The sequence below is a fragment of the Mesorhizobium sp. M7D.F.Ca.US.005.01.1.1 genome (assembly GCF_003952545.1).
In the GTDB taxonomy this organism is placed as follows: domain Bacteria; phylum Pseudomonadota; class Alphaproteobacteria; order Rhizobiales; family Rhizobiaceae; genus Mesorhizobium; species Mesorhizobium loti.
Window position 1 is genome coordinate 3790142 of sequence record NZ_CP034453.1, and the last position, 115343, is coordinate 3905484.

The 115343-nt window shown below is 62.4% G+C and carries 103 protein-coding genes, 3 tRNA genes and 3 pseudogenes (1 of these 109 cut by a window edge); 58 read left to right on the forward strand and 51 right to left on the reverse strand.

The window, feature by feature from the left end; all coding sequences use genetic code 11:
- Positions 1-1229, reverse strand: partial view of a trimethylamine methyltransferase family protein gene (locus EJ076_RS18080; protein WP_109668651.1) — the 5' portion only. Its footprint begins 349 nt before the window's first position; only the first 1229 of its 1578 coding nucleotides appear in the window; it begins with the start codon at positions 1227-1229; its stop codon lies off the left edge, out of view.
- Between the two features lie 260 nt (positions 1230-1489).
- On the opposite strand from EJ076_RS18080, the gene EJ076_RS18085 reads away from it, so the two are divergent.
- From EJ076_RS18085 to EJ076_RS18120, 8 genes and pseudogenes are all read left to right on the forward strand, one after another.
- Positions 1490-3397 carry a phospholipase D-like domain-containing protein gene (locus EJ076_RS18085; RefSeq protein WP_126068803.1) on the forward strand — a complete coding sequence of 636 codons (1908 nt, stop codon included), beginning with the start codon at positions 1490-1492 and terminating at the stop codon, positions 3395-3397.
- Positions 3398-3579: 182 nt separating this feature from the next.
- Positions 3580-4756 (forward strand): annotated as a pseudogene (locus EJ076_RS18090) (MFS transporter).
- Between the two features lie 110 nt (positions 4757-4866).
- On the forward strand, positions 4867-6039 hold the full coding sequence (locus EJ076_RS18095) for an MFS transporter (RefSeq protein WP_126068804.1): 1173 nt from the start codon (positions 4867-4869) through the stop codon (positions 6037-6039).
- 70 nt (positions 6040-6109) lie between these two features.
- Positions 6110-8182, forward strand: a complete 2073-nt coding sequence (locus tag EJ076_RS18100; RefSeq protein ID WP_126068805.1) for a prolyl oligopeptidase family protein — start codon at positions 6110-6112, stop codon at positions 8180-8182.
- Positions 8183-8338: 156 nt separating this feature from the next.
- A complete protein-coding gene (locus EJ076_RS18105) occupies positions 8339-8479 on the forward strand; it encodes a capsid protein (RefSeq protein ID WP_126068806.1) in 141 nt (46 codons plus the stop codon).
- Between the two features lie 51 nt (positions 8480-8530).
- Entirely contained in the window at positions 8531-9910 is a 1380-nt protein-coding gene (locus EJ076_RS18110; protein WP_126068807.1) for an aspartate aminotransferase family protein, read from the forward strand.
- Between the two features lie 143 nt (positions 9911-10053).
- Positions 10054-10419 carry a hypothetical protein gene (locus EJ076_RS18115; RefSeq protein WP_109668660.1) on the forward strand — a complete coding sequence of 122 codons (366 nt, stop codon included), beginning with the start codon at positions 10054-10056 and terminating at the stop codon, positions 10417-10419.
- A gap of 82 nt (positions 10420-10501) precedes the next feature.
- The gene (locus EJ076_RS18120) at positions 10502-11146 is read left to right on the forward strand and encodes a cytochrome c oxidase assembly factor Coa1 family protein (RefSeq protein WP_126068808.1); all 645 of its coding nucleotides are present in this window, start codon (positions 10502-10504) and stop codon (positions 11144-11146) included.
- 446 nt (positions 11147-11592) lie between these two features.
- Here the strand turns inward: EJ076_RS18120 and mmsB are convergent, their stop codons facing one another.
- Both mmsB and EJ076_RS18130 read right to left on the reverse strand, forming a co-directional pair.
- Positions 11593-12477, reverse strand: coding sequence for a 3-hydroxyisobutyrate dehydrogenase (gene mmsB, locus EJ076_RS18125; RefSeq protein WP_126068809.1), 885 nt, complete (start codon positions 12475-12477; stop codon positions 11593-11595).
- A 25-nt stretch (positions 12478-12502) separates the two neighbouring features.
- Positions 12503-13669, reverse strand: a complete 1167-nt coding sequence (locus tag EJ076_RS18130; protein WP_126068810.1) for an isobutyryl-CoA dehydrogenase — start codon at positions 13667-13669, stop codon at positions 12503-12505.
- A 138-nt stretch (positions 13670-13807) separates the two neighbouring features.
- Between EJ076_RS18130 and EJ076_RS18135 the strand changes: the two genes are divergently transcribed.
- Entirely contained in the window at positions 13808-14422 is a 615-nt protein-coding gene (locus EJ076_RS18135) for a dimethylsulfonioproprionate lyase family protein (RefSeq protein WP_126068811.1), read from the forward strand.
- On the forward strand, positions 14422-15894 hold the full coding sequence (locus EJ076_RS18140) for a cobyric acid synthase (protein ID WP_126068812.1): 1473 nt from the start codon (positions 14422-14424) through the stop codon (positions 15892-15894). Before EJ076_RS18135 ends, EJ076_RS18140 begins: the two co-directional genes overlap by 1 nt.
- 18 nt (positions 15895-15912) lie before the next feature.
- Here EJ076_RS18140 and EJ076_RS18145 read toward each other — a convergent pair whose 3' ends face one another.
- From EJ076_RS18145 to EJ076_RS18160, 4 genes are all read right to left on the reverse strand, one after another.
- On the reverse strand, positions 15913-16332 hold the full coding sequence (locus EJ076_RS18145; protein ID WP_126068813.1) for a VOC family protein: 420 nt from the start codon (positions 16330-16332) through the stop codon (positions 15913-15915).
- A 127-nt stretch (positions 16333-16459) separates the two neighbouring features.
- Positions 16460-17290, reverse strand: coding sequence for an AraC family transcriptional regulator (locus tag EJ076_RS18150; protein ID WP_126068814.1), 831 nt, complete (start codon positions 17288-17290; stop codon positions 16460-16462).
- Positions 17291-17392: 102 nt separating this feature from the next.
- Positions 17393-17563, reverse strand: a complete 171-nt coding sequence (locus EJ076_RS18155; protein ID WP_023812274.1) for a hypothetical protein — start codon at positions 17561-17563, stop codon at positions 17393-17395.
- 52 nt (positions 17564-17615) lie between these two features.
- Positions 17616-18401, reverse strand: coding sequence for a TSUP family transporter (locus tag EJ076_RS18160; protein ID WP_126068815.1), 786 nt, complete (start codon positions 18399-18401; stop codon positions 17616-17618).
- A 150-nt stretch (positions 18402-18551) separates the two neighbouring features.
- Between EJ076_RS18160 and EJ076_RS18165 the strand changes: the two genes are divergently transcribed.
- Entirely contained in the window at positions 18552-18983 is a 432-nt protein-coding gene (locus EJ076_RS18165) for a TerB family tellurite resistance protein (protein ID WP_109668674.1), read from the forward strand.
- Between the two features lie 30 nt (positions 18984-19013).
- On the opposite strand, the gene EJ076_RS18170 is transcribed toward EJ076_RS18165, so the two are convergent.
- The 5 genes from EJ076_RS18170 to EJ076_RS18190 form a co-directional block, all read right to left on the reverse strand.
- Positions 19014-20636, reverse strand: coding sequence for a dipeptide ABC transporter ATP-binding protein (locus tag EJ076_RS18170; protein ID WP_126068816.1), 1623 nt, complete (start codon positions 20634-20636; stop codon positions 19014-19016).
- Positions 20633-21502, reverse strand: coding sequence for an ABC transporter permease (locus EJ076_RS18175; RefSeq protein ID WP_109668678.1), 870 nt, complete (start codon positions 21500-21502; stop codon positions 20633-20635). Before EJ076_RS18175 ends, EJ076_RS18170 begins: the two co-directional genes overlap by 4 nt.
- Positions 21499-22446: an ABC transporter permease gene (locus tag EJ076_RS18180; protein ID WP_126068817.1), complete on the reverse strand. Its 948-nt coding sequence runs from the start codon at positions 22444-22446 to the stop codon at positions 21499-21501. The genes EJ076_RS18175 and EJ076_RS18180 overlap by 4 nt, the downstream gene beginning before the upstream one ends.
- A gap of 67 nt (positions 22447-22513) precedes the next feature.
- Positions 22514-23992, reverse strand: coding sequence for an ABC transporter substrate-binding protein (locus EJ076_RS18185; protein WP_126068818.1), 1479 nt, complete (start codon positions 23990-23992; stop codon positions 22514-22516).
- Positions 23993-24155: 163 nt separating this feature from the next.
- Positions 24156-25436 (reverse strand): acetylornithine deacetylase/succinyl-diaminopimelate desuccinylase family protein, encoded by a 1281-nt coding sequence (locus EJ076_RS18190; protein ID WP_126068819.1) that lies wholly within the window; start codon positions 25434-25436, stop codon positions 24156-24158.
- Between the two features lie 8 nt (positions 25437-25444).
- On the opposite strand from EJ076_RS18190, the gene EJ076_RS18195 reads away from it, so the two are divergent.
- The 3 genes from EJ076_RS18195 to EJ076_RS18205 all read left to right on the forward strand — a co-directional run bounded on the left by EJ076_RS18195 (position 25445) and on the right by EJ076_RS18205 (position 27136).
- Positions 25445-25633: a hypothetical protein gene (locus EJ076_RS18195; protein WP_126068820.1), complete on the forward strand. Its 189-nt coding sequence runs from the start codon at positions 25445-25447 to the stop codon at positions 25631-25633.
- Between the two features lie 25 nt (positions 25634-25658).
- Positions 25659-26087, forward strand: a complete 429-nt coding sequence (locus EJ076_RS18200; protein WP_109668687.1) for a L,D-transpeptidase — start codon at positions 25659-25661, stop codon at positions 26085-26087.
- Between the two features lie 107 nt (positions 26088-26194).
- The gene (locus tag EJ076_RS18205; RefSeq protein ID WP_126068821.1) at positions 26195-27136 is read left to right on the forward strand and encodes a hypothetical protein; all 942 of its coding nucleotides are present in this window, start codon (positions 26195-26197) and stop codon (positions 27134-27136) included.
- Positions 27137-27460: 324 nt separating this feature from the next.
- On the opposite strand, the gene EJ076_RS18210 is transcribed toward EJ076_RS18205, so the two are convergent.
- The 10 genes from EJ076_RS18210 to EJ076_RS18255 all read right to left on the reverse strand — a co-directional run bounded on the left by EJ076_RS18210 (position 27461) and on the right by EJ076_RS18255 (position 38120).
- A complete protein-coding gene (locus EJ076_RS18210) occupies positions 27461-28447 on the reverse strand; it encodes a lipid A biosynthesis lauroyl acyltransferase (RefSeq protein WP_164548862.1) in 987 nt (328 codons plus the stop codon).
- A gap of 13 nt (positions 28448-28460) precedes the next feature.
- Positions 28461-29489 carry a zinc-binding dehydrogenase gene (locus EJ076_RS18215; RefSeq protein ID WP_126068823.1) on the reverse strand — a complete coding sequence of 343 codons (1029 nt, stop codon included), beginning with the start codon at positions 29487-29489 and terminating at the stop codon, positions 28461-28463.
- 36 nt (positions 29490-29525) lie between these two features.
- Positions 29526-30803, reverse strand: coding sequence for a beta-ketoacyl-ACP synthase (locus EJ076_RS18220; RefSeq protein WP_109668691.1), 1278 nt, complete (start codon positions 30801-30803; stop codon positions 29526-29528).
- A gap of 51 nt (positions 30804-30854) precedes the next feature.
- Positions 30855-32045: a beta-ketoacyl-ACP synthase gene (locus tag EJ076_RS18225; RefSeq protein WP_126068824.1), complete on the reverse strand. Its 1191-nt coding sequence runs from the start codon at positions 32043-32045 to the stop codon at positions 30855-30857.
- Between the two features lie 56 nt (positions 32046-32101).
- Positions 32102-32383: an acyl carrier protein gene (locus EJ076_RS18230; protein WP_010909964.1), complete on the reverse strand. Its 282-nt coding sequence runs from the start codon at positions 32381-32383 to the stop codon at positions 32102-32104.
- 177 nt (positions 32384-32560) lie between these two features.
- Complete coding sequence (locus EJ076_RS18235; protein ID WP_164548676.1) at positions 32561-33703, reverse strand: slipin family protein; 1143 nt, start codon at positions 33701-33703, stop codon at positions 32561-32563.
- A 373-nt stretch (positions 33704-34076) separates the two neighbouring features.
- Positions 34077-34145 (reverse strand) — tRNA-Leu (locus tag EJ076_RS18240).
- Between the two features lie 2 nt (positions 34146-34147).
- Positions 34148-34221 (reverse strand) — tRNA-OTHER (locus EJ076_RS18245).
- 226 nt (positions 34222-34447) lie between these two features.
- Complete coding sequence (locus EJ076_RS18250) at positions 34448-34996, reverse strand: histidine phosphatase family protein (protein ID WP_126068825.1); 549 nt, start codon at positions 34994-34996, stop codon at positions 34448-34450.
- A 103-nt stretch (positions 34997-35099) separates the two neighbouring features.
- Positions 35100-38120 (reverse strand): caspase domain-containing protein, encoded by a 3021-nt coding sequence (locus EJ076_RS18255; RefSeq protein WP_126068826.1) that lies wholly within the window; start codon positions 38118-38120, stop codon positions 35100-35102.
- A gap of 146 nt (positions 38121-38266) precedes the next feature.
- Here EJ076_RS18255 and EJ076_RS18260 point away from each other — a divergent pair, with 146 nt between their 5' ends.
- The 3 genes from EJ076_RS18260 (at position 38267) to EJ076_RS18270 (ending at position 42012) form a co-directional block, all read left to right on the forward strand.
- On the forward strand, positions 38267-39214 hold the full coding sequence (locus tag EJ076_RS18260) for an AEC family transporter (protein ID WP_126068827.1): 948 nt from the start codon (positions 38267-38269) through the stop codon (positions 39212-39214).
- 226 nt (positions 39215-39440) lie between these two features.
- Positions 39441-40898, forward strand: a complete 1458-nt coding sequence (locus EJ076_RS18265) for an NAD-dependent succinate-semialdehyde dehydrogenase (RefSeq protein ID WP_126068828.1) — start codon at positions 39441-39443, stop codon at positions 40896-40898.
- 91 nt (positions 40899-40989) lie between these two features.
- A complete protein-coding gene (locus tag EJ076_RS18270) occupies positions 40990-42012 on the forward strand; it encodes an aldose epimerase family protein (protein ID WP_126068829.1) in 1023 nt (340 codons plus the stop codon).
- Between the two features lie 12 nt (positions 42013-42024).
- Here EJ076_RS18270 and EJ076_RS18275 read toward each other — a convergent pair whose 3' ends face one another.
- The gene (locus EJ076_RS18275; protein ID WP_126068830.1) at positions 42025-42948 is read right to left on the reverse strand and encodes a sugar kinase; all 924 of its coding nucleotides are present in this window, start codon (positions 42946-42948) and stop codon (positions 42025-42027) included.
- A 151-nt stretch (positions 42949-43099) separates the two neighbouring features.
- On the opposite strand from EJ076_RS18275, the gene EJ076_RS18280 reads away from it, so the two are divergent.
- Complete coding sequence (locus EJ076_RS18280; protein ID WP_126071083.1) at positions 43100-43549, forward strand: FixH family protein; 450 nt, start codon at positions 43100-43102, stop codon at positions 43547-43549.
- Positions 43550-43556: 7 nt separating this feature from the next.
- Positions 43557-44756 carry a cytochrome c peroxidase gene (locus tag EJ076_RS18285; protein ID WP_126068831.1) on the forward strand — a complete coding sequence of 400 codons (1200 nt, stop codon included), beginning with the start codon at positions 43557-43559 and terminating at the stop codon, positions 44754-44756.
- Position 44757: 1 nt separating this feature from the next.
- Here the strand turns inward: EJ076_RS18285 and EJ076_RS18290 are convergent, their stop codons facing one another.
- The gene (locus tag EJ076_RS18290; RefSeq protein WP_056596145.1) at positions 44758-45210 is read right to left on the reverse strand and encodes an Lrp/AsnC ligand binding domain-containing protein; all 453 of its coding nucleotides are present in this window, start codon (positions 45208-45210) and stop codon (positions 44758-44760) included.
- Between the two features lie 163 nt (positions 45211-45373).
- Here EJ076_RS18290 and putA point away from each other — a divergent pair, with 163 nt between their 5' ends.
- Complete coding sequence (gene putA, locus EJ076_RS18295) at positions 45374-48982, forward strand: bifunctional proline dehydrogenase/L-glutamate gamma-semialdehyde dehydrogenase PutA (RefSeq protein WP_126068832.1); 3609 nt, start codon at positions 45374-45376, stop codon at positions 48980-48982.
- Positions 48983-48994: 12 nt separating this feature from the next.
- On the opposite strand, the gene EJ076_RS18300 is transcribed toward putA, so the two are convergent.
- The 4 genes from EJ076_RS18300 to EJ076_RS18315 form a co-directional block, all read right to left on the reverse strand.
- Positions 48995-49309 (reverse strand): antibiotic biosynthesis monooxygenase, encoded by a 315-nt coding sequence (locus tag EJ076_RS18300; protein WP_027039045.1) that lies wholly within the window; start codon positions 49307-49309, stop codon positions 48995-48997.
- Between the two features lie 64 nt (positions 49310-49373).
- The gene (locus EJ076_RS18305; RefSeq protein WP_348639798.1) at positions 49374-50486 is read right to left on the reverse strand and encodes a TonB family protein; all 1113 of its coding nucleotides are present in this window, start codon (positions 50484-50486) and stop codon (positions 49374-49376) included.
- A 1-nt stretch (position 50487) separates the two neighbouring features.
- The gene (locus EJ076_RS18310; RefSeq protein WP_126068833.1) at positions 50488-50931 is read right to left on the reverse strand and encodes a hypothetical protein; all 444 of its coding nucleotides are present in this window, start codon (positions 50929-50931) and stop codon (positions 50488-50490) included.
- Positions 50932-50936: 5 nt separating this feature from the next.
- Positions 50937-53117, reverse strand: a complete 2181-nt coding sequence (locus tag EJ076_RS18315) for a TonB-dependent hemoglobin/transferrin/lactoferrin family receptor (RefSeq protein WP_126068834.1) — start codon at positions 53115-53117, stop codon at positions 50937-50939.
- A 198-nt stretch (positions 53118-53315) separates the two neighbouring features.
- On the opposite strand from EJ076_RS18315, the gene hemP reads away from it, so the two are divergent.
- The 5 genes from hemP to EJ076_RS18340 are packed head-to-tail and all read left to right on the forward strand — an operon-like array spanning position 53316 to position 57430.
- Positions 53316-53522 (forward strand): hemin uptake protein HemP, encoded by a 207-nt coding sequence (hemP, locus tag EJ076_RS18320; RefSeq protein WP_023757683.1) that lies wholly within the window; start codon positions 53316-53318, stop codon positions 53520-53522.
- A 22-nt stretch (positions 53523-53544) separates the two neighbouring features.
- Entirely contained in the window at positions 53545-54606 is a 1062-nt protein-coding gene (locus tag EJ076_RS18325) for a hemin-degrading factor (protein WP_126068835.1), read from the forward strand.
- A 10-nt stretch (positions 54607-54616) separates the two neighbouring features.
- Entirely contained in the window at positions 54617-55525 is a 909-nt protein-coding gene (locus EJ076_RS18330) for a hemin ABC transporter substrate-binding protein (RefSeq protein ID WP_126068836.1), read from the forward strand.
- An 11-nt stretch (positions 55526-55536) separates the two neighbouring features.
- Positions 55537-56634: an iron ABC transporter permease gene (locus EJ076_RS18335; protein WP_126068837.1), complete on the forward strand. Its 1098-nt coding sequence runs from the start codon at positions 55537-55539 to the stop codon at positions 56632-56634.
- 7 nt (positions 56635-56641) lie between these two features.
- Entirely contained in the window at positions 56642-57430 is a 789-nt protein-coding gene (locus EJ076_RS18340; RefSeq protein ID WP_109668723.1) for a heme ABC transporter ATP-binding protein, read from the forward strand.
- Positions 57431-57471: 41 nt separating this feature from the next.
- On the opposite strand, the gene rirA is transcribed toward EJ076_RS18340, so the two are convergent.
- The gene (gene rirA, locus EJ076_RS18345) at positions 57472-57936 is read right to left on the reverse strand and encodes an iron-responsive transcriptional regulator RirA (RefSeq protein WP_109668725.1); all 465 of its coding nucleotides are present in this window, start codon (positions 57934-57936) and stop codon (positions 57472-57474) included.
- Positions 57937-58210: 274 nt separating this feature from the next.
- On the opposite strand from rirA, the gene EJ076_RS18350 reads away from it, so the two are divergent.
- The 3 genes from EJ076_RS18350 to EJ076_RS18360 all read left to right on the forward strand — a co-directional run bounded on the left by EJ076_RS18350 (position 58211) and on the right by EJ076_RS18360 (position 60736).
- A complete protein-coding gene (locus tag EJ076_RS18350; RefSeq protein ID WP_126068838.1) occupies positions 58211-59506 on the forward strand; it encodes a DUF445 domain-containing protein in 1296 nt (431 codons plus the stop codon).
- 113 nt (positions 59507-59619) lie between these two features.
- Positions 59620-60048 carry a phasin family protein gene (locus EJ076_RS18355; RefSeq protein ID WP_126068839.1) on the forward strand — a complete coding sequence of 143 codons (429 nt, stop codon included), beginning with the start codon at positions 59620-59622 and terminating at the stop codon, positions 60046-60048.
- 190 nt (positions 60049-60238) lie between these two features.
- Positions 60239-60736, forward strand: a complete 498-nt coding sequence (locus tag EJ076_RS18360; RefSeq protein ID WP_109668731.1) for a MaoC family dehydratase — start codon at positions 60239-60241, stop codon at positions 60734-60736.
- A gap of 36 nt (positions 60737-60772) precedes the next feature.
- On the opposite strand, the gene EJ076_RS18365 is transcribed toward EJ076_RS18360, so the two are convergent.
- Positions 60773-62248, reverse strand: a complete 1476-nt coding sequence (locus tag EJ076_RS18365; RefSeq protein WP_126068840.1) for an MFS transporter — start codon at positions 62246-62248, stop codon at positions 60773-60775.
- A 128-nt stretch (positions 62249-62376) separates the two neighbouring features.
- On the opposite strand from EJ076_RS18365, the gene EJ076_RS18370 reads away from it, so the two are divergent.
- Entirely contained in the window at positions 62377-63297 is a 921-nt protein-coding gene (locus EJ076_RS18370; protein ID WP_126068841.1) for a LysR family transcriptional regulator, read from the forward strand.
- On the opposite strand, the gene EJ076_RS18375 is transcribed toward EJ076_RS18370, so the two are convergent.
- The gene (locus EJ076_RS18375) at positions 63266-64669 is read right to left on the reverse strand and encodes a PLP-dependent aminotransferase family protein (RefSeq protein ID WP_126068842.1); all 1404 of its coding nucleotides are present in this window, start codon (positions 64667-64669) and stop codon (positions 63266-63268) included. The two genes, EJ076_RS18370 and EJ076_RS18375, sit on opposite strands and share 32 nt — an antisense overlap.
- A gap of 104 nt (positions 64670-64773) precedes the next feature.
- On the opposite strand from EJ076_RS18375, the gene EJ076_RS18380 reads away from it, so the two are divergent.
- Positions 64774-65664, forward strand: a complete 891-nt coding sequence (locus EJ076_RS18380; RefSeq protein WP_126068843.1) for a DMT family transporter — start codon at positions 64774-64776, stop codon at positions 65662-65664.
- An 18-nt stretch (positions 65665-65682) separates the two neighbouring features.
- On the opposite strand, the gene EJ076_RS18385 is transcribed toward EJ076_RS18380, so the two are convergent.
- The 3 genes from EJ076_RS18385 to EJ076_RS18395 form a co-directional block, all read right to left on the reverse strand.
- Positions 65683-66723, reverse strand: coding sequence for a zinc-dependent alcohol dehydrogenase family protein (locus EJ076_RS18385; protein ID WP_126068844.1), 1041 nt, complete (start codon positions 66721-66723; stop codon positions 65683-65685).
- Positions 66724-66836: 113 nt separating this feature from the next.
- Entirely contained in the window at positions 66837-67487 is a 651-nt protein-coding gene (gene maiA, locus EJ076_RS18390; RefSeq protein WP_126068845.1) for a maleylacetoacetate isomerase, read from the reverse strand.
- Positions 67488-67491: 4 nt separating this feature from the next.
- A complete protein-coding gene (locus EJ076_RS18395; RefSeq protein WP_126068846.1) occupies positions 67492-68187 on the reverse strand; it encodes a fumarylacetoacetate hydrolase family protein in 696 nt (231 codons plus the stop codon).
- A gap of 173 nt (positions 68188-68360) precedes the next feature.
- Between EJ076_RS18395 and EJ076_RS18400 the strand changes: the two genes are divergently transcribed.
- Positions 68361-69044, forward strand: a complete 684-nt coding sequence (locus tag EJ076_RS18400) for a response regulator transcription factor (RefSeq protein ID WP_164548677.1) — start codon at positions 68361-68363, stop codon at positions 69042-69044.
- Between the two features lie 32 nt (positions 69045-69076).
- On the opposite strand, the gene EJ076_RS18405 is transcribed toward EJ076_RS18400, so the two are convergent.
- A complete protein-coding gene (locus EJ076_RS18405; RefSeq protein WP_109668750.1) occupies positions 69077-70417 on the reverse strand; it encodes a hybrid sensor histidine kinase/response regulator in 1341 nt (446 codons plus the stop codon).
- 14 nt (positions 70418-70431) lie between these two features.
- Positions 70432-71667, reverse strand: coding sequence for an FIST signal transduction protein (locus EJ076_RS18410; protein WP_126068847.1), 1236 nt, complete (start codon positions 71665-71667; stop codon positions 70432-70434).
- 197 nt (positions 71668-71864) lie between these two features.
- Between EJ076_RS18410 and EJ076_RS18415 the strand changes: the two genes are divergently transcribed.
- From EJ076_RS18415 to EJ076_RS18430, 4 genes are all read left to right on the forward strand, one after another.
- Complete coding sequence (locus tag EJ076_RS18415) at positions 71865-72365, forward strand: (2Fe-2S)-binding protein (RefSeq protein ID WP_109668754.1); 501 nt, start codon at positions 71865-71867, stop codon at positions 72363-72365.
- Positions 72366-72481: 116 nt separating this feature from the next.
- Complete coding sequence (locus tag EJ076_RS18420) at positions 72482-74830, forward strand: xanthine dehydrogenase family protein molybdopterin-binding subunit (protein WP_126068848.1); 2349 nt, start codon at positions 72482-72484, stop codon at positions 74828-74830.
- Positions 74831-74842: 12 nt separating this feature from the next.
- Positions 74843-75640, forward strand: coding sequence for a xanthine dehydrogenase family protein subunit M (locus EJ076_RS18425; RefSeq protein ID WP_126068849.1), 798 nt, complete (start codon positions 74843-74845; stop codon positions 75638-75640).
- 417 nt (positions 75641-76057) lie between these two features.
- Positions 76058-77080: an acyltransferase gene (locus EJ076_RS18430; RefSeq protein ID WP_126068850.1), complete on the forward strand. Its 1023-nt coding sequence runs from the start codon at positions 76058-76060 to the stop codon at positions 77078-77080.
- A 12-nt stretch (positions 77081-77092) separates the two neighbouring features.
- Here EJ076_RS18430 and EJ076_RS18435 read toward each other — a convergent pair whose 3' ends face one another.
- From EJ076_RS18435 to EJ076_RS18445, 3 genes are all read right to left on the reverse strand, one after another.
- The gene (locus EJ076_RS18435; protein WP_126068851.1) at positions 77093-77578 is read right to left on the reverse strand and encodes an SRPBCC family protein; all 486 of its coding nucleotides are present in this window, start codon (positions 77576-77578) and stop codon (positions 77093-77095) included.
- 68 nt (positions 77579-77646) lie between these two features.
- Positions 77647-78144, reverse strand: coding sequence for a GNAT family N-acetyltransferase (locus EJ076_RS18440; protein WP_126068852.1), 498 nt, complete (start codon positions 78142-78144; stop codon positions 77647-77649).
- Positions 78141-78899, reverse strand: a complete 759-nt coding sequence (locus EJ076_RS18445; protein WP_245462828.1) for a copper homeostasis protein CutC — start codon at positions 78897-78899, stop codon at positions 78141-78143. The genes EJ076_RS18440 and EJ076_RS18445 overlap by 4 nt, the downstream gene beginning before the upstream one ends.
- A gap of 243 nt (positions 78900-79142) precedes the next feature.
- On the opposite strand from EJ076_RS18445, the gene EJ076_RS18450 reads away from it, so the two are divergent.
- Entirely contained in the window at positions 79143-79598 is a 456-nt protein-coding gene (locus tag EJ076_RS18450; protein WP_126068854.1) for a carboxymuconolactone decarboxylase family protein, read from the forward strand.
- Between the two features lie 18 nt (positions 79599-79616).
- Positions 79617-79970, forward strand: coding sequence for a hypothetical protein (locus EJ076_RS18455; protein ID WP_245462829.1), 354 nt, complete (start codon positions 79617-79619; stop codon positions 79968-79970).
- A 126-nt stretch (positions 79971-80096) separates the two neighbouring features.
- Here the strand turns inward: EJ076_RS18455 and EJ076_RS18460 are convergent, their stop codons facing one another.
- Positions 80097-80528: a cupin domain-containing protein gene (locus EJ076_RS18460; protein ID WP_126068855.1), complete on the reverse strand. Its 432-nt coding sequence runs from the start codon at positions 80526-80528 to the stop codon at positions 80097-80099.
- A 220-nt stretch (positions 80529-80748) separates the two neighbouring features.
- On the opposite strand from EJ076_RS18460, the gene EJ076_RS18465 reads away from it, so the two are divergent.
- On the forward strand, positions 80749-80994 hold the full coding sequence (locus EJ076_RS18465) for a hypothetical protein (protein ID WP_126068856.1): 246 nt from the start codon (positions 80749-80751) through the stop codon (positions 80992-80994).
- Positions 80995-81421: 427 nt separating this feature from the next.
- On the opposite strand, the gene EJ076_RS18470 is transcribed toward EJ076_RS18465, so the two are convergent.
- Positions 81422-81694 carry a hypothetical protein gene (locus EJ076_RS18470; RefSeq protein ID WP_126068857.1) on the reverse strand — a complete coding sequence of 91 codons (273 nt, stop codon included), beginning with the start codon at positions 81692-81694 and terminating at the stop codon, positions 81422-81424.
- Between the two features lie 609 nt (positions 81695-82303).
- On the opposite strand from EJ076_RS18470, the gene EJ076_RS36045 reads away from it, so the two are divergent.
- Positions 82304-82486: a type IV toxin-antitoxin system AbiEi family antitoxin domain-containing protein gene (locus EJ076_RS36045; protein WP_281036064.1), complete on the forward strand. Its 183-nt coding sequence runs from the start codon at positions 82304-82306 to the stop codon at positions 82484-82486.
- Positions 82487-82829: 343 nt separating this feature from the next.
- On the opposite strand, the pseudogene EJ076_RS18480 reads toward EJ076_RS36045, so the two are convergent.
- A pseudogene (locus tag EJ076_RS18480) lies at positions 82830-83258 on the reverse strand (MucR family transcriptional regulator); the annotation flags it as partial.
- A gap of 11 nt (positions 83259-83269) precedes the next feature.
- Between EJ076_RS18480 and EJ076_RS18485 the strand changes: the two are divergent.
- On the forward strand, positions 83270-83551 hold the full coding sequence (locus tag EJ076_RS18485) for a DUF6074 family protein (protein ID WP_126068859.1): 282 nt from the start codon (positions 83270-83272) through the stop codon (positions 83549-83551).
- Positions 83552-83730: 179 nt separating this feature from the next.
- Here the strand turns inward: EJ076_RS18485 and EJ076_RS18490 are convergent, their stop codons facing one another.
- On the reverse strand, positions 83731-83913 hold the full coding sequence (locus EJ076_RS18490; protein WP_126068860.1) for a hypothetical protein: 183 nt from the start codon (positions 83911-83913) through the stop codon (positions 83731-83733).
- A gap of 63 nt (positions 83914-83976) precedes the next feature.
- Complete coding sequence (locus tag EJ076_RS18495; RefSeq protein WP_126068861.1) at positions 83977-84285, reverse strand: hypothetical protein; 309 nt, start codon at positions 84283-84285, stop codon at positions 83977-83979.
- Positions 84286-85898: 1613 nt separating this feature from the next.
- On the opposite strand from EJ076_RS18495, the gene EJ076_RS18500 reads away from it, so the two are divergent.
- Positions 85899-86267: a nuclear transport factor 2 family protein gene (locus EJ076_RS18500; RefSeq protein WP_126068862.1), complete on the forward strand. Its 369-nt coding sequence runs from the start codon at positions 85899-85901 to the stop codon at positions 86265-86267.
- Positions 86268-87189: 922 nt separating this feature from the next.
- Here the strand turns inward: EJ076_RS18500 and EJ076_RS18510 are convergent.
- Positions 87190-87876, reverse strand: coding sequence for a hypothetical protein (locus EJ076_RS18510; protein ID WP_126068863.1), 687 nt, complete (start codon positions 87874-87876; stop codon positions 87190-87192).
- A gap of 119 nt (positions 87877-87995) precedes the next feature.
- Between EJ076_RS18510 and EJ076_RS18515 the strand changes: the two genes are divergently transcribed.
- The 4 genes from EJ076_RS18515 to EJ076_RS18530 all read left to right on the forward strand — a co-directional run bounded on the left by EJ076_RS18515 (position 87996) and on the right by EJ076_RS18530 (position 89407).
- A complete protein-coding gene (locus EJ076_RS18515; protein WP_126068864.1) occupies positions 87996-88262 on the forward strand; it encodes a hypothetical protein in 267 nt (88 codons plus the stop codon).
- A gap of 216 nt (positions 88263-88478) precedes the next feature.
- Entirely contained in the window at positions 88479-88820 is a 342-nt protein-coding gene (locus tag EJ076_RS18520) for a hypothetical protein (RefSeq protein ID WP_126068865.1), read from the forward strand.
- A gap of 108 nt (positions 88821-88928) precedes the next feature.
- Positions 88929-89153: a hypothetical protein gene (locus tag EJ076_RS18525; protein WP_126068866.1), complete on the forward strand. Its 225-nt coding sequence runs from the start codon at positions 88929-88931 to the stop codon at positions 89151-89153.
- Positions 89150-89407: a hypothetical protein gene (locus tag EJ076_RS18530; protein WP_126068867.1), complete on the forward strand. Its 258-nt coding sequence runs from the start codon at positions 89150-89152 to the stop codon at positions 89405-89407. Before EJ076_RS18525 ends, EJ076_RS18530 begins: the two co-directional genes overlap by 4 nt.
- Before the next feature lie 471 nt (positions 89408-89878).
- On the opposite strand, the gene EJ076_RS18540 is transcribed toward EJ076_RS18530, so the two are convergent.
- Positions 89879-90286: a hypothetical protein gene (locus EJ076_RS18540; protein WP_126068869.1), complete on the reverse strand. Its 408-nt coding sequence runs from the start codon at positions 90284-90286 to the stop codon at positions 89879-89881.
- A 616-nt stretch (positions 90287-90902) separates the two neighbouring features.
- Here EJ076_RS18540 and EJ076_RS18550 point away from each other — a divergent pair.
- The 6 genes from EJ076_RS18550 (at position 90903) to EJ076_RS18580 (ending at position 103576) form a co-directional block, all read left to right on the forward strand.
- Complete coding sequence (locus EJ076_RS18550; RefSeq protein WP_126071087.1) at positions 90903-91928, forward strand: IS110 family transposase; 1026 nt, start codon at positions 90903-90905, stop codon at positions 91926-91928.
- 1619 nt (positions 91929-93547) lie between these two features.
- Positions 93548-94696: an IS30 family transposase gene (locus tag EJ076_RS18560; protein WP_126068870.1), complete on the forward strand. Its 1149-nt coding sequence runs from the start codon at positions 93548-93550 to the stop codon at positions 94694-94696.
- Between the two features lie 621 nt (positions 94697-95317).
- Positions 95318-96184, forward strand: coding sequence for a hypothetical protein (locus EJ076_RS18565; protein WP_126068871.1), 867 nt, complete (start codon positions 95318-95320; stop codon positions 96182-96184).
- A gap of 11 nt (positions 96185-96195) precedes the next feature.
- Entirely contained in the window at positions 96196-100374 is a 4179-nt protein-coding gene (locus tag EJ076_RS18570; RefSeq protein WP_164548678.1) for an Ig-like domain-containing protein, read from the forward strand.
- Positions 100361-102253, forward strand: coding sequence for a type I secretion system permease/ATPase (locus tag EJ076_RS18575; RefSeq protein WP_245462831.1), 1893 nt, complete (start codon positions 100361-100363; stop codon positions 102251-102253). Before EJ076_RS18570 ends, EJ076_RS18575 begins: the two co-directional genes overlap by 14 nt.
- A gap of 3 nt (positions 102254-102256) precedes the next feature.
- Positions 102257-103576 carry an HlyD family type I secretion periplasmic adaptor subunit gene (locus tag EJ076_RS18580; protein WP_126068873.1) on the forward strand — a complete coding sequence of 440 codons (1320 nt, stop codon included), beginning with the start codon at positions 102257-102259 and terminating at the stop codon, positions 103574-103576.
- 357 nt (positions 103577-103933) lie between these two features.
- Here the strand turns inward: EJ076_RS18580 and EJ076_RS18585 are convergent, their stop codons facing one another.
- Together EJ076_RS18585 and EJ076_RS18590 are read right to left on the reverse strand one after the other, a co-directional pair.
- On the reverse strand, positions 103934-104911 hold the full coding sequence (locus tag EJ076_RS18585) for a membrane dipeptidase (protein ID WP_126068874.1): 978 nt from the start codon (positions 104909-104911) through the stop codon (positions 103934-103936).
- Complete coding sequence (locus EJ076_RS18590) at positions 104908-106356, reverse strand: aldehyde dehydrogenase family protein (RefSeq protein ID WP_126068875.1); 1449 nt, start codon at positions 106354-106356, stop codon at positions 104908-104910. Before EJ076_RS18590 ends, EJ076_RS18585 begins: the two co-directional genes overlap by 4 nt.
- 100 nt (positions 106357-106456) lie before the next feature.
- On the opposite strand from EJ076_RS18590, the gene EJ076_RS18595 reads away from it, so the two are divergent.
- The 5 genes from EJ076_RS18595 to EJ076_RS18615 are packed head-to-tail and all read left to right on the forward strand — an operon-like array spanning position 106457 to position 111734.
- Positions 106457-107365, forward strand: a complete 909-nt coding sequence (locus EJ076_RS18595; RefSeq protein WP_126068876.1) for a LysR family transcriptional regulator — start codon at positions 106457-106459, stop codon at positions 107363-107365.
- The gene (locus EJ076_RS18600) at positions 107366-108385 is read left to right on the forward strand and encodes an Ldh family oxidoreductase (protein ID WP_245462832.1); all 1020 of its coding nucleotides are present in this window, start codon (positions 107366-107368) and stop codon (positions 108383-108385) included. It abuts the gene before it with no gap.
- Entirely contained in the window at positions 108382-110022 is a 1641-nt protein-coding gene (locus EJ076_RS18605) for a hypothetical protein (protein ID WP_126068877.1), read from the forward strand. Before EJ076_RS18600 ends, EJ076_RS18605 begins: the two co-directional genes overlap by 4 nt.
- Positions 110019-110618 carry a DUF3726 domain-containing protein gene (locus EJ076_RS18610; RefSeq protein ID WP_164548679.1) on the forward strand — a complete coding sequence of 200 codons (600 nt, stop codon included), beginning with the start codon at positions 110019-110021 and terminating at the stop codon, positions 110616-110618. Before EJ076_RS18605 ends, EJ076_RS18610 begins: the two co-directional genes overlap by 4 nt.
- 9 nt (positions 110619-110627) lie before the next feature.
- On the forward strand, positions 110628-111734 hold the full coding sequence (locus EJ076_RS18615; RefSeq protein WP_126068879.1) for an SAM-dependent methyltransferase: 1107 nt from the start codon (positions 110628-110630) through the stop codon (positions 111732-111734).
- Between the two features lie 251 nt (positions 111735-111985).
- Here EJ076_RS18615 and EJ076_RS18620 read toward each other — a convergent pair whose 3' ends face one another.
- Positions 111986-112216: a helix-turn-helix domain-containing protein gene (locus EJ076_RS18620; RefSeq protein WP_342778201.1), complete on the reverse strand. Its 231-nt coding sequence runs from the start codon at positions 112214-112216 to the stop codon at positions 111986-111988.
- A 120-nt stretch (positions 112217-112336) separates the two neighbouring features.
- On the opposite strand from EJ076_RS18620, the gene EJ076_RS18625 reads away from it, so the two are divergent.
- Together EJ076_RS18625 and EJ076_RS35815 are read left to right on the forward strand one after the other, a co-directional pair.
- Positions 112337-113005: a hypothetical protein gene (locus EJ076_RS18625; RefSeq protein WP_126068880.1), complete on the forward strand. Its 669-nt coding sequence runs from the start codon at positions 112337-112339 to the stop codon at positions 113003-113005.
- A 516-nt stretch (positions 113006-113521) separates the two neighbouring features.
- Positions 113522-114577, forward strand: a pseudogene (locus EJ076_RS35815) (recombinase family protein); the annotation flags it as partial.
- A gap of 111 nt (positions 114578-114688) precedes the next feature.
- On the opposite strand, the gene EJ076_RS35820 reads toward EJ076_RS35815, so the two are convergent.
- Together EJ076_RS35820 and EJ076_RS18640 are read right to left on the reverse strand one after the other, a co-directional pair.
- Positions 114689-115006, reverse strand: a complete 318-nt coding sequence (locus EJ076_RS35820; RefSeq protein ID WP_245462833.1) for a hypothetical protein — start codon at positions 115004-115006, stop codon at positions 114689-114691.
- A 150-nt stretch (positions 115007-115156) separates the two neighbouring features.
- Positions 115157-115231, reverse strand: a tRNA-Asn gene (locus EJ076_RS18640).
- Between the last annotated feature and the right edge of the window lie 112 nt (positions 115232-115343).

Sequence of the window (115343 nt, forward strand, 5' to 3'; positions counted from 1 at the left end):
ATGTCCAGAATGGTCTTTTCGTAGGAGCAGCGCAGGCCGCCTTCGAGCCAGCCGGCGGCGTGCATCATCAGATTGCCGCCGCCCTGGATGGCGCCCCACAGCGAGAACACGCTTTCATAGGCCGCCTGCGCGTCGACCGTGTTGGCGGCGCAGGTGTTGGAGGTGCGGTAGGGGATGTTGTAGCGGCGGGCAAGCTGGCCGCCGACGAGCTGCGCCTTCATGTATTCCGGTGTGCCGAAAGCCGGTGAACCGGACTTCATGTCGACATTGGACGTGAAGCCGCCATAGCCGACGGGCGCCCCCTTGCGCACCATCTGGGCGAAGGCGATGCCGGACAGTGCCTCGGCGTTCTGCTGCACCAGCGCGCCGGCAATGGTGACCGGCGCCATGGCACCCGACAGAGTAAACGGCGTCACGACGACGACCTGGCCCTTGCTCGACATCTGGATGATGCCTTCCATCATCGGCACATCGAGCTTGAGCGGCGAGTTGGTGTTGATGATGGTGAAGACGGACGGTTCTTCGAGCATCTGTTCGTGGCTGATGCCGCGCGCGATCCTGGCGATCTCGATGCCGTCGACATTGCGCTCCTTGCCGAGCGAATAGATATGGAACACCTTGTCGGTAAGCACGCTGAGATCGCGGATGCATTCGAGGTGCCGGACGGACGGATGGATATCGGTCGGCTCGACCGGGTAGCCGCCCGTGCAGTTCAGGATGTTGTGCATCTGCGCGAGCTTGAGGAAGTTGCGGTAGTCCTGCTGGTTGCCGGGCCGCCGGCCGCGATCGATGTCGGAGCAATTGGGCGCCGACGCCATCATAGAGATGATCACATTGTTGCCGCCGAAGCGCACATTGTGTGCCGGGTTGCGGGCATGGATGGTGAATTCCGACGGGCAGTGCGACACCAGTTCGAGGATCATGTCGCTGTCGAAGCGCACCCGCTCGCTGCCCTCGCGCACATCGGCGCCATGCGCCTTCATGATGCTCCGGGCTTCGTCATGCAGCACGTCGACGCCGATTTCCCGCAGCACGCGCAAGGAAGCGAGATGGATCGATTCCAGCTCGTCGTCCGAAACCAGCCTGGTTGGGGTCAGCGGGTTCTTCAGCTGGCGAAAAGCCGGCTGCTCGAACGCGGCCGAGCCGCCGGCGCGCTTTCCGGCGCGGCCGCCGCGACGGGCGCGGTCGGTGGCCAGTGCCGGTTCCAAGGGTTGTAGGGCGGCGGTCATGATGGTCCTCGTGCGATGCGATAGCGGGCGGCATAATGGACCGGCGGCTGGCCAGCCATTGCGGAGGCGGCGACCACTAGGGCGAGGGAAGCGACATGCCGGGACGGCAGCTGCGCGACCACGGCATCGCCCTGCCGTGCCGATGCGCCCGGAAGTACCCGAGAGCAGCCGTCGGCTGAATGCGCTTATGTGGAGTGCGTTACACTTCCGTCTTTTACTTCTGATATACTTGCGAGCCTAACGTCTTTGGAGGGACAGTCATGCCTGACGTCGTCAAAGTGCGCGCCGCGACGAACAACGAGGTCGCGTTCCTTTCCTGGGATATAGACGGGATGATCCCGGGCTGCCTTGGCTTCGAGATCGTGCGCATCTATCCCGACACCGGGGTAGAACGCTGCCTGGCCTCCTGGGTGCCTTTCAAGGGACAGCGCAATCCGAGATGGATTCCCCAGGACACCGGCGTCTGGCCGGTGCAGAAGACATTCTGGCGCGATCTAACCGTGCGGCGGCGTCGCGACAGCATCGACGTCAGGCCAGACGGCGAGATGATAGCCTACCGGGTGCGTCCGGTGGGCGACATGAAGTCTGGCCTCGATCCCGTACCGGTGCGGCCCGATCAGGTCGTCGATGGCAAACCCGCCTATACCGGGCCGGCACGGCCGCTGGGCTATCTCGGCCACGGCGCGGTCAGTCCGCCAATCTTCCTCGGACAGATGTTCGGCAAGGCGCGTGTCGCCTTCACCAATGGCGTGCTGTCGACGCAATGGATGTCGCACGCGTTGCAGGAGGCCGGCATCAAGGTCGGGCAGCGCGAGAAGATCGCTGCGATCCTGCAGGATCCGACCAGCAAGATACGCGCCTATCTGCACGGCGATGTGCCCGATGTGCTGACCAGTCTCATGAAACGGGCCAAGACCGAGGGTGGCACGGTCAGGCTTGCGCTCTATGAACTTGGCGATGACGAATTGTGCGATGCTATCATCGCCGCGAAGGATATCGTCGAGGTTATCCTTTCCAATTCTGGCAGGGACGACCAGACCAAGGCCTGGGACGCCGGTAACGCGCCATACAGGAAGCGCTTGCACGACGCGGGCGTCGTGGTGACGGACCGCCTGTTCAACAACAACCACATCGGCCACAACAAGTTTGCCGTCTACCGCGATCCCCAGGGCAAGCCGCAAGCGGTGATGACCGGCAGCACCAACTGGACGTCGACAGGCATCTGCGGACAGTCCAACAACGCCTTCATCCGCGACGACCCTGATATGGCCGAGATCTTCGACGCCTATTGGCAGCGCATGAAGGCCGATGTGTTCCCGCCGCCGGCCTCGGAAAGCGCCGCCGGTCATGTCGCGCAGACGCAAGGCGTGCCCTTCCGCCGGGAAAACCACAGGCCAAATTCGCTGAACGGCGCCACGGCGGCGCTGGACGGCATGACGGTATGGTTTTCACCCAACGACCCCGACCGCAACAAGAAGGACATCTCGGTGCGGCCGGTCGACCTCGAGGACGTCTTTGCCCGCATCAAGGCGGCGAAGCGCGCGGTGCTGTTCCTGGTGTTCAATCCTTCATTGCTGGGCGACAACTCGATCGTCGACCAGGCGGTGGCGGCAGCGATGGCCGATCCGAAGCTGATCGTGCAGGGCGCGATCAGCGACGAGACCGCCATGCCCAATTATGTCGCGCCGACCAAGGATCCGGTCACCCACAAGTCGAACAAGGACGGCAAGTCGCCATTCGTTTTTCCGGAGAAAGTCTGGGAGGCGCCGAACGTCTCGATCGTGCGGGCGGCAAACCTGACCGGCGCGACGATCGCCCGCGATTTCCAGGCGGAGGTGCTGACCGTCGGCCATGCGATCGTGCACGACAAGATCGTCATCATCGATCCGATGGAAGACAACGCCACCGTCATCACCGGCAGCCATAACCTTGGCTATAAGGCGTCCTACGAAAATGACGAGAACCTGGTGATCGTCGAGGGCGACAAGACCTTCGCCGCCGCCTACGCGGTGCACATGCTCGACGTGTTCGATCACTACAAGTTCCGCGCCTGGCGCCGGACGATCGGCAAGGGACCTTCCGACGATGACGGGATCGCCACCGACGACAAGTGGTTGAAGCCTTACGCCGACGGCAAGAAGGGCGCTATCGCCCGGTATTTTCCGTAGCGTCGGCCGAGCCGAGCACTTGCCGCCGTTCAATCAGGAACCATTCGGCTTCGGCCAACCGGACGGGCTCGTTGGCGCAAGCGGATTTCGGTGGCCGGCCCTTCCTTTCCCCAAGTCGAACCCGTAGCTAGTCGGGCTTGCAGGCCGGATGGCCAGCATTTCATATGGATGACAGCATCAGCATGGTCGCGACCGGCTCGAGCGAAGGCGAAGCGGGAACGCAGTGGGCAGCGCTTGCCGGCGTCACAGCGGCACTTGCCATGTTCGGCGCGGCGCAAGGGCTGAGCTCGCCGCTGTTCACACTGCTGATGCAGAAGCAAGGCATGTCGCCGGCACTGATCGGCCTGTCGGCGGCGATGATGCCGCTCGGCCTGATCCTGTCGGCTTCCTTCGTGCCGGCGGCGGTGCGGCTGGTCGGCGCACGCAACCTGGCGGTCGGCTGCTCGCTGACCGGCGCGCTCTGCTTCCTGGGCATCGGTTATCTGCAGGACTGGGTGGCCTGGTTCGTCATCCGCTTCATCATCGGCGTGGTCATCAACCCGCTCTACATCCTGGGCGAGGTGTGGGCGCTGTCGCTGGCGCCGCCGTCGCGTCGCGGCAGGGTGATGGGTGTCTTCAACACGCTGATGGGCGCCGGTTACGCGGCCGGGCCATTCGCGCTGACCCTGCTAGGCACGTCGGGCTGGGCGCCCTTCCTGGTCGGTGTCGCCGGCTTCACGCTCTGTGCGGTGATCCTGCACGCCGTCTCGTCAAAGCTCACCGGTTTCGAGGATGACGGTCAGCCTGCCAGCGGCCTTGTCGGCTTCGCCAAGGTGGCGCCCGCGCTGCTGCTTGCTGTTCTGGTTTTCGGCGGCGGTCCAGCAGAGCACCTATGCGCTGGTCCCGGTCTTCGGCGCCAGTTACGGTCTGGCGGAAGCCGTGCTGGCCTCGCTGGTGATGGCGCTTTCGCTGGGCAACATCCTGCTGCAGATTCCGCTCGGCCTTCTGGCGGAGCGTTTTGGCGGCCGCGCCATGATCATCGTCTGTGCTCTGGCGACCGCCACCTGCGCAGCCCTGCTGCCGTTGTTGATCATGACGCCGCTGATCTGGGTGGTGCTGCTGGTGATGGGCGCTGTCGGCTACGGCGTCTACACCATGGCGCTGGTCGAACTCGGCAGCCGGTTCAAGGGCTCGGTGCTGGTCGCCGGCAACGCGGCCTTTGCGCTGATGTGGGGTGCCGGTGGCATCGTCGGCCCACCCGGTGCCGGCCTGCTCATGCAAGGCATCGGCCCGCTCGGCCTGCCGGTCGTGATCGCCGGCATCGACGCTGTGCTGGTGTTGTTCGCGCTGTATCGCTCATCGGTGCGCCGAGCTTCCTGACGGGCCCAGCTTCCTGACAAGCATTGTCTGGAGCAAGCGGTTTTCGGCCGCCGGGGCTTACCACCATCCAACTCAATCGCTAATCCTGCAGCCCGATAGTGGTGCGCACAATGACTCTGGCGGAATCGAACGACGACGAGACGATGCAATGGGCCGCGATTACCGGTGTGATCGCGACCGTCTCGGTGTTCGCCATCGCGCAGGGGCTGTCCTATCCGCTGTTGAGCTTCATCCTGCAGCGCCAGGGCGTTTCTCCGGCGATGATTGGCCTGTCGGCGGCGATGACGCCGGTCGGCTTCATCCTGTCGTCGCCGCTGATCCCGGCGCTGGCGCGCCGGTTCGGGGCAGGGCGCACCGCGCTCATTTGTGCTGCTCTGTCAGCAATCGTGCTGGCGCTGATTGGCTGGACGCAGAATGTCTATCTCTGGTTTCCGCTGCGCTTCCTGATCGGTGTGGTGACCAACCCGCTTTATGTGCTGAGCGAGATCTGGGTGATCGCGCTGGCGCCGCCGGCGCGGCGCGGTCGCGTCATGGGTGTCTATTCGACGATCATCTCGGCCGGTTTTGCGGCTGGGCCGTTGTGCCTGCTTGCCGTCGGCACGGAAGGCTGGCCGCCGTTCCTGGTCGGCATTTTCGCCTTCGTGCTGTGCGGCATCTGCCTAGCCTCCGTGCTGCCGCGCCTGCCCAAGGTCGACGAGGCGGGGCACCAAGTTTCCGTCCTTGGCTTCGTGCCGCTGGCCTGGCTGCTGTTGTTTGCCGTCGTGGTAGCGGCCGGCTTCGAACAGGGCGCGCTCGCCCTGCTGCCGGTCTATGGCACGCATCACGGCATTACTGAAACCCGCATGTCCGCGCTGCTGTCGGTGATGATCGCCGGCAACATCGCCATGCAGGTGCCGCTCGGCCTGCTGGCCGAAAGGCTTTCCGCGCGCCTGGTGCGGCTCGCCTGCGTGGCGATCACGGTGCTCGGCTGCCTACTCCTGCCGCTCCTCATCGAGTCACCGCTGATCTGGCCGATGATCTTTGTCTGGGGCGCGGTTTCCTACGGTATCTACACAATGTCGATCATCGAGCTCGGCGAGCGCTTCACCGGCTCGACACTGGTCGCCGGCAATGCCGCCTTTTCCCTGATGTGGGGCGTCGGCGGCATCGCCGTGCCGCCACTGGCAGGCACCGCCATGGACATTCTGGGCGCGAGAGGTCTACCGATCACGCTTGGTCTGATGTGTCTTGCGCTGGCGATCGCAAGCCTGGTTGGTCGGCGGAAAGCCTTAATCGTGCGCTGAACATATTGAATACCGGACACGGCATATCGATGTTGGCAGTGCCAAAAGCGACACGTTTATCGGAGACCTCATGACCAAGCTCGCCACCAAGACGCCCAATTCCGCTCCTTCGACCGACGATCCGTTTCTCTGGCTGGAGGACAGGACAGCCAAGCAGTCGCTCGACTGGGTGCATCGCCAGAACGAGGTCACGGTTGGCGAGCTGCAGGGGGATCCGTCCTATCAGGCGTCGTTCCAGACCGCGCTCGACCTGATGACGGCCGAGGACAACATCGCTGTCGGTGCCGCCATCGCTGGCTATGTCTACAATTTCTGGCAGGACAAGACCAATGTGCTCGGCCTCTGGCGCCGCACGACGGTTGCTTCCTACAAGACCGAGAAGCCCGACTGGGAAACGATCATCGACTTCGACCAGCTTGCGGCGAAGGAGGGGATAAAATGGGTTTTTGGCGGCGCAAGCCGACTCTATCCGGACTTCAACCGCTGCCTGGTGAGCATGTCGCCCGATGGCGGCGACGCCAGCGAGATGCGCGAATTCGACATCGCGACTAAATCCTTTGTGGAAGGCGGGTTTCGCGCACCCGCTTCAAAGTCGGGCTTCGGCTGGCTCGACAAGGACACCGTGATTGTTTCCGCCGCGTTCGAAGAGTCCGACAAGACCGACTCCGGTTATCCGCGCGTGATCAAGCTCTGGAAGCGCGGCACCAAGCTTGAGGACGCGACACCGATCTTCGAGGCGCAGAAAGAGGATCTCGCTGTTGGTGCCGCCCTGGAGTACGACGGTGACAGACGCTATCTGATCTTGGCCCGGACGCTGAATTTCTTCGCCTCACACATCTTCCTGCGGCTGCCTTCCGGCGAAAACAAACAGCTGCCACTGCCGGACGACATGACCGATACGGCAATATTCAAGGATCAGCTCGTGTTCGGCGTGCGCAGTCCGTGGACAGCGCCCGACGGCACGGTTTGCAAGCCTGACGGCCTCTATTCGCTGGATCTGGCGCACTGGGTCGAGACCGGCGCGCTCGGACCTGTGGAAACCTTGTTCGAGCCCGCATATCGCGTTTCCATCGCCGGCATTGCCCGTACGCAGGACCGGCTGTTCATCAACCTGATGGACAATGTGCGCGGCAAGGTCATCGTCTGCGATCGCAGGGATGGCGGCTGGTCTCTGAAACCGGTGGCGCTGCCCGAAAACGGCAATGTCGGCATCAGCCATGCCGAGCATTTCGGCTCGACCGTCTCCTTCTCCTTCACCGATTTCCTGACGCCGAGCTCGATCATCTGGTCTGATGACAATGGCGAGACGCTCGCCACCGTGAAGTCGCAGCCGGCGCGTTTCGATGCCTCGCCGCTGATCTCGGAGCAGTTCGAGGCGCGCTCGAAGGACGGCACGATGATCCCGTACTTCGTCGTCCGGCGGCGCGACCAGAAGGGCCCGGTGCCGACGCTGCTCTACGGCTATGGCGGCTTCGAAGTGCCGCTGCTGCCGGGCTATGCCGGCGTGCGCGGCAGGCTGTGGCTGGAAAAGGGCAATGCCTATGTGCAGGCCTGCATTCGCGGTGGCGGCGAGTTCGGTCCGGCGTGGCATCAAGCGGCGCTCAAGGGCAATCGCCAGAACGGATTCGACGACTTCGCCGCGGTTGCGCAGGACGTCGTCAAACGCGGCATCGCGACAGCAAGCTCACTCGGCATCCAGGGTGGTTCGAATGGCGGCCTGCTGACCGGTGTCTCGCTAACGCAGCATCCCGAGCTGTTCGGCGCCGTCATCATCGAAGTGCCGCTGCTCGACATGCTGCGCTACACCGAATTGCCGCCTGGCGCCTCGTGGATGGCCGAATATGGCGATCCGTCAAAACTGGAAGACGCGAAGTGGCTTTCAGCCTACTCGCCCTATCAGCATGTCGACGCCGGTGCCGCCTATCCGCCGGTGCTGTTGACGACCTCGACCGCGGACGACCGGGTCCATCCCGGCCATGCGCGCAAGATGGCCGCCCGCTTGCAGGAAGCCGGCCATGCCAAGACGCTGTTCTTCGAGGAGACAGAAGGCGGGCATGGCGGGCGCGGCGACCGCCGGCCGCAGGCGGCGCAGACGGCGATGAAATATGTGTTCCTGCAAAGGGCGCTGGGCGGGGTGGCATAACCGGCAGGCCGAGTGTCGCCGACGCAAAGGGGGGTTCACCTCGACCGCCCTTTGCTCGCTCTCTTGTTTTGACGCAATTCCCTGAGGGAAAGCGCTACGCGCTTTTCCCGGGAAAACCGTTTCACACTTTTCCTGGAATTGCTTAAGGTGCCAGCCATGGCTCTCGTCAAGATGTTGGTTGGCGCATTTGAGGCTCGCGCATTGCGGGTCGCGGTGACACCGTCACCGCGCACGCTGCGCGCCGAGCTTTTGCGGCTGTGCGCCCGCATCGGTTATTCGCCGCCTGCCATCCTCTGATGCATTCGCCCCGGCTTGGGCCGGATAGAATCCAGAGGAAAGATCAGATCCATGACCTATCAGAATTATTCGCTGAAGCAGCTTCAGCAGATCGACGCCGCACATCATCTCCACCCGTTCACCGACCACAAGGAACTGCGCGAGGCCGGCTCGCGCATCATCACCCACGCCAACGGGCCGTTCATCTACGATTCCGAGGGGGCTGAAATCCTCGACGGCATGGCAGGGCTGTGGTGCGTCAACATCGGCTACGGCCGTGACGAGCTGGCCGAGGCCGCCTATGCCCAGATGAAGGAGCTGCCTTACTATAACTCCTTCTTCAAATGCTCGACGCCGACGCCGGTGCTGCTGTCCAAGAAGCTGGCGGAGATCGCGCCGAAGCACGTCAACCAGGTGTTCTACGGCTCGTCCGGTTCGGAAGCCAACGACACGGCGCTGCGTCTCGTGCGCCACTACTGGGTGCTGGAGGGCAAGCCGGAGAAGAACCGCATCATCTCGCGCAAGATGGCCTATCACGGCTCGACCGTTGCCGGCACGTCGCTCGGCGGCATGGATGGCATGCACAAGCAGCTCGGCGGCGCGGTACCCAACATCGTCCATGTCATGATGCCCTATGCCTATGAACTGGCGCTGCCCGGCGAGAGCGATCATGATTTCGGCCTGCGCGCGGCCAAGGCCGTTGAGGATGCCATCCTCGAAGCCGGCGCCGACAAGGTTGCCGCCTTCATCGGCGAGCCGGTGATGGGAGCGGGCGGCGTGAAGATACCGCCGGTCAGCTACTGGCCGGAAGTGCAGCGCATCTGCCGTAAATACGATGTTCTCTTGATGCTGGACGAGGTCATCACCGGCTATGGCCGCACCGGCGAGTGGTTTGCCGCCCAGACGCTCGGCATCGAGCCCGACACCATCACCACGGCCAAGGCGCTGACGTCGGGCTACCAGCCGCTGTCGGCATTGCTGGTCGGCGACCGCATCGCCTCGACGCTGGTCGAGAAGGGGGGCGAGTTCAATCACGGCTATACCTATTCCGGGCACCCGGTGGCCTGCGCCGTGGCGCTGAAGAACCTCGAGATCATCGAGCGGGAAGGGCTGGTCGATCGCGTCCGGAACGATACCGGCCCTTACTTCGCCAAGGCGTTGCAGGAGCGCATTGCCGGGCATGATCTGGTCGGCGAGGTGCGTTCGATCGGACTGATGGGCGCGATCGAGATCGTCAAGGACAAGGCGACCAAGGAGCGGTTCCTGCCGGCTGGAAGCGCGGCGGTGACCGTGCGTGACCACGCGATCGCCAACGGCATGATGCTGCGCGCCACCGGCGACACGATGATCCTGTCGCCGCCGCTGATCTGGACCCGTGATACGATCGACATGGCCTGCGACCGCATCTCGAAGGCGCTGGATCTGGCGCAGGCTGACCTGCGCAAGCGGTAGGGCTCGACCCTGGACCAGGCGTTCCTCAGCAGGGGAACGCCTGGCCTCGGGAACATGCTGAAGCGACGAGGGAACGAATTCCATCCCCAGCGCGTAGTGTGTGGGGCAGCGGCTGATTCGGCTGCGAGAAGGGGTTTGTTTGCATGAGAAAGACCGGCAAGAGCCGACGGACGCAAGAAGCGGCCAGCATTGGCGGTGACCTGATGCTGGCACCGCTGGTGGCGATGATGCGGCTGCCGTTGATGGCCATGGATGGCGGGAGCAGCCAGCCATGGAGCACGGAGACCGCGCGTGCGGTGAACGAGAAGACCGCGGCTATGGCCGAAGGCGCGTTTGCGGCGCAGATGTCTTTCCTGCAGTCGGCATCGCGGTTCTGGCCGGAAGTCTTTTCCGGTCGCACGCCGTCGCTGTTCAACGGTGTCGCCGCGGAGCGCTCGATCAGCGCCGCGCTGAAGCCGGCAAGCCGTGCCGTGAAAGCGAATTTTCGCCGGCTGTCCGACAAGACCTGACCGGGGTTGCAGAACTTTGATTTTGCGCATCGAGGAGCACATGCGCTAGAACCAGTCGGTGCAGTTACCGATGGGGGACACGATGGCCGGACAACCGCTCAACCAGCCGGCTGAAATTCCAGCCGAACTCGACCGCTGGAACTGGGGCGCCTTCTTCCTCAACTGGATCTGGGGCATCGGCAACAGCACCTTCGTCGCGCTGCTGGCGCTGATTCCTGTCGTCAACATCATCATGATCATCGTGCTGGGTGCGCGCGGCAGCCGCTGGGCCTGGCAGAACCGCGCCTGGCGCGACGCAGAGCAGTTTCGCAAGACGCAACGCAACTGGGCAATCGCCGGCCTTGTCGTCTGGGTTGTCGGGATCGGCGGCTGCGCGACGATGGTCGGCAGCATTCCCTACGTCCTGAAAGGCAGCGATGCCTACCACATAACGATGGACAGACTTCGCGCCGACGACCGCGTCAAGGCCGCCCTCGGTGATGATCTGGCCGACAGTTTCTGGGTCGGTGGCCATCTCAATGTCAATGCGAATGGGGCTGGTGACGCCCAGTTCGGCATTCCGGTCCATGGCGCCAAGGGCAAGGGCACCGCCTACTCGACCGCTGTCCGAACGGCCGGGACGTGGAGCCTGCGCCTGCTGGTCGTCAGGGTCGAGGGAGCCGATGCGCCGATCGTGCTGATCAACGAAGATCATGTCCCGATCCCGAATGCTGCAATCGGAATATAGCAGGGCAAAGCGCAAGATCGCGGCCTATACGCGATGCGACAGCTGACAGTTCGGATGGCTTTGTGGCGAGCGCCGCGCGGCGAAGGTGGTCGCCGACTCACCCTATGATCCGGAAGGCGCCCGCGGGCGCATGTGAGGCATCCCGGAGTACGATCCGGGCGGTCGATGCCTCGAAACGCGCTGAAGGGCAAAACGCAAAAACCGCGCTCCATCGGGAACGCGGCTTTGCCAGATACGCATGGCGCTTCGCTACTCAAACACTTTGCGAAACTTACGGGCTCCGGTACGCGAGACCTGATCCGGAGCGCCGGGCGGATGCGATATGTCCGCCTCGCAATCCGTTTTATAGGGACATCGTTACCGCAGAGTTATCGAGAGCTTAAGCAAATCTAAATTTGCATTTTTTCTGCCGAAGAAAATCGGAAAAAGTCCGCCAAATCCGTTGGTTACGCTGGGTTACCCCTGAGAAAATTAATTATGCCGGAGAAATCCGTGCCGCCATGTCCCTGGGCGTTGAACAAGGCATAGAGCTGGGCTGCCTCGGCGCCAAGTGGCGTCACAGCACCGGCACTTTGCGCGGCTTCCTGGGACAATCTCAGGTCTTTCAGCATTAGTGCCGCTGCAAATCCTGGGTTGTAGTCCCTGTTTGCGGGCGAAGTCGGCACCGGGCCGGGCACCGGGCAATAGGTGGTCAAGGACCAGCATTGGCCCGACGAGGTCGAGGCGACGTCGAACAGCGCCTGGTTTGACAGACCGAGCTTTTCCGCCAGCACGAAGGCTTCGGCGACGCCGATCATCGAAATGCCGAGGATCATGTTGTTGCAGATCTTTGCCGCCTGTCCGGCGCCGTCGCCGCCGCAATGCACGATGCGGCCGGCCATCGGTTTCAGGACCGGCTCGGCAACGGCGAAGGCATCGTCGGAGCCTCCGGCCATGAAGGTCAGCGTGCCGGCCGCGGCACCGCCGGTGCCGCCCGAGACGGGCGCATCAATGGACAGCAGGCCGTGTTTGGCGGCAATGGCGTGCGCCTTGCGCGCCGATTCGACGTCGATGGTCGAGGAATCGATGAACAACGCGCCCTTTTTCGCCTTGGGCGCGATGTCCTCATAGACCGACAGCACATGTTTGCCCGCAGGCAGCATGGTGATCACCACGTCGGCATCCTTCACCGCGGCAGGTGCATTCGCCATGATCGTCACGCCATGTTCTTTGGCGACGGTGAGGTTCTCCGGCACGAGGTCGAAGCCGTTCACCGCATGCCCCGCCTTGACCAGATTGGCGGCCATCGGATTGCCCATGTTACCGAGGCCGATGAAGGCGATCGTCATCATTGTCTCTCTCCGAACTTTGGTGATCTCAACGGCCAATCAGCGCGCGTGCGATGATGACGCGCATGATCTCGTTGGTGCCTTCGAGGATCTGGTGCACCCGCAGGTCCCGCACCAGCTTCTCGATGCCGTAGTCGTGCAGGTAGCCGTAACCGCCGAGCAGCTGCAGCGCATCGTTGGCGACGGTGAAGCCGGTATCGGTGACGAAGCGCTTGGCCATCGCCGACCATTTGCCGGCATCCGGCGCCTTGCGGTCGAGCTTGGAGGCGGCGGCATAGAGGAAGATGCGCGCCGCCTGCAGCTCGGTCTCCATGTCGGCCAGCCTGAACTGCAGCGCCTGGAACTGGTTGATCTTCGAGCCGAAGGCCTTGCGCTCGGCGGTGTAGGAAAGCGCCTTGTCGAGCGCCGATTGTGCGCCGCCCAGCGAACAGGCGGCGATGTTCAGCCGTCCGCCGTCGAGCCCGGCCATGGCAATGCCGAAACCAGCGCCTTCGCCCGACAAAAGGTTCTCCGCCGGCACCTTGCAGTCCTCGAAAATGACCTGGCGGGTCGACTGCATGTGCCAGCCCATCTTGTGTTCGTTGGCGCCGAAGGAGAGGCCTGGTGCGTCTTTCGGCACGATGACGGTGGAAATGCCTTTCGGCCCCTCGGCGCCTGTGCGCACCATGACGGCGTAGACATCGCTGTCGCCGGCACCTGAGATGAACTGCTTGGTGCCGTTGAGAACATAGTCGCCGCCGCTCTTCACCGCACGCGTTTTCAGCGCCGCGGCATCGGAACCGGAGCCGGGCTCGGTCAGGCAGTAGCTCGCCAGCCATTCCATCGAAGTGAGCTTCGGCAGGAAGCGCTGGCGCTGTTCGTCATTGCCGAAACGGTCGATCATCGAGGCCACCATGTTGTGGATCGAGATGAACGACGAAAAGGCCGGATCGGCATGCGACAACGCCTCGAAGATCAGCACGGCGTCGAGCCGGCCAAGTGCCGAGCCGCCGACGTCGTCCCTGATATAGATGCCGCCAAGGCCGAGCGGCCCGGTCTCGCGGATCACATCGGCCGGGAAATGCTTGTTGCGGTCCCAGTCGAGTGCGTTCGGCGCGACGCGGTCGGCGGCGAAGGCCTGCGCCATCTCCTGGATGGCGTGCTGCTCCTCGTTGAGTTCGAACTGGCTGGTGCTCGCATCGACCGCGGCGTCCATGGCGTGCTCCCTGATATCTTCGACCTGTTGGCCTGTCGTTTTTGGCTTTGCGCGCGCACCAATCTAGACCAATGATGCCGCCGCGCAACCCGACCCTTCGCGGAGCGGCTGTGCACCAATGCATGTCCGGAGTACAATGTGACGACAAAATTCGATGACCTGCTGGGACAGTTCCACGCATACCTTGCGTCCGTCGATCACCCCCTGGTGCGCGATGCCGTGGCCCGGATCGGCTGGGAGATGCCGGCCCGCACGCTGGAGCCACGTCCGCTTGCCTGCCTGCGTCATCTCGATCGCTCCGCCGAGCTGGCGCCGCGGGATGCCAAGCCGCTGGTGCAACTGCTTGCCGAGCGTCGGAATGATTTCCGTTGGGGGCAGACCTATGGCGAGGCGGATTTCGGAAAAGAGTTCATCGACAATTACGGCTGGCTGGAGGTGTTCGGCACGCGAGGCCACTTCGCCAATGACGAGGTGGCCGCGGGCCTGCTGATCCTTGGGCCCGATATCGTCTATCCCGACCATCATCACGTTGCCGAGGAAATCTACATTCCGCTGACTGGCGGCACCGAATGGCGCATGGGCGAGAGCGGCTTTTGCATGCGCACGGCCGGTGAGGTCGTCCACCATGCGTCCAACGTCAATCACGCCATGCGCACCGGCAAAGACCCATTGCTGGCGCTCTACATCTGGCGCGGCGGGCCGCTTGCGCAGAAATCCGACATCACCGGAACCGTGGCGCAGGGCAGGGGCTGATGGCCAAAGCGATCATGCTGCAAGGCACGGGTTCGGATGTCGGCAAGACGGTGCTGGTCGCCGGCCTCTGCCGCGCAGCCAGGAAGCGTGGACTGAAGGTGCGGCCGTTCAAGCCGCAGAACATGTCGAACAACGCCGCCGTCGCCAATATTCCGGGCGACAATGCTGGTGGCGGCGAGATCGGCCGCGCGCAATGGCTGCAGGCGATCGCTTGCGGCGTGGCACCCTCGGTCCACATGAACCCGGTGCTGCTGAAGCCGCAGACCGATGTCGGCGCGCAGGTCATCGTGCAGGGCAAGGTGTTCGGCGAAGCGCGGGCGCGCGACTACCAAGCGATGAAGGGCCGGCTGATGGATGCCGTTCTGGACTCCTGGGGCAAGGTCGGCGAGGGCGCCGATCTGGTCATCGTCGAGGGCGCCGGCTCGCCGGCCGAGATCAACCTGCGCAGCCGCGACATCGCCAATATGGGCTTTGCCACGCGCGCCGATGTGCCTGTGGTGCTGGTCGGCGACATCGATCGCGGCGGCGTCATCGCCTCAGTTGCCGGAACGCATCTGATCTTGCCGGAAGAAGACCGGCGCATGATCGTCGGCTACCTCATCAACAAGTTTCGCGGCGACGTTTCCCTGTTCGACGACGGCATCAGGTCGATCGAGAAATTCACGGGCTGGCGCTGTTTTGGCGTCGTTCCGTGGCTGAAGGCGGCGGCACGCCTGCCTTCGGAAGATTCGGTGGTGCTGGAACGGCTGGCGTCCGGCGAAGCGCGCGCATTGAAGGTGGCCGTGCCGGTGCTTGGCCGTATCGCCAATTTCGACGATCTCGACCCGCTCAAGGCCGAACCGCAGGTCGAGGTGGTGTTCGTGCCGCCGGGAAAGTCGCTGCCCGCCGATGCCGGGCTGGTGGTCATTCCAGGCTCGAAGTCGACGATCGGCGATCTCCTGAAATTCCGCGAGAACGGCTGGGATCGCGACCTTCTTGCCCATCGGAAGCGCGGTGGCCATGTCGTCGGCATTTGCGGCGGCTTCCAGATGCTCGGCCGTATCGTGCGCGATCCCGACGGCATCGAAGGCAGCGTCACCGAGGTCGAAGGGCTCGGCCTTCTCGACGTCGAAACGGTGATGGAACCGGAAAAGACGGTGCGCAATGTCAGCGCTCGCTCGGTGCCGTTCGACCTACCGCTCGAAGGCTACGAAATCCATCTCGGCCGCACCACCGGGCCGGATACGCTCCGGCCTTCCGCCGTCATCAACGGTATCGATGACGGGGCAGTGTCGGCCGATGGCAAGGTGATCGGCACCTATATGCATGGCCTGTTTGGCGCCGACCGCTTTCGCGGGAGATTCCTCGAAAGCCTCGGCATCAAGGGCGGTGGCATCGACTACCGCGCCGAGGTCGAGCGGGCGCTGGACGAGGTCGCAGCCGAGTTGGAGACCCATCTCGACTGTGACGCGATCTTTGCGCTGGCTCGGTAATTCGCGACGCAGGCTGGCTCAGGCCTTTTCGCCCGCCTTCGGCCAGTAGGTGCCAAACGACCAGACGTTGCCTTCCGGGTCGCGGCAGATGAACTCGCGGCTGCCATAGTCGCGGTTGGTCAATTCCTGGATGATCGTGGCGCCGGCCTTCCTGGCCTTGGCATAGGCGGCATCGGCATCATCGACGGCAATGTAGATCGACTTGCCGCCGCCTGAGCCGGGTTCGCCGACCATCTTGCCGTAGTCGTCATCGCGCACCGTGCCCAGCATGATCATCGAGGAGCCGAAGACCAGTTCGGCATGGTGCACGACATCGCCTTCGCCATAGCGGGCGCGAACGCTGAAGCCGAAAGCCTCGCCCAGCCAGTCGATCATTTTTGCCGCGTTCTTGTAGCGCAAAGCGGGGTAGAGGCGGGGCGCTTCAGTGGTGGTGGGCATGGGAACTCCTTCAGTCGGGTTGGTCGATGAACCCTGTTTGTGCATGTCGTTGTCCCAAAACCGCTGCGCACTTTTGGGCGACATGCATCACTCTGGTCGAAGGCTGTTCCAGCGTCTTGAAGAAATGTTACCTGACTGAGAGCGCGGTCGGCGTCTCGCCGGCAAGGTCGCGGAACTCGCGCACCAGATGCGCCTGGTCGGCATAGCCACAATCGGCGGCGATGCCAGCCCAGTCGACGGTTTGCTGCCTCGACAGGCCGAGCGCGCGGTTGAAGCGGACGATGCGCGACAGCGTCTTGGGGCCAATGCCGATGGCGTTGGAAAAACTGCCGGCGAGATGTTTGCGGCTCCAGCCCAGCCTTTCGGCGATCGATGCAATGCGGGTCCGGCCGCCGGATGCGATGACGCGGTCATAGGCCCAGGCGATTTCGAGCGGCGTTTCTGCGGCATTCTCGAGACGACCGGTGACGAAGGCTTCGGCCATGTCGAAACGCGTCGCCCAGTCCGGCGCGTTGCCGAGCCGTTCACGCAGCGCCAAGCCTTGCGCGCCAAGCACGTCATCGAGGACAACCATGCTGTCGGCCAGTTCGCTCATCGGCAGGCGGAAGAAACGGCGTGCGCCAAGCGGCGTGAAGTTGACCTGTACGCAGCAGGCGCCGCCGAAGGATTCGATCACTACCGGTCCGGCATAGAGGCCGGCGGCGAAACTGGCGAAGCGGTCATTGTCACCGGGCGCCTTGCCGAGGCCGATGGCGAAGGGTTCGGCGAAACTGATGACCAGCGGTACGGTGAGCGACGCGTATTCCACGTTGCGCATATGGCCGGGCGCTATTTCGCGATAGCCGCAAATATCTGAGACAATGCCCTGAAGTCGAGGATCGGGCAGGCGCCGGCGCATCTCAAACCGTCCGGCGACGGATCGGTCCTGCTCTTGCTGGGGTTGCATCTCGACTTGCATCGACCATCCTTGCGCCAAGTCAAATCTAGCAGACCCGGGGCCGGAAGCAAAAGCGCCCGGCTTTTGGCCGGGCGCTCCTCGTCCCCACTTCAAGGGAAATGGTCAGGCGCCGCGCATCAGGCAGCCGCCGGCAAGCACGATGAAAGCAATAAGAACAATCCACACCGATGCGAGTGGAATGAATGCGAGAACGCCAAGCGCGGCGAGAACGCCGATGATGGCGATAACAACGGAGATGATAAAAACGATCTGGGTAGGTGCGCTAAGATTCATGTGTGGCTCCTCCAACATGATTCGAACAGCGGCATCCTATCAGGGCGCGTGATCACACACCAATCAAGGCCCGCAGCGGGTTCGCGGGGTCGGCCAGCAGCTTCACCGCCAGTGCGAGGCACACGATCACCAGCAGCGGCTTGATCAGTTTTGCGCCGATGCGCATGGCCAGGCTGGCGCCGACTCGGGCGCCGAGGAACTGGGCAACGCCCATCATCAGGCCGATCTTCCAGTAGACGACGCCGAAGGCCGCGAAGACGATGAAGCCGCCGATGTTGGAGGCGAAGTTGAGCAGCTTGGTATGCGCGGTTGCCTTGAGCACGCCGTAGCCGGCAAGTGCCACGAAAGCCAACATGTAGAAGGAGCCTGCACCTGGCCCGAACAGACCATCGTAGAAGCCGATGACGGGCACCAGGATCAGTCCGAACAAGAACGGCGACAGGCGTTCGGCGCGATCGACATCGTTCATGTTGGGCTTGAACGCGAAGTAGAGCGCGATGGCGATCAGCACGATGGGCAGGGCAGCCCGCAGAATGTCACCCGGCACGATCGTCGCCAGCAAGGCGCCGATGGCGCTACCAACAAGGGCCAAAAGCGCCGACGGCAATTGCCGACGCAGGTCGACATGACCCTTCGATGCGTAGTGGATGGTCGCCGAGCCCGAGCCGAACATGCCTTGCAGTTTGTTGGTGGCGAGCGCCTGGACCGGTGTGAAGCCGGCAAGCAGCAGCGCCGGCACCGTGATCAGCCCGCCGCCGCCGGCGATCGAATCGACAAAGCCCGCGGCAAAGGCGGCGAAAGCGAGCATGGCGACGGTCTGGATGCTAAGGTCGATCATCTGATGTATGGACGTGTCCGGCCGGCTGAAATATCGGGCGTTCGACCACGGCCGCCCTGTTTGCGCAAGATCGATTCCGCGCTACCTCTATCCAAGCGCATCGCGCTTGGATTTGTATTTGTGTGTGGTTAAATCGGAAAGAGGCTCCTGATGGCATTCGCATTGCTGGACCAGATACGGCAGATCTTCGACGGCGACCCGGGCGTGCGCAAGGTGGCTGACGATCCGGTTCTGTCGGCGGAACTGCTGATGCTGTTCCGTATGATCCTGGCCGACGGGTCGGTCAGCGAGAGCGAAATGGTTGCCTTCCGGCGCATCTGCAAGGACGCCTTCGGCATTCAGGAAAGCAGCATCGACAGCGTCATCGAATATCTCAACGAGTTCGGTTACGAGACCAACGGCTCGCAGGCCATCGCGCTGTTCCGCGATCTCGACATCGAACGGCGCAAGCAATTGGCCCAGCATATGGCTGACATCGCCAAGGCGGATTCACAACTGGCCGAGAGCGAGGTGCGCCTGCTGCGCCGCACGCTCGACTTGCTCGACATCAGCCCGGTCGATGTGGTGAAGCCGGAGGAGTAGCGCTCTCTGAACGGCCGGTTGCCCGGCGGCTCACCCTTGCTCCTGCATCCGCCGAGCGATCGCCCGGTGCAGATCAGGGGCGGCGGTGACAAGCGCCTTGGCCGCCTCTGACTGCGGGTGGTCGAGCACCTCGTTTGTCTTGCCGCGCTCGACGATCTTACCGTCATGCATGACCAGCACCTCGTCCGTTATGGCGCGGGCGACGGTCAGGTCGTGGGTGATGAAGAGATAGGCGATGCCGAGCTTCTGGTTGAGCTCCGCGAACAAATCGAGGATCTGGGCGCGGATCGAGACGTCGAGCGCCGAGACCGGCTCGTCGGCGACGACCAGTTTGGGGCGGGTGATGATGGCGCGGGCGATCGATAGGCGCTGACGCTGGCCGCCTGAAAATTCGTGCGGGTATTTGTCCATGTCGCGCTGGTCGAGGCCGACTTCGTGCAGGGCATGCGCCACCATCTCGCGGCGCTCGGCGCGCGTCGGCTTTTTCTTCAGCACATGCAGGGGTTCGGCGACCAGTTTTTCTACCTTCTGGCGCGGGTCGAAGGATCCGTAGGGATCTTGAAAAACGACCTGCATGTCGCGTCGCGCCGGCTTCAGCTCGGCTTCGCTCTTGCCGGTGATAGTCTCGCCACGAAACGAGATCGTGCCCGATGTCGGCCGATCCAGCGCCAGGATCATGCGGGCGAGCGTTGACTTGCCGCAGCCGGAGCGGCCGACCAGCGCCACCGATTGACCCGGGGCCATCGACAGCGAGACGTCGTCGACAGCGCGGATACCAGGCGCGCGCTTGAACAGCGAGGTACGCCGGCCGGGATAGTCGCGGGTCACGCCCTCGACCTGAAGCAAAGGTCGGCCCGTCTCGATGCCGTGCGGCCTAGCGCGCGCCGGCACGTGCATCGAGGCCTGGGCCAGTTGGCGCGTGTAGGGGTGGAGCTGTTCGGACAGCGTGCGTGCCGTGTCTCCGGCCTCCATCACCTCGCCGCGGCGCAGGATGGTGATGCGGTCGGCCATCTCGGTCACCACGGCGAGGTCGTGCGAGATCAAGAGCAGGCCCATGCGGCTCTCCGAGACGAGGTCGCGCAGGAGGTCGAGGATCTGTGCCTGCAGCACCACGTCGAGCGCCGTCGTCGGTTCGTCGGCGATCAACAGCTTCGGCTTCAGCGCGCAGGCGATGGCGATGACAACGCGCTGGCGCTGGCCGCCCGACAGTTCGTGCGGATAGCGCGACATCGGGAATTTCGCTTCGGGCAGGCCGACACGGTCGAGCATTTTTCGCGCCCGGTCTTCGGCCTCGGCACGGCTGGCCTTGGTGTGCCAGCGTATGCCTTCGGCAACCTGTTCGCCGATGGTCTTGACCGGATTGAGCGCCGTCATCGGCTCCTGGAACACCATGCCGATGTCGTCGCCGCGCAGCGCGCACATCTGGTCCTCGGTTGCCGCGAGGATGTCGATGCCGTCGAATGTGACGCGCCCGGTGGCGCGCGCGGCATGGGGCAGAAGCCGCATCACCGTCAGTGCGGTCATCGACTTGCCCGAACCGGATTCGCCGACCAGCCCCATCACCTCACCGGGCGCGACGGAAAGCTCCATACCCTTGAGGATCGGCGTGTCGCCGATGGTCAGCGACAGGTTCTCGATGTCGAGCAGGCTCATCGCTGCCGCCGCGATTTCGGATCGAGGATGTCGGCGATGCCGTCGCCCAGGAGGTTCAGCCCCAGCACGGCGACAACGATCGCCATGCCGGGAAAGATCGCCATCCATGGCGCTACCACCATGCGGGTCTGCGCGTCGAACAGCATGCGGCCCCAGCTCGGCATTGGCGGCTGCGCGCCGAGGCCCAGATAGGAAAGCCCGGCCTCGGCCAGGATGCCCAGCGCGAACTGGATGGTGCCTTGCACCAGAAGCAGGGTGGCAATGTTGGGCAGCACATGTTCGATGGATATCTGCGTGCTGCTTTTTCCCGCGGCACGCGCGGCAAGAATGAACTCGCGCGGCCAGATCGCCAGCGCGCCGGCGCGGGCGACACGTGCAAAGACCGGGATGTTGAAGATGCCGATGGCGATGATGGCGTTGATGGCGCCTGGCCCGAAGATGGCGGTGATCATGATCGCCGACAGCAGAGCAGGGAAGGCGAAGACGAGATCGTTCAGTCGCATCAGCGCCTCGTCGACGAGACCGCCGCGTGCCGCGGCAAAGGCGCCGAGCGGCACGCCGACCCCCATGCCGATGCCGACCGCGACGAGTGCCACGGCAATCGAGTTGCGGGCGCCGACCATGACCATCGACAGGATATCGCGGCCGAAATGGTCGGTGCCGAACCAGTGCGCCAGCGAGGGTGCCTGCGTCTTGTCCGATATCACCAGTTTCGTGACGTCGTAGGGCGTCCAGGCATAGGAGACTACCGCCATTGCCAGGATCAGCAAGGTGATGGCGAAACCGGCAACGAAGGCGGTGTTCCTGAAGGCCTTGGCCAGGATGCTGCCGAACGTCTCTTCTGACATGTCGATGTGCAGGGTCATTGCCGGCTTCTCAGGCGCGGATCGACGACCGCATAGGAAAGGTCGACGAGGAGGTTGACGGCTATGACGGCCGCGACCAGCAGCATGACGACGCTTTCGACGACGATCAGGTCGCGCTGGGTGATCGCCTGGAACACCAGCCGGCCGAGGCCGGGCAGGTAAAAGACATTCTCGATGATGATGGTGCCGGCAAGCAGGAAGGCGAACTGCAGGCCCAGAATGGTCAGCACCGGAATCATGGCGTTGCGCAGTGCATGCCGCCACAGCACGGCGCGATAGGGTAGGCCTTTGGCGCGGGCGGTGCGGATATAGTCTTCGTTCAGGACCTCGATCAGCGCCGAGCGGGTGACGCGCGCCAGGATCGCGGCTTGCGGCAAGGCAAGCGCGACCGCCGGCAGCAGCAGCGATTTCAAGGCTGGCCAGATGCCGGCACTCCAGCCGGGAAAGCCGCCGGCAGGGACCAGCCGCAGCCAGACGGCGAAGACATAGATCAGCATCAGAGCGAACCAGAAATTGGGCACGGCGACGCCAAGCTGTGCGGCGCCCATGGAAATCGTATCACCGGCCCGTCCACGCCGGCTGGCGGAAAACAGGCCGACGGGAATCGCGATGATGGTGGAGAGCGCAAGCGCGATCAGCGCCAGCGGCAGCGAGACGGCCAGCCGCTCGCGCACCAGATCGATGACCGGCACCGAATAGGTGTAGGAGCGGCCGAAATCGAGACTGAGCAGGCCGCCGGCCCAGTGCAAATAGCGCCAAGCCAGTGGCGCGTTGAGGCCCATCTGGTTGCGCAGCAATTCGACCTGGTCGGCACTGGCGTTCATGCCCAGCATCAGCCGCGCCGGGTCGCCGGGCAGTATCTCCAGGACGGCGAACACCACCATCGAAGCCAGCACCAGCGTGGCGATGGCGATGGCGAGGCGCTTGAGGAGGTAGGCGGTCATGGAAGGTGGGGGACCGCTGTTTTGCCCAGTGCGACGGAATGCAGGTTTCGCCTGTTGGCCAACAGCCTCACTCGCTCCACTTCACCTTGGTCAGATCATTGGCCTGGATCGGAGCGTTTTCCCAGAGCCCTTGCAGCTTGGCGTCCCAGACGCCGACCTTGGGCAGTTCGTAGAGAAAGCCGACCACTGCATCGTCGGCCAGGATCTTCTGCGCCTGCCCCAGCAATTCCTTGCGCTTGGCTTCGTCGGAGGTGACACCGAGATCGGCGATCACCTTGTTGAAGGCGGGGTTGTCGTAATTGAAGTAATAATCCTTGCGCGAGTAGATATCGATGTCGTTGGGTTCGGTGTGGGAGACGATGGTCAGGTCGTAATCCTTCTTGGTGAACACCTGATCCAGCCACTGTGCCCATTCGACCGGAATGATTTCCAGGTCGATACCGACGTCGCGAAGTTGCGAGGCGATGATCTCGCCGCCAAGCCGTGCATAGGACGGCGGCGGCAGCTTTAGTGTCGCCTTGAAGCCGTTCTCCAGGCCCGCCTCCTTCAGCAATTCCTTGGCCTTGGCGACATCATGCGGATAGCGGCCGGTGAGGTCGACATAGTCCTTGTTGGCTGGTGACATGTGCGAGCCGATCGGCACGCCGAGACCGGCCGAGGCGCCGTCGATGATCGCCTTGCGGTCAAGCGCATAGGAGATCGCCTGCCTGACTTGCAACTTGTCGAAAGGCGGCTTTTTGTTGTTGATCGACAGGATGGTTTCACCCTCGGTCGCGCCGATCACAACCTTGAAGCGCGGGTCGTCCTTGACCTGCGCGACGCTGTCGGGATCAAAGAAGGGAAAGGCCTGGATGTCGCCGGAAAGCAGCGCCGGCACATAGGCCGCGGCATCGGGCACGATGCGGAATTCGGCCTTGTCGAGGGACGCCGGCGTACCCCAGTAAGTGTCCGATTTGACCAGCGTGATCGACGATCCCTTGGCCCAGCTCTGGAATTTGAACGGGCCGGTGCCAACAGGCTTTTCCTTGTTGGTCTCGGCCGATTCAGGCGCGACGATCACCGCGTCGCCCCAGCCCATATTGTAAAGGAAGGAGCCCTGCGGGTTTTTCAGCGTAACCTTGACCGTTGCGGGGTCGACCACGTCGACTGCGTCGATGGCCGCGAAAAGGCCCTTTTGCGCATTGACCGAATTGTCGGCGCGGGCGCGGTCCAGCGAGAATTTCACGTCGCTGGCATCGAAGTCGGTACCGTCGTGGAATTTCACGCCGGTGTGCAGCTTGAAAGTATAGACCTTGCCGTCATCGGAAATGGTCCAGCTTTCGGCCAGATCCGGCAGCACCTCGCCATTCGGCCCGATGCGTGTCAGACCCTCGAACACATTGGCGTAGAGAACCTCGTCGATCGCCGCGGCGGCACCGGCGGTTGGGTCGAGATGTGGGGGTTCGAGCGGAATGCCGATGACCAGGTCGGTTCGCGCGGCAAACACGGAGGTGCCGGCGGCCAGTGACAGCGCTGCAGCGGCCAGGATGGTTTTCCACAATCTCATCGTGCAACTCCCCATGCGTTTCAGACAGGTGCTCAAACCCGGGCGATAGAAGCGTGATTTCGCCACGGAGTAAATTGCGTTTCGTTCTGCCCGTTGGCGTGGCCGGGAATGTTTTTGTCCTGGCGGCCTCATCGACAGGTCGAAGCTTGTCGCGATGCGCGCCTTATCCCGTGGCTGTGCCGCGCAGCAGCACGTTGAGCCCGATCGCCATCACCTTGGCCGATTCCACCATGTCCGATACCCCGACCCATTCGTCCGGCCGGTGGGCAAGGTCGAGAATGCCAGGGCCATAGGCGATGCAATCATAGATATGGCCGATGCGGGCAATGTGCTTCTGGTCGTAGGTGCCCGGCGAAATGACGTAGTCGGGTTCGCGGTCGAAGATCGCCATGATGCCTTGCGCAACCGCCTTGACCACCGGCGCGTCGCGCTCGGTCATCAGCGGCAGCACTTCCATCAGGTCGCGGATTTCATAGTCGAATTTTGTCCGCTCGCGCTTCAACCGGTCGAGAATGCCGATGACTTCACCTTTGACGGTGTCGAGATCTTCCTCGAGCAGGAAGCGGCGGTCGATGGTCAGCCGGCAGGAATCGGGCACGTTGGGCGAGGGCAAGCCGGGCCGGAAGTCCTCGGTCTGGCCGCCATGGATCGAATTGATGTTCATGGTCGAGCGTTTTGCTCCTTCGGGCACGACCGGCATGCGCGTCATCTTGCGGTCGAGCGCGGGGAACAGCTCGTCCTCGAATGCCCTGAGCACTGCACCCATATGGCGCACCGCATTGTCACCGAGAAACGGCATCGAGCCATGCGCGATCTCGCCCTTGGTCTCGATCTCCGCCCACCAGACGCCACGATGACCGAGGCAGATGCGGTCCTTGTTCAGCGGCTCGGGAATGATGACGTGGTCGACCCTGGGTTTTGAGAAATAACCGAGCCTGGCCAGATGGGCGACGCCGCCAAAACCGCCGGACTCCTCGTCGACGGTGCCGGATATTTCGATCGCGCCGGGAAAGTCTGGAAACACTTCGATGAAGGCTTCCGCGGCGATGATCGAGGCGGCAAGGCCGCCCTTCATATCACAGGCGCCGCGGCCATAGACCTTGCCGTCCCTGACGATGCCGGCAAAGGGATCGACGGTCCAGCCGTCACCGGCTTCGACCACGTCGATATGCGAGTTGAAGTGGACGCAGGCGCCGGGCGACCTGCCGTCGAAACGGGCAACGACATTGACGCGCGGGTAGCGGTCGGTATCGCCGGGGGTGCCTTCGGCGCGGATGAATTCGGTCTCGAAACCGCTCTTCTTCAGCCGCGCGCCGAGATATTCGGCGCATGGCCGGTAGGCCTCGCCGGGTGGATTGATGGTCGGAAAACGGATCAGCTCGGCGGTCAGCGCGACGACGTCGTCGCGCCTGTCATCGATTGCCTGGAGGAGTCGCTCGTTCATGCACGGAGTTGAGCAGCGATATCAGCGGTTTTGCAAGCCCACCGGTGATCAAGCCCGTGCGGCGTGTCGTTGCGGCAACTATCGCGGGAAATCGTTCAAATTCGCTGCTTTGGATTGGCGAATTGGTCAAGGAGTGTGTGTTACCTCATTCACCTGCCATTAAAAAGATGAAAAACAACGTGATGGCAGGCAAGTAAGGGGCAATCAAAGGGGTTTGATCGCATGAAAAAGACAGTTCTCATGGCGGCGGTGTTTGTCGCGATGCTGTTCGGTGCTTCGGGGCAGGGCTGGGCAGCCAGCCTCGTTGCAAACATAGACGTGTCGTCGCAGACGATGACGGTCAGATATGGCCTGTCGGTTTACCGGTGGAGTGTCTCCACCGCGCGTTCCGGCTATTTCACGCCGCGCGGTACCTATCGGCCGCAGCGCACGGCCCGGATGTGGTATTCGCGCAAATATCATATGTCGCCGATGCCCTATTCCGTGTTCTTCCATGGCGGCTATGCCATCCACGGAACCGGCGCCGTCAGGCAGCTCGGCCGCCCGGCGTCGCATGGTTGCGTGCGGCTGCACACGGCCAATGCCGCAACCTTCTATTCGATGGTGCGGGAAGTGGGGTTCGGCAACACGCGGATTGTCGTCACCAACTAGAGCTCCGACCGGCTGTTGATCCCACCGCGGTTTTGCGGTGGGATCGATTGCAATTGCCTGTATCTCGGGCGCTTTGCTGAAAAATGTTGCAGGAATAGCGCATTGGCTTGGGAAACGGTGTCGTTGCGTCACTTGGGCCCGGCGAATGGTTTCTGCCAAAACGCGATTATGTTAGCTTTCAAGCAGATAACTTGCGAGGGGCTTTGATGTACAGACTTCTTCTTGGGGCGGCGATTGCCGTCACCGCTACTTCGGCCATCGCCGCCGATGCGGTTGAGCCAATTGTCATGGATCAGGAACTCGCACAGCCGCATATTTCCGGCTATGTCGAAGCTTATCTTGGCGGATTGTATCTGTCGGCAGATGGTGGACATCTCTCGGCGACGACAGCAGGCGGTGCCGGTCGGGTCAATTTCCCGATCGACGCGCGCTGGAACATCCAAACCGACGCGAGCATCGATTCGCTTTGGGTCGAGGGCAGCAACATTTATGGCTATGGCGGCGCCATCCACGGCTACTGGCGCGACCCGAGTAGTTATGCGCTTGGCGGATTTGCGACGTTCACGCGCTACGGCGGGGACATTGGCGGCCCGAAGATCTACAATTTCACAGTCGGTCCCGAAGCCCAGGCCTATTTCGGCAACGTGACCGTCTATGGCCAGATTTACTATGGTCAATTGCGGGCCAATGGAGAGTCGGAGCATCTGGACAACTGGGGAGGCCGCGCCGTGGTGCGCTATTTCGCCCAGGACAATCTTCGCTTCGACGGCGAGCTTGGCTATTCTACGATTTCTTTTAGTGGCGAACACGTGAATACCGTCACCGCGGCGCTGCAGGCCAACTACCGGTTCTCCGGCACGCCGTTCTCGGTGTTTGGACGCTATCAGCTGGATCACGTGTCGGTTGCGAGCACCGATCTGAACATCCACAAATACCTGATCGGCCTGCGGGCGAGTTTCGGTTCGAACACCCTGCTCGAGGAAGACCGCAATGGCGCCACGATGGACACCTACCGGCCCAATTTTATCCTGCCGTTGCCGCTTCTATAGCCTTGGCGGGCCTTTCCTGGTCTGACAGAAAAATCGATTGCAAAAGCCGCGAGGCGCGTCCTTGCGGCTTTTGCGCACAATCAGCCCCGTGAGGCGGTGGACCGCTGCCTGCCTGGCAACGAGCGGGATACGACTGTCCCTTGCCGCGCACCGGCAGCATTACAAAGCAGTTCGAATTTTCGTTACCGTGCTTGGACTTCGGTGTGGGACTTTCTGCCGGTAGCGACAGCACTCGGCGAAGGTTTTGTCTGTTCCAAGGCGCTGGTTATTGATGGCCCATCAATAGCGGGCAGTGATCAAATCAGCGCTCGCCGAGGAACGAACTCAAGCGCTGGCAATGGGCGCCTTTGCCTGATGGGGCCGCTTTCTCCGCCCACCGCCGATCTCCCACCTTTTGTGGAACCACATCCACTGGCCGGGATCTTCGCGTACCCAGCGTTCGACCACGTCGTTGAGACACTGGGTGGTGGCGTGGACATCGACGCTGCCGTCAGTGGTGCGCGGCAATGTCAACTTGTCCTCGATCTCGAGCCGGAAGCGATTGCCTGGCAGCCTGACGCAGCGCGCCGGGTAAACGTCGCAGTCATAGTGACGGGCAAGGGTGGCCAGCACCCGATTGCTCTGGCAGGGCCGGCCGAAGAATGTCGTATCCAGTCCATTGGAGAATTTCTGGTCGACAAGGATGCCGATGTTGCCGCCATTTTCAAGCACTCCTGCCAGCGCGAATGAAGCGCCGGCCATCGACGGCAGCAATGAACCCATGGTCGAGCGGCGCGTCGACAGGATGTAGTCGGCGAGATAGGGATTGTTGGGCGGGCGAAACAGCGCCGTGATGTTCATGCCGAAGGTCGCCGCCGCCACCGGCAAGAGTTCGAAATTGCCGAGATGGCCGGTGAAGACGATATGCGGCTTCCGTTCGCCCGCGATCTCGACGAAATGCTCTATCCCCTTGACCTCGACGCGGCCGGGCTTGCTGGCCGCGGGATCGTAGTCGAACAGGGCGTCGAGAAAGATGTATTCGGCGGCAAGGCGGGCCATGTTGCCCCACATGTCGGAGGCGATCACCTGGATTTCGGCCTCGCCCTTTTCCGGATAGGCCTTGCGCAGATTGTCGACAGCGACCTGATGGCGTCCCACCCAGGGGCCAACGCGGCGTGCGACGCGGTCGGCAAAGTTCAGCGCACTGTCGGCCGGCAGCAGACGCAGGACCGAGATGATCATCATAGCCGCGCGCGCCACCAGCCAGTAGTTCAACTGGCGCAGCTGCCTGCCGTAGCGAAATTTGAGATCCCGGCGGAACTTCTTGAACACAGAGGTCAAGGCTCTAGCCGACGCGCAGGATGATCTTGCCAAACACGTCGCGGCCTTCCATGCGCTTCAGCGCGGCATCGATACCGTCGAAGTCGACTTCGGTGTCGATGACCGGGGCGACCTGTCCCGCCGCCATTTTCTGCATGGCGTTGGCCATGTTCTCCATGCGGCAGCCGAAGGAGCCGAGCAGCTTCAATTGCTGCTGGAACAACTGCATCAGGTTGATCTGCGTCGACACGCCGGAAGTCGAACCGCAGGTCACCAGGCGGCCGCCACGCTTCAGGCACAGCATGGAAGCGGCAAAAGTGTCGGCGCCGACATGTTCGAACACGACGTCGACGCCCTTCTTCTTGGTCAGCTTGCGCACGACGCCCTCGAAACGGTCGTCGCGATAGTTGATGACATGGTCGGCGCCGAGCGCCTTGGCCTTGTCGATCTTGTCGTTCGAGCCGACCGTGGTGATGATGGTGCAGCCCATTCGCTTGGCCAGCTGGATGGCCGCCGAGCCGATGCCGGATCCGCCGGCATGGATGAGAATGGTCTCGCCGGGCTGCAGCCTGGCGTTGTCGAACAGCATATGCTCGACCGTGCCGAAGGTAACGGGCGCCACCGCCGCACCGATGTCGGTCACGCCGGGCGGGGCAGGAACCAGCAGGCGGGCCGGCAGGTTGATCTTTTCCTGCGCGAAGCCGTCGAGATGGAAGCCGTGAACGCCCGAAACATGTTCGCAGAGATTGTCGCGGCCTTCGCGGCAGGCGCGGCAAAGGCCGCAGGTGCGCGCGCCGTAGATCGACACCAATTGTCCGGGCAGCAGGCTGGAAACGCCGGGGCCGACCGCCTCGACCTCGCCGGAGGCTTCGGCGCCGACGACCAGCGGCAGCTTGCGCTTGGCGAAGGCCATGCCGCGCCAGCCCCAGACGTCGATGTGGTTCAGCGCCACCGCCTTGACGCGCAGCGTGACTTCGCCGAGTGCTGGCGGTGGGGGAGGCGGCAGGTCCACCGTCTCAAGACGGCGGTCCTCGATAAGTTGCAATGCGCGCATGGGGCCTGTCGGTTCAGTCTGGCTGAAAAAGGTCGCTTAGACCGGTTCCCGCGCCATGACAAGGCAAGTGTTCTGGCCGCCGAAACCGAAGGAGTTCGACAGAACGGTGCGAACCTCGGCATTACGCTTCTTGTTCGGCACCACGTCGAGCACGATCGCGGGGTCGGGATTGTCATAGTTGATGGTCGGTGGAATGACGCTTTCGCGCATCGTCATCAGCGAGAACGCCGCCTCGACCGCGCCTGCCGCCGACAGCGTGTGGCCAATCATCGACTTGTTCGACGAAACCGGCATCGAGCCGATCCGTTCGCCGAACACGGTCGACAGCGCCAGATGTTCCATCTTGTCGTTCTCCGGAGTCGACGTGCCGTGGGCGTTGACATAGTCGATCTCGTCTTCACTCAGGCCGGCATCGGCGAGGGCGGCGCGAACCGCGGCGATGGCCGGCGAAGCGTCCGGCTTCGAGCGGGTGCGGTGGAAGTCGTCGGCCTTCTCGCCGCAACCGCCCAGGACGCCGAGAATAGTCGCGCCGCGAGCCAATGCCGCTTCAAGCGATTCCAACACCAGCGCCCCGGATCCCTCAGCCAACACGAAGCCGTCGCGATCCCTGGAGAAGGGCTTCGATGCCTTTTCGGGAATGTCGTTGTGCGTGGAGAGCGCCGAAAGCAATGAGAAACGGATCAATGCCTCGGCGGTGGCAGAGCCGTCCGCGCCGATCGATAGTGCCCGGTCGCATTCGCCGCGTCGGATCGCCTCGACACCGAGTTGGATCGCGGTGGCACCTGAAGCACAAGCCGTCGACAGCGTGATCGGCAGACCGCGTGTGCCAAGACGGTCGGCAAGGCGGTCGGCGATCGAACCGAACTGGGTGGTCTCGAAAATATCCAGCTCTTTCAAGCTACGCGCGACCCGAAGCAGTCTTTCGGCGGCGGTGTCATCCTTGTCCTTGTCAGAATTGTAGAGCGAGAAGCGCTCGGCCCAGTCGAGTTCGACCGGCGGCGATGCGAGGAAGAGCGGTCCGCCGAAATTGCTGGAATCAAGACCGGCTTCGGTCACCGCTTCGAAGCCCGCAAGCTCGGCCAGCTCATAGGTGAGTGGGCTGGCACCTTTCGAACTCGACGGCAGGAAATCGACCATGCCGGAGATGCGGGTGTTCAGTTGATCGATGGGAAAGCGAGTGATCGGGTGAATACCCGACTTGCCCGAGGTCAGCGCCGCCCAATTGTCGGCCTTGCCCACGCCAAGCGAGGTGACAACGCCGATGCCGGTGACGGCGACGATCGGCCTGCCCATGTGATCGTTCAGATTGGCCATCCGGTAGCCCTCGACCTTTTATCGTTGCAACATGGACCGTGCAGCGTCGCCTTAGGCGGCGTTGACCAGCGCCATGCCTTCGAATTGGTGATAGCCGATCGCCGTTGCAAGGACGGCTGCGGGAACGCCTTCGAACGGCGTCTCGGCTGCGGCATCAAAAACAGGGTAGGCGGCCTTGCGGTCGACGGCGAGTGCCGCCAGCGCCACGGCGAAGGGAAACTGCGCTTCCTTCATGTGTCCGGTCAGCGTCGAGAAGCCGCGCGCGGCGATTGCCGGATTGGCATCGAGTGCGGCTTTTTCGGCTGATGTTGCAGTGTGGGCACCCGATGCGCCCGACAGGGCCAGCAATTTGCCGTTCGGCGATGCAACCTGCTTGAGCAGTGCGGCGATCTCGGCGTCGAGCTCTCCCCGTGGCCGCCTGGCGCGGCCGGAGACGACCGGTCCAAGCTCGGCATAGATTTTCCGACCCCGGTCTGTCGCGTGTTCGCGTTGCTCCAGCACCAGGAAGGCGCCGCCGGATCCGGTCACAACGCCGCCGCCCTCGGCGCCCTGTCTTTGCCAGACCGGCTTCCACGGGCCGCGATGCAAATAGCCGGCAAGCTCATAACCGAGCAGCATGTCGGAATGTTCGGTCTGGAAGGCACCGCCGACCAGGATGTGCGTCGACTGGCCCGAGCGGATGCGCGCGGCCGCCGTCTCGACGGCGGCGACGCCGGCACCTTCCTCGCCCATGAAGGTTCTGGACGAGCCGGTGACCTTGTGGACGATGGAGATGTTGCCGGCGAGCAGGTTGGACAGCTGGGCCAGGAACAGTGTCGGCCGCAATTCGGTGGTCAATTTCTCGTTGAGCAGCACATCGCGGTCATTGCGGCTTTCCGAAGCGGCGAGAATGGCGGCATCGACCGCCTCGTCGCGCTCGCCACCGCCTGCGGCCACAACCATATCCATGGTCGCGCAGAGTTCGTCATTGCCCTTGATGCCGGCGTCGTCCAGTGCAAGGCCGGCGGCATAGGTGCCGAGCCTCTGCCAGGTTTCCATCTGGCGCTGATCGCCGCGCTTGGCGATCTGCAGGTTCCAGTCGATCTCAGGCAGAGGATGGACGGTATAGGGTGCAAAGCGCGCCGCTTCGAGCACCGGCTGCAGGCCCGGCTGCGCGAGCTTCTGCCAATGGGCGTCCGGACCTTCCCCCAGAGAGGAGACAAGGCCGATACCAGTGATGACGACGTCGCGGGGGCTGCTCATGGGCGGCTTTGTGGGTCAGGCGGCAGAGCGCGTCAAGATCGTGCGCTCAACTGACGTCAGGCGGTCTTGGCGGCGACCAGTGCGTCGATCTTGGCGCACAGGTTCTTCATGACAAAGTAATCGTCGGTCGAAGCCTTGCCGTCATTGACCTCCTGGGTCCACTTTTCCAGCGGTACCTTGATGCCGAATTCCTTGTCGATGGCGAAGACGATGTCGAGGAAGTCGAGGCTGTCGATGCCGAGATCGTCGATCGTGTGGCTCTCTGGTGTGATGGTGTCGATATCGATCTCGCTGGTGTCGGCAATGATCTTGGCGACTTTGTCGAACGTGGTGGACAAGGGCTTTTCCTTCGGTTGCGGGCGGAATCTGTCCGCATCTTGTTTGGGCGCTGTCTAATCGGTTTTTCCCGGCAGGAAAAGGCCTGATACGCCGGGCGCAGATGGGTAGGGTGCCTAGGAAACGCAAGAAGGGCCGCCTGACAAGCCGGCGGCCCTTCCCGTTGACGTAGCGTCAGTCTAGCTTTCGCGCAGCTTGACGATGTCGTTCAGCAGCCCGCCCGTTCCGTTGTGGACGGTCAGCCGCTCGACCTTGCCGGCGATGGTTTCCAGAGCCTCGAGCTCCTTCAACCGCAGCATCACCGGGTTTTCCGCCATCACCCTGGCCGTGTTGAGGAGGGAGCGCGTGGCGTTCGTCTCCTCGCGGCGGCGGATGATGTTGGCTTCGGCCTGCTTTTCGGCCGACACCACCTGGTTGAGGATCTCGCGCATCTCGCCCGGCAGGATGACATCCTTGAGGGCGATATCGCTGACCTCCACCCCGATCTCGGCCATATCGGCGCGGACCTTGGCTGCCGCTTCTTCGTCGATCGTCACCTTCTTTTCGAGGATCTGATCGAGTGTCAGCGCGCCAAGCGTCTTGCGGAAGGCATACTGCAGGGCGCGGTAGAGGGCTTCGGAGAAGTCCTTCACCATGCTCACTGCCTTGACCGGATCGACGACCCGGTATTCGGCGGCGATGTTGACGCGGATCGTCACGCGATCCTTGGTCAGCACTTCCTGCCCGGCAACGTCGAGCGACTGGCGCTTGAGGTCGACGACCTTGATCTGCACCATGCGTCCGACGTTCCAGAAGCCATGCACGCCCGCCGTCAGCGTCCTGACCAGGACACCGTCGATGAACAGCAGTCCGGCCTGACCATCGACGACCGGATGGACGGACATCAATTCCGCCTTCCGGGCCTGGCCGAGCCGGCGCATGACCGCCGTATCGATGGCGAGATCGACTGACGTGTCGATCAGCGTCACCTTCCACGGACCGGCATCCGTCCACAGCACCAGCTTGCGATCCGGCGCCAGAACGGCGTGCAGGTTGCCGTCACGCTCGATGACGGCAACCTCCGTGCGCGCGGTGCGAACGACGGTGAAATGACGCGCGGCCACATCCGGGAGCTTGTCGAACAACGCCTTCTCGTATGCCGAAACGAATTCCGGGTTCTTCAGATCGTGCCGGGACACTTCAAGGCTGCCGCGCCGGTTGGCGAGCCAATGTTCGCCCGGCAGCAGGACAGCCTTGATCTCCCCCTTGTGGAGGGTGAGGGCACGTTCGTTTTCCCTAACGAGGACGCGCTCGCGTCCAAGAACCTTGTCGAGAATTGTCATTGTCTTACTCCTGTCGGGCATGGCCCCATGCGAGGCGTCAAGTCATGCGTCGATCGTCCTTTTCGTTTCTCGTTTCACATCGTCGTCTTGCGTCACAGCCCGGGCACGAATGATCCGGGGACTGGTGGCATCGATCCGTGGCGGGCTTGCGGGAGCGGATCGCGGGACAGTGAAGCGGGCGCCGGAAGCCTTGGCCTCCCTTGCCGGCGACACTGCGCCTTGATCGTCACCGCGGGCCTGGCCGCGAGCCGGTGGCGAAAGACACTCAGGCTGGTCCGCGCCCGAGGGCTTGGGCCATCCGTTCGGTCTTTCGCATTCCAGTCCCCGGACCGTTTTTTCAGATAACACCGTGGCAGGGTGCTGGCTTATCAGGCCAATGGAGAAGGATTTGAACCTTCGACAGTCAGATTCTCGATCTGATGCTCTACCCAACTGAGCTATCCGTGGTGCAGATGAAGGGAATTGAACCCCCGACCTCCGGATCCAAATCCGGCGCTCTCCCACTGAGCTACATCCGCGATCCCAATCCCCAAAGCGGCGCCGCATACAGGGCGGCAATGCCGCCTGCACGGGCGGAGACGAAAGCTCCAACCGTTGTGCTCACTTCGGTTTTCGTGACCGGGAGCGCGCCTATAGACCCTGCGACGGGTTGTCGCAAGCGGCATTGTCATGGCGGATTTGCGGCTTCTTTCAATGGTGGCATTTCGGCAACACCGCTTCCGGCGTCAGCGACGCGTAGCGCGCTCAGAAGGTGACGCGGCCGAGCACGCGCAGGCCATCGCCCTGCGGCTCGACAACCACGGCCTCGCCTTCGCGCGGCGAGATGCCGGTCAGTGCCACGATGTCTTCCAGATGGGTGACCATGACCAGATTGTCGGAGCCGGAATAGGCGCGGATTTCCTTCATGATCGCGGCGATCTGCGCGGCCTTCTGCGTCTCGTCACCATTCAGGAGATCGAGGGGTGCAAAGAGCTCTGGCTCGGCCTCGAAGGCGATGCGCGCGGTGTCGAGGCAGCGGCAATAGCGGCTGGACAGCACGCGCTCGATCGGTGCCGCCCGAGCGGCAAACAGAGCGCCGATCTTGCTCGCCTGCTGCTTGCCGCGCGCCGACAGGTTGATCTGGGTGGCACAGCTGTCGATGTCGAAATTGGCCGGGTCGGTGGTGCCGGTGACCATGGCATGGCGCAGCAGCACGACATGCCCGCCATCGCGTAGCAGCGCCCAGCCTGCATCCGTGGCGTGCGCCGCGCCGGGAACAACAAGCAGGAACAACGCCAAGGCAAATCGAATCATCCGCTATCCTTCTCCGGTTCCCGGCAATGGGTTCCGGTGACGAGACATATAGGGACGGTAAAGCCGGCCGAAAGACAAGGCACGGTCGGCGGGAAGCGTAGACCTACTTCTTCGCTATCTGCTTCTTCACCAGATCGATCTTCTGGTCGGTGAGCGGGATGGGGATCGTGTAGCCGGCTTCGGTAAAGCCCTGCTTGGCGTTCTCGAAGAATTCGATCGCCTTTTGATATTCGGCCTTGCCGCCGCCATAGCTGCCGCGGTTCCAGTGGATGTCGCCTAGATTGTTCTGCGCGAAGGCCCATTGCATAGGCAGGCTTTCCCTGGTGAATACCTTCAGCGTCGCCGTGAAGGCGGCCTCGGCGTCACCGAGATATTTGTCGGTGCGTTCGAGATTGCCGAGGTTGAGCAGGCTCATGCCGATACCGTTCTGGGCGTTGGCCCAGTCGACCGGTGCCGCGTCGACGGTGAGCACCTCGAGGGCCGCCCGGCGGGCCGCGATGGACTCCAGCAAGGTCTTGGGGTCAGCATTGCTCATGCTCAGCCAGTGCAACGTCGAGCCGAGGCCGGCCTGGGCCAGCGCCCATTGGCGCGGGTTCGTCTCGCGTTTGTACTCGCGCAACGCATCGCGGTAGGCGGCAATGGCCTCACCGTAATGTTCCGGCTTATCGGTCACGCCGCCCAGAAGCTGCAGCGTGTTGCCGAGATTGTAGTGGCTCATTGCCCAGTCCTGCGGGAATTTCCGTCTGACATAGACCTGCCGGGCGGCCTGGAACGCCGCGGCCGACTGCTCCAGCTTGGCCGCGTCGCGGGTGCGCTGGCCAAGCGTCTGGTAGATCGAACCGAGATTGTTCTGCGCCGACGCCCAGTCCATCGGGAAACGCTGCCGGGTAAACACGGTCAGCGCATCGTCATAGGCCGTCGCGGCCTCTTCGAGCGCGCCGGTGCCCATATCGAAGCGGGCGACACCGCTCAGCGCGTTGCCGAGGTTGAGCCGGCTGGTTGCCCACGAGACCGGGAAGGTTTCACGGGTTCGCACCTCGAGCGCGGCACGGAACGCATCGGCCGCCTCGTTGATCTTCGCCTTGTCGTTGAGCTGAATGCCGAGCGACACCAGCGTGTTGCCGAGATTGTTCTCGACCATCGCCCATTCCACCGGCGCCTTTTCGCGCGTGTATTCCTCAAGTGCCAGGCGGTAGGCCGCCTCGGCTTGCGTCAGATGTTCGCCGGCGGCTTCGCGCTCGGACAACGCATAGAGCGCCAGGCCGAGATTGTTCTGCGAAGCTGCCCAGTCGAGCGGCACTTTTTCACGCGGGCGCTTCTCCAACGTCGCGCGCATTGCCACCACCGCCTCGTTCAGGCGCTTCGGGTCGCTCTCGCGTTCGCCGATCTTCAACAGCACATTGGCCAGATTGTTCTGCGCGGCGGCCCAGTTGAGATCGTCTTTCTCGCGCTCGAACACGACAAGGGAGGCGCGAAAGATCTGTGCTGCCTCCTCAAGGCGTGCGGTCTCCGTCTCGCGCTCGCCGATGGTCTGCAGCACCACCGCCATGTTGTTGCGGGTGATCGCCCAGTCGCGATTCTGTTCGCCATTGGGGATGAAGTTCAGGATGGTGCGATAGGCATCGATGGAGCGCTGCAGCGCATCAAGGTCGCCGGTGGCGTAGCCGTAGGCGTTCAGCGCCTCGGCTTCCTGGTTCTTGTAGTTCCAGCGCAGCTTGTCGTCCCATTTTTCGGCCAGTGAAAACGCCTTGGCGTAGTCGCCGGCGGCGGATTTGTAGTCGAACACCAGCCCCGAGGCATCGGCGCGTCTGGCATAGATCGCGGCGTCGGCAAGACGCTTCTGCTTGACGAGATCCTCGGCCTCATCGACCGCGTCGTTGGTCTGCTCGACCCGGCCGACCGCGTCATCGAGGAACTTCCGCGCCGTCACGATGGCGCCCTGGCCGATCGCCTTGTCGGCGGAGGCGACCAGGCGTTTGATCTCCGGATCGTCGGTGCGCAGCGCGGCACGTTCGGACATCATTTTCTTCAGGCGCTCGGCCTGGGCGTCGAGCACCTTTTGCAGGTCGGACGGATCCTCCGGCATTTTTTCCGTGCCGAGCGCCTTCAGCACGCCATAGAGCGCATCGAGCGGCACGCCTTCCTGCAGCGAGGCCAGTTCCACCTGCGCCCGTTTCGGGTCGGGCAGGTCGGAAATCGTCAGCAGCAGCTGGCGCCGCTCGCCGGTGATCAGCCCGTCATCGCCGGTCGGCTCCGCTGGTGCAACGCCGAAATAAAGCAGCCGGCGCAGGCTTTCATTGACCCAGGGGCGCTGCCTTGCCTTGGTGTCGAGATAGACCTCCTCGGTCACCATGCGCATGACCGAGCCGAATTCGGTGCCCTTCATCGCCGCGAGGTGGCGCAGCAGGGCGGACGCGTAAGGGCTATTTTCGCCAGCGGCGCCATCGAGCGCCGGGCGACCCGGTTCGGCGGCAAAGCCGACCACCGTACCCAGGCTCGCGTCAGCCGCCGGCGCATTGCCGAGCGCCCTGGCGCCGCGCACCGGTTCCAGCCCGCCGGCACCAATCGGCGAGGCGGAAGCGGTCGGTGCGCGTCGCACCACGGCGTCCTGCGGGAACGGATTGGTGCGGCAGGCGTCGAGCAGCACGATCGTCACAGGCACAGTCTTTTTCAACGCGTCCATGAGGGCGGAAATCGGCACCAAAGCCGCATCGGCATCCCTCAGTGACGACACGTCGGCATCGACCGGAACCAGATAGTTCTCGCCGCCGGCCTCGATGCCGTGACCGGAATAATAGATGAAGGCGACATCGGCGCCTTCGGCATCTTCCGTGAACCGCTCCAGGTCGCGCTTCAGCTTGGGAGCGTCGCGATCGGTGACGCTGCGCGCGTCGAAGCCGAGGTCGGTCAGCATCTTGGCCATGTCGCGGGCGTCGTTGGCGGGGTTGGGGAGGGCGGCGATGTGCTCGTATTTCGACTGGCCGATGATCAGCGCCACACCCTTGAGGCTTTTCGTCTCGGCACCTGCAAGCGCGGTCGCGGCAAGGCAAAGCAGTGCGGCGACGAAAGCCGTCAGCCACGCCTGCCGCAAAAGATTACGCTTCGTGGTTTCGACAAAGGCCATTTGTCGTTGATGTCCGCCCTGATGATCCAAGCCCTCTATAATGCTGCCAGCCTACCATGATCAAATTCGGGCATGATCAAATTCGGGCGCGATTGCGCCGCGACCGTGGCTCGCCTATCACGGGAAACTCGCCTGTCACGGTAAAAATGTCTCCGCTCACCGAAACGGTCCTTTTCGTCTTCAGCCTTGTCGCGCTCGGCTATCTCGCCGGGTTCACCGGCTATTTGAAGCCGGCGAGCGGCGAGGGGATATCCGACTTCGCGGTCTCAGTGGCGATGCCGCTGCTGCTGTTCCAGACCATGGTGAATGCCGATTTCCACGGCGTGGCACCTTGGTCGCTGTGGGGCGCCTATTTCGCGGCCGTGGCGATCACCTGGGCCGCCGGCCATCTCGTCACCACGCGGATATTCGGGCGAGATGCACGCGCCGGTGTCGTCGGTGGCGTATCTTCGGCCTATTCCAATGTCGTGCTGCTCGGCGCTCCCTTCATCCTTGGCATATTCGGCCCGAGCGGCTTCGAAGTGCTGTCGCTGCTGGTCTCCGTGCATCTGCCGATCATGATGATGGCCTCGATCGTCCTGTTCGAGATGTTCGGCCGCAGCGGCGGCGAGCCCATGCACCCCTTGCGCATCATCCGCAGCTTCCTGAGGCGGCTGTTCATCAATCCGCTGATCATCGGCATTCTGGCGGGGCTGGCATGGCGCCTCAGCGGCGTACCGCTGCCCGACCTTGTCAAGCGGCTGGTCGATGCGCTGGCCGATACGGCCGGCCCGGTGGCGCTGTTTGCCATGGGCCTCAGCCTGCGCCGCTTCGGCATATCAGGCAATGTCCGGCCGGCGTTGGCGCTTTCGGTGCTGAAGCTGTTCCTGATGCCGGCGCTGGTTCTCGCCTTTGTCTGGCTGCTCGGCCTGCCGCCCTTGACGGCCAAGGTCGCGGTGGTGGTGGCGGCGCTGCCGTCCGGCATCAATTCCTATCTCATCGCCGTGCAGTTCAACACCGGCCAGGCGCTGGCGTCGAACCAGATGACCATCGCCACCGCCTGCGCCGTCGTCACCACCGCCTTTTGGCTGGCGGTGGTGCTTCACGTTTTCTGATGGGGCATGTCGATATTCAGATGATTCCGGCCCGCGATCGGCGCGTCATAGTTCGGCCTGCTCTCGCCTCGGGCTGGTCCAACCCCTATATGCCATCTTGCGATTGCTTGCGGGCCTTGCCCTAGGTAAAGAGCAGTGGCTCCGGCGTGCCGGCTTCAGTCCATGGCGCACGCTCACCGAAGACTTCACAGACCGGCCCGTCAGCGCGCCGAACGGAGGATAGACCATGCTTCAGAAAACCAGCCATTTCATGCGGCAGGCCAATCTCATCAATGGCGAATGGGTGCAGGCCGACAGCGGCCAGACGGTCGACGTCAACAACCCGGCCACCGGTCTCAAGATCGGCACCGTGCCGAAGTCGGGCAAGGCCGAGACCCGCCGCGCCATCGAAGCTGCCGCCGCCGCCTTCAAGTCGTGGCGCAAGACCACCGCGCTCGAGCGCTCGAAGCTGCTGCGCAAGCTGCACGACGCGATGATGGACAATCAGGACGTGCTGGCCGAACTGCTGACCATCGAGCAAGGCAAGTCGCTGTTCGAATCGAAGGGCGAGATCGGCTCTGCCGCGGCCTACATCCTGTGGTTCGCCGAGGAAGGCCGCCGCACCTATGGCGACGTCGTGCCGTCGCCATGGGCGGACCGCCGCATCCTGGTGACCAAGGAGCCGGTCGGCGTCATCGCCGCCATCACGCCGTGGAATTTCCCATCCTCGATGCTGGCCCGCAAGCTCGGCCCGGCGCTCGCCGCCGGCTGCACAGCGGTCGTCAAGCCGGCCTCGCAGACGCCGTATTCGGGTCTCGCGTGGGGCGCGCTCGCCGAGGAAGTCGGCTTCCCCAAGGGCGTCATCAACATCCTGACCGGTTCGGCCAGCGAGATCGGCGACGAGATCTGCGCCAATCCGCTGGTGTCGAAGATCACCTTCACCGGATCGACCGAGGTCGGCAAGCTTCTCATCCAGAAGTCGTCGGTCACCGTCAAGAAGGTGTCGATGGAGCTCGGCGGCAACGCGCCGTTCATCGTCTTCGACGACGCCGATCTCGAGCGTGCGGTCGCCGGTGCGATCACCGCCAAGTACCGCAATTCCGGCCAGACCTGCGTCTGCACCAACCGCTTCCTTGTCCAGGCTGGTGTCTATGACAAGTTCGTCGAGAAGCTCGCTGCCGCCAGCAACGGGCTGAAGGTCGGCTCCGGCCTTGAGGAGGGCGTGCAGCAGGGACCGCTGATCGACGAGAAGGCGGTCGAGAAGGTCGAGGAACTGATCGCCGACGCTACATCCAAGGGCGGCAAGATCGTCGCCGGCGGCAAGCGCCATGCGCTCGGCGGTTCGTTCTTCCAGCCGACGGTCATCGCCAACGCGACACCCAAGATGCGCTTCATGAAGGAAGAGATCTTTGGCCCGGTCGCACCGGTGTTCAAGTTCGAGACCGAAGAGGAAGCCATCGCGCTCGCCAACGACACTGAATTCGGCCTCGCCTGCTATTTCTACACCGGCGATCTCGGCCGCGCCTTCCGCGTCATGGAAGGGCTGAAATACGGCATGGTCGGTGTCAATGAGGGCCTCATCACCACGCCGGAGGCGCCGTTCGGCGGCGTCAAGGAATCGGGTCTCGGCAAGGAAGGCGGACATCAGGGCATCGAGGATTATCTCGACACCAAATATGTCTGCATCGGTGGCCTCGGCCTCTGATAGGCTATCCCTGAGATGGGGAGGCCAATGGCTTGCCCATCTCGGAAGGAAAACCAGCCGAAGTCCTCAGGATCAACTGGCATTTACGGGCATGGCGATGAAGGACGGCGAGGTTTTCGGCACGACACAGGCAGGCGAGCCGGTGCGTCGCTTCACGATCAGGGGTGGCGGCATCACCGCCAACGTCATCGGTCTGGGCGCAATCATCCAGGACCTGCGCCTGACCGGGCATGATGCGCCGCTCGTGCTCGGCTACGACAGTCTGCAAGCCTACGAGACGGATACGGGCTTCTTTGGAGCGGTCGTCGGTCGCTATGCCAACCGCATCCGCGACGGCCGCTTTACTATTGGCGGCAACCGCTACCAGACCGAGCAAAACTTCCTCGATAAGCATACGCTGCATGGCGGCTCGCAAGGTTACTCCCACCGGCCGTGGACGGTTTCCTTGCATGGCAGGGATTTCGTCACGCTGACCCTGCACGATCCCGACGGCACGATGGGTTTTCCCGGCGCGCTCGACGTCACCTGTACCTACCGGCTGAAGATCCCCGGCACGCTCAGCGTCGAGCTGACCGCCACCTGTGAGGAGCCGACGCTGTGCAATCTCACCCAGCATTCCTATTTCAACCTGGATGATGGCGGTGCCGGCGACATTCTCGACCACAGGATGATGCTGAACGCCGGCGCCTACCTGCCGGTCGATGGCGACATGATCCCGACCGGGGTGGTCAAGCCGGTTGACGGCACGCCGTTCGATTTCCGCCAGGCGCGGCCGCTGCGCATGGAGACCGAGGGCGAACAGCTACCTTACGACCAGAATTTCTGCCTTGCGTCGACACGCGGGCCGCTCAAGCAGGCGGCATGGGCGCAAGGCGCCAGTTCCGGTGTCGAGATGGAGGTCTGGACCACCGAGCCCGGCGTCCAGCTCTATACCGGCCAGTATGTGACGCCGCGCACCGGGCTGGAAGGGCGGAACTACAAGGCCTTTTGCGGTTTCTGCCTCGAGCCGCAGGTGTGGCCGGATGCGCCGAACCGGCCCTATTTCCCGCAGGCAACGCTGTGGCCCGGCGCGATCTACCATCATGTGACGGAATACCGGTTCCGTCTGCCTTAGTTTTTTCAGACCTTAGCCTTCGAACGCAGCCCGCAGCGTCTCGAACGGCGCCAGCGCGCCGCGCACCTGCACCACGGCGGCGGCGACGCGATGCGCACGGCGCGCGGCTTCCAGTGGGTCATGGCCGGCAAGACGAGCCGCAAGATAGCCGCCGTTGAAGGAATCACCGGCGCCGGTCGTATCGGCGGGAGCGGCGACATGGATCGCAGGGACTTCGCGTAATGTTCCTAGTTGATGAGCAACCAGCGCCGGCGCCTCGCCATTCTTGACGACGACCTCGCCGACAAATTGTGCGAGCCGCTCCGCGGTCGCTTGCGGTGTTGCATCGCCAAACAGCATCTGCTCGTCGGGGAAGGTCGGCAACGCGATGTCGGTGACAGCAAGGGCTTCGACGATCGCTGCCTGCGCATCCTCGCGATGGCGCCAGAGCCGCGGCCGGTAGTTGGGGTCGAAGGCGACAAGTGAACCGGCCGAGCGCGCCTTGGCGACAGCAGCCAGCAATGTGGCGCGTGCGGCATCGTCCAGAATTGCCAAAGTGATCCCGGAAAAATAGACAAGCGCCTGATTTTCAAGATTTTTCGCCAACGCAGCCGGGTCCGAGGCAAGCTGCCGCGCGGCGGCGTCGGAACGCCAATAGGTGAAGGAACGCTCGGCGCCGGTCAGTGTGATGGCATAGAGGCCGGGCCGCGCGCCCGCTATGACCGGGCTGGAGCCGATGCCGATGCCGTTTTCAGCCAGGAAACCGATCTGGCCTTGCGAGAAGGGATCGTCGCCGAAGGCCGAGACATAGGTTGCCGGCCGCTCAGTGCTCAACGCATGCAGCGCCCACAGCGTGTTGAACGTGTCGCCGGCAAAGCCCATGCGCCAGTTCGGTCCCGTCTGGCCCGACAGTTCGAGCATGCATTCGCCGATCGAGGCGACGCCGGTTCCCGCCATCTACAGTCCTCCAGTGATCTTGGTGCTGTAGCTTTTTGCCATCGGCAGCGCCATGCTTGGCAAGCAGGGTTTTTTCCGCCACAGCGTTTTCCCACAGGCTGGCGGGATGCGATCCGTTCGGCAGAGCGTTGTCTGCAGAAGAGGAACCGGTTTGGTATCGATATGGCGTTATCTTCTGGCAGGTCTTGGTCTGGCTGCCTTGCTGGTCGGCATTCTCGCGGTCGTCTATCTGACGGCGCCGCGGTCCGCGCAGCCTGCCGGCCCGGATATCTCGCGTACGAAGAAATCCGAAAATGGGCTGTACATGGCCAGCTTCGTGCCGGAACGGGGCGTGGTGCGGCAGGGCGAACTGGAATCCTGGCTGCTGACCCTGAAAACAAAGACTGGGGCTTCGGTGGAGCGCGCCGCGATCGCCATCTCCGGCGGTATGCCGCAACACAATCACGGCCTGCCGACCAGCCCGCAGGTCACCGATTACCTGGGCGAAGGCCGTTACCGCATCGAGGGGCTGAAATTCACGATGAGCGGCTGGTGGCAACTTCGTTTCGCCATCTCGTCCGGCGCCGGCTCCGACACAGTACTGTTCAACGTGGTGCTGTGAGCGATCGATGAAGCGCCTTTTCTGCTTTCTGGCGCTGATGGTCGCCGTCATCCTCGTCGGCTGCGGCAAGCCTGACTTTTCCGACGCCGAGAAGAAGACCATCGCCTCGCTGGCGCTGTCGAGGTTGCCGTCCCTGAAGCCCGACACCACCAATCGTTTTGCCGACGTGCCGGCCGCTGCCGCGCTCGGCTCGACGCTTTTCTTCGACCTTGGCATGAGCCGCGACGGCACGGTGTCGTGCTCGACCTGCCACAAGATCGACCGCCAGTTCCAGGACGACCTGCCGCAAGCGGTCGGCGTCGGCCACACCAACCGGCGCACCATGCCGCTGGCCGGCGTGGCGCGCGATCCCTGGTTCTTCTGGGATGGCCGCCGCGACAGCCTGTGGGCGCAAGCACTGACGCCGCTTGAAAATCCGCTGGAGCAGGCGGGAAACCGTACCGCCTACGCGCACTACATCAAGGCGCGCTTCGGCGAGCGCTATGAACGCACCTTCGGGCCGCTGCCTGACCTCTCCGGCGCGCCGTTGAATGCCAGCCCGCTTGGAACCGATGCCGAGAAGGCTGCCTGGAACGTGATGAGCGGCGCGCAGCGTGATGCCATCAACGGCGTCTTTGCCAATATAGGCAAGGCGATCGCTGCGTTCGAACGGTCGATCGAGCCGGCGCCGACGCGCTTCGACCGCTTTGCGCTGGACCTTATCACCGGCGCCGAGCCGAAAGGCGATGCCGTCTTCTCGAAGGAGGAAATCCTTGGGCTGAAACTGTTCATCGGCAAGGCCAATTGCGTGACCTGCCACGACGGCCCACGCTTCACCGACAACAGCTTTCACAACACCGGCGTGCCGCCCGTTGCGGATCTGCCGCCGGATCGCGGCCGCATCGATGCGGTGCACCAAGTCGAGGCCGATCCGTTCAACTGCTTCGGTGCCTATCGCGATGGCGACGCCGGCGCCTGCGGCGAGTTGCGCTTCATGGTCAAGGACGCACCGCAACTCATCCGCGCCTACAAGACGCCTTCGCTGCGCGGTGCTGCGACCCGGGCGCCCTACATGCATGCCGGGCAGTTTTCGTCGCTCGACGAGGTGGTGGCTCACTACGCCAAGGCCGCACCCAGCGTGGAGGGAACGTCCGAAGTTCATCCGCTGCAGCTTTCAGACCGCGAGCGTGCGGCGCTGGTGGCCTTCCTGAAGACGCTGGCGGAGTGAGCTACCGATCCTTGACCGTCTCCATTGCCACGAAGGTCGAGGTCTGGGCGACGTGGGGTAGGGCCGAGATGCGCTCGCCAAGCACGCGGCGGTAGGCGGCGATATCCCTTGTGCGGACCTTCAGCAAATAGTCGAAGCTCGACGCCATCATGTGGCACTGCTCGATCTCCGGTACGGCCTGTACAGACCGGTTGAAGGCATCGAGCGCGGCGGAACGGGTGTCGGACAGTTTCACCTGGACGAAGGCGACATGGCCTTCACCCATGCGCTCGCGGTCGATGATCGCTTGGTAGCCCCTGATGTAGCCGTCCTTCTCCAGCCGCTTCACCCGCGCCTGCACCGGCGTCTTCGACAAGCCGACCTTTGCGGCCAGTTCGGACATGGAAAGCCGGCCATCGCTTGCCAGCGCGGCCAGGATATTCCGGTCGATGCGGTCCAATTGGTCTTCTGTCATCGAAATCGCGGTCCATATGATGGTTATTACCCACAAGGATAGATCGAATGACCTGCAATGTCGATTTCTTTGGACCGGTCGAAATTTCGCACCTGTGCTAGCTTGCGCCATTCGGTCCGGTGACCGCCGGCCCGCTCCCTTTTGCTCGATCCATGGGACCGCCATGCCGCTCGATACCATCCGCCAGCAGATCCGCGCCAACTACCTGCCCAACGAAGACGAGGCCGTGACGCGGCTGGCCGAGGCGACAGGCCTTTCAGCGAAAGACCGCGACGCGATTTCGGCCCGGGCCGCCGATCTGGTGCGGGCGGTGCGCGGTTCGTCGGATCCCCGGCTGATGGAGGTCTTCCTCTCGGCCTACGGCCTCTCCACCAAGGAAGGCGTGGCACTGATGTGCCTGGCCGAGGCGCTGCTGCGCGTGCCCGATACCGAGACGATGGACGACCTCATCGCCGACAAGATCGCGCCGCACGACTGGTCGGCGCATTCGGGCGGTTCGAGCTCGATCTTCGTCAACGCCTCGACCTGGGCGCTGATGCTGACCGGCCGCGTCCTCGATGAGGGCGAGGGCGGCATCGAGGGCACGCTGCGTTCTATGGTGCGGCGGCTGGGCGAGCCGGTCATCCGCAAAGCGGTGGCCGCCGCCATGCGCGAGATGGGCGAGCAGTTTGTGCTCGGCCGCACCATCGCCGAGGCCGTCAAGCGCGGCCGGCCGATGACGCAGAAAGGTTATCTCTATTCCTTCGACATGCTGGGCGAAGCGGCTCGCACCGAGGCCGATGCCTTGCGCTATCATAAGGCCTATGCCGACGCGATTTCGTCGCTCGATTCCGGCTCCAACGGCCCTGATATCAGGCAGAATCACGGCATCTCGGTCAAGCTTTCGGCGCTGCATCCGCGTTATGAGGTAGCGCAGAAGGAAGAGATGCTGCCGGTCATGGCCGAGCGGCTTTTGTCGCTGGCGCTTGCCGCGCGCCATTCGCGCATGGGCCTCAACATCGACGCCGAGGAAGCCGACCGCCTCGATCTGTCGCTCGATGTCATCGAGCGGGTGCTGGCCGAGCCGGAACTCGCCGGCTGGAACGGCTTTGGTGTGGTGGTGCAAGCGTATGGGCCACGCGCGGCCTTCGCCATCGACTGGCTCTACGCGCTGGCCAGGAAATACGACCGCAACATCATGGTGCGGCTGGTCAAGGGCGCCTATTGGGACACCGAGATCAAGCGGGCGCAGACGCTTGGGCTCACGGGCTATCCCGTCTTCACCCGCAAGGCCAACACCGACGTCTCCTACATGGCCTGCGCCAAGAAGCTGCTTGGCATGACCGACCGCATCTATCCGCAGTTCGCCACGCACAATGCGCACACCGTCGCCGCCATCCTGTCGATGGCTGACAATCGCGATGCCTTCGAGTTCCAGCGTCTGCACGGCATGGGCGAAGCCCTGCACGAGACGGTGCGACGGTCCGAAGGCACGCGCTGCCGCATCTATGCACCGGTCGGTGCGCATTCCGATCTGCTTGCCTATCTGGTCCGTCGGCTGCTGGAGAACGGCGCCAACTCCTCCTTCGTGCACCAGCTGACTGACGAGGATGTCGAGCCGGAGGACATTGCGCGTGATCCGCTCGAAACGGTCGAAAGCCAGGGTCCGGCCGCCAATCCGGCGATTGCCCGGCCTTCCCAGATTTTTGGCGCCGGCCGTCGGAACTCGAAGGGTTTTGACATCACCGACACGGTGACGCTGGCGGCGATCGACAAGGCCAAGGCCGCCTTCGCAGGGCCGGATCGCTGGCATGCCAAGCCGATCACCCGGGCCGCCGGCTATGGCAAGCAACGTCCGATCGTCAATCCGGCCAAGCCTTCCGAAGTGGTCGGCACGGTCAGCGAAGCCGCTGCCAAGCAAGTGGCGACCGCCGTGCGGATCGCGGTGGAAGTGCAACCGGCCTGGGCGAAGCGTCCCGTGGCCGAGCGCGCGGCCATCCTCAACCGCGCCGCCGATCTCTATGAAGCGAATGCCGTCGAGTTCTTCGCGCTCGCCACGAGGGAGGCCGGCAAATCGCTGGCCGACGGCGTCGCCGAAGTGCGCGAGGCTGTCGACTTCCTTCGCTACTACGCCACTGAGGCGGCCAATGCGGAGGCGGGCACGCAAGCGCGCGGCGCCATCGTCTGCATCTCGCCGTGGAATTTCCCGCTCGCCATCTTCACCGGCCAGATCGCCGCCGCACTTGTCACCGGCAATTCGGTGATCGCCAAGCCGGCCGAGCAGACGCCGCTGATCGCCTTCCGTGCCGTCGAACTGCTGCGCGAGGCCGGCGTGCCGGAAGACGTCATCCAGTTGCTGCCTGGCGCCGGTCCATCGGTCGGCGGGCCGCTCACCGCCGATCCGCGCATTGCTGGCGTCTGCTTCACCGGTTCGACCGAGGTTGCCAAGCTGATCGAGAAGCAACTGGCCGAGACGGCCGCGCCCGATGCCATGCTGATCGCCGAGACCGGCGGCCTCAACGCCATGATCGTCGATTCCACCGCGCTGCCCGAACAGGCGGTGCGCGACATCCTCGCCTCGGCCTTCCAGAGTGCCGGCCAGCGCTGCTCGGCGCTGCGCGTGCTCTATGTGCAGAAGGACGTCGAGAAGAAGATGCTGGAGATGCTGAAAGGCGCCATGGAGGCGCTCAGCATCGGTGATCCCTGGCGGATTTCGACCGATGTCGGCCCTGTCATCGACGACGAGGCGCAAAGCTCGATCCGCGAGTACTGCGCGAAAATGGGTCTGCAGGGCAGGCTGATCGCCAAGCTCGAGGCACCGAAGGAGGGGCGCTTCGTCGCGCCGCACGTCTTCCGGGTCAAGGGCATCGAAGACATGGAGCGCGAGGTGTTCGGGCCGGTGCTGCATGTCGCCACCTTCGACTCCGACGAGATCGACGCGGTCATCGCGGCCATCAACCGCAAGGGCTATGGCCTGACCTTCGGCCTGCACACCCGCATCGAGGGCCGCGTGCAGCATTTCGTCGACGGCATCCATGCCGGCAACATTTATGTCAACCGCAACCAGATCGGCGCCGTTGTCGGTTCGCAGCCGTTTGGTGGCGAGGGGCTTTCAGGCACCGGTCCGAAGGCCGGCGGTCCGCACTATCTCAGGCGCTTCCGCAAGGGGCCGGAGGCCGGCACCCATTTGCAGGATGGCCATAAGGTCACGGCGACCGAACTTGCCGACAATCTGCCCGATCCCACGCTTGGCGGCTGGTCGACGCGGCCCGACCGGATTGCCATTCTGAGGAAGCATCTGCGCGGCAAGGGTGCCGCAGCCATTGGTGCTGCCGCCAGCATCGATTTCGGCCAGGTCGACCTGCCCGGGCCGACCGGCGAGGCCAACACGCTCTCGCTGTCGCCGCGCGGACGGGTGCTATGCCTTGGTCCTGATGGCGACACGCTGCTCGCGCAGACGATCCAAGCGCTCGCCGCCGGCAATGCGGTGCTGGCGGTGGCGCCCGGTGCGCCGGCTGCCCTGTCCGCATTGACCGGCAAGGGCCTGCCACTGGCCGCCATCGATGGTCGTCCTGATCCGGTCGAAGCGCGCTCGCTGCGGGTCGATGTCGTCGCTTTTTCGGGCACGCCCGAGGCCGCGCGCATCGTGCGCAAGGTCATCGCCGACCGCTCAGGCCCGATCGTGCCGCTAGTCAGCGAGGTGCTCAACCCGGCGGCTTATGCACATGAACGGGCCGTCTGCGTCGACACCACCGCCGCGGGCGGCAATGCGAGCTTGCTGGCCGGGGCCTGAACCCGGCCGGTATTACGCGCCTTCGACGACCGAAAAACCCTCGAACTGGGGGTGGCCGAGATAGTGGACCTTTGTCGTGCCGACATTTCTATGGGCGGCGCGGAAATTCTCCGACTTGGTCCAGGCGATAAAATCATCATGGCTCGCCCACACCGTGTGCGACGCAAACAGCGTGTAGCCTTCGGTCTCGTTGACCGGGCCACGCAGCAGGTGGAATTCCCGAAAACCTTTCATCTCCGCGAGGCTGGAATCGCGGTTTTTCCACACGGCTTCGAAATCGTTCTCCGAGCCGGTCTGCACCTTGAAGCGGTTCATGGCGATGTACATTTGGTTCCTTTCAGCGGCTTTGAACTTTGACGATCGATGGATGGCGCAACGGGGCGACTGAGGCTCAGAACGGGCCGATTGGTGCTTTGAACCGCCAACTTAACAGTCCGGTCTCCGGCGGAATGGGAGGGAAGGGCGCCTGTTTTCGCACCAGCTCCAAAGCGAATTGATCGAGTTCCGGAGAGCCTGAGCTTTTGGCAAGTTGCAAGTCGCTGATGTTTCCATTGGCCAGCACCACAAATGCCACCATGGCGTTGTTGCGGGCTGTCGTTTGCGCCGCTTTCGAAACGCGGCGATTGGCGCGAGCCAATTTGTTGGCCACCTCGCCGCTATAGCGAGACGCTGCCGCGTTGCCGGCATCGGCTTGTTTTCTGCCTTTGCTGGCGATTGCCGCTTTTATTTCCTGGCCATCCGCCGTGCCGCGCTTCTCATATGGTTCGCTTGCAGTTGCTGGTGCAGCTGCCGGAGTTGGCCTCGCACTGGGGATCGGCGGCTGCTCCGGAACGGCCACAGGCGCCTCGGCGCTCCCGGCCTGAACGGTCGGCTGCGCTGGCGTTTCGGTCTTGGGGGCGACGCTTTGATCATCGGGGCGTGGGGCGCCGGCCACCAATATGTCCGGCGTCACCGCTGGCTGTTTGACAGGTTCCGGCAAAGGCTTGAGCGGCGGCTTTGCTGCGTCCTTCGCTGGTTGAGAAGGCTCCGTTGGCGGCGACGGCTTGGGCGGCGTTGCCGGCTGTGGTTTGGCCGGCTGCGGGTTCGGCACCAGCGCGACATTTATTGCCGCCGGGTCCTTGTCTAGCGCGCTGCCGACCACCTTGGCGCCCAACTGATCACTGCCTTCCGACTGCATAGCGTCCTGGAAACTGGATGTCCCTGAAGGCGAGATCAGAAAAGCCGCTGCCACCGCGGCGTGGAGCAGACAGGAGATGACGATCGCTGCCGTCCATTTGCGGTTCCAGGCCGATGGCTGCGGCAGCGCAAGCGGCTCAGTTGGCTCTATGGCCAGCTCGGCGCCGGCGTTGGGGAGGGGGCTGATATCCTGCATGTCTCGCCGCGAGACCTGCAGCGACAAGAGCAGAATTGTCAAATCAAGATCGTTCGCTGGCAGCGGCAGTCGGCCGTGGCCGGCGATTGGCCACGCCACGGTGTTTTGCAGGAATGCGGGATGCAGTCCCACCTCAGACGCCGAAAGCGATATCGGTCCTGGTGTCCGTCTTCAGCTTGCGCATGCAGGCATTCGGTTCGACGCCGGTACCGGTGCATTCGGTCGCGCTGTTGATCAGCACGCGGCTGACTTTCGAACATTCGGTGCCGGCCAGATCGAAACGCGTCACCTTGGTCTTGCCGGCTGGTAATTCCTTGAAATCGAGCACGGTCAGCCGGTCGACGACGCCAGCCTCGTTGAACAGGGCGATCTCGAACGCCGCCTTGGACAGGTCGGCGCCGAGATTGTTGTTGACCACGAACGTCAGGCGGCAGCCCTTGTCGGAAGGCTGCGCGCCGTTGAGTTCGAGGCTGAGTGCGGGGACTGGCGCGGGAGCTTGTGCCCACGCCGGAACCATCGCAAGCGACATCGCCAGCGTCGAGGTCAGTTGACGAAGGGATGTCGTCAAGCTCGTCATTGTCATCAGCCTCCAAATCGCATCGTTGCCGCCAGCTTGAGCGTTATGCCCGGCTCATAGACCGCAGCTGTCGTGCTGCCGTTGAGCGGGTTGGCGTATTTGACATCGAACAGATTGTCGGCGCGGAAATCGACCTTGAGATTATCGGTCGCCTGATAGCTCGCGAAGGCATTGACCAGCGTGTAGTCCTTGGCCACCGCATTGCCCTTCGGCTTGCCGTTGTACTGCACTTCGCCGCCAACAGTCAGTTTATCCTCGAGGAAGCGCAAGCCGAGCTGCGCCGTGACCTGGGAGGAGGGAATCGTGGCGAGATCTGCGCGGTCGCCTTCATACGATATGGTATGACCATTGATGATGGAGGCCGAAAGTCCGGCATAGCCCCATGCCGCGTCGTAAACGCCTTCCATTTCGAAGCCGCTGATCTTGGCCTTGGCGAAGTTCTGATACTGGAAGCAGATTGGGATCCCTGGGCCGAACGGACAGCCGCTGGTCGGATCGAATGCGGACAGCGTCACGCCTTCGATATAGTCGTCGACATCGTTGTTGAAATACGCCGCCTTGAGACGGAACGCGTCGCCAGCCTCCAAGATATCATTTTGCTTGTAGTTGACGCCGAATTCGGTCGTCTTGCCGGTCTCAGGCCGCAGATTGGGATTGGGCAGGAACGGGAAGCTGACGCCTGCCGGGTGATTGCCGCTGATCAGCGTTTCGGTAATCGACGGCGAGCGATAGCCCTCGGCATAGGTGCCGTAGAACTGAAGGCCTGCGAGGCCAGCCGATTCGAACGGCGAAACACCGACGGTGATACGAGGCGACACCCTGTCACCGGATGTCTCGCGTGAATCGTCCTTCAGGCTGTAATTGTCGTAACGCAGCCCGGCGATGACTTCGAGCCACTCCCAGGTGAGCTTGTCCTGGACATAGGCGCCAGAAACGTTGCGCTTGCCCGACGGCGTGTAGAAGCTGTCGCCGCCGGCCGTGCCGCCAGTCTTGACGTTATCGCCGGCCCAGTCGCCGCCATAGGTCAGTTCGTGTGCGACATTGCCGGTCTCGAATCGGGACGTGTTCCAGATGTCGATGCTGGTCGTGCCGATGTCGAAGGTCGACGTCGAGCCTGCCGGCAGCACGATAGGAAGGCCGGTGGTTGGATCAAACCGGTTGAGAGGGACGAGGCTGGTCAGATCGAGATTGGTCTTGTTGTAAGAGGTGTTGATATGGAGATCGAGCCAGCTCTTGTCCTCATCGGTGATGTTGTAGCGGGCCGTGAAGGTGTTCGACTTCAGGTCGACGTCATTGACCGGCACGCCGCCGCTGATCTCGTTCCAGCCGTCGCTTGATCCGACCCAACCGAGCTTCAGTTCACTGTTGTCGGTCGGGCGGATGGTGGTCTTGAGCAGGCCGCTGAGCACGTCGAAGCCGGTGCCCTTGACTGTGTCGCCGCCACCATCCTTGTAGTCGTCATAGTTGCGGTAGACGATGTTGCCGAGCGCATCCCAGTTCTCGTTGAAGCGGTAGGCACCGGATGCGCTTGATGTCCAGCCCTTGCCGTTGCTCTCATAGCGCCCCGTGACGGAGCCGGCCCAAGTCTCGTCCGGCTTGAGGAAATCCTCGGCGTCCTTGGTGTCGAAGAAGACGACGCCGCCGATGGCGCCCGAGCCGTAGGTGTTGGCGACGGGACCGCGGATCACGTCGACGGATTTGACGAGCTCGGGATCGATGTAGAAGGTCGACTGGGTGCCGTGGTCGGAACGCTGGAAATTCTGGCGGGCGCCGTCGACGATGACCGCGACGCGGCCGAAATCCTGCAAGCCGCGGATGTTGATACTAGTGCTGACGCGCCTGGCGTCGGCCTGCGCGGCGACACCGGGCACGCCGAGCAGCATCTCGTTCGGCGTTGTCGCCATGCGGCGGTCGAGCTGTTCCTGATCGACATGGCTGGCTGACGCCAGCGATTCGATCGCCGTCTCGCCGGTGCGACTGATGACAAGAATCTTGTCGAGCAGCGTTGCGCCCGCTTGTGCCGCCTTTTCCCCGTCAGCCTTCTTCGTTTGATCTGTCTGCTGGTCCGCCGCCTGCTGAGCGTTGGCCAGTTGCGCCGACAAGGCGATCGCCGCCACGCTTGCCAGCAAAGCCGCCACGCCCTTCGCTGCCGACCGGCCGCGCCATTCCCAAGTCATCAACCCCATGCCCCAACTCCAAAGTCCAGGTTTCATGCTGGCTGGCCCGGGGCTGGCTGGCAGTTTTGATCGTGTCCGGCGTCTTAAATGTTGACTCATTTAATCCGGTATTGCACTGACTAGTAAACATGATTATGCAAGTCAAGAAATGAATCGGATTACGCAACGCCTAGCCAGACGCCCGGCACAGGAAAGGGATCCATCCAGATGAACACCCACAATCCCAACGATTTTCGCTATCGCGTCCGCCGTTCCGACGATGCCTCCGCCCGTTTCGACCGGGTTCCGCTGGCGGTGCGGACGCTGTCCAGCAACACCCTGTTCCAGGGCGAGCACGAGATCGGCATCGAGCATCATGGCGCGCTCTACCGGCTGAAGATCACCCGCCAGGGCAAGCTCATTCTCAACAAGTAGGACAAGGCAACAGGGACGAGACATGGACCAGCGCGTAAAACCCGCCCCGCAGGAAATCCGGCGGGCACGGACAGACAATCCGAAGACGCGCGAGCGTGATCTGGCTGTCCAGCTCGGCATTTCGGAGGCCGAGCTGGTCGCCGCGCATTGCGGCGACGGCGTCGTCCGTATCGAGCCGCGCGTCAACGATCTTTTGACCGGCCTCGAAGCCGTCGGCGAGGTCATGGCGCTGACCCGCAATGAAAGCGCGGTGCACGAAAAGATCGGTGTCTATGACAAGGTTGTCACCGGTAACCACAATGCCATGGTGCTTGGCGAAAACATCGATTTGCGCATCTTCCCGAAGGTGTGGGCACACGGCTTTGCCATGGAAAAGCGCGATGGCGACGAGGTCCGCCGCAGCTTGCAGTTCTTCGACCCCGCAGGCGAGGCCGTGCACAAGGTGCATCTGCGACCGGCCTCCAGCCTCTATGCCTATCAGAAGCTGGTCGCCGCGCTCGGATCGTCCAACCAGGAGCCGACGGTCGACATTTCAGGGCCACTCCCCGATGACGAGATCCATGGCGACGAAGCGGCCGCCAATCTCGACGATCTGCGCGACCGCTGGAGCCGGCTGACCGACGTGCACCAGTTCTTCGGCATGCTGAAGACGCTGAAGCTCAGCCGCAGGCAGGCGGTGCGCATGGTCGGCCAGGACTATGCCTGGCTGCTCGACAATGATGCCGTTCGGGCCATGTTCCATCATGCCGTGGAAGGCGAGATGCCGATCATGTGCTTTGTCGGAAACCGCGGCTGCATCCAGATCCATTCCGGGCCGATCAAATCGATCAAGCCGATGGGGCCATGGATCAATGTGCTGGACGAAACCTTCCACCTGCATCTGCGAACCGATCGCATCCACGAGGTCTGGGCCGTGCGCAAGCCGACCAAAGATGGTCATGTCACCTCGCTCGAGGTCTATGACGTCGACGGCAAGATGATCATCCAGTTCTTCGGCAAGCGTCATGAAGGCGAAAGCGAGCGTGACGACTGGCGGTTCCTGGCGGAAAACCTGCCGCGCATCCCAAGCCCGACCGCAGCCTGAGGAAAGTAAGATGCGTTTTTTCCCCGGACTGTCGGCTATGCGCGGATCGATCCTCGGGTCGATGGCCGGTCTTTCTCTGGCTTTTGTCGCGCTGCAACCTGCTAGCGCCACCGAAGGCACGGCCGTCTTCGCCGATCCCTCGAAAATTGCGGCCATTGGCGGCTCGATCACCGAGATCGTCTATGCGCTCGGCGAGGAGAAGCATCTGGTGGCGCGCGATTCCACCAGCCTGTACCCAAAGGCGGCGCTTGAGCTGCCCGATGTCGGCTACATGCGCGCGCTGTCACCGGAAGGCGTGCTCTCGGTCAATCCGACCGGCATCCTGGCGCTGCATGGCAGCGGTCCCAGGGAAGCCGTCGATGTCTTGAAGAAGACGAGCGTCCCGTTCATCGAAGTGCCCGAGCACTATAGCCACGAAGGCATCATCGAGAAGGTCCGCATCGTCGGCAAGGCGCTCGGCGTCGACGCCAAGGCCGAAGTGCTGGCCAAGGAGCTCGACGCCAAGCTCACGGCCGCTGAGAAGCAGACCGCCTTGATCAAGGAGCGCAAGCGCATCCTGTTCGTGCTGTCCATACAAGGCGGCAAGATTCTGGCGGCCGGCAGCGAGACCGCCGCCGACGGCATGGTCAAGCTGGCTGGCGGCGTCAATGCGGTCGAGGGCTTTTCCGGCTACAAGCAGATGTCCGACGAGGCCGTTATCACCGCTAGGCCGGACGTGATCCTTATGATGAGCAATGCCGGGCCTCCGGTATCTGACGACGAACTGTTCGGCAATCCGTCGATCGCCTCGACGCCGGCCGGAACCGCACGCAAGCTGATCCGCATCGATGGCGCCTATCTGCTCGGCTTCGGGCCACGCACGGCTGATGCCATCCACGACCTCGCTGTCTCGCTTTATGGCGGGCAGGTCACGGACTGAGCAGGCAGATCATGGTTGATCAATCGATCGCCGGTCCGGTGATGGCGAGCGCATTTGAAGGCGACCGGTCGGGCCGCGCCCGCATCGTCATTCTTCTGCTGTGCCTGGGGCTCGCGGCTGCCGTTTTTCTGTCGCTGACATCGGGGGCGTCGGACGCATCGGCCGTCAACGTCATCGGCGACTGGCTGTTCGGCACCGTGCCTGATAACGCTGCGTTGAGCGCCCGCGACAGCCTGATCGTCTACGACATCCGCCTGCCGCGCATCATCCTCGGCATGCTGGTCGGCGCGGCGCTCGCGGTTTCCGGCGCGGTCATGCAGGGACTATTCCGCAATCCGCTGGCCGACCCCGGCCTGATCGGTGTTTCGGCTGGCTCCAGCCTCGGCGCGGTTGCCGTCATCGTGCTCGGCGCCACAATATTGGCTCCGGTGACAGCCTTGCTCGGCACGCTTGCATTGCCGCTGGCGGCCTTCTGTGGCGGGCTCGCCACAACGCTCGTGCTCTATCAGGTTGCCACGCGACGGGGACAAACCTCGGTTGCCACAATGCTGCTCGCTGGCATCGCGCTGGCGGCGCTTGCGATGGCGCTGACCGGCATCCTCATCTTCATGGCCGACGATCGCCAGTTGCGCGACCTGACTTTCTGGCAACTCGGATCGCTCGGCGGCGCGACCTGGGCGAAGATTGCTTCGGTCGGGCCGATCATCGTGCTGGCGCTGGCGGCGATGCCGTTCCTGGCACGCGGCCTCAACGCGCTGGCGCTGGGCGAGGCGACCGCCGGCCATCTCGGCATTCCGGTGCAGCGACTGAAATACACGGCCATCATCGGCGTCTCGGCGGCGGTCGGCGCGTCCGTTGCCGTCAGCGGCGGCATCGGCTTCGTCGGCATCGTGGTGCCGCATCTGCTGCGCTTGGCTATCGGTCCGGACAATCGCTATCTGCTGCCGGCGTCCGCGTTGCTCGGCGCCTCGCTGCTGCTTCTGGCCGATGCGGTCGCGCGCACCATCGTGGCGCCGGCGGAACTGCCGATCGGCATCGTCACCGCGATCGCCGGCGCACCGTTCTTCCTTTGGATCCTGCTGCGCAAGCGCGGCGTGATTGACTTGTGAGGTTTGGATGATCGAGGCAAGGGATGTTTCGGTTGATATCGCCGGCAAGCCTATCGTCACCGGTGTCGATTTCCACGCGCGGCCCGGCGAGATCGCCGCCATCGTCGGCCCCAATGGTTCGGGTAAGACGACCTTCCTCAAGGCGCTTTCCGGCGAACTCGCCTATACCGGGCGCGTCGCGCTCAACGGCCGCGATCTCCGCGCGATGAAGCCGGTCGAGACCGCCGTCCAGCGCGCGGTGCTGCCGCAGGCGACGACGTTGTCGTTCCCGTTCACGGTGCGAGAAGTGGTCAAGCTTGGCCTTGTCGGCGGCCGCTCGGGCGTCTTGCCGGGCGAGGATGCGCGGCTGCCGGAACGGGCGCTGGCGCGCGTCGATCTCGACGGCTTTGGCGGACGTTTCTACCAGGAGCTTTCGGGCGGCGAGCAACAGCGCGTCCAGCTTGCGCGCGTGCTGTGCCAAGTCTGGGCACCGGTGCTCGACGGCAAGCCGCGCTATCTCTTCCTCGATGAGCCGGTTTCCAGCCTCGACATCAAGCACCAGCTGATCATCATGAGCATTGCCCGCGACTTCGCCAGAAGGGGCGGCGGCGTGGTTGCCATCCTGCATGACCTCAATCTCACGGCCATGTATGCCGACCGGATCTTCGTCATGCATCGTGGCCGGCTGGCCGCCACCGGGTCGCCGCAGGACGTGCTGAGCGATGATCTGATCGAAAAAGTGTTCGACTGCCGGCTCAGAGTCGGCGTGCTGCCGGCCGGAAACATGCCGTTCGTGCTGCCCCAGTCAGCGGCCTAGTTTATTGCAGTAGGTCTAGCCAGACCACGACGTGGCCAAGTTCAGGCAGCCGGGGCGCGGCGCTCCATCAGCATGTCGATGCCGAGCAGGTTGCGCACGTTCGGGCGTGCCGCCACGAGGTCGGCGATCGTGTAGCGGGAGAGCACGGCGAAGAACGCGTTCAGCGCCTCGCGCAGCGCCGAATTCAGCGCGCAGCTGTCGACCAGCGGGCATTCGGCGGCATCGTTCTCGAAGCACTCGGCCATGGCGAAGCTCTCTTCCGTCACGCGCACGACATCGAACAGGCTGATGGCTTCAGCCGCCCGGCCAAGCTTGACGCCGCCATTCCTGCCACGCACGGTCTGGACAAGGCCGTGCTCGACCAGCGGCTGCAGGATCTTGAACAGGAAAAGCTCCGACACCGAATAGGCGGCCGCGATCTCGGGGATACGGCTCAGTCGGTCATCATTGGCCGCGCAATACATCAAGATGCGCATGGCATAGTTGGTCTGGCGCGTAAGCCGCATTTTTGTCCTCACAAGGCTCTGGTGCGGTGCAACCACGCCAGATTTGGAAATTGCTGATGCGGCTTTGACCCGAAATTCCGGATTCGCCACATTGGCCTCGGCCGAATATGGCCTATACCTTGGAACAATTCCAGACTGGCTTCGCCCAATAGATGATTTTTCTCCTCAACTTTGTGTGCGCGCCCGAGCAAGATTCCGGGCGAAACCGGCTGTCGCGGGTATTTTGGCCGTCAAACCACTAAATAGGCTGAGATCGACGAGGAGCGGTTCATCCATGTCACAATCGGCTTCGTCCCTGGCGCCTGTTCGTTTCGATGCGGACGCGGATGCCAAGCTTTCCGCGTTGCGGCGGACAAAATTCGTCGCGGCGGCCGCGCTGGCGCTTTGCGTGCTGGTGTTTGCGCTCGCTAAATCATTCGAGCACACCTATCCGTGGCTAGGCTTCGTCGCAGCCTTTGCCGAGGCGGCGACCATCGGCGGGCTGGCCGACTGGTACGCGGTGGTGGCGCTGTTTCGACGGCCGCTGGGACTGCCGATCCCGCACACCGCCATCATCCCCGAGAACCAGAGCCGCATCGCCGACAATCTCGGCCGCTTCATCGAGGTCAACTTCCTCGCCCCTGAACCGGTGCGTGAAAAGCTTGCCGAGGTGGATTTTTCGGCGCTCGTCGCCGACTGGCTGGCCGATACTGAGCGCGCCGCCGGCCTGTCGCGCTTCGTCGTGCGGCTGGTGCCGCAGACGCTTGCCGCAGTCGAGCAATCCGGCCTGCGCGGCTTCGTCACCAGCCGCATGCTCGAACAGATCGAGAAGGTGCCGCTGGCGCCGCTGGCCGCCGAGCTGCTCTCCGCCCTGACCGATGATCGCCGCCACCAGAAACTGTTCGACGAATTCACCAAGGTGATCGGCCGGTTCCTCAACGACGAACAGGCACTGGCGACGATGCGCGAAAAGATCCGCGAGGAACTGCCGTCGCTGTTCAACCTGTTCAGAGCGGACGCCTATCTCCTGAAGAAGATCGTCGCCTCGGCCGGCTCGCTGCTTGATGAGGTGAGGGCCGATCCCGACCACCCGATGCGCGCTGAATTCGACCGTTTCGCCCAAGCCTTCATCGAAAAGCTGAGGACATCGAAGCAATATGCCAAGCGCGCCGAGAAGCTGAAGCGCGATTTCCTGGCCCGGCCGGAGGTCAAGGGATTGGCTGGCGACATGTGGGCAAGCCTCAGCCAGTTCATCGAGCAGGACACCAAGGCGCCGAATTCTGTCATCCGCGCGCATCTCGCCAACATGTTCGTCGAGGTCGGGCGGCATCTCGCCGGCGATGCACAGATCAGGGCCGATATGAACCAGGGATTCGTGGTGGCGCTCGCGTCGTTCGTGGAGAGCCAGAAGAGCGGCGTGTCGACATTCATCGCCGACCAGGTCAGGCGCTGGGACCTTGCGCAGCTGACAAGGCTGATCGAGATGAACATCGGCAGGGACCTGCAATACATCCGCTTCAACGGCATGATCATCGGTGGCCTCGCGGGTGTCGTGCTTTATGTGGCCGAGCGGCTGTTCCTCGTGAATTGACGCGCGGCGAGGCTGGCGCTGATTCCATCGCGTTGGAAATGGACACACGGCACGCGGATGCTATTCTCCAGCTGAGGGCGCCCGCATCCGCGGCAAAAGGGGAGCAAACGAGCATGGCAAAACAACCGGAATCCGATTCCTTCATGGACATGTTCGGCAGGTTCGGTCGCGACCTGAAGGTGCCCAATGTCGACGTCGAGGCGATCCTCGCCCATCATCGCAAGAACCTCGAAGCACTGGAGAAATCGGCACGAGCCGGTGCCGCGGGCGCATCCTCGCTGTTATCAAGGCAGCGCGAGATGCTGCAGGACACGCTGCGCGAGGTCACCGAGGTAGCACAAAGCTACAGGGCGCCGGGCAATCCGCAGGAGCTGATGGCCAAACAGACGGAGTTTGCCAGAAAGTCCTTCGAGGCGGCGTTGAAGAATGCCGGCGAAGTGGCTGAGCTGGTCAAGAAATCCGGCACCGAATCGGTCGACATCCTGCGCAAGCGCATCAAGGAGGCGATGGAGGAAATCCGCGCCGGCTACGAGAAGAAGTAGCAGATATGGCCGAGGCCGGTTCGTTGCTGCCGGCTGGCCCGAAGCCTGGAAATCCCGATTTAACCTGCGACTGCCCTCGCGGCATGGTGCGATTGCGGCCGGATTCGGCGGAACGGATTCACGCAGGGCGAATTGACAGAGGCTGTCAGTTCGTGGTCCGGAGGCTTTGTAAGCGATCGGGAAAGCAGGAATGACTGAAATACGGCCTAAAACGCCGCCGACCTTCGACCAGTTGAGGACGATGGCCGGGCAAGAGCTCGGTGTGTCGGAATGGACGACGGTCGACCAGAACCGCATCGACCAGTTCGCCGAATGCACCGGCGACCATCAATGGATTCATGTTGATCCTGAAAGGGCGCGGCGGCAAAGCCCGTTCCGCACGACGATCGCGCATGGCTACCTGACGCTGTCGATCATCGGCGCGCTGGCGCTCGGCATGGGCATCGTGCCCGAGAATACGCAGGCCGCCTTCAACTATGGCTTCGACAAGGTGCGGTTCCTGGCGCCGGTCAAGGTCGGCGCGCGCATCAGGCTGCGCACCACGCTGCTGTCCATGGAGGACAGGGGGCCCGGCCAGTATCTGATGAAGGCGGCCAACACGGTCGAGATCGAAGGCGAGGAAAAGCCTGCCCTGATGGCTGAAACGCTGGTCATGCTCTATGAGCGTCGCAAGCGGGCAGGGGCTTGAGCGGCGGTTCGCCGGAAGCGATCGGTTCGCGCAAAGTCAGAGGTTTTGCGACACTTCCACCGGTGTCTGCCGCTTGAACTCGGCGCGGGCCGAGAGCCGCGCGAGGAACAGGGCGACCAGCGCCAGCGCTGTTGCTGTCTGAAAAGTGACCTGCATTCCCCGGGCGGCGGCCTCGGAACTCAAAAACTTCTGACCAATGCCTGCGTGCCCTTCGGCCGATGCGACGGCGAATATGGCGCCCATCAACGATGCGCCGGTGATGAGGCCGAGATTGCGCGAAAGGTTGAGCAAGCCGGAAACGACGCCGCGCTGGCTGGCACTGATACCGGTCATGACGGCTGCATTGTTCGACGTCTGGAACAGCGCGTAGCCGATGCAGGTGACAGTGATTGGAATGACATAGCCGGCAATGCCGAACCTCAACATGGCGAGCGACAGCAGGAACGTGCCTGTCGTGAGGCTAAGCAGGCCTGCGACCATCATCTTGTGAGCGCCGAAGCGATCGGTCAGGCGTCCGGCCACCAGCGCCGACAGGGTCGAGACAAGCGGCCCGGTCGACAGCACGAGGCCGACCATTGCGGCATCGAGCCCAAGTCCGCGGGAGAGATAGAACGGGGCAACCACCAGGGTCGCCATCATAACCGTCGCGACAACGAGGCTCATGGCGAGACTGGCGCTGAGCTGGAGATCGCGGAAGCTGGCAAGCCGGATCAACGGGTTTTTCACTTTCGCCTGCACGGCGGCGAACAGAAAAACGCCGATGCCGGCGGCGACCAACAGGCTGATGTTGAGCGCACCGAAATTGCCTCTGCCAAGCGTCATGGCCAGCGCATAGGCGGCCAATGTCAGGCCCAGCAGGGCGGTGCCCATGACATCGAACGTGCCTCGGTCGACCTGCGCTGTCTTGCTGCGCGCCGGTAAGGCACGCCAGGCGAGAGCGAAGGTGAGCACACCCAGCGGGACATTGATGAGGAAGATCGTTCGCCAGCTGAAGCCGGCGATCAAAAGGCCGCCGAGCGAGGGGCCAAGTGTCGTGCCGATCGCGGACATGGCGCCGAGCAGGCCCATGGCGCTGCCGATTCTGTCTTTGGTCACGGTTTCGGCAACAAAGGCCAGCGTCAACGCCATCATCAGCGCCGCGCCAAGTCCCTGCACGGCCCGCGCGGTGATCAGCAGCCAGAGTGTCGGCGCCAGGCCGCAGAGCACCGATGCCGACGTGAACAGCGCGATGCCGCCGAGCAGCAAGGGCCTGCGCCCGAATATGTCGGCTAGCCGTCCGGCGCTGACGATCAATGTGGTGATGGCGAGCAGATAGGCCAGAACCACCCATTGCACGGACTGAAACGACGCGCCGAAATTCTGCATCAGCGATGGCAGCCCGACGCTGGCAATGCTGGTTCCCAGCGACGACAGCAGCGTGGCGAGCGACAGACTTGCCAAGGCCCAGCGGGCGGATTGCATCCGTGGCAGCGCCGATGCGCGCCCGTCACGATTTTGCTCAGCGATTGCCACGGCGATCTCCTTCCATCAGCCCCACGATCGGAGCTGCTGGAGATCTAGTCCTTTGACAGATGTGGCGGAACGCGCAGCATTTGCATCCTATTCGTGCGTTTGGCGCCATATCATGCCATGATCCGCCGATGACATCGCCCGATCTCAACCTGCTCTTTGCTCTCGACGTCCTGCTGACCGAAGGCAGCGTGGCCCGCGCCGCCAGCCGTCTGCGCCTCAGCCCCTCGGCGATGAGCCGCACGCTGGCGCGACTGCGCGAGGCGACGGGCGATCCGCTGCTGGTTCGCGCCGGTCGCGGCCTTGTGGCGACGCCGCGTGCGGAAGAACTGCGACAGCAGGTTGGCCGTGTTGTTCAGGACGCGGAGGCGCTGCTGCGTCCTGCCACCCTGCTTGATCTGCGGAGCCTGGACAGGGTCTTCACGCTGCGCACCAATGAGAGTTTCGTCGAAGAATTCGCGCCGCGTCTCGTCGCCCGTATCCAGGCCGATGCGCCCGGCGTGCGGCTGCGCTTTGCACCGAAGTCCGACAAGGACGTGATGTCGCTGCGCGACGCGGCGATCGACCTGGACATAGGCGTCGCTGGCGAGACCGGACAGGAGGTGCGCATTCAGGCGTTGCTTCGCGACCGCTTCATCGGCGCCGTGCGAACGGGCCATCCCTTGAGTGAGGGCACGGTGACGCCAGAGCGCTATGCGGCAGGCCGGCACATCAGCGTTTCACGGCGTGGCCGCGAGAAAGGGCCGATCGACGAGGCTTTGAACCTGCTCGGGCTGCAGCGGACAGTCGTGTGCATGGTTTCCGGGTTCTCGGCAGCACTAGCCATGGCCCGCACGTCGGATCTGATCGCCAGCGTGCCCGAGCGGCATACCGAGGGTGCACGCGCCGGCATGCACAGTTTTCCCCTGCCGGTTGCCACCGCAGAGGTCACCATCTCCATGCTGTGGCATCCGCGCCTCGATGCCGATCCGGCGCAACGCTGGCTGCGCGACTGCGTGCGGGAGGTCTGCGCGGCACGCGTCAACGCGCCATCGCCGCCTCGAGCACCCTGAAAATCCGCTCGTCAGCGCATTGGGCAACGTTGAAGCGCAGGAAACGGCTGGCCGTTCCGGACAGGCTGAATGCGTTGCCGGGCGCCAGCACGATGCTGTCGGCCAGAGCGCGGCGAGCCACTTCGGCCGCGTCCACGCCATCCGGCAGGCTGCACCACAGGAACAGTCCGGCCGGCTGGTCGATCCAGGGTGTGACGCCGATCGCCTTCAGGCGGGCGCTGGTCTCGCCCATGGCGCGCGCAAGCTTCGCGCGCAGCAAATCCATGTGCTTGCGGTAGCTGCCGTCCTTGAGCAAGGTCAGCACCAGTTCGGCCGCCAGCCTGCCGCCACCGAAGGTGGTGGCGATCTTGAGGTCGGTCAGCGGCTCGATCCAGTCGCGGGGTGCCGCGATGAAGCCGCAGCGAACCGACGCTGACAGCGTCTTGGAAAAGCTGCCGATATGGACGACGCGGTTGAGACCATCGAACGCCGCCAGCCTGGGCGCCGGCGCATGTTCGAAATCGGCGAAGATATCGTCCTCGACGATGGTCAATTCCGATTGGTCGGCGAGCTTCAGCAGCCGGTGCGCCGTGACCGGCGACAGGATCGCGCCGGTCGGGTTGTGGATGGCGGAGTTGGTGATGTAGAGGCGCGGCCGGTGCTCGGCCAGCGCCTGCGCGAACAGCTCGATATCCGGCCCCGACGGCGTGTAAGGGACGCTGACGACCTTGGCCCGGTGGGCGCGCAGCAGCGCGTGGAAGTTGAAATAGCAGGGGTCGTCGACCAGCACCGTATCGCCGGGTTCGATGAGGAACCGGCACAGAAGGTCGATGGCCTGCGTGCCCGATTCCGTCAACATGATCTGCTCGGGCGAGACTTCGATGCCGTGCCCGGCCATACGCCGCGCCAGCAATTGCCGCAGCGGCGGCAGCCCGAGCGGCGTGCCGTAGTCGGCCAGCGCGATATCGTCGGCGCGCGCCGCCGTGCGCAGAGCCCGGCGCAAACCTGTCTGGGGCATCCACGAGGCCGGCAGCCAGCCGCAGCCGGGCTTCAGCATGTCATCGCCAGCCTCCAGAGACTGGCGCGAGATCCAGAGCGGATCGACGGCGCGGTCGAGGCGAGGCCCAATCTCGGCCAGCGACAGGGGCGCCAGCGAGCCGGCGGCATAGAAGCCCGAGCCCGGCCGCGAACGGATCGCGCCCTCGGCGGCGAGCCGCTCATAGGCTTCGACCACGGTGGATTTGGACACCTGCATGGATTTGGCGAAGGCGCGGATCGAGGGGAGTCGCGCTCCGGGCGTCAGGCTGCGTGCCGCGATCCGCTGGCGGATCGTCGCCATGACGCCTTCGACGAGCGTTCCGCTGCTCTCGCTTCCTGTGGCCTGCTTGTCCATCCGTACTGCTCGATTGCCCATGACAGTTTTGTACAACTGTACCGCATTGTCTCTGGCAATGCCACGGGCTCCGCGCGATACGGAGCCGACAAACGGAGCCTATGATGGACAAGATCGCGAGCGGCTGGGTAAACGGATTCATCGGTGTGTTGATCTTCAGCGGCTCGCTGCCGGCAACGCGCGTGGCGGTGAAGGATTTCGATCCGACATTCCTGACCTCGGCCCGAGCGGCGATTGCCGGCCTGCTTGGCCTGGCGCTGCTGCTCCTGTTTCGGCAGAAACGCCCGGAGCGCGGCGATCTGCTGTCGCTGGTGATCGTGGCACTTGGCGTGGTTGTCGGCTTTCCCTTGCTAACCGCGCTGGCGCTGAAGCACGTCACCACGGCCCATTCCATCATCTTCGTCGGCCTGTTGCCACTGGCAACCGCGATCTTCGGCGTGCTGCGCGGCGGCGACCGTCCGCGCCCGGCGTTCTGGCTGTTTTCATGTATAGGCAGCGCGCTGGTCGCGGGTTTTGCCCTGACGCAGGGTGTGACGGCCTCGCCGGTGGGCGATGGTCTGATGCTGGCTGCCATCATCGCCTGCGGTCTGGGCTATGCCGAGGGCGCCGCGCTGTCACGCAAGCTTGGCGGCTGGCAAGTGATCTGCTGGGCGCTGGTGCTGTCGCTGCCGATCATGCTGGTGCTGACGCGGATGACCATGCCGCCGTCGTTCGACGGCGTCGGCGTCAGTGCGTGGATCGGGCTTGCCTATGTCTCGCTGTTCAGCATGCTGATCGGCTTCGTGTTCTGGTATCGCGGGCTGGCGCAAGGCGGCATCGCCGCGGTCGGGCAGTTGCAGCTGCTGCAGCCATTTTTCGGGCTGGCACTGGCAGCGACGCTGCTGCACGAGCAGGTCAGCCCGCTGATGGTTGTCGTCACGCTTGGCGTGGTGCTTTGCGTCGTAGGCGCCAAGCGATTCGCGAAGCAGGAATTGCCACGACGCGCGATCGCCTGATGATGGTGTCGTCTTCGCCTAAAACTTCGTCACCACGCCGATGCCGATGCCCTCGAAGCCGCCCATCGCCACCAAGGCCGCCGGCGCCTCATCGAGGCTGATCTTCTTGCCGACCAGCAATTCGGGCTTGAGCTTGCCGTTGCGGATCATGTCCATCATCGCCTCGTAGCGGTAGGCCTGCATGCCGTGGCTGCCGAGGATCTCGAGCTCGAAGGCGATCACCTTGTCCATCGGCACCTGCGGCCGGGCATGCTCGCCCAGCATCAGGCCGATCTGCACATGGCGGCCGCGCCGGCGCAGATTGGCAATCGAATTGAACGAGGTGGTGGGGTGGCCGAGCGCGTCCATCGACATATGCGCGCCGCCATTGGTGATCTGCTTGACCGCCTTGACCACATTCGGGGTCTTTGACGCATTGATGGTGGCGACGGCGCCGATCTTTTTGGCAAAATCCAGCTTCTCGTCGGTGAGGTCGATGGCGATGACATTGGCGCCCATGGAACTGGCGATCATGATCGCAGACAGGCCGACGCCGCCGCAGCCATGCACCGCGACCCATTCGCCCGGCTTCACCCGGCCCTGATCGACAATGGCGCGAAACGAGGTGACGAACCGGCAGCCGAGGCTGGCGGCGGTGGCGAATTCCATTTCGTCGGGCAAGCGCACGAGATTGGTGTCGGCGTGTTCTATGGCGACATATTCGGCAAACGAGCCCCAGCCGGTGAAGCCAGGCTGCGTCTGGTGCTCGCAGACCTGGTGATTGCCCGAATTGCACTCGAAGCAGCGGCCGCAGCCGACGGCGAACGGCACGGTGACGCGTTCGCCGGCCTTCCAGCGGGTGACCTGCTTGCCGGCAGCGACGACGATGCCGGCCAGTTCGTGGCCCGGCACGTGCGGCAGCGTGATGCTGTCGTCATGACCCATCCAGCCATGCCAGTCGCTGCGGCACAGGCCGGTCGCCTCGACCTTGATGACGACGCCATCGGCGGCCGGCTTCGGATCGGGAACGGTCTGGATCGTCGGCGCTTCGCCGAATTTTTCGAAGACGACGGCTTTCATCGGTTACTCCACCCTGCTGCAGCTGGGAAACGATAGCCGATTCCCTCTCCGGTCAAGCGGAAATCGATTCCGCCAGACCTCCGGCGCCGACGCCACGTGTGGGCCGATGAAGCCTATTCGGCATCGATCTGGTTCTGGGGTGCGGCTTTCTGGAAGGTCGGCAGCGCCATGCAGGCGGCGTTGATGCGCGCGATCGTCGGGTAGGGCGTTAGGTCGACGCCGAAGCGGGCATTGCTGGCAATCTGCGCGGCAAGGCAGATGTCAGCCAACCCCGGCGTGTCGCCATGGCAGAATTGTCCAGTCTCGTGCGAGGAAGCCAGGATCTTTTCAAGCGGCTGAAAACCCTCGTTCACCCAGTGGCGAAACCAGTTGACGACGTCCTCGTCGCCGGCGCCGAACAGGGTGCGCAGCGAGGTCAGCACGCGCAGATTGTTCACCGGATGGATGTCGCAGGCGATAATCTGCGCCAGCATTCTGACCCGTGCCCGTCCGGCCGCATCCTTCGGCAGCAGCGGTGGTTCCGGGCTGGTCTCGTCGAGGAATTCGATGATCGCCAGCGACTGCGTCAGCAGCGTGCCGTCGCCGAGGATCAGCGCCGGCACCAGCCCTTGCGGATTGACCGCGAGATAGGCTGCTTCCAGATGCTCGCCATGGCGCAGATGATGCGGGACGTAATCGTAACTCAGCCCTTTCATCTCCAGCGCGATCCGCACCCGATAGGAGGTGGAGGAGCGATAGTAGTTGTGCAGGACGAGTTCGCTCATGCGCTCACTTCGGTTGGCCGATGGTTATCTCGATCGTGCCGATGCCGTCGACGCCACCGGTCATCGTGTCGCCGGCACGAACCGCGCCGACACCGGCCGGCGTGCCGGTGAAGATCAGGTCGCCGGGCTCCAGCTCCACCGCCTCGCTGCAGATCGACACGATATCCGATATTGGCCAGATCAGCTCGGCGAGGTCGGCGTCCTGCCTGACTTTGCCGTTGACGGCGAGCCAGATGCGGCCCTTCTGCGGATGGCCGGATTGTTGCGCTGACGTCAGCGGGCTGCAAGGCGCGGAGCGGTCGAACGCCTTCGACCAGTCCCACGGCCGGGCGGCCTTCTTGGCCTCGTCCTGCAGATCGCGGCGGGTGAGGTCGATGCCAACGCCATAGCCCCAGACATGGTCTAGCGCCTTGTCACGGGGAATGCGGAAGCCGGCTTTGCCGATCGCGGCAACCAGTTCGATCTCGTGGTGCAGATTAGCCGTCAGCGGCGGGTAGGGAATTGTGGCGCCGGAATCGACCACCGCGTCGGCCGGCTTGGTGAAGAAGAAGGGCGGATCGCGCTCGTCATTGCCGAATTCGCGGGCATGCGCGGCGTAGTTGCGGCCGACGCAGAAGATGCGGCGCACCGCGAAACGCTCTGGTGAGCCCGCAACGGCCACCGATGCGATCGCGGGCGAGGGAAGGACGAAGTCTGTCATGGAGGTCTCTGTTTGGTTGCCGGAACATTCGACCGATTTGGGCGTTCCGGCAAGGCGATTGGTCGAGAAAGTGCCGGCGGCACTTTCCGCCGGAGATGGCGATATACTATTTGGGAATAATCTGGCCATGGTGGCGAGGTTATTCTAATCGCCCACGAACTGAAATGAACCCCATGACCGCAATCCACGATCGCGCCCGGTTCCTGATCATCGACGACCACCCGCTGTTTCGCGAGGCGCTGCACAGCGCGGTGCAGATGGCCTATCCGGAAGTCGACACGGTGGAGGCGCGCTCGATCACCGAGGCGCTCGATCTGCTGGCCGGCGCCAAGCCGTTCGACCTCGCGCTGCTCGACCTCTCGATGCCCGACGTGCACGGCTTCGAAGGCCTGCTGCAGCTCCGAACCCGCTATCCGCGCCTGCCAGTGGTGATCGTCTCGGGCTATGAGGAGCCGAAGATCATTTCCGAGGCGCTGTCCTATGGCGCCGCCGGCTTCATTCCGAAATCGGCGCGCAAGAGCGACCTCGCCGCCGCCATACGCTCGGTGATGGAAGGCGCGATCTATGTGCCGGAAACCTATGAAGGCCGCACACCGGACGCCGAAAGCGTCGACCGCGCCGACATGGTGCAGCGCCTGTCGACGCTGACGCCGCAACAATTGCGCGTGCTGCAGATGCTGCGCCAGGGCCTACTCAACAAGCAGATCGCCTATGAGCTGCAGGTGGGTGAGACCACCGTGAAGGCGCATGTCTCGGAAATCCTGCGCAAGCTCAATGTCTATAGCCGCACGCAAGCGGTGATCGAGGTGTCGAAGCTGGACAATGCGGAGCTGTTTCGCGATCAGGCGGGATTTTGAACTGACATTCCCAGTTGTGGGAGGGTGTCAAGCTAAGCCAGCAGATGCGCCAGCAGCGCCCGCAGTTGTGCCGGCTTCAGCGGCTTGCGCATCAGTTCGATGCCGCCGGCGCGCGCGGCCTTGGCGACCGCTTCCGAACTGTCGGCGGTGACGATCAGCGCCGGCACGGCGCGGCCGAGATAGTCGCGGACTTCGGCGATGGTGGCGGTGCCGAGATCGCCGCCGTCGAGATGCTGGTCGGCAATGACGATGTCGGGCACCCAGTCGGTGTCGCCAAGCATGTCGAGGGCATCGTCGGTCGAGGTCGCGGCGCGCACCAGGCATTGCCAGCGTCCGAGCAGGAAGGTCATGGCCTGCAGGACCTCGACATCGTTCTCGACCAGCAGCACCTTGGTGCCGAACAGGCCATAGCCGCGCGGCCGTTCCATATCGGCGATGCTGGCGATGGCGTCGGCCGGGGCGCCGATGCCGACGGGAACATCGATGTGGAAGATCGTGCCGCGTCCGACCTTCGATGAAAATGTCACGGGATGGCCGAGCGCGCTGGCCATGCGGCGCACGATGGCGAGCCCGAGCCCGAGACCGCCGCCGTCCAGTTCGGCATTGGCCGTCGAGGTGCCGCGATGGAATTCCTCGAACACCGCCTCGCGCTGGTCGTCGGGAATGCCGCAGCCGGTGTCGGCAACGTCGATGCGGATGGTGTCGCCTCGATGCCTGGTGCCGACCAGCACGCCGCCCGAGCGTGTATAGCCCAGCGCATTGGAGAGGATGTTCTGCAGGATGCGGCGCAGCAGCGTGCGGTCGGAGCGGACCACGGCATTGACCGGCCGGAATTTCAGCGACAGCCCCTTCAGTTCCGCCACCGGCAGGAAATCCGAGCGCAGCGACGAGAACAGCGCCTCCAGGCTGACGTCGCCTATGTCGGGCTGCACCACGCCGGCGTCGAGCTTGGAGATGTCGAGCAGGGTGCGCAGCAGGTCCTCCATCGTCTCCAGCGAGCGCTCGACCTGTCGCACCAGCTTCCTGCCCTCGTCGCTGGTCTGCACTTCGGCCAGCGCCGAAACCGAGAGGTGGGCGGCGTTCAGCGGCTGCAGCACGTCGTGGCTGGCGGCGGCGAGGAAGCGGGTTTTCGACAGGTTCGCCAGTTCGGCGTTTTCCTTGGCGGCGCTGAGGTCGATGTTCGACTGCTCCAGCCGGCGCAGCGTCGAATGCAGTTCCTCGGTGCGTGTGCGCACCCGATTTTCCAGTGAAATCGCGGTCTGGAACAGCGAGAAGGCGTTGCCTTGCTGGTCCATCGAGCGCTCAACGCGGCTGACCAGTGCCGCGTTGATCTTCTTCAGCTTTTCAAGATCGTTTATGTCCCTCAGCGGCATCTTGTTGCGCCGTCCTATTCCGCCGCCTGGCGCTCGCCAAAGGCGATGCCGGTAAAAGTCTGGTTCAGATGCATCGACCGGTACTGTTCGCCATAGGTGCCGAAGCCGATGACATTGTTGACCCGGTAGAGTTCCGAAATGTCGCGAAACACCTGACGGTTGCGCGCATCCAGCCGCCGCAGCACGCAATCGAAGCCGAGGATCATGTCGATGCCGCCAAGCCTCTCCTCGACATCGCGCAGTGCCGCGCGCGTCGCTTCGACCATGTCCTTGGGCTGGGCGATCGACAGCACGACGCCATCGTCTATGGCGCAGAAGAACGACAGCGAGCCATCTGGATGCATCTTCTGGATCGACCGGCAGTAATATTCGCCGCCCACCTTCACCACCACCGGATGCGAAGCAAAGCTCAACGGCGTCAGCGTCTGCGGGATGATGCCTACCGAGGCGGCATACTCCTCCGCCGCATTGGTGGCGTTGAACTCGCGAACGATGCGGTGATCGGGATCGGACGCCGTCACCACCAGCTTTTCGTCGGTGGGAACGAAATTGTCGGTCTTGAAGACATGGAAGGGAATTTCCGTGGCGATCAGCACGATGATGGCGCTGTCGGAGGTGACCTTGCCGTTCGAGATCAGGCGCGTCGTCTCGAACTTCAGGTCATCGCCGGCCGAGCCGCCAAGCAGCGGTATGTCGTCAAGGCCCCAGTGGATGGCTGAACTCACCGCTTCCTCGGCATAGGAGAGCCCGTCGATGAAGCAGAGCGCGAAGGTGCCTTTGGTGCGGTCGCAACCCAGGCGCATGCGCAGCGACCGCCGCAAGGCCTCGACCTCGCTGGTGATCCTGTCCATGCCCGACGACGATAAATTGTCGACCATCACGCTGACGGCGGTGAACGCGGCGGACGGCAGCAACATGGCAAGCACATGGCCGTCCTCGAGACCCTGCGGCGTGATCTCGCCGGCGGTCGAGCAGCCGGCGTGGTGGAGTGCCGGCGCGTGGGTCATGAGCGCCTGCGAGAGGGCGCTGGCCTCGACCAGGCTCTGGGAAAAGAACAGCAGGGCAAAGCCGGCGTCGATCGCGGCTGCCTCCAGCGCGATCGCCCTGGCGAACGCCTCCATGTCGGGCTCGTCCGTGGTGAGCGCCGACAGGCCGCATGCATAGCGCGTCCGTGAACTGGCCAGCGATATTCTCCGCACTTCCTCCGACGCATTTTTGTGCGCGTCGGGCGCGCGAGCGTCGACCAACATTGTTGTCCCCAATCGGTAGTTTGGCAATGGGGCGACCGGGATTGCACGTTTGGGATTGGCCATGACCGAAAGTACAATGTGCCGCGTTTGCGACGTGCTGTTTTTTGTTCGTTGTGCAGTGTACGAATAACGCATGACCGAAGCGCCAACACCGCATCGGCAGCGTGATGACCAAGGTTGATACCCAGGGAGGATTCATGTCGGACGTTTCGTTGATGGTGAACGGAAAACGGGTCAGCGGTGCTGCCGAGGACCGAACGCTTCTGGTTCACTTCTTGCGGGAAAATCTCGGCCTTACCGGAACGCATGTCGGCTGCGATACCTCGCAATGCGGCGCCTGCGTCGTCCATGTCGACGGCAAGGCGGTCAAATCCTGCTCGATGCTCGCGGTACAGGCCTCCGGCTCGACCGTGGTGACGATTGAGGGCCTGGCCAATGGCGCCGACCTGCATCCGGTGCAGGCCGCCTTCAAGGAACATCACGGGCTGCAGTGCGGTTTCTGCACGCCGGGCATGATCATGACGGCGACCGACATGATCAGCCGCCACCCCGAAGGCCTCGACGAGGCGACGGTGCGCGCCGAGCTCGAAGGCAACATTTGCCGCTGCACCGGCTACCACAACATCGTCAAGGCGATCCTCGCCGCATCGAAGACGATGTCCAAGGTGGCGAAGGGCAAGGCGAAACAGGCTGCGTGAGATGAAGTGAGTAGCGAATAGCCAGTATTCCACTGACTGAACGCGGCTCTCGATCTCCACCACTCGCTATTCGCTACTCACTATTCGCTATTTCAGCATTTCGGGAGGAATTTCTGATGGGCATTGAAGGTGTTGGCGCTCGGGTCGCGCGCAAGGAAGACAAACGATTCATCACCGGCGCCGGCCGTTATGTCGACGACATGGTGGTTCCCGGCATGAAGCATGCCGCCTTCGTGCGCAGTCCGCATGCGCATGCGCAGATCAAGAAGATCGACGTCAAGAAGGCGCAAGGCATGCCCGGCGTCATCGGCGTGCTGACCGGCAAGGAACTCAAGGCCGACGGCATCGGCAACCTCATCTGCGGCTGGATGATCCACTCCAAGGATGGCTCGCCGATGAAGATGGGGGCGTGGTCGCCACTGGCTTTCGACCGGGTCCGTTATGTCGGCGATGCCGTGGTCGTCGTCGTCGCCGAGACCAAGGGCCAGGCGCGTGATGCCGCCGAGGCGGTCGAGATCACCTACAAGGAGCTCAAGGCCGTCGTCGATGCCTCCAAGGCGATGGACAAGGGTGCGCCGCAGATCCACCCCGAAGCCGACAACAATCTGATCTTCGACTGGGACATCGGCAATGCCGACGACACAGCCGCGGCCTTCAAGAAGGCAGCCCATGTCGTCAAGATGGACATCATCAACAACCGGCTGGTGCCCAACGCCATGGAGCCGCGCGCAGCCCTTGGCCATTACGACAAGGCCGAGGATCATTACACCTGCTGGACGACCTCGCAGAATCCGCACGTCGCGCGGCTGGTGATGAGCGCCTTCTACAACGTCGCGCCGGAAAACAAGCTGCGTGTGATTGCGCCCGACGTCGGCGGCGGCTTCGGCTCGAAGATCTACATCTATCCCGAAGAGATCGTCTGCCTGTGGGCGTCGAAGAAAACCGGCGTGCCAGTCAAATGGGTGGCCGATCGCACAGAGAGTTTCCTGACCGACGCGCATGGCCGCGACCATCACACCCATGCTGAAATGGCTTTCGACAAGGACCACAAAATTGTCGGCCTCAAAGTCGAAACCAAGGCCAATCTCGGCGCCTACATGTCGCTGTTTTCGTCGGCAACGCCGACCTACCTCTATGCGACGCTGCTGTCGGGCCAGTACAACATCCCCGCCATCCACGCCAATGTGAAGGCGATCTACACCAACACAGCACCCGTCGATGCCTATCGCGGGGCAGGGCGGCCGGAAGCGACCTTCGTCATGGAACGCATGATGGAGACCGCCGCGCGCCAGTTTGGCGTTTCACCGGCCGAGTTGCGCCGCAAGAACTTCGTCACCTCGTTCCCGCATCAGACGCCGGTCATCATGTGCTACGACGCCGGCGACTACGCGGCTTCGCTCGACGCGGCGATGAAGGCGTCGGACTATGCCGGCTTTGCCAAGCGCAAGGCCGCCGCCGCCAAGAAGGGCCTGCTGCGCGGCATCGGCATGAGCTGCTACATCGAGGCCTGCGGCATCGCGCCGTCGGCGGCGGTTGGTTCGCTCGGCGCCGGTGTCGGTCTTTGGGAGAGTGCCGAGGTGCGCGTCAATGCCGTCGGCACGATCGAGGTGCTGACCGGCTCGCACAGCCACGGCCAGGGTCATGAGACGACCTTCGCGCAACTGGTCAATGAGCGCTTCGGCGTGCCGCTTGATTCCGTCTCGATCGTGCATGGCGACACCGACAAGGTGCAGATGGGCATGGGCACCTATGGCTCGCGCTCGGGTGCGGTCGGCATGTCGGCCATCGTCAAGGCGCTCGACAAGGTCGAGGCCAAGGCCAAGAAGATCGCAGCACACCTGCTCGAAGCCGACGAGGGCGACATCATCATCGAGAACGGTGCGCTGAAGGTCGCCGGCACCGACAAGAACGTACCGTGGTTCCAGATGGCGCTCGCCGCCTACACCGCCCATAATCTTCCGGGCGGCATGGAGCCGGGGCTGAAGGAGACGGCGTTCTACGATCCGTCGAACTTCACCTTCCCGGCCGGCTGCTACATCTGCGAGGTCGAGGTCGATCCGGAAACCGGCATGACCGAGATCATCCAGTTCGTCGCCGCCGACGATTTCGGCAACATCATCAACCCGATGATCGTCGAGGGCCAGGTGCATGGCGGGCTGGCGCAAGGCATCGGCCAGGCGCTGCTCGAAGGCGCCCACTATGACAACAGCGGCCAGCTTTTGACCGCGAGCTATATGGACTACACCATGCCGCGCGCCAGCGACCTGCCGTCATTCAAGGTTTCGACCTCGAACACGCCGTGCCCGGGCAATCCGCTCGGCATCAAGGGCTGCGGCGAGGCCGGCGCCATCGGCTCGCCGCCGGCGGTGATCAACGCCATCACCGACGCCATCGGCAGCAACGATCTTGCCATGCCGGCTTCGCCGTCCACCGTGTGGGCAGCGATCCGCGCGGCGAAACATTGAGGAGGAACGAGCATGTATTCGGTCAATTATCATCGTGCCGCCTCGGTCACTGATGCCGCCAAGCTGATCAAGACGGGTGACGCCAAGCTGCTTTCGGGCGGCATGACGCTGATCCCGGCGATGAAGACGCGGCTCGCCGCACCGTCCGACCTGGTCGACCTGTCGCGGATCAAGGAGCTGCAGGGCGTCAAGGTGTCGGGCAAGACCGTCACCATCGGCGCTGCCACCACGCATCACGCCGTTTCCAATGACGAGAAGCTGAAGAAGGCCTGTCCAGCACTTGCCCATCTGGCATCGCTGATCGGCGATCCGGCGGTGCGCCACAAGGGGACGATCGGTGGCTCGATCGCCAACAACGATCCGGCGGCCGATTATCCGGCGGCGCTGCTGGCGTTGGGCGCCACCATCGTCACCAACAAGCGCGAGATACCAGCCGACAAGTTCTTCAAGGGCCTGTTCGAGACCTCGTTGAAGGATGGTGAGATCGTCACCGCCGTCACCTTCACCGCGCCGGCCAAGGCGGCCTATGAAAAATTCCGCAATCCGGCATCGCGCTACGCCATCGTTGGCGTGTTCGTGGCCAAGGGCAAGGATGGCGTCAGCGTTGCCGTCACCGGCGCCGGCGACGACGGCGTCTTCCGCTCGAAGGAGATCGAGGCCGCATTGGCCAAGAATTTCGCGGCCTCGGCACTCGACGGCGTGAAAGTGCCGGCGAAGAATCTGATGACCGACATCCATGCCTCGGCCGACTATCGCGCCAATCTGATCGCGGTGATGGCCAAGCGGGCGGTGGCTGCCGCCAACGCCTGAGAAACTGTTTGGAAACTCTACTCTGGCGGCCATCTGATGGCGTTTTCTGCGCTTCCGGTGCTCACGGACCCAAATGTCCGCTGCGCTCCGGTTCTCGAAACCACCACCATATGACTCGCCAGAGCGAATTTCGAAACAGTTTCTGACACGATGAGTTGCAGACAAGGAAAGGGGCCCTCGGGGCCCTTTTTCGTGTGTGGTGACCTGTATCCGTCCTGTTGCTGATGGAATCGCCGCCGTGCAGCAATTCTCTGCTTGAAGCAATTCCGGCCGATACTTCGCCCGGAACTGTTCCGGCCGCGATCTCGCACTTGCACAAAGTGATATTGCACTGCAATATGACCTGGGGCGGGAATGCGAGCCGGGTTCGGAGTGTACCGCCGTGCCCTTTCGCATGCCTAATGCGAAAGGATCGGCATGACCGACATCTCCGCGACGCATGCCGTTCCATCCCGGTCCGCCGTCGACAGACCAGCCAGAACAAGACTGGCCTATCTCGACGGCTGGCGCGGCCTGTCGATCGCCCTGGTGCTGATCGGCCATTTCTTTCCCGTTCCCGGGATCAATCTCGGCGTGCTGGGCGTCGAATTCTTCTTCGTGCTCAGCGGCCGGCTGATGGGCGAGATCCTGTTCATCGAACGCTACCCGCTGAAGAAATTCTTCAAGCGCCGCTTTTCCCGCATCTATCCGGCGCTTCTGGTCTTCGTGGTCGTCGCGATGGTTGCGCTCTCCGGTACATTCATCGCTTTCAAATGGAAGGCGGCGCTGACGGCGCTGACATTCACCTACAATTATGCCGGCATTCTCGTGACGCGGGCAGGGGCGCTCGACCATATATGGTCGCTCTGCATCGAGGAGCACGCCTATATCATCCTGGCGCTGATCAGCGTCATCGTCTCAAGCCGCTCTCGCGTCGTCGTGCTGCTCCTGGCGCTGGCCTTTCTGGCCATGGCCAACGGCGCGGTTTCGTACTGGGTCTTCGGGATGGACTACGAAACCACCTATTGGCGCACCGACGTGCACATAGCGTCGATCCTGCTGTCGGCTTCGATCTGCCTGCTCAAGGCCGATGGCAGGCTGCCGGCGGTCTTGAGAGGCAAGCATGTGGCCCTGGCGGCATCGATCTGCGCCGTTCTGCTGTTCCTCGATCCGGTGCCGACGCCGATCCACTATCTCTTCGCAGTGCCGCTGCTGGCTCTGGCCGTCAATGTGCTCGATTTCAGCCCGCGCTATTTTTCCGGACTGCTGTCCTCCTGGCCGATGGCAACGCTGGGACTGTGGTCGTACTCGCTCTATCTGTGGCAGCAGCCGTTCTATAAATTCGTCTATGAGCAAGGCAGCGCGCCGATCCCGATGCTGGCCGGCGTCTTTGCCTGCGCGCTCTGCAGCTACTACCTGATCGAACGACCGGCACGCGAATGGCTTAACCGCAACTGGTGAATGCCGCCGGCCTCATCGAGGCGCTGCCTTTCGTGCCTCGAGATATCGGCGGAGACCGGCTTCGCCGCGCGGTGTTGTCCAGCGATGGTTCCAGGCGAAGGCCGGCCGCAGCAGCGGGGCGAGGAATTTGAGGATCGGCCTCAGCACCGTGACCTGCCAGGTCAATTGCACATGGGTGCCGGTGCCCGATGGCGACAATTCCGCCCGCCACAGCCCGTCGAAATCGCCGTGGGTTTTCACCACCACCAGGCGGCCGGGTACGAGCTCCGCCGCTTCGATGATGAAATTCAGCTCATAGGGCAGGGCGCCGCGAGCCCTGGCTCTTGCGCGCGAACCGATGGTCGCCTTGCCCTTGCTGTCGAGCGGCACCACTTCCTTGTAGACGTCGCCCCACCAGAGCGGCAGCAACTCGGCATCCGAGAGCACCTCCCACACCTCCTGCGGCGTGCCCTCGGGGATGTGCCAGCTTTCGTCGAAGCGGAAGACATTGCTCGGCACTGTACTTCCTCCGGTTGGTGGAAACACCTACATTAGCTTCAGCTTCTTTGTGTGGCCAGCGCAGCGGATCAGGCGGTGATCTGCCTGACGTAATAGCGCACCGCTTTTTTGCCGCCGTGGATCACCGCGTCACCGGCCTCAGCGAAGCCGAGTGCGGCGTGGAACGCATCCGAGGCGGGATTGGGCGGGTCGGTGTTGACCTCGCAGGTGACCAGCGTGTGACCGGCGCGCGCGATATGGTCGAACAGGTCCTGATAGAGCCGGCGGGCATGGCCGCGGCCACGCGCTTGCGCCGCCACCACCACACGGTCGACATAGACGAAGCGCTTGTAGCGTTCGCGGAACCAGACGAAATTCGGGCTGTCGTAACGGGCGTCCTGGTCGAAGGTCATGATGAAGGCTTCGAGATCACCGATGCGGCGTGCATAGAACGCTTCGCCGAGCAGGAAAGACAGCCGCTCTGGCTCCAGCCACGACAGTTCGGCGGCGTGCTCATTGTTGAGCGCCAGGATCGCCGCTTCGTCTTCGGCCAGTACACGGCTGATCGGGGCAGGGGCTGCGCTCATGCCTTGGCTGCCTTGATGGTGGCCGCCACGACGTCGGTGTCAGTCAGCGTGTTGCGATACTCGCGGTCGAGGTCGGAGCCACCCATGCCGACATGGGGATTTCGGTAGTTCATAGCGCTTGGCACATCCTTGAGGGCTGCGAAATGCATTTCGGACAGGCCGGTTTTGCTGCGCACGTCGGCGATGTTGTGCAAGTCCAGCCCACCGCAGCCGAGGATGACGATGCGGTCGCCGGCCTGCCGCACCAGATCCGCCAGGAGTGAAGCGCCTTCTACTGCCATGTCACGCTGGCCGCTGGTCAGCACGCGGCCGACCTTGCTGCGGATCAACGCTTCCAACGCCTCGGCCGGGTCGCGCGTCATGTCGAAGGCGCGATGGCAGGTGACGTGCAAGGGGCCGGCGGCCTGCGTCAGTTCGCTCATGCGCGCTTCGTCAATGGTGCCGTCGGCGTTCAGGCAGCCGAACACCACGCCGGGCACGCCGAGCTCGCGTAGTGCCGAGACATCGGCCAGCATCGAGGCGTACTCGGTTTCGCTGTAGAGAAAATCGCCGCCGCGCGGCCGCACCATGACATGAAACGGCACGCTTGCCTGGTCGAGGGCGGCGCGCACCGTGCCAAGGCTCGGCGTGATGCCGCCTTCAACGAGGCTGGCACACAATTCGACGCGATCGGCGCCGGCAGCTTCTGCTGCCAGCAGGCCGTCAATGCCTTCGACACAGATTTCGATCAGCGGCAGGCGATTCTCTCTGGTCAAGGGGCGATCCAATCCATGATGTCGCCGACAGCCCTAGCATCGGGCCGGTTGGCGCGAAAGCATGAACAGCGCGCCGCCATTTGGGCCAGGCGGCATTTCCCCGCTTGACACTCTCATAACCATGGAGTTATGGATTAATCAATAGCCAAATGGTTATGGGTTTGTCGTCGGCAACATGGCGGCGCGGCCGGCATCCGGGCCGGCAAGACATGCCCTGACGAAACACTTCAAAGGAGAAAGACCATGCAAGCAAGGATCAAAAACCCGGTGGTACTCATTCCCGGATCCGTGCAGGCGCTGCTGGCGCTGGACAAGTCGACCGAGGCGGCCGACGTACCCTATGTCACACGCAAGCTCATCCATCTGCGCGCCAGCCAGATCAACAACTGCGCTGTATGCGTCGACATGCATGCGCGCGAACTGAAGAAGGCCGGCGAAAAGGACGAACGCATCTTTGCGCTAGCGGCATGGCGGGAGACGCCTTACTTCACCGATGCGGAACGCGCGGCGCTGGCGCTGGCTGAGGCCGGCACACGGCTCGCCGACCGGCCGGACGCGGTGCCGGACGATGTCTGGGACGAGGCCGCCCGGCACTATGATGAAAAGGCGCTAGCTGCCCTCGTCATCCAGATCGCGCTCATCAACGCCTTCAACCGGCTGAACGCCACGACACGGCAGATGGTCGGCGCCTGGGATTAAGTGCTTGGCCAAGTGGTCGTGCGCGACGGTGCGGTGACACGTGGCGCGATACCAGGCAGCCGAAATGATGACGCTAACGGCTGTCTTAGTTTGTTCATCGCGCTGACCTACAAAGTGGCATCAACGATGGAGTGTGCCATGCCAATCGATACGTCAGATCTCGACCAACTCCAGGGCGCCTACAAGGCTGCGGTGGAGGAATGGATAGCGGCGATCAAGCTGGAAGAGGAACTCACGTCTGTCAATCATTCAATAGCCGAGATCGACAAATGGGAAGCGGCGCACTTCAAGGAAGATGAGGTGCGCGGCAAGGTTCTGGAATTGAAGAAAGAGTACGAAGATGCGTTGCGCAAGGAGCAATTCGGCTTCTGAAATTGTCGACTGAGCAAGGCACACCAGGGATATTTGCGCCACCATGTTCAGACGGGTGGTCAGAAGCCTTACCGACATTCCTGGGCACATTTGTCGACATGTCGAACGTATCCTGGGCGGCCAAAGCTACTGGCGCAGTTCCGTGTTCTTGGCGCCTTCCTCGACCTGATCGATCACCAGCAGCTTCACCGGACCATCGCCGATATTGGTGGCCTGATGCCACTGGCCGATCATTTCAACGATGAAATCGCCAGTCTTGTAAGTGTTGCTGTTGCCGCTCTCGACATTGGTGACCTTCAGCGTGCCGGCCTGGACATAGGCGTAGCGCGGGAAGGGGTGTCTGTGAACAGGCAAGGTCGCGCCCGGCGCGATGTCGTAGGTCGACGCCAGCACCTGCACGTTCTTCTGCGGCAGCGTGATCGGCTGGCCGGACGCCGTCGTCGTGCGTGATGCCAGTGGCGTCACCACGACAGGCGTGCCGCTGCTGTCCAGCGCCCAAGCCGGGTTTACGGAAAAGGCCGCTGTGAGCAGTAGCACCGACACCAGAATTTTTCGCATGATTCGCTCCAACCGTGGTGTCAGCATCGCGCGGTAGTCATCTGCTAGCAAGGTAGCGTTGAGCGCGCGGTTCAATGGACCTTGTGCGGTGCGGCAGAGTTGGGCTAGCGGCCAAGAGCGAGTCGGCGATGAGTGCGGCTGCTGGCGGCGGCCTAGCCAGGTCAGCCTCGCAACAGTCAGTGCTAATATAAGGTTCGAGGCGTTACCACAGGAGGTTTCAATGGTTTCCGCAATCGCAAATCAGCATCGGCAAGTACCGGAAAAACAAACGGCAGTGGGAAAGCCGGAAACGAGCGATGGATTTTCACGAGGCCGCAGCGCAGACGCCGTGGGACATCTCGCCAAAATTATGGTTGCCGCAACCGGCGACGTGGATGCTGGTGCGCAAGGTCGCGCGGCATCCAAGATCGCCAGGATGGACATCACAGTTTTGACGCCACCACCTGAAGAACCATCAGTGGAGTAAGATAAGCCGTTTCGGGCGCTTCGGGCCGCGCTCGTCATCAGCGGCATGCGACCCGATCATGAGCTATGCGACGGCTCTCAGCGGCGGCTCCGCCAACGTCCCCAGGCCTGCGCATCCCGAGCAGGCGATCGTCTTTCCGGGGCAACCGGTCCGATGCGTCCCTTGCGGGCAGCAATGCCCGTTTGACGCCGACCATTTGGAGCAGTCGAAGACCCTGCCGCTGCCATGACAGCGCAGGCATTCCATATTCACTGAAGTCATCGCCAATTCTTGCCCAACCAAAACGCACTACCCCCACGCCGCAAGTAGCAGGAATCATTGCGCTTTCAAGCACAGCGCCCTGACTTAAATTGGGTGGATTGATGATGCGGGGAGAGACGGCCGGCGTCGACTGGGGGGCCGGTTGAGCGGCCTAAGCCTTGGAAGATCAATCCACGCCTGCAACGGCGGGCTGTTGCCCGGCCGTGATTAAGGTCATCGTGATGAGCTTCCTCGCCTCGATCCGCTTAAGGCAATGATCGGGAATATCTGGCCACGTCGCCTTGGCGCATTCTTTCTCCGTGACCGCGACGGATGTCTCCGGCTGCACGTTCGCGGCCTGCGTAGCGGTGGATGACGCGAAGAGAACCGTCTGAGTCAGCAGAGCCGATAAGGCGGCGACCTGGAACAGCACAGCAGCAAGGGCGATCTTTTTGAGCATGCCAGAGAACGCTCTTCAACGGTCCCGGTTCCCCCAGCTTTCAGTTTTCGGCGCCCTAGCGGGAACAAGAGACGCGGATTCCGGTTAAATGGATTATGCCAAACAGGGTCAAAGAACCGCCACCACCGAAGGCCGAACCGAAGAAGGCAGATCTCCAGCGTCGCCACAAAGAAGCACCGCCAGAGCTTAGACACATCGATCCGCCACCGCGAGACGTGCGAGAGGCACCGGTGCCCAATCCAAACGGCGATAAGAAACCCTGACGAGATCGGCCGAAGCCGAAGGCCAGGCTACATGCCTGCTACGCGACAACGCCGTAGCCCCGGTGTCGTGATGTCATAGACGAGTGCGCTGGATCAGCGGAAACGATTCACCCGCGAAAGGCGGCGGGTCCGGCCTTTTGAGGCAACCTAAGGACTTCCGATTCCGTAGGCATGCGGTAAATCAGCCCTTTTGGGTGATCGACTGAAGGTCTCATAGCTTTGAAAAATTTGGCTCCCCGGGCCGAATGAAACCGCGAACTACGAGCTGCCGATCCCCCTCGAAACTACGCTAAAACCTTCCGTCAAGACTCGCAAGCGTGACCGAGAGCGCGCGGAGCGCATCGAATTGGCCGGCGGGCCTGGTCCATCCCTCCGAGACCGCGCTGTCACATTTGCCCGTGAAAAGGGTGAAGTGCGAACGCGCGAGCTGACTGAGATCGGAATTCCCCGCTGCTATCTGGCCCGGATGTGCGACGAGGGGCTGCTCAGCAAGGTTGGCTATGGAATCTACCGCGCCACAGATCGCTAGGTGGTATCATTAGATTTTGGTTAAGCCGTGGTTTGCCGAGAGCATTCTTGACGTCGTTAACACGCGGGAAGAGGCGCGAGCTCCTGCACGGGTCCTGGCAGGATGGTGACCTTCGCGCCGTATCCGAGGCCGTTGTCGATCATCGCGAAGTGGCCCGATGATAGCTTCAGGCGCTGGCGATAGGTGCCTGAGACGTGTTCGCCGGCTATTGCCGCCACGCTAGGAAAAAAGACCGGTGCCCTCGCTGGGAGGTTGCCCGAATGGCGCCGGCCAGACGGTCCTTTTCAGGTCCGCCGCTCTCCAGACATAGCTGAGTCTTTCCGCTGCGTCAGGTGGTGGCGGACTACGCTTTGGCTTTCCGCCTCGCAGGTGCCTTCTTGGCTGGTGCGACGGGTTCAGCCTTGCGGCCAAGCCCGATGGACTTCGCCAGTTGCGAGCGCTGAGCGGCGTAATTCGGAGCTGTCATAGGGTAGTCGTGCGGCAAGTTCCATTTGGCGCGATAGGCGTCCGGTGTCAGGCCAAAGTCCGTGCTGAGATGCCGCTTCAGGGATTTGAACTTCTTGCCGTCTTCGAGGCAGATAATGAAGTCCGGCGTCACCGACCTCTTCGGGTTGACCGCGGGAGTTTGCGGTTCAACGACAGGCGGAATCGGCGTGCCTAATCCGGACAGCGAAGCATGTACCGATGCTATCACGTCCGGCAAACCAGACACCGGCAATGGATTGTTGCTGACATATGCTGAGACAATGTCGGCTGTTAACTCAGCTAGTTCGGCAGGGGTTCATGGACATTGAGCCTGCCGCCTGCAGCGTTGTCGTCTTCCCGCTGGTCCGTCGCATCGGCAAGGTTCGCGACGTCGCCCGCAAGATGCTCGACAAGTCGACCGATCGCCATGCCGAAAGCTACCGCGACCAGGTGACGACCGGCTTACTCGGTCACATGGTCCGCATCGGGATCCCCGATCAGGAACAAGACGAACAGCTCGGCGCGTTCTGGTCTGCCGTCGACGCGGAGATGACGCGCTTGACCTATCGAGGCAGTCGGCCAGGAGGCAGCGCGGCATGAAGCCTGTTGTCGTTAGCTTCGGACCTGACGGGGCCTCGATATCGCCGAGGCGGCGCCACTCCTATCAAGTCGCGCATGGGAGGTTGCTCAATAGGGCGCACCTCCACGTCTCCCGCCTTCCGGCCGAGCCACGCCGGCAGGAGGTCTTTCAGCACGGATTTGAGATATTTGACCATTGGTTAGTGTGGCGCGGTTGCGTTCACTTCAGCCAGCTTTGCAACTGCTCGCTCGACCTTTTTGGCGGCCGCGTCGGTATCCTTGAAGCTCAGCATCAACTCGTGCTGCAACAGTGCGAGCCTGGCCGCGCGGTAAATAGGACCGCTTCGAGCAATCTCGGGGTTGAACTGAAAAGTAGGGGTCATGGCGCCGAATCCTTCAGCCGATCGACCCAGCTCCGTCCTCAGAGCCGGGTCCGGGATCGGAGATCAGTAATCGCCGTTCTGGATGACGACGTGGCGATGGCGATGCATGGGGCGATCATCGGAGCGCCTGATGACGATGGTGTCGGAGCGGTGCTTCCGGTGCCAATTGCGCTTCCCGTGGTCATAAAAGGCTTCGGTGCCGTGTTTGCGATGATGGAGGCGAGCACCGTCTTCGTTGATGACGGCCACGCGTTCGCGATCCATTTGCCGGTGATGATGCTTGTTGGTCGTGATGACGATCGCATCAGCCGAAGCCACAGCAGGCGCGGCCAAGCAAAGCGCCAGCGCGCCCAGAATGAGGGTGGTTTTCATTGTCAGTTCTCCGAGAAATTAAGATGCCCTTCGCCGAGTAAACATCGCTGCGCGGGTTTTGTTCCTATGTCGGCGAAAGCTGACAACGGCAGACGACCAGTTAGGGAAGCAGCATGACGCTAACCCACCAGGATCCGCACCTGGTGAGCCTGTTGGCGGAGATCAAAGCGGCGGAAGCCGCCCTTGCTGCCAGACTAGCCGATCTGCACGGTTACATCGGGCAGGGCGACCATAGTGCTCCGACGGCGCCTGCGGCATCTGCTTTTGTGGAGCTAGAAAGGCGGACAGAACTCATCGGCAAGGAGTGGATCGAGGTATCAACGGCGGCGCAACGTTTCGAGATATCGAAGGAAGTCATTCGGTCGTGGTGCCAACGGAATAAGGATTTCGGCTGGCGTCCAGACGGTCGCTGGTATGTCTCGATTTCGGCCTCACCAAGGTTTCCTGTCACGTCCCATTTCAGCACAGGAGTGCTGGCATTGCTCTTGCATCGGACCCGCTACTGGGTAGACCCCGGTCCTGATCGCGTACCTGATCAGGTAGTAGGCTCGCCGGGCTTCGAGGGCGTTGGGGTCTTCGCCCGGCGAGTTTGCCCTTTGCGCAAAAATTCCCGGCGTTCAACCCGGAAGCCCGAGCCGCCGCCGACGACATCCGGGAACCGAAAGACATGGGGCAAGTTGGAATGCCATCAGCGTTCCTTCCGTGGAGGCGCTGGTGGCCGAGGACGTACAGACTTGGCCGGCCCGTCACGGCTTCCTCCGTGGCGGGCCAACGCCTCAGCAAGTCCGGCTAATCCCTAGGGGCGCCTCGTTGCTGCCGTGAATGGGGCGGCGGGTATCTACCCTATGGCTGGCGACTCAAAGGCTGTGTCAGCTCCAGACGCTCGGAAGAAGTCCGGTTATGTTCCACGGCTTGCGCTCGAGTGTCGAATGGAATCGCCAACGTGCTGCCGTCGACAATGGCGACAGCCAGGAAGGGGAGCCCGGCAACCGGAGGCGAATAGACAGCATACGTAGGACCGTTCATTAGCTATTGCTAACATGAAGGTGGCGGGTGATCAATCTTGTCCTCGGCGTAGGGAAACTGACCACCAGTCCTCCGGGCAGGGTGTGAACGGTACCAATCAGTTATATATTTCGTTTGGCTAATATACGGAACGTCCAATGGACAAGAACGGAACCAAACCGGTAACGCCAGACCTTGGAAGGCAGCGCACAAGACTTTAGTCCTGCCGTCTTATAGTTAAGATCGGAAGCCGCTCGGCAACGACATAGGGCCGGCCCGCAGAGGATCAATACCAGACTGGATTCGGCAGATATGGTGCGATCACGGAAACCCGCTACCGCTGGGTCGGACCATAGGGCCAATTGCGCGACTGCTAACACGCCCATAGCGTAAGCAGCGCGGGGGCTTTCCCGCTAAAGCGGCCGGTGTGGTCCATTGCCCCTAGGCGGGGGTCTCCTCACTGCACCGGCCATTTCACCCCGTAGGCCACCTACGGCCGGTTAGCGCCTGACTGCTTCCTGACTGCCAAGGTCGCCGGCTGTAAGCTCTGTGCGCGCATGCTAATATAGGCGAAGCATGCGAACGAAGAAGCAGGCGCGGAGGAAACGATGTCGATCAGCAATGAACTGCAGGAGCTTTGGGACATCTACGTTGCTGCATACCGCGCCGGCGATGCTGCCGGTTGCGCGTCCATATTTACCGATGACGCCGAAATGCATTCTCCGTATGCGCCGCCAGCCCGCGGTCGGGCAGCAATAGAGGCGCTGCATGGCTTCTGGACCCAACACGCCGCCCCCGACAAAACACTTGCAGTGATCGAGGCAGGAGGCTCCGGGGATCTGGCGTGGTCTCTCGCGGCCTATTCGGAAGGCGAATCGACCGGAAACGGAACTTCGCTCAGCGTCTTTCAGCGTCAGGCCGGCGGAGGTTGGCTGATCCGGATGTGTAGCCTGAACAGCAGCGACGCAGCAGAATGACCGACAAGCCGGCCACAACCTACATCGTGAGCGTGTTCGAGAAGCCCCATTGGCGGTACGGTGCCGACCACGAAGGGACAAAGCCAAAGCGTTGGCGACTGCAAAGGAGATTGGCGAGGTGCGGGATCGAGGAGATCACGCCGAAGCCGAAGAAGCGCTAAAGGCTCGGCGCAGTTGGCGACATATACGATGATAGGTGGGCGAGCTTTGAAGGTCTCGGGCTGCATGGGTGAACAGCAGCACGACAAACAGAACGACCACTGCAAACGCAAACCCGGTAACGAGAGCCATACAGGCCAACGTCACCGGCGCCGGGAAGTTCCCAGGCACGGATAAATGGCCGGCGCCAGGGTGGGAGCTGTTGGGCTGTGCGGCGCCGGCCAAGCGGACAATCAGGTCCGCCGCACCTCAGGCATGACGGATTCGTGAGCGTGTCGGTATGGTGCGATCACGTATCCGCTAGAGGCCGCAATATTCGCTTGCGCTAATATAAAAGTGACGTAACGTCAGGCCCCAGCATCTTGGGGATGCGCAACCGTGGGCAAAGTACGATGAGAGTGGCTATGTTTTGCGCGGCGATCGTAATCGCTGCGACCGGTGTCGCTGTTGCCAAAGAGAAGAAGGTAGTGGTCAGTAATGCTGCGGCCCTATGCTCTACCAAGCATTCGGCCAAGAAGCCGGTGCCGGAGCTGGACTGCAGTATGACTGGAACGGCCAAATTGCCGGATGGAGCAACGCCGGAAAAGCCGCGCCTCGGATACGATACCAATCCTTGGATTGTCGTCGGGTTTTAAAGAAACAGTAAGGCACCCAGCGCGGCCATGAGAAGTGAAGCGGCAGCGCCTATCAGACCGCGGTGCCGATAGCGCCAGACGGCACTGGCGAGGCTCAGGGCGGCGATGTAGAGAGCGACCATCCATTGCTAACCCGGTGGCGGACCACACACATTCATGAAGGCGATGGCGCCTTTCGCTGAGTTGTCCTTCCTAGCCGCGAGGGCGTATTTGTTCGCGGCTGAGACCTCATCGATAGCTTTTTGCACCCTGTCCGTGATCGGGCTGAGGTCGTGCTCACCGCCGAGGTGCTGCAACTCGAAATTCAACGACACGAGGTCTATCATGGCGATCTGGGCTCGACGCAAAGCCTCCTGAGAAGCTTTGTAGTTAGACATGCTTGTGATCAATTCTTCCCGAACAAGCTCGCACTGCTCCCGCGAAATCACCAGTGGATGAGCGCCGCTACCGACAGAGCCGGCCAGCGAGAAGTCGACGCCCTCCAATTGCGGGCCGTTGCCTACGGCAACCTTGCCGACCGTGCCTTCCGCAGCGACGTCGCAACGGTCGTCGGTGAGCACGCTGGTGCAGTGCTCGAACAGCGGGCGCAAATCGTCGCGATCGAGCCATGGCGGCTTTAGCGTGACGTTGCCGCCCGGCAGTTGTAGGATCATGAAGGCGTCGCTGGCGACGGCAATGCGGCCCTTCGTGATGACGACATCGCGGCAGACCAGATCGGGCCATGTCACCATGAACTCGACGGGGTCGATCGTGATGCGATCGCTGGCAATCGCGGTGGTTGCGACGAGAGCAAGTAATATCCCGGTATAGCGCATGTGGAACCCCTCCCGCTAAAATAGGACCACAAGTCGAGGCGCCGGGCAAATCGGATGCGGGATGGTGACATGCTGCACAGCGCGATAGACTGGCGGCGTCGTGCAACTTGGGGATTCAGATGACACGCGCGCTTTCGGACATGCTTGCCACGCTTAATGCTGGAATGGCGGTAATCATAACTCTTGGCGGCGGTGCTGCCGGCTGGAACAAGCTCCACGAGCAAGGCGCCAGCGCCGGCTTCGTTGGGATCCTGGTCGGTCTGCTCTTAGGCTTTCTGGTGGCCGCCACCGTCTGCGGTACCTTGGCAACCCTGATTATGATCGAAAACCATCTGCGTAATCTTCTGGCCGAAGCGGCCGAGACGAGGCGCAGCCGCAAAGCTTAGATGCGACGACTTTCGTCAGTTCGTCTCGGAGGAGCGTCCTTACAAATCGGTATGCCGTGACGCCGGACAAGCGGCGCTAGTTACCCTTTCCCGGTTTTCCTACTTGCGCACCAAGTGCAAGATGCTTTGCGGGGATAGTGAGTGACAAAACCTCGACGGCCCCCGTTTCTGGCAACATGGGTTTTAGTGCAACATTCTTGCAACTGGAGCACCCCCATGCCGAACACCCATGTTCCGGCGGCCGGCGAAGCTATGCCCGCTGCCAATGTATCCCGCCGCCTGGCCTTGCTGGGCGGGTTGTCTGCCGCCGCAGCGTTTGCCGCCGTACCGAAGGCGCAAGCCTCCCTCCCTCTCACACCGGACGAGCGGATCGCCGCCGCTATCGAGGAAATCAAGGCGGCCTTCTGGGAGAAGTGGCCCGATGCACCGCTACGGGTCATTGATATCGACAACATCAGGGATGGGATGGTCATCGTCCTTTCCCACGTCTCGACCGATAAACCCGGTGAGGTGGTCTATCAGCGCAAGGGACTGGCGCGGGAAGGCGGTGTGTCATGAACGCCCGCACGCCAGTTCTAAAGCCCTACGGCTGCCCCCAGGGCGTCGACCCTCGCCTTATGGCGGCAATCGGTCGAGACGCGTCTGAACGACCTCTTGGACCGCGCCATGAGCCTCATCACGGCACTCGGCCTTATGGAAGCCGATTGCGACCTTGAAGGCACGGCCGACGATGAACCGTCACTGCTATGCCTTGACGATCGCGAGCAAGACAACTGCGATGACGAGTGCGGCGGTGATCTGGAAGGCTATTGTCCCGGAGACTACGGGGAAGTGATCATGTGGCCGGATGATCTCGAATCGCAGGAAGTGCTCGTGAGGTCAGGGATATGACCGTCATCAATCCGAAGTATCCCGGATCGGAAGCGGTCGACGAGGTTGACCACGCGCTGGATTTGCTACGGGTGGCGCGGCTGGCGATCTGCGCACATGACGCCGGCCCGTCCAACGTCTCGAACGAGGACATGGCGGCGATCGGCTACGTGCTGGTGTATGCGATGGATATCCTCAAGCCCGTCCGCGAAATGCTGAACAGCCAAGGTGCGGCGGACATGAAGGCGTTCCGCGCCGCCGCTGGCAACGCCTGAAATCCAACATCGTGTTGAATTTGGCCCGCTGCCGAGAGGTGGCGGGCATTTCTATTCTTTGTGTTGAACGATGTAGCTATTGCTGATGGCTTTGTTCCCAACGCCCCGCGTGACAACCACGGTGGTGTACCCGGCGGGCAGTGAACCGGTGACAGTCTCGTCGACAGGATGGCATCGTCCGACGATTTCCCCGTTTGGCGCACCTGCGAGCCTGTCTTTCAGAGATGCCCGACACACGTCAAGCGACGCATATGTGGTCGGCGCGGCCTCAATGGGCTTGCAGACGGCAGCCTCGCCTGGGCTGCAAGAGAGTAAAAGCAATACTGCTGAGGTTGCCGGGTCCATTGTCGAAGCTCCGCTGAGACCAGCCTCAACGCGGAACGACGGCCTTTGTTGCACAGGCAGCCCCGGCCGCGACCCGCTGCCTCACGGTGGTGGGCCATCTGCGCTAAAGCGAAGTTCCGCTGATCTTTAACGGGTGGCCGGCGATAATTCAGACGACGAGCGAACGCTGGCATTTGTAAAGACCACAAAGGCGAAAAGCAGCACTGCGGCGGCCACGATTAGCGAGCCAACGGCGACAAGCGGCTCAAGCGCTGAATTGCCTTGCAGCATCAAATACAGCGCCGGCAACATCACCACCAAGCCGACGTTGTAGAGGCCGTAGTGGACCATCGCTATTTTCCGATCTGCCTTTGCCGGATTGAGGGCGTAATAGCCGCCGAAGATCGCACTTGTGACCCATCCGAGCAGATTGATATGTGCATGCGCTGGAAAGGCGCCGTGGTCACCGGATATCGCCATTTGCAAGCCAGCGCTAATCCCTAGGATGAGCCAAACGACAGCCGTCTTAAAGAAAAGATCTGAAACCTTAGGCATGAGACTTCCCCTCCTTAGAATGCCGATTCCACTCGGCAATATTAGAATTTCCTAAAAAGGCGATTGGATCAAGGTCAAGCACCGCCCACAATCGCGTTACCTCACGGTGGCGGGCTTTTCGTTTTGCGGTGGAGCGTAGCGGGATTGGCGGGCAGAACCTCGCTTGATCTCTTGTGTGATCCAGCCTTGGACAGCACCGTACCGTGATGGCCGGCGACCCCATAAAAAACCGTGAAGCACAGCGGCGCTACAAAGCCGCAAATCGCTCCTGCCACCGCAAGGCTTGTGTGGCGGTGGCGCGCAAGCTGTCGGTGATCATGCACGCTATGTAGCGCGATGGCACGTTCTATGTCGGAGATCCGGCCGCAGGCGAGGCCGACGCCGCGCGCCCATGTCAAGGACCGCAAACCGATGGGAGCGCATCGATGGGCGGTGCGACGGCAGATGAAACGCATGGCGCCGGCACGCTGACGGACGCCATCTGAACAACGAGATCCGCCACAGCGGATAAGGACCGATGCAGACCAGGAACGACGGAACGCACGTTATCTTATGGGATGGCCCGCCCCTCCGGTTCCAGACAAACTGTCAGTCCGTGTCAGAAGGAGGAAGGGAAATGAACATCACCGTACTCGGAATCGATCTCGGAAAGACGCTCTGCAGCCTGGTCGGCCTCGACCGCGAAGGAGCGGTCGTGCTGCGTCGTCGGATACGTCGGCCGTCCCTTGCCGCATTCGTCGAAAAGCAGCCGCGCTGCATCATTGGCATGGAGGCGTGCTGCGGTGCACACCATCTCGCTCGTCAGTTTGCCTCGCTTGGACACGATGTCCGGCTGATGCCGCCAGAGTATGTGAAACCGTACGTGAAGTCGCACAAGAACGATGATCGCGATGCGGAGGCAATCGCCGAGGCGGCGACACGACCGACCATGCGCTTCGTGCCGATCAAGTCGGAAGAGCAACTCGATGTGCAGACTTTGCACCGTGCGCGCGAGCGGCTGGTCGGCACACGGACAGCACTGATCAATCAACTGCGCGGTGTGCTGTTCGACCGCGGCATCGTCATCGCGAAGGGTCGGCCAAAGCTGAACCTGTGGCTGCGCGAGAACCTGCCGAACTGCACGATCCTAACCGCCAGGATGCAGCAACTGGTCGAGGACATGGTCGACGAATTGCACGCGCTCGATCATCGGATCAAGCAGCTCGATCAGGAGTTCGAGGCGCTCGCCAAAAGCGATGAACGAGCCCGTCTCCTGCGCAGTGTGCCAGGCATTGGCGCGCTCAACGCAACAGCTCTGGCGGCGGCAGTCGGCGACGTATCGGCGTTTGCGAAGGGACGTGACTTCGCTGCCTGGTTGGGGCTAGTCCCGCGCCAGATCACGACCGGCGGCAAGCCGCGCCTAACGGGGATCAGCAAGCGCGGGAGCACCTACATGCGCGTGCTGTTGATCCAGGGTGCGCGAGCCGCACTGCCATATCTGGCGCGAATGGACACCCAGCTCGGCGCCTGGCTGCGGGCACTGCTACAGCGCGCCAAGCGCAACGTGGTGGTCGTTGCGCTTGCCAACAAGCTGGCCCGGATCGCCTGGGCCGTGATGTCAAAGCAACGCCCCTATGAAGCCGTAACGGCCTCGAAAGGGTAACGAGTTGGTCGAGCGGGCGCGTCCCGGCAACTGCTCGGCCGCATGAAGTCTGCGGGAGGATGTACATAGAGATGGCCCAACGGTTGATCGGCGTTCGGCAAACCTGTCGGCAGGCAGCGGCCCTTTCGAGGTCGTGTATCTTGTTAGGAGCCGGACGCGCGAATCTCCATCTTGGCAGGGCGCCTGAAGCGCCGAGGCCGGATACATTGGTGCAGACCGGTTGTTCCATCCAAAACATTCAGCTTGCAGACGGGGCGGGCCATACATTGCCTGCGGCCGCGCCGACGAACAGCCGGCCGGACCGCGCTCGATTGCCTGTGACGATGCTCCGTCAGTCCGATGGAAAAGTGCGCCACGACGGTTCGAGCGCTGCAACCATGCAGCCGAACCACACCGTCGCAGAGCGCGGAAGATTGCACGGGGCATCGGAACTCGACGTTCGAAGGCGGAATCGTAGCGCAGAGAATAGATTCGTGTATTATCGTAAACGGAAGGAGGAACGACGATGGATACAAAGTATCGCCAAACACAACCGATTAAGATGGCGAGATAAAAGGCCGCGAGGTGCGCCGCCGATCGGTTGTGTTGTTTCAAGTGGTTATGCCGCATTTTTGCGAGGTGCGGGTTTTTTCTACACCTCCCAAGATCGTCGATTTTCGTTCTTCGTTCGTAGCTTAGTGCGATGTGCGGCGCCTCGGTGGGCGCTTGTGGAGAGTGGGACCGGGAAGGGGGCGTAGTCTGAGACGGCAGCGAGACGCTTGCGGTACCTCGCGATCGGCGGTCGGCGCGGACGGGCGTTGTCGCGGTTCGGTCACAGCCGACATCGCCAGCGTCGGCCGTAGGATGGCGGCCGAGCGCAGGCTTGTCGGATGGCGCTCCCCGCTGCACTGCGGACGCATGGCTTCAGAGCCTCAAGGGAAGCACTTCTGCCGTGACAAGCCTGCCGCCGATCCAATCTTCCATCGCGGCCTGTGGGGCGCGGCATCCTGTCGGGGATGGGGGCGCATCGCCCAGCCGACTCAGCTGACATGGGACCTTCCATACTGACACGAATGCGCAAGCCGGCGTGTTACGGTCTGATGGGGTTAGGTCACCGTTTCGATCGCCCTCGAAGCAAATGGAGAGTTCGCTACGTCCAGGATCAACCGCCGCGCCTTGCTCGTTCACTCCGGCAGCGCAGTCGTCGTCTCGACGGTTGCGGCAGCTGCACTCCGCACAGAGCCGCCGGGCCAAGACCCAGAACCGTCCACTAAATTGCGAACGCTGATTGACGTGCACAAGGCAGCATATGCGGCGTTCGGCAAAGCCCTACACGACATAGGCGGTGGCAGACGCGACTCGGCCAGAGCCGGCCGGGAAGAGGAGAGGGCGCTACTCGCCATCTGCAGCTATGCTGCGGTTGGGGAAGGGGATCGACTGGCCAAGGCCGGGTATCTGTTAGAGATCGAGGCGCGCGGCGAACTCGACCTCCCAGAGCATATGCAGGCTGTTCTCCGATCGACCATGTGGAAGGGATGATACGACCGGTACGCGGACGGTCAGCTGAATGTCTGGTATGCGCCGGTGGGTTCAATAGGTCGCCGCAACACTCTTAATCTGAGAGGATGAGGAGGTGTTGCATGGTGACGTCACGGATCTGGTTTACGTCAGCGCAGAAGGCCGAGCTTTGGGAGCGATGGAAGCAAGGTCAGAGCATTTCGTCGATCTCGCGGGCACTGGACCGCCGGAACAAGACCGGCGTTCAGCGGATCGTATCCTTACGCGGCGGCATTGCTCCGTCAGCAAGGCGTAGAGCGACCTCGGCGCTCGGGCTGGCGGAGCGCGAAGAGATCTCTCGCGGGATCGCGGCGGGTCTCGCAATATGCGCTATTGCACGAAGTCTCGGGCGATCCCCATCGACAATATGTCGCGAGATCTCGCGCAATGGCGGTGCACAAACGTATCGTGCAACCCGGGCTGACAAGCATGCTTGGGAGCGAGCGCTGCGCCCGAAGCAGTGTCGCCTGGCATGCTCTGGACGGCTACGATGGCGGGTGGCGCAAAAGCTAGCGCTGCAATGGTCGCCGGAGCAGATAGCGGGCTGGTTGAGGCGAGAGTACCCGGGCGATCCAAGCATGCGGATATCTCATGAAGCGATCTATCGCAGTCTATTCATCCAGTCGCGAGGGGTGCTCAAGAAGGAACTGACAGCGCACCTGCGTACCAAACGACAGATGCGCCTCGCCAAAGGCGCACAGAGCCGGACGGGGCAAGGACAAATACTCGATATGATCTCCATCCGCGACCGCCCCGCCGAGGCGGAGGATCGTGCCATCCCAGGTCATTGGGAGGGTGATCTGCTCACCGGTGCTAACGACACGAACATCGCCACCCTCGTCGAGCGACACAGCCGGTTCACGATGCTTGTGAAGTTGGCGAGAAGGGACTCGGCGACCGTCGTGAGGGCCCTCGCCGAGAAGATCGGCACATTGCCCGAAGAGTTGCGGCGCTCGTTGACATGGGATCAGGGCAAGGAGATGGCTCGTCACAAGAGCTTCACCGTTGCCACCGACCTACAGGTCTACTTCTGCGATCCGCGCAGTCCCTGGCAGCGCGGCAGCAACGAAAATACCAACGGTCTGCTCAGGCAGTATTTCCCCAGAGCAACCAACTTCTCCCACGTCTCGCAGGACCAACTCAACGCCGTCGCCCTGCGGCTCAATCAGCGCCCCCGAAAAATCCTGGACTTCGAAACGCCGGCCGATAGGCTACAGAAGGTGTTGCAATGACCTATTGAACCCACCGCCTCATCGCGGTCATTCCGGGAGACACCTGACGATACCAGAAGCGGCCGTTCGTTCGCCTGCGGATGCCATCGTTGATCAGGAAGGCAGGTGTCGCGACGCCTTCGGGCGCGCATAGCGCCGCCGCAAGGCGGGATGCGGGACCGACCGCCCCGCGACCAAGGGTGTGTCTCATTGCTGGGGCGAGCGTGCAATCAGAATCGACATCGATTTTATGAAAATACGAACGGAAGCATGATTGGACGATTTACCGGGATAATGAACTTTCCGCTTGAAATTTCCAAACTGTGTGCAAGAAGTATTACGCTTGGATTGGCTACATTCAATATTAGAGAGATCTAATTATATGACATACTGTCTTGTTGGCGGGCGCTATTAGTATATAGATCGACTACTATTTGCCGGGATGTGGGGGCAGAAGTGTTGAATTGTCGTGGGTTGGCCTCAGATGTAGGCGCTTGCCTCGCACAAGCGGCAGGCGGTCAAATTCCAGCAAGGCTTCCTCCTCGCTTCCACTTGGCCTCCCGTCGCCCAACCTTGAACATGCCTCGTAGCGCTAGCCTGAGGCAGGCCGTACGGCTGGCGGCTCTCTTACTGCTATTCCCTTTGTCACCCAGCTCTTCCGTCGCTGCTGGCAGTTGGCCGGTCGAGCCGGGCCGACGTGAAACGGTCACGCTCACGGCGCTGAGATCGCTCCCTGGGGCGATCTACGACTCCATTTTTGGGGGCCAGTATGACTATGTCACTCTCGTCGAATACAGCGCTTCAAAAGCGCTTGGCGCGAATGCGCGCGAGGTCGTTACGACTGGGAACAGTCTGACCTTTAAGGTCGATGCATCTCAAGCAATGACAAACATTGTATCAGGATCCGGGCCGAAAACCCAATTGCCCTATGTCGTTTACTATCGAGATGAGAGGTTGGAAGAGAAAGGCAATGGCGGGGCGCAAATAGATAAGCATCAGAAAGTTACTTTGCTCGTTTACAGCACATCGGTGCGGAACGTTGAGCTTCGCAAGAACCATTCTTACGAGCAGACACCCACCCCAGAGGCAATCGCCAAGGCGCTCGATAGCGGCCCTGCAGGTTCAGCCTCAAACAATAGTGGCACACAAGCCGATCTTACAGATACTGGTCAGGTCTATTGTGGCTATGCTGCCCTGCGGGATGAGAGTGCGTACCGGACGCTGAATTCGCAAGCGCTGGCGGGTCTGAACAAACCATTCGACACCGCGAACGTCTTTGTCAGGTTCGACGCCGCTCGGCGCCTGACGAAGATCCTCTACTGCTCGCCAAGCCCCGGAACCGTAGCCTGCAGATCAGAAGAATTTCTGAACAGTTGGGCGCCGTTCACTTTGTCTTTCGACTCGCAGTTCTTTTGCGGCGTCGACGACCTTGCGGACAAGGCGAGAGTATTTCTCAAAAGCAATATCGTTCGAGAAACGGTCTCGAACGCAACCGTTGTCAATGATTGATGGAGCACGTCATGACCGTTATTACCGACGCGGACCTTCTTGAAGACGGCATGGCATTGTCGGCCGGCGAACTTGAATATCTGGGCGACGTCCTCGGCGCAGGCGATCGCGGGGGCTTCTATTCAACCTACTATGCAATGTCCCATAACCTCGCCACGGGAACGCAGTCCGGCGCTGTTGAGGCAGGCCTACAGACGAAGATCGCAACGTTCAGCGATGACGTCGGTGCAATCGCATTTCTTTCTAACGCCCTTCTTCAGGCGAGCCTGGGCACCACTACCTACAAGGGAATTTATTACCTGTCGCAGAAAGTTGCAGATTCGGCATTTAACGGCATGCAACTGCCCGATTCCATAGAGGATGGTCGTGTCGGCGGGTTCCTCACGGAGGACGCATTTTTCAAGACGGCCGAAGGTGCTTGGCTCAATGCAAACGAGCTTGAGCATTTTCCAGGCAATGTGCTTTCGCTAGCAGGTATTGGCGAAACCGTGGTCGCCATCAAGGATTTTGTACTGTGGTTTGGGAACAGAGCCGTCAACGGACAAGCCCCAGGCGTAAGTGACATGTTGGATTTCATCGCCGCCGATGGCGGAATCCACGCTGGCATCCGCGCAGCGGCATTAGCCTCTCTGTACGTTGGATCTTATGTCGGTGAACTTGGCAAGCAGATCTCCGACTACGAGGGAAAGCAAGGCTACCAGATAGTCCACTCGGCAGACGGATTGCTCGAATACGCCGTCAACACCGCAACAGGCAAAACGGTTGCCGCCGGAGATGTGGGAGTGGGCGAATCGCAAAACCCTTGGGAAGTTGCTCTTGAAGCAGGGGCATCGATTGCAGCCGCCGGCCTCGGACTCGTCTCGTTGCCCCTGATGCATGCTGCTCTTGGAACGTTGATTGACCAATATGCGCCACCGGATGGCGATTGGACCAAACTGACGGAATCGACCAGCTTTGGCACCTACGACGGTGACGCAAACGCGCAGTCGCAGGAGAACGATTTTTCCGGAGCTGATCCACATGGATCGATAAGAGCGGCGGCTACTTCTGGAAATGACATCCTCTTCGGCACGGACTCATTTTTCACCATCGGTGGCAATGATACGATCGACAGCGACGCGGGAAATGATGCCATCTTTGGCGCAGGCGGCGAAGATCATCTTAGTGGCGGGGATGGCGCAGACATCCTCTATGGCCAAGATGGTGCTGACATCCTGATTGGCGGCGCCGGGGACGACATCATCCGAGGTGGCACCGGGAACGATACCCTCTATGCCGGGCTTATCGGCAGCCCTGAAACCGGCGGGCAATACGATGCCCTCGATATCGGCTCAGACATTGTTGTCGGGGGAGCCGGCGACGATAAAGTCGTGGCAACCGAAGGCGAAGATATCCTAATTGGAAATACAGGAAATGACGTATTTTACCTATCTTCCCCGAATTACGATGGGGAAGAGGATATTCCGACCAGGCAGATCTTGTGGGGAGGAGAAGGTTCGGACGAGTTCCATTTCGAGCGCGGAGATATCGCCTTCATCTATACGGACAACGCAACAACAGAACTTGTCCAGAACATCGATGTCGGTAAACTTTTTGCTCAGCTTTACTATGACACGGGAAGCGCCTTCGACTATATCGTCATTAACCCAGAGGCATCTGATAAATATTACTACTATGATGAACAGGTCGTCGACTACACCGTTCGTAGTGATACCAGCACCCGGACTGATGCACATGCGATCGGCGACAAATTTTGGGGTGATTTCTACAATGGCGTAGCTGTACATTCTCCAGATAAATGGATAGAAAGCGAGTATACTGAAACCCTTAAAGAGCTAGTAAGCGGAGATTGGACCGCAACGACCGGAACATTTCTCGGTTCAGATCTTTATTGGAATGGAACAGACCCGCACACTATAATTTCGAGTGATTCATATTATAATTATGTCAGCATTGGCATTAACCATTTTGAAAATTACCCACTAAGCTTTTTCGGGTACACCAACGGCGACATCGGATTCGACCTTGCCGGGAACGGCGCTTCCATCGAGTGGAGCGACGACATGAAGACTTATGCAATAGTCGACTATGTCATATCGCATTATATCCTGTTCGAGGGTGATGGCTCTAATACTTACTACTATGGTTCAATCGAATATCCACCGACACTCGGTGGGCTGCTTGACGAAATCGTCAGTAGCGGAGTTGGGGATGCGCTGAAGGCTCCGGAATTCGACAGCGCAGCTCACATTACAATTGACTTGAACGCCTTTCAAACGGAGCCAAGCGGGAATGTGCAGGCTCCTCCCGAGCTTCCGCCACACCCGATCGGTCCGACCATTCACGATGACGCTATCAATGGAACAGCGGTCGCGGACACGATAGATGCCCTTGCTGGTGATGACGTCGTGCTCGCGGGCGACGGCGCGGACATTGTGAATGGCAACAACGGCGCCGACTTCATTTTTGGTCAAGCAGGCAATGACGCTCTCGCTGGTGGCGCCGGCGCTGACATGCTTTTTGGGGGAGACGGCGCGGACCAACTGTCAGGAGGAATTGGGGCAGACCGCGTCGAAGGTCAGGGCGGCGGCGACGCCTATTCCTGGAGTGTAGGTGACGGCAATGACACAGTCGTCGATACCGGAGACGCCGGTGATACAGACATCTTGCAGTTCCTGGCTGGAGTTGCCGAAAGTGACATCGAGCTTTTGAGAAGCGACAACGATCTGATTCTGACCGTTGCGGGCATCGGGCAGATTACAATTGAAGGGCAGTTCTCAGGCGACGGCATCGAATCGATCAGCTTCGACGGCGGCCCGACATGGGCGCGAGCATATTTCGAGGGGCTAGCTGAACCTATGGAACAGCCTTGGGCTGCTCACGATGACCGGTTCTGGGCAGGTTTCGAGACGTCGACCGTGGTCGACCTCACGGCCAACGACACGATCCCCGGTGGCGCCAACTATAACGCCTATCTCTACGAGCAGCCCAGCCACGGTTCCGTCGTGTGGAACGGTACCGGCTACACCTACACGCCTGATGCCGGCTTCACCGGTGTCGACTGGTTCTACTACGGGCTGTTCGACGCCGACAACAATGACGAGAACATGACGCCCGACAACCCGGGGGTCGCGATCGTGCATGTCGGCCAGACCGTCGATCCCAATGACTACACCGGTGTCACCGGATCGGTCGGCACCGGCAACTCGACCTATTTCGGCGGCTCGAGCTTCGACGACACGGCCCTGTTTACCGGTGGCAACACGTCCTTCGCCGACGGCAAGGGCGGCGACGACACCATGGTCTTCTCGGGCGATGTCGCCGACTACCGCATCCAGGGCAATGACGACCATTTCTGGGTCTACAACTCGGCCAATGCAGCCGCGGACGTGATCGAAATCACCAATTTCGAGCACCTGAAGTTCGCCGACACCGGCAAGCTTGCGATATCGGATATCATCACCGCCGCCGGCCACGAGCCGGGGGACATCTGGCCGGATTCGAGACCGATCAACGTCCCGCACGCCAACGGCAGTGCCTGGGTGGCCAATGACGATCGCTACTGGACAACGGCCGGAACCGCTGTCGTCCTCAATATGACCGGCAATGACACGATCCCCACCGGGGCGCACTACAATGCCGCCGTCTGGGATCAGCCGCAGCACGGAACCATCGCCTTCAACGGGACCGACTACGTCTACACGCCCGACACCGGCTTCACCGGGGCCGACTGGTTCACCTACGCCCTGACCGACCCCGACAATAATGATGAGGCCAAGACAGAGGTTCCCGGCTTCGGTGTCATCCATGTCGGGCAGGCTTACGATCCCGGCAACAACCAGGGCGTTTCCGCGTCCGTCGGCGCCGGCGGCTCTTTCGGCGGCTCGCGCTTCAACGACACCGTCAATTATAGTGCCGGCGACGGACCTTTTATCGACGGCAAGGCTGGCGACGACATCATCGTCTTCAACGGTGACATCCAGGACTATCGCATCCAAGGCAACGGCAATTCCTTCTGGATCTACAACGACAGCAACCCGAGCCAGTCCGCGACGATCGAATTCACCAATGTCGAATACATCCAATTCAACGGCACGGCTGCCCTCTCGCTAAGCGACATCATCGCTGCTGCCAACCACAGCCCCGGTGACTTCTGGTTCGATTCCGAACCCATCGGTGGACTGGTCTGATCAACAAGAACGGCGCCGCTACCGGCGCTGCCTCGACCTCGCGGCGTCGGCTGGGCGCCTCGCGGCAAACTTTCGCCAGGGCTGGGACACATTGGACAAACAGGGCACCACGGCTTCATTCGCCAGGAGCGTTTTCGACATCGGGCTCTTCTCAGTGATCATCAACGTGTTGTTGCTGGTGATGCCGTTGTTCATGATACAGGTCTATGACCGGGTGCTCCCGGCGGCCAATGTCGACACCCTCGTCTATCTATCCATTATGGCGGTCCTTGCCTTGGCCTTTCTCGGGCTGTTCGAGGTGGTCCGCTCCGTCTATTCGCAGAGGGTCGCCGCGAACCTCGACCGGAAGTTCGCATCGAGCGCTTTTGCGGTATCATTGCGCTCCCCTCGTGCGGACGCCGGCGATATCCAGGCTTTGCGGGAGCTCGGGACCGTCCGCGCTTTCGTCGCCTCCCGCGGGCTCAGCACGCTTTTCGACCTGCCATTCGTGCCGCTGTTCATCGTGCTTTTGGCGTTGATTAATCCGTATCTGAGCCTTCTGACCATTCTTGGCGCCGCAATCATGCTGATCTTGGTTGTTCTGACGCAGATCGCCAATCGAAAGAACTCAGCCAAGGCCTCCGAGCAGTCAGCCAGGGCCAACCTCACAGCCCAGGCATTCGTTCGAAATGCAGAGACAGTGCGCGCCATGGGCATGAATGGAAATATCACCGAAGTCTGGGGCAAGAGCTTTGGCGATGCGCTGGAGACCCAGGACCGCGCAGCCGCCACCAGCGCAGTGTTCAGCGGCATCTCACGATCCACGCGCATGTTGCTGCAGCTTGCCATCCTCGGACTCGGAGCCTGGCTAGTCCTGCAGGGCAAAATGACCGCCGGCATGATCTTCGCATCATCCATCATTTCGGGCCGCGCTCTGCAACCCCTTGACCAATTGATTGGTGGCTGGCGTCAGATCATCGATGCACGGCAAGCCTGGCTTCGCCTCAAGAAGATATTACCCGAGAGCGCTGAAAAGGCCCCGGCACGAATCCAGCTTCCCGCTCCATCGGGCCGGCTGACTGTGCGCGACCTTGTGTATCTACCACCCGGATCGGCGCCTGGAGCCGAGCCGGTTATCAAAAGGCTGAATTTTGAGATCCGCGCGGGTGAGGCGATTGCGATCATCGGTCCGAGCCGGGCTGGCAAATCGACCTTGGCGCGGCTCCTCGTAGGAGCGATTTTTCCCGGCTCCGGTACGATAGAGATGGATGGGGCCGACCTACGAACATGGGACGAGGCCCAGCTTGGACGCTCCATCGGCTATCTCGCCCAAGACATCCAGTTCCTGCCAGGCACAATCGCCCAGAACCTCGCCCGCTTCGATCCCAAATCTGCCGACGAGGCAGTCGTCGAAGCTGCCAAACGAGCGCAGGCGCACGAGTTGATCCTTGCGCAACGCGAGGGTTACCAAACACCGCTCGGGGCCTCAAACGGCGCCCTGTCCGGTGGCGAACGACAGCGCGTCGGTCTCGCACGCGCATTCTACGGCAACCCGCGGATTCTTATCCTTGACGAACCCAACGCCAACCTCGACCAGGAGGGCGAGCATGCGCTTGGACGAGCACTGACGGAAGCGCGCCAAGCTGGAACGACGATCGTGGTTGTTACCCACCGGCCTTCATTGGCTGCGACCTGCGACCGGGCGTTGCTGCTTCGCAATGGCATCATCGAGATGTTCGGTCCAAGCGCCGAAGTCCTCAAGCAACTCGCCACAGGTGCAACGCCGACGCGACCCGCGCCGCAAGTGGAGCTCAACGGAAAACCGCATGTGGCTTCCTTCAGCACGGCCAGTCAAGGCAGCGGACGCTGGAACGGACCGCTCAGCACGAAACAGGGTTAGGAGATGACGACAGCTGTCTTTGAATGGGAGAAAAAAATTCGGTCGCAAATTGGCACAGTTGCGCTGACCGGGTATGGCGCCATAGCCTTACTCGTGGGGTGCTTCGGCTATTGGGCCGCCACAGCTCCGCTATCTGGAGCGGCCGTAGCCCATGGTGCAATTTCCGCGTCCGGCCGTAACGTGAGGATCCAACATCTGGAGGGCGGGATCATCCATCAGACGTTGATCGAGGAAGGCGACCGCGTGAAAGCGGGCCAGGAATTGATTCTGCTTGATGACACCACGGCCAAAACCCAGGTCAACCGGCTGTCCAAGCAGTTTGTTTCCCTATCGGCCAAGGCCCAGCGCTTAATCTCTGAACGCGATAGCGCCACAGCTCTTGAACTCCCCGAAAGCCTGCGCCAAAGCGCTGACGACATCGAGCTTTCCAATCTTATTGAGGAGCAGCGCAAGGAGTTTGTCGCGCGACTGAGTCGCTTCAAGTCGGAGCAGGACATCCTCAACCAGCGCGTCTCGACGCTGCGGGAATCCCTGGTGGGCCTATCAGCGCAGCGACAGGCGATCGAGAGCCAGTTGACGATCGTTGCCGACGAGCTCAAGCGCAAGAAGGCACTGGTCGACCAGGGCCTGACAAACCACTTCGAATACACCCAGATCCAGCGCAACCAGGCAGATCTCATCGGCCAGGCGGGATCAATCGAGTCCGAGCTCGCGTCAACGCGCAGCCAGGTCGTCGAGGCCAAGGAACAAATCGAGCGCAGCAAAACCCAACGGGTCGAGCAAGCTGTCAGCGAACTCGCAGAGACACGCACGTCGCTGGCGGACATCGAAGAGCAGCTCGCCGCCGCGCAAGCGATCCTGTCTAGGACCACGGTGCGTTCCCCAACCGACGGGATCATCGTTTCGGCCGTCTACAGCTCGCCAGGGGCTGTCGTTGCACCCGGCGAGAAGGTTATCGAGATCCTGCCCACCGGCTCCAGTCTGATCGTTGAGGCGAAACTCAGCCCGCGAGACATCGACTCGGTCCATGCTGGACAATCCGCGAGACTCAAACTGACGGCCCTCAACACGCGCCTCACCCCGGACGTGGCCGCAACGGTCATCAACGTATCGGCTGACCGTTTGATGGATGAAAATACTCACGAGCCCTACTATCGGGCCAAGCTGCGGATCACCGACGACCTTCCCGCCCCTGTCACCGCGGAACAACTCTACCCCGGTATGCCGGTCGAAGCCTTTATCAGCACCGGCGATCGGACCTTCTTCGAATATCTGGTCAGGCCGGTATTGGACTCGTTCCATCGGGCGTTCGTGGAGCGGTAACAGCGACAAGCGAACAAGAACGCACAAGCCGGAAGCACCGAAATGCCCGGCAGTGGGACCAAGTCAGTTCGGTGCTGGAGAGGATTCGTGGCCCTGAAGGGTAAGTGACCATGAAGAGTCATCGGTAGCTCTATATTGCCGATGCCCCCAATTTGAATGTCCGCAATTGCTTCTTGCATACCGGAAGCTGCCATTCCGCTCCCGGCCCCAAAGCTGCCGGATGCGTCTAGCTTGGTCAAAGGGAGTAAGTTCCGGCACTTCCTTAGAGCAGACGTTGTCCACGATAAGACCGAGGTCGCGCTGGCGCCCGCGAGGGGTAGGTGGTCCACCTAGGCCAGCGAGTTGATTTGTCTCCTATCATGCAACGTTAGGGAGGCTAGTGACGACGAAGCGATGCCAGGCATCGCCAAGCACGAGCGAGGTTTCGACTTTGCCGAAGCCCGCCGACAGAAGGCCTTCCGAAAGCTTGGGAAAGTCGAGGTTCGATCCGAACCAGGACGGTTGAGGCGGAAAGCGCGCGGCCCCGATCGCCTGGCGGGTCCAGCGGCCCTCACGCATCCAGCGCACGACGCTGTCTGGCTGGTCCTGGCAAAGATCCGAGCCAATGCCGAGTTGCTCCGCTCCCATGATCTCGGCGGCTGCTGAGGCCATTTCGCCGAATTGCCGAAGCGTCGTCTCCGAGCCCTGCTGAAGATGCAACGGGTAGAGCGAAAGGCCGAGCAGTCCCTGCTTGTCGCGCAGCGCTTGCATGACGGTCCTTGAAACATTGCGGTTGCTGTCGCAGAGCCAACGCGGATTGGCGTGGCTGATGACCACCGGCTTTTGCGACAGCGCGATCGCTTCCAGCGCCGTTCGCTCGCCCGCGTGCGACAGATCGATGATCATGCCGAGCCGGTTCATTTCGACAATCGCCTCGCGCCCCATGCGGGTGATGCCGCTGTCTTCCTTTTCCATCCAGCCGCAGCCCAAAAGCGACTGGTTGTTGTAGGAGAGCTGCATGAAGCGGATGCCGAGATCGAAGAGCATTTCGATCAGGCCGATGTCGTCCTCGATCGGCATCGGGTTCTGCAGGCCGAGGAAAATCGCCGTCCGGTTCGTGGCGCGAGCGCGCTCGATGTCGGCGCTGTCGCGCGCCAAAAGGATGACGTCCTCGTTGTCGCGGAAGCGTGTGCGCCAATCGATGAGGTGGCGCACCGTCTCGCGGAAACCTCCATGGTAGCCGACAGTGGCGTGGACCGCGGTCAGGCCGCCCTGGCGCATCTGTTGAAAGATCTCGCGCGACCAGTTGCAGTATTGAAGCCCGTCAATGAGCACCTGGGGCTGATCGGTAGTCATTCGGGTACGCCCGCATGGATATAGGACGTCTTGACCTGCGTGTAGAACTCGACCGCGGCACGGCCCTGCTCGCGCGGGCCGTAGCTGGAGGCACGAACCCCGCCGAACGGCACATGATAGTCTGTGCCTGCGGTCGCAAGGTTGACCATGACGCAGCCCGAGCGCGACGCATGGCGGAACTTCGTGGCGCGCGCCAATGAGCGCGTGGCGATCCCCGCCGTCAGCCCATAAGGCGTGTCGTTGGCGAGGAAGATTGCCTCGTCAAGATCATTGGCGGTGATGACGCAGGTGATCGGCGCAAACATTTCCTCCTGGTTGATGCGCATGCGCGAGCGCCCGTTGAGGAAAACGGTGGGCGCCATGTAGTGTCCCCGATGCGCCCGGTCGAGCGCCTCGCCACCTGTTGCAAGCTCGGCGCCTTCGCTTTTGCCGAGCGCCACATAGTCGAGGTTGGCGACGAGTTGCCCGGCGCTGACGACCGGTCCCATCTGGACACCGGCTTCCAGGGCATGGCCGACCTTCAGCGCCTTGGTTTTTGCAAGGAACTTCTCGACAAAGGCATCATGCACCGGCTTGTGGACGATGAGACGCGAGGACGCCGTGCATTTCTGTCCCGAGCCGCCAAAAGCGCCGTTCACGGCAAGGTCGACGGCGCGGTCGAGGTCGGCGTCGTCCATGACCACGAATGGGTTCTTCGACCCCATTTCGAGCTGAAGTTTCACGAACCGCGCCGCGGCCAATGCCGCGATGCCGGAGCCGACGGCGCCGGAGCCGGTGAAACTCAGGCCTTGGATGTCGGCGCTTGCGGCAAGCTCGCGACCGATTGTCGATCCCGATCCCATGACGAGATTGAAAAGGCCTTTTGGGATGGCCTGCCGGCTGATGATCTCAGACAACGCCCAGGCGCTGGCTGGCGTAATGCTGGCCGGCTTCCAGACGACGGCATTGCCGAAAGCCAGTGCCGGCGCGATCTTCCAGGACGCGGTGGCGATGGGAAAATTCCACGGCGATATGATCGCGACGACGCCGAGCGGCTCGCGCTCTGTCAGGACGTCCACGCCGGCCCTGACAGAGTCCGCCGAAGAGCCGAGATTGCGCAGCGCCTCGGCGGCGAAATAGGTGAAGAACTGCCCGGCGCGATAGACCTCGCCAACGCCCTCGGCCAGGATCTTGCCTTCCTCACGGGACAGCAGTTCGCCAAGCTCCTTCGAGCGCGCCATCAATTCGCGGCCGATGGCATCCAGCACAGTGGCCCTAGCTTCGAGCCCGGCCGCCGCCCATTCTCGCTGCGCGCCATGAGCCGCCGCCACGGCGTCGTGAACATCGGACGATGCAGCTTGGGCAAAACGCCCGACACTATCGGTGAGGTCCGACGGATTGCTGTCCTCGATCCAGTCGGCGCCATCGCGCCACTCGCCGGCAACGAAGTTCTGTCCGTTCAGCATCGTGTTCGTCCTGCATCAATTCGGTTGACAACGACCTAACCAATGCTGTGAACTTCAATCAAGCTCAATTTTTGGTACAAATGTTCAGACAAGCTTAACAGTGACCAAAACCATCAGCCTGATCGGCATGCGCAGCTTCGTCGCGGTTTGCGAGAGCGGTGGCGTGCGCGCCGCGGCGAATCAGATCGGCCGCACGCCGTCCGCTGTGTCGATGACCCTCAAACAGCTCGAGGACGACATTGGCGCGCCACTGTTTGAGAGCGAGCGCAAGGGTGCGCTTTCAGCCGTGGGGCGCATCGTGCTCGACGAGGCGCGGGCAATGATCGCCCACTATGATCGCGCCTGCCTGGCCATCGTCAGCTACGCGGCCGATCGGGAGGGCCGCTGTGACGTCGCAAGCGTGCCTTCCGTTGCCGTGACCTTGCTGCCACGGGCGATCGCCCAGCTGCGCGCCGAAGGCGACCGCTTCGATATCCATGTTCGCGACAGCGATTCCAACGCCATCGTCGAGGCGGTCGAAAACGGCATGGTGGAGGTCGGCTTGTGCGTGCTTGCAACCAAGCGGCCGCAACTCAGCTTCGAGCCGCTGTTCCAGGAGCCGCTCGATTTCGTCTGCCCGGTCGATCATCCCCTGGCCAAATCGAAACGTCCATTGACGTGGGAGCAACTGGAAGGCGAGAGCTTCATCCAGAATGGCGCGGCCGCAGCCCTTGGCATTGCCGAGATCGACGCGCTTGCCGCCGGCTCGAAATTAACCGCGAGAAATGTGGGCTCCAATCTGGCGATGGCGGAGGCCGGGCTAGGCGTGACCATCCTGCCTCGGCTTTGCCGCTGGAAATCCAGCCACGCCGTTCGCTTTGTGCCGCTTGCCGACCCTCGTTCGAGCCGAACGGTCGGCTGGATCGCCAAGGAAGGCCGTAACCTGCAGCCGGCATCGCTCAGGTTCATCGAATGCATTCGCGTGCAGACGCGGGCGAGCGAGGGAGAATTCGGCTATGCGGCGGCGTGAATGGCGGGTGACCAGATGACGCGCCTGACGCAAGCCCGGATCGAGACGCTGGCCTGCACCGCCCTGATGCGTCACGGCGCCAGCGAAACGCAGGCCCGGGCGCTGGCCGCCGGCGTCGCAGCGGCCGAACGCGACGGCCTGAAGTCGCACGGCCTGATGTATCTGCCGACCTATTGCGAGCATCTTGACTGCGGCAAGGTTCTGGGACAGGCAGAGCCGAGCCTGACGCGTCCGGCACCGGCAGTCGTCGTTGTCGATGCCGGCAACGGCTTCGCCCACGCCGCCATTTCCGCCAGCCTGCCGCAATTGATCGAAGCGGCGCGTTCGCAAGGTCTCGCGGCGCTCGCCATCCGCAACTCCTACAACTGCGGCGCGCTTGGTTATCACACGGAACGGATCGCCCGGGACGGCCTGGTCGGGCTGGGCTTCACCAACGCGCCGGCCTCGATCGCGCCCTGGGGCGGCCGCAAGGCGGCCGTTGGCACAAATCCCTGGTCGCTGGCGGTTCCCGACGGGCAAGGCGGCGCGCGCTTCGTCATCGATCAGAGCGCGAGTGTCGTCGCCAAGAGCGAAGTCATCAAGCGGGCTCGCGCCGGCGAACCTATCCCTCCCGGCTGGGCCTTCGACGCCAGCGGCGAGACCACCACCGATGCCGGCGAAGCGCTGAAGGGCACGATGGCGCCGGCCGGCGGCTATAAGGGCGTCGGCTCCGCCCTGCTGGTGGAGATTTTCGCCGCATGCCTAACCGGCGCCAACCCAGGGCTTGTCGCCAGTCCGTTCTCCGGCACAGCCGGAGGTCCCCCTGGGACTGGTCAATTCTTCCTGGCGGTCGCCCCCGACGCTACCTCGGGTGGAGCGTTCGCCGGAGCGCTGGAGATCGTCGTTGGTGCCTTCGCCGGCGAGGCAAGGCTTCCGGCGACACGGCGCTTTGCCGCGCGCGAGCGCAATACACGCGAAGGTATCGAGGTGGCGGCGGAAACGCTTGCCACGCTCGAAAAGCTCGCCGGGACAGCCGCATGATTGCATTGCGCCCGCCCGAGATCGTCATGCGCCTGCAGCGGCTTGGCGCGGCACATCCGACGCGGTTGAGTTTCCTGCGCCAGCTGATCCGCCGCGCCACCAAGGAACAATGGCGTGTGCGCAAGGATCGGTTCGAACTGGATAACCGTGGCTTCGGACGCGCGGTCTATGCGGTCGAGACGCCGGCAAGGGTCTACAGCCTTGTCGCGTTCTCGACGCCCCTCGATGATGAAAACCGTTCCGACCGGGTGATCGCGCAGGCCTGGGACACGAGCTACGTGCTGTATGACGGATTGCCCGATCATGCCGAGATCGTAAGGCTGGAAGGGAATGCGCCGCTGCAGGAAGCGGGTCGCTTTACAAGCCGCGAACTCGTGCTGGCACGCGCCAACAAGAGCGTGCGGCTGTTCGAGGAGGTCGTCACGCAGCTGGCGCAGGGACGGCAGCCGGACGAGGAGAATTTGCTTGGTGTAGGCTATTTGCTGCGCACCACGGCGGTCTATGGCAACGGCAAGTTCGGCATTGCCGACCGCGACGAGATCGAGTCGCGGCCGGAGCTTGCCGGCTCGTTCCAGGCGGAGATGCTCACGGTCTGGCTGATCCGGTCCTTCACGCTCGATCTGGTCGATCACATCGCCCATTGCCGCAATCCGGCCGGCGCGGCGAGGCTGGCGCCGGATCTGCGTCGGGCGCTGGGCGTGGGCAATGCGACGGGGCTCGGCATGGCGCCCTTTCTTGTTCGCCATCCACTGCTGACGCATAGCTGGTTCCTTGCCCGCGAAACCGCGCTGGCACGCGTTCGCAGCGAACCGCATGCCGGCGAGGCGGAACGGAAGATCTTTTCGGAGGCTCTCGCCGACCTGCGTCGGCGTGTTGCCCGCTGGCATAGCGACGACAATCGTCAGGCCGCCGCGACCCGGTTACTGATCAACGATCTCGACACTCTGGCAGAAAATTTCGATTATCTTCTGGCAGGGCTCCAGCCCTGGGATGCACTCTATCGCTTCGCCGAGGAACGGCTCTCCATGGAGGGGCAGGAGGCCTGTGTTTCGCTGATCCTCGAGCCGCACGGCGCCCTAATCGACGACCTTGGCGAGACAATGAAGGCCGACGAGACGCCCGGCCATGTGATCGACGGCCGCATGTCTTGCGGCGCGCTTCGCCAGGCGCTTCTCGACTGCTATTTTTGGGCGGCAAGGATCGACTTCGATGATCCAGCCGCCAATGCCCGTTTCTGGTATGTCTCGGCAGAAAAGCTTGAGCCTCGTCTCGGCGAACGCTTCGAGGAAGACGGAGCCGAGCTCGAACAGCCTTTGGCCACGGCGCGCGACGCGCTCAGCCTGGCCGCGGCCCTTGCGCTAGAGCCCGCTTCGGCCAATGTCGCTGGGTTCTTGCTACGCCACCCGCAATGGCGCCATGCCGTGCGACGCGCCCAGATCGTCGCCCGCTTCCCTTATGCCGAGATCCACGACAATCTGATCGGCGCGGATCTGCGGCCGGTCGACATCTTGCGCGCCAAACTCGCATTTTTCGGCGCTCGCAGTTTCGACCCACGCTCGGACCGCTGGCTGCGCATCGCCCTGTTCAGCGGCGAGGATCTGATCGAGGACGTCGCCACAGTGGGAGAAGCCCGTTGATCGAACTGTCGTTCAACGAGGTGGAAACGCTGAGCGCAAAAGCGGCGCGGGGTGCGGGATTTTCATGGGGCCTTGCCGAGGATATCGGACGCGCGGCGCGCGCGCTCGCGGCTGACGGCCAGGATTGGGGTTCGGCCATGCTGAGCCTGGTCGAAAATGCGCGCTCCTTCGAGGCGCCTGATCTGATCCGCGCAGCGCGCTGGTACGAGGGCAAGGGCGAGGGCGAGGGCGGGGCCAATATAGCGGCCGGCAAGCCGCTCTGCCCGGCCAAAACGGCTGCCCTTCTGCTCGACCACCCGCCTCCAGCTGACGCGATGCCGCTCACGATCCTCGATGTCGGCCTGCCGGTCTGGCTCGACGCCATGCTGCGCCGGTCGGCCATGCGCTTGGCGCATGTGCCGGCACTTTCGGTGTCCAGGGCTGATGTCGTCATCGAACACCGTTCAGGCATTGGACAGCCACGCGCGGGGTCACGCAGGGCGGTCGAGCAGCAGACGCTTGTTGCGCTGAATTCCTTCGCCGCCAAAACCTATGTGCCGGAAAGCGAGAGATCGCGCGTGCGCGGCGCCGGCGGCGGCCGTGTCGACGATGAATAGGGGAGAGCAATGACCACAGCCGACGTCCAGAAGATCGCCATGCGCGGCGCGGGCTACTATTCGGCCAACACAGTCGGGGCCAAGAACGTGATCGACAAGGTCGGCGACCTCGTCGTCGCCTCTGTCGCCAGTATGCCCAGGCTGGCCGATGGCCAGCCATTCGCGATCGCCGATTTCGGCGCCGCCGACGGCGGCACCTCGATGGATATGATGCGGCGGCTGGTCGGCGCCATCCGGGCAACGGAACCGGATCGCGCCATTTCGATCACGTACACCGACCTGCCTCACAACGATTTCTCGACTCTGTTCCGGCTGAGCCAGGGACTGCTTGGAGCTCCCGCGCAGGTTCCGCTGGCGGAGACGCCTTCACTCTACATCTTCGGCAGCGGCACCAGCTTCTATCGCCAGATCGTGCCCGACAATTCCCTGTCGTTCGGCTTCTCCGCCACGGCCATGCACTGGATCAGCAAGCGGCCCGGCATGATTGCCGATCATGTCCAGGCGGTTGGCGCCACCGATGCCGAGCGCCAGCTGTTTCGCGCGCAAGCCTTGGACGACTGGGAGACGATCCTGATTGCCAGGGCGCGCGAGCTACGCTCCGGCGGCAGGCTGGCGCTAGCCAATTTCTGCGTCGATGAAGCGGGGCGCTATCTCGGACATACGACAGGGGTCGACATGTTTGATTCTTTCGCACGGCATTGGCGCGACCTGCTTCGGGTCGGGCGGATCAGCGAGACCGAATACGTCAGCGCGACATTCCAGCAATTCTACAAGACGCCGACTGAGTTCGCCGCGCCATTCCGCGACCCCGCTTCGCCGGTGTCGCAAGCAGGACTGGAGCTGGAGACGATGTTCACCGTGGTGACGCCGTGTCCCTACGCTGAGGCCTTCCGGGCCCATCGCAATGCGGAGGAGTTTGCCAGGGGGTATGTCCCGACGCTCCGCTCCTGGTCGGAAACTGTTTTTGCAAACGCACTGGATTCCTCGCGTCCCGCGAACGACCGTTCCGCAATCGTCGATGATCTTTACGGCGCTTACGAAGCTGACGTCGCGCGCGCGCCCGAAGGGCATCGCATGGACTACGTCCACTGTGTGACGGAGATCGTCAAATCATAAGAGATATCCAGGTTTGCCCCGGGCTTCTTCGTCGGCGCACGTTGACGACAGGAAAGGTCAGGTCGCGACGCGCCCACGTCAACCTCAATGTCTGCTCGTGAAGATTCGCAACCCGAAGCTGCCGGGCTGCTTTCGGCCCACAGCGGTCATTCGAGAACTGGCCGCGGATGACCGCTTCTGGCCCAAACGGTCGCGGATTGCGCCACCAAGGATCGGCTGTCAAACTGGGAGATCGGTCCAAAATGACGTTGTCATCTGCGCGCTCTGTATCGGATCCCATTCTCGGATAAGAACTCGATTCCGGCACCTTCAAGGGCATGCCTTATACTCGTCAGATTGTTGGCGATCGGCATACGCGCCCCGCGTTCAAAATCTGCAATCGTCTGTCGAGCAACGGTTGCTACTTCAGCTAACTGTTCTTGGCTCCATCCAAGCATCGCGCGAGCGCCACGACACTGCTCTACCGTTAGCGCACGTTCCATTCTATCAATCCGATTGACGTCAATCAATTTGTATAAGATGATGTTTCCCTTATCGGCCGAGCTGAGCGCTAGCACGCCCAGCCCGACCTAACCACGACCAAGCTATGAGGAGCTCGGATCATGACTGATTCCGACAATAGCACGACTCCGCCTCGCGTCACCCGCAGGCGGATGCTTGTAGGAACGGCAATTGCACTTGCGGGATCAAAGCGCAAAGCATTTGCCGGCACGGATTTAGAAATAGACCTATCCGCTGATCCTGCGATTGCGGCGTGGGACAAATGGCAGGCAGCACACCAGCGGACCGAGCGGCTGTGCCGTCAGCAGCAGCGCCTGGAGCGCAAGCTTGCCGAAACGGTCGGATTTCCTTGCACGACTGTGCGGCTGCACAACGGAGGGAACGTAAGGCTGTATTCACTTGAGGCGCTTACCGAGATGCTCGATATAACTCCAGCGGACTCGGCTGTTCGTGGGAAGGCCGAAGCCGATTTTGCGGCACATCAGGCGCACTGGGATGCCGCCGACAGGGAGATTGGCTACTCGGCGACAATGCGCGCCGAACGCGAGGCCGCCGATCGAGCAGGGGACCTGCTTGAGCTGTTGTCGAAAACCCCCGCAGGGTCCCTTGCCGGTGTGGCAGCCAAACTTGATGCGGTGCTGAGGGAAGGGCAGTCTTCGCAAGCCGATACTGAGTTTCCTTGGCCCCAGATTCGCTCGGCATTCGACGATATTGGTCGGATTAGCCGGCAAGGTGGGCTGAGTCAGATATTCGGCCCTGACGGATTGTAAGGCACAAGGCGAAATACTGATTGGGTTTGGAGTGTCAGCGCACCTTCGGGCTCACTTACCTAATTTCTAACTCGAAGGACCAATGCCAAGGCGGCGCAATGCCACGGGCGGGCCGTGTAGACCCGCCGATATGCACTTCTCCATGATCGCAGACAGGAGCCAATTGAGGTCGGCAGCCTTCGGCAGCATCCGTATGCCCGCCTTCGATAGCTCACATAATGCCTTGTATCGGCTAGCAATTTTAATTTGGTCAGCGACAATGGCGGAATGTCAGCCTTTCCACTTCGCAGGTCGACGGAGCTCACCGGTCTATTCGACTACGCCGTCCCTAGTCGCTGTCCAAAATCTGACCGAGCGAAACGGTACAAGGAGGAGTGGCAACCGGAAATCCTCGACGATTGGCCCGATCCTATTCCCATTTCGGAGCGAGAGTTGGACCTGTTTGATGTTCACTGCTCCGATCTGCTTGATGAAATTTTTGGAGCTAGAAACTGACCTGACGAGAGGAGGCCGCTCATGAATGCCAAAGCGAGCTCCATCTTGGCGATATCCGGCCGAGCCGCGCTTTATCTCCGCGTATCAACCGGCCGGCAGGCTGAGCACGACCTTTCAATCCCCGACCAGCGTCGCCAGCTACAGGCCTATTGTCAGACGAAGGGAATTGCGGTGACGACGGAGTTTGTTGAGCCGGGTGCGTCGGCGACCGACGACAAGCGGCCCGAATTCCAGAGAATGATGGACGCTGCATCGCAACGCCCTGCGCCCTTCGACACTATCATTGTCCACTCGTTCTCACGGTTCTTTCGCGATCAGTTTCAGCTCGAGTTCTATGTCCGACGATTGGCGAAGAACAATGTTCGGCTGACGTCAGTTACACAGGATCTCGGCGACGATCCCATGAGTACCATGATGCGCCAGATCATGGCGCTATTCGATGAGTATCAGTCCAAGGAGAATGCCAAGCATACGCTTCGGGCTATGTGCGAAAACGCTCGGCAGGGTTTCTGGAATGGGTCCAGACCACCCTACGGCTACCGGACAGTGGCTGCCGAGCAACGTGGCACCCGGACCAAAAAGAAAATCGAACCCGACCCTCTCACCGCCGACCATGTCCGCTTGATGTTTCGTTTGGCGCGTGCCGGCGACAGCGATAACGGCCCAATGGGAGTGCGTCAGATCGCCAGCTATCTGAACAATCGCGGGATTCGGACACAAACCGGAGGTCGGTGGGGTCTCGGAGGAGTCCATCAGGTCCTTACGCGCTCGACCTACATCGGGCGACATCGTTTTAACGTCAGCGGCAAACGGAAGGGCGTTGAGAAGGCTGCGGAAGATGTCGTCGAAGTCGAGGTGAAGCCGATCATCGAAGAGGTTGAATTTAATACGGTACAGGAGCTTCTTAAGTCGCGAAGCCCGCAGTTGCGGGCGCCTCGATTCGTGAACAGCCCGATGCTCTTGGGTGGTGTCGTGTTCTGCGAGGACTGTGGAGGTGCGATGACCCTGCGCACCTCGGGAAAGGGAAGACAGTATCGATACTACACCTGTTGCACGACCGCCCGGCAGGGACAAACCGGTTGCAAGGGTCGAACAATGCCGATGAAGAAACTGGACGAATTGGTCGCGAACTATGTGGAACAGCGACTTTTGCACCCAGTTAGGCTCGAGGCGTTGCTGTCCGGGTTGCTACGACGAAGGGCAGAGCAAAACAATCGCGAGAAGGACCGGGCCGGCGATCTGCGACGACAGGCTGCTGACGCCGAGGGGAAGCTCACGCGACTTTATGAAGCGATCGAGAACGGTCTGGCTGATTTGGCGGATAGCAACCTCAAGGGACGAATCGCGGAGTTGAAGAGGATTCGGGATGCGGCCAACGCCGATGCCGAGCGCGCGATGGACCGAGACAGCCATGCGGTCAAGATAACGCATGAGGCGGTTGCGCGGTTCGCAGAAGCTGCCACGCAGCGACTCCGGGATGGGGACGGAAGCTTTAGGCGTCACCATCTGCAAACCCTGGTGCAGCGAGTTGACATTGGAGCTGAGCGGATTCTGATCAAGGGATCAAAGGCTACGCTTCTTCAGACACTTGTAGCGTCAGGCGAAAAGCCTGGCGTGTGCATGGCGGGGCGCGACGTTCGCAGTTTTGTACTGAAATGGCTCCCCGGGCCGGATTCGAACCAGCGACCAACCGGTTAACAGCCGGTTGCTCTACCACTGAGCTACCGGGGAACGGAGGCTCTTATGTGAGTGGCGCAGCCTATAGCTGCCCTTTTCGGCTTTGCAAAGAAGCATTTCGCATTTTTCCGAGGCTTTTTCGCGCAGGGGTTTCTCGCAATCGTCG

Bases quoted from the DNA above. Each gene is read 5' to 3' on its own strand.
- EJ076_RS18330 (WP_126068836.1), top strand. From the start codon at position 54,617: ATGCGTTTTTTCCCCGGACTGTCGGCTATGCGCGGATCGATCCTCGGG.
- EJ076_RS18120 (WP_126068808.1), top strand. From the start codon at position 10,502: ATGGCCGGACAACCGCTCAACCAGCCGGCTGAAATTCCAGCCGAACTC.
- EJ076_RS18235 (WP_164548676.1), bottom strand. From the start codon at position 33,703: ATGACAATTCTCGACAAGGTTCTTGGACGCGAGCGCGTCCTCGTTAGG.
- EJ076_RS18265 (WP_126068828.1), top strand. From the start codon at position 39,441: ATGCTTCAGAAAACCAGCCATTTCATGCGGCAGGCCAATCTCATCAAT.
- EJ076_RS18130 (WP_126068810.1), bottom strand. From the start codon at position 13,669: ATGGACGCCGCGGTCGATGCGAGCACCAGCCAGTTCGAACTCAACGAG.
- EJ076_RS18380 (WP_126068843.1), top strand. From the start codon at position 64,774: ATGGACAAGATCGCGAGCGGCTGGGTAAACGGATTCATCGGTGTGTTG.
- EJ076_RS18355 (WP_126068839.1), top strand. From the start codon at position 59,620: ATGGCAAAACAACCGGAATCCGATTCCTTCATGGACATGTTCGGCAGG.
- EJ076_RS18085 (WP_126068803.1), top strand. From the start codon at position 1,490: ATGCCTGACGTCGTCAAAGTGCGCGCCGCGACGAACAACGAGGTCGCG.
- EJ076_RS18385 (WP_126068844.1), bottom strand. From the start codon at position 66,723: ATGAAAGCCGTCGTCTTCGAAAAATTCGGCGAAGCGCCGACGATCCAG.
- EJ076_RS18220 (WP_109668691.1), bottom strand. From the start codon at position 30,803: ATGGCCAATCTGAACGATCACATGGGCAGGCCGATCGTCGCCGTCACC.
- EJ076_RS18310 (WP_126068833.1), bottom strand. From the start codon at position 50,931: ATGACGAGCTTGACGACATCCCTTCGTCAACTGACCTCGACGCTGGCG.
- putA (WP_126068832.1), top strand. From the start codon at position 45,374: ATGCCGCTCGATACCATCCGCCAGCAGATCCGCGCCAACTACCTGCCC.
- rirA (WP_109668725.1), bottom strand. From the start codon at position 57,936: ATGCGGCTTACGCGCCAGACCAACTATGCCATGCGCATCTTGATGTAT.
- EJ076_RS18145 (WP_126068813.1), bottom strand. From the start codon at position 16,332: ATGCCCACCACCACTGAAGCGCCCCGCCTCTACCCCGCTTTGCGCTAC.
- EJ076_RS18100 (WP_126068805.1), top strand. From the start codon at position 6,110: ATGACCAAGCTCGCCACCAAGACGCCCAATTCCGCTCCTTCGACCGAC.
- EJ076_RS18490 (WP_126068860.1), bottom strand. From the start codon at position 83,913: ATGACCCCTACTTTTCAGTTCAACCCCGAGATTGCTCGAAGCGGTCCT.
- EJ076_RS18550 (WP_126071087.1), top strand. From the start codon at position 90,903: ATGAACATCACCGTACTCGGAATCGATCTCGGAAAGACGCTCTGCAGC.
- EJ076_RS18470 (WP_126068857.1), bottom strand. From the start codon at position 81,694: ATGCTCAAAAAGATCGCCCTTGCTGCTGTGCTGTTCCAGGTCGCCGCC.
- EJ076_RS18350 (WP_126068838.1), top strand. From the start codon at position 58,211: ATGTCACAATCGGCTTCGTCCCTGGCGCCTGTTCGTTTCGATGCGGAC.
- EJ076_RS18590 (WP_126068875.1), bottom strand. From the start codon at position 106,356: ATGCTGAACGGACAGAACTTCGTTGCCGGCGAGTGGCGCGATGGCGCC.
- EJ076_RS18375 (WP_126068842.1), bottom strand. From the start codon at position 64,669: ATGGACAAGCAGGCCACAGGAAGCGAGAGCAGCGGAACGCTCGTCGAA.
- EJ076_RS18570 (WP_164548678.1), top strand. From the start codon at position 96,196: ATGACCGTTATTACCGACGCGGACCTTCTTGAAGACGGCATGGCATTG.
- EJ076_RS18200 (WP_109668687.1), top strand. From the start codon at position 25,659: ATGAAAAAGACAGTTCTCATGGCGGCGGTGTTTGTCGCGATGCTGTTC.
- EJ076_RS18465 (WP_126068856.1), top strand. From the start codon at position 80,749: ATGGTTTCCGCAATCGCAAATCAGCATCGGCAAGTACCGGAAAAACAA.
- EJ076_RS18600 (WP_245462832.1), top strand. From the start codon at position 107,366: ATGGCGGGTGACCAGATGACGCGCCTGACGCAAGCCCGGATCGAGACG.
- EJ076_RS18250 (WP_126068825.1), bottom strand. From the start codon at position 34,996: ATGATTCGATTTGCCTTGGCGTTGTTCCTGCTTGTTGTTCCCGGCGCG.
- EJ076_RS18185 (WP_126068818.1), bottom strand. From the start codon at position 23,992: ATGAGATTGTGGAAAACCATCCTGGCCGCTGCAGCGCTGTCACTGGCC.
- EJ076_RS18255 (WP_126068826.1), bottom strand. From the start codon at position 38,120: ATGGCCTTTGTCGAAACCACGAAGCGTAATCTTTTGCGGCAGGCGTGG.
- EJ076_RS18525 (WP_126068866.1), top strand. From the start codon at position 88,929: ATGAGCCTCATCACGGCACTCGGCCTTATGGAAGCCGATTGCGACCTT.
- EJ076_RS18155 (WP_023812274.1), bottom strand. From the start codon at position 17,563: ATGAATCTTAGCGCACCTACCCAGATCGTTTTTATCATCTCCGTTGTT.
- EJ076_RS18485 (WP_126068859.1), top strand. From the start codon at position 83,270: ATGGACATTGAGCCTGCCGCCTGCAGCGTTGTCGTCTTCCCGCTGGTC.
- EJ076_RS18095 (WP_126068804.1), top strand. From the start codon at position 4,867: ATGACTCTGGCGGAATCGAACGACGACGAGACGATGCAATGGGCCGCG.
- EJ076_RS18275 (WP_126068830.1), bottom strand. From the start codon at position 42,948: ATGGCGGGAACCGGCGTCGCCTCGATCGGCGAATGCATGCTCGAACTG.
- EJ076_RS18325 (WP_126068835.1), top strand. From the start codon at position 53,545: ATGGACCAGCGCGTAAAACCCGCCCCGCAGGAAATCCGGCGGGCACGG.
- EJ076_RS18225 (WP_126068824.1), bottom strand. From the start codon at position 32,045: ATGAGCAGCCCCCGCGACGTCGTCATCACTGGTATCGGCCTTGTCTCC.
- EJ076_RS18395 (WP_126068846.1), bottom strand. From the start codon at position 68,187: ATGACAGACTTCGTCCTTCCCTCGCCCGCGATCGCATCGGTGGCCGTT.
- EJ076_RS35820 (WP_245462833.1), bottom strand. From the start codon at position 115,006: ATGGTGACGCCTAAAGCTTCCGTCCCCATCCCGGAGTCGCTGCGTGGC.
- maiA (WP_126068845.1), bottom strand. From the start codon at position 67,487: ATGAGCGAACTCGTCCTGCACAACTACTATCGCTCCTCCACCTCCTAT.
- EJ076_RS18625 (WP_126068880.1), top strand. From the start codon at position 112,337: ATGACTGATTCCGACAATAGCACGACTCCGCCTCGCGTCACCCGCAGG.
- EJ076_RS18530 (WP_126068867.1), top strand. From the start codon at position 89,150: ATGACCGTCATCAATCCGAAGTATCCCGGATCGGAAGCGGTCGACGAG.
- hemP (WP_023757683.1), top strand. From the start codon at position 53,316: ATGAACACCCACAATCCCAACGATTTTCGCTATCGCGTCCGCCGTTCC.
- EJ076_RS18140 (WP_126068812.1), top strand. From the start codon at position 14,422: ATGGCCAAAGCGATCATGCTGCAAGGCACGGGTTCGGATGTCGGCAAG.
- EJ076_RS18165 (WP_109668674.1), top strand. From the start codon at position 18,552: ATGGCATTCGCATTGCTGGACCAGATACGGCAGATCTTCGACGGCGAC.
- EJ076_RS18340 (WP_109668723.1), top strand. From the start codon at position 56,642: ATGATCGAGGCAAGGGATGTTTCGGTTGATATCGCCGGCAAGCCTATC.
- EJ076_RS18260 (WP_126068827.1), top strand. From the start codon at position 38,267: ATGTCTCCGCTCACCGAAACGGTCCTTTTCGTCTTCAGCCTTGTCGCG.
- EJ076_RS18620 (WP_342778201.1), bottom strand. From the start codon at position 112,216: ATGGAACGTGCGCTAACGGTAGAGCAGTGTCGTGGCGCTCGCGCGATG.
- EJ076_RS18170 (WP_126068816.1), bottom strand. From the start codon at position 20,636: ATGAGCCTGCTCGACATCGAGAACCTGTCGCTGACCATCGGCGACACG.
- EJ076_RS18420 (WP_126068848.1), top strand. From the start codon at position 72,482: ATGGGCATTGAAGGTGTTGGCGCTCGGGTCGCGCGCAAGGAAGACAAA.
- EJ076_RS18425 (WP_126068849.1), top strand. From the start codon at position 74,843: ATGTATTCGGTCAATTATCATCGTGCCGCCTCGGTCACTGATGCCGCC.
- EJ076_RS18540 (WP_126068869.1), bottom strand. From the start codon at position 90,286: ATGCCTAAGGTTTCAGATCTTTTCTTTAAGACGGCTGTCGTTTGGCTC.
- EJ076_RS18410 (WP_126068847.1), bottom strand. From the start codon at position 71,667: ATGTTGGTCGACGCTCGCGCGCCCGACGCGCACAAAAATGCGTCGGAG.
- EJ076_RS18190 (WP_126068819.1), bottom strand. From the start codon at position 25,436: ATGAACGAGCGACTCCTCCAGGCAATCGATGACAGGCGCGACGACGTC.
- mmsB (WP_126068809.1), bottom strand. From the start codon at position 12,477: ATGATGACGATCGCCTTCATCGGCCTCGGTAACATGGGCAATCCGATG.
- EJ076_RS18560 (WP_126068870.1), top strand. From the start codon at position 93,548: ATGGTGACGTCACGGATCTGGTTTACGTCAGCGCAGAAGGCCGAGCTT.
- EJ076_RS18430 (WP_126068850.1), top strand. From the start codon at position 76,058: ATGACCGACATCTCCGCGACGCATGCCGTTCCATCCCGGTCCGCCGTC.
- EJ076_RS18215 (WP_126068823.1), bottom strand. From the start codon at position 29,489: ATGCGCGCATTGCAACTTATCGAGGACCGCCGTCTTGAGACGGTGGAC.
- EJ076_RS18495 (WP_126068861.1), bottom strand. From the start codon at position 84,285: ATGAAAACCACCCTCATTCTGGGCGCGCTGGCGCTTTGCTTGGCCGCG.
- EJ076_RS18460 (WP_126068855.1), bottom strand. From the start codon at position 80,528: ATGCGAAAAATTCTGGTGTCGGTGCTACTGCTCACAGCGGCCTTTTCC.
- EJ076_RS18450 (WP_126068854.1), top strand. From the start codon at position 79,143: ATGCAAGCAAGGATCAAAAACCCGGTGGTACTCATTCCCGGATCCGTG.
- EJ076_RS18270 (WP_126068829.1), top strand. From the start codon at position 40,990: ATGGCGATGAAGGACGGCGAGGTTTTCGGCACGACACAGGCAGGCGAG.
- EJ076_RS18615 (WP_126068879.1), top strand. From the start codon at position 110,628: ATGACCACAGCCGACGTCCAGAAGATCGCCATGCGCGGCGCGGGCTAC.
- EJ076_RS18360 (WP_109668731.1), top strand. From the start codon at position 60,239: ATGACTGAAATACGGCCTAAAACGCCGCCGACCTTCGACCAGTTGAGG.
- EJ076_RS18300 (WP_027039045.1), bottom strand. From the start codon at position 49,309: ATGTACATCGCCATGAACCGCTTCAAGGTGCAGACCGGCTCGGAGAAC.
- EJ076_RS18160 (WP_126068815.1), bottom strand. From the start codon at position 18,401: ATGATCGACCTTAGCATCCAGACCGTCGCCATGCTCGCTTTCGCCGCC.
- EJ076_RS18290 (WP_056596145.1), bottom strand. From the start codon at position 45,210: ATGACAGAAGACCAATTGGACCGCATCGACCGGAATATCCTGGCCGCG.
- EJ076_RS18605 (WP_126068877.1), top strand. From the start codon at position 108,382: ATGATTGCATTGCGCCCGCCCGAGATCGTCATGCGCCTGCAGCGGCTT.
- EJ076_RS18370 (WP_126068841.1), top strand. From the start codon at position 62,377: ATGACATCGCCCGATCTCAACCTGCTCTTTGCTCTCGACGTCCTGCTG.
- EJ076_RS18515 (WP_126068864.1), top strand. From the start codon at position 87,996: ATGACACGCGCGCTTTCGGACATGCTTGCCACGCTTAATGCTGGAATG.
- EJ076_RS18405 (WP_109668750.1), bottom strand. From the start codon at position 70,417: ATGCCGCTGAGGGACATAAACGATCTTGAAAAGCTGAAGAAGATCAAC.
- EJ076_RS18440 (WP_126068852.1), bottom strand. From the start codon at position 78,144: ATGAGCGCAGCCCCTGCCCCGATCAGCCGTGTACTGGCCGAAGACGAA.
- EJ076_RS18400 (WP_164548677.1), top strand. From the start codon at position 68,361: ATGACCGCAATCCACGATCGCGCCCGGTTCCTGATCATCGACGACCAC.
- EJ076_RS18180 (WP_126068817.1), bottom strand. From the start codon at position 22,446: ATGACCGCCTACCTCCTCAAGCGCCTCGCCATCGCCATCGCCACGCTG.
- EJ076_RS18105 (WP_126068806.1), top strand. From the start codon at position 8,339: ATGGCTCTCGTCAAGATGTTGGTTGGCGCATTTGAGGCTCGCGCATTG.
- EJ076_RS18520 (WP_126068865.1), top strand. From the start codon at position 88,479: ATGCCGAACACCCATGTTCCGGCGGCCGGCGAAGCTATGCCCGCTGCC.
- EJ076_RS18585 (WP_126068874.1), bottom strand. From the start codon at position 104,911: ATGACTACCGATCAGCCCCAGGTGCTCATTGACGGGCTTCAATACTGC.
- EJ076_RS18285 (WP_126068831.1), top strand. From the start codon at position 43,557: ATGAAGCGCCTTTTCTGCTTTCTGGCGCTGATGGTCGCCGTCATCCTC.
- EJ076_RS18415 (WP_109668754.1), top strand. From the start codon at position 71,865: ATGTCGGACGTTTCGTTGATGGTGAACGGAAAACGGGTCAGCGGTGCT.
- EJ076_RS18315 (WP_126068834.1), bottom strand. From the start codon at position 53,117: ATGGGGTTGATGACTTGGGAATGGCGCGGCCGGTCGGCAGCGAAGGGC.
- EJ076_RS18150 (WP_126068814.1), bottom strand. From the start codon at position 17,290: ATGCAAGTCGAGATGCAACCCCAGCAAGAGCAGGACCGATCCGTCGCC.
- EJ076_RS18175 (WP_109668678.1), bottom strand. From the start codon at position 21,502: ATGACCCTGCACATCGACATGTCAGAAGAGACGTTCGGCAGCATCCTG.
- EJ076_RS18115 (WP_109668660.1), top strand. From the start codon at position 10,054: ATGAGAAAGACCGGCAAGAGCCGACGGACGCAAGAAGCGGCCAGCATT.
- EJ076_RS18580 (WP_126068873.1), top strand. From the start codon at position 102,257: ATGACGACAGCTGTCTTTGAATGGGAGAAAAAAATTCGGTCGCAAATT.
- EJ076_RS18500 (WP_126068862.1), top strand. From the start codon at position 85,899: ATGTCGATCAGCAATGAACTGCAGGAGCTTTGGGACATCTACGTTGCT.
- EJ076_RS18510 (WP_126068863.1), bottom strand. From the start codon at position 87,876: ATGCGCTATACCGGGATATTACTTGCTCTCGTCGCAACCACCGCGATT.
- EJ076_RS18110 (WP_126068807.1), top strand. From the start codon at position 8,531: ATGACCTATCAGAATTATTCGCTGAAGCAGCTTCAGCAGATCGACGCC.
- EJ076_RS18335 (WP_126068837.1), top strand. From the start codon at position 55,537: ATGGTTGATCAATCGATCGCCGGTCCGGTGATGGCGAGCGCATTTGAA.